The 115,343-nt window shown below is 70.8% G+C and carries 85 protein-coding genes, 2 tRNA genes and 2 pseudogenes (2 of these 89 cut by a window edge); 52 read left to right on the top strand and 37 right to left on the bottom strand.

Annotated elements, in window-relative coordinates; translation table 11 throughout:
* The 3 genes in view from O7623_RS28060 to O7623_RS28070 are tightly spaced (at most 51 nt apart) and all read right to left on the bottom strand, a layout consistent with a single transcriptional unit that may run on beyond the window.
* Positions 1-128: the 5' end (the start) of a hypothetical protein gene (locus O7623_RS28060; protein ID WP_282225940.1), read on the bottom strand. It extends 1,015 nt beyond the left edge of the window; 128 of the gene's 1,143 nt are visible here — the first part of the coding sequence; it begins with the start codon at positions 126-128; its stop codon lies off the left edge, out of view.
* 2 nt (positions 129-130) lie between these two features.
* Positions 131-841 (bottom strand): thioredoxin domain-containing protein, encoded by a 711-nt coding sequence (locus tag O7623_RS28065; protein WP_282225941.1) that lies wholly within the window; start codon positions 839-841, stop codon positions 131-133.
* A gap of 51 nt (positions 842-892) precedes the next feature.
* Positions 893-1,384, bottom strand: coding sequence for a MauE/DoxX family redox-associated membrane protein (locus tag O7623_RS28070; protein WP_282225942.1), 492 nt, complete (start codon positions 1,382-1,384; stop codon positions 893-895).
* A 172-nt stretch (positions 1,385-1,556) separates the two neighbouring features.
* On the opposite strand from O7623_RS28070, the gene O7623_RS28075 reads away from it, so the two are divergent.
* Positions 1,557-3,218, top strand: coding sequence for a copper resistance protein CopC (locus O7623_RS28075; RefSeq protein ID WP_282225943.1), 1,662 nt, complete (start codon positions 1,557-1,559; stop codon positions 3,216-3,218).
* Positions 3,219-3,231: 13 nt separating this feature from the next.
* The gene (locus O7623_RS28080) at positions 3,232-4,029 is read left to right on the top strand and encodes a YcnI family protein (protein WP_282225944.1); all 798 of its coding nucleotides are present in this window, start codon (positions 3,232-3,234) and stop codon (positions 4,027-4,029) included.
* Here the strand turns inward: O7623_RS28080 and O7623_RS28085 are convergent.
* The gene (locus O7623_RS28085) at positions 3,977-5,191 is read right to left on the bottom strand and encodes a glycosyltransferase 87 family protein (protein WP_282229619.1); all 1,215 of its coding nucleotides are present in this window, start codon (positions 5,189-5,191) and stop codon (positions 3,977-3,979) included. The two genes, O7623_RS28080 and O7623_RS28085, sit on opposite strands and share 53 nt — an antisense overlap.
* 204 nt (positions 5,192-5,395) lie before the next feature.
* On the opposite strand from O7623_RS28085, the gene orn reads away from it, so the two are divergent.
* Together orn and O7623_RS28095 are read left to right on the top strand one after the other, a co-directional pair.
* Positions 5,396-5,986 carry an oligoribonuclease gene (orn, locus tag O7623_RS28090; protein ID WP_282225945.1) on the top strand — a complete coding sequence of 197 codons (591 nt, stop codon included), beginning with the start codon at positions 5,396-5,398 and terminating at the stop codon, positions 5,984-5,986.
* A 126-nt stretch (positions 5,987-6,112) separates the two neighbouring features.
* Positions 6,113-6,188: transfer RNA gene (locus O7623_RS28095), tRNA-His, on the top strand.
* Positions 6,189-6,264: 76 nt separating this feature from the next.
* On the opposite strand, the gene O7623_RS28100 is transcribed toward O7623_RS28095, so the two are convergent.
* Positions 6,265-7,584, bottom strand: coding sequence for an Ig-like domain-containing protein (locus O7623_RS28100; RefSeq protein WP_282229620.1), 1,320 nt, complete (start codon positions 7,582-7,584; stop codon positions 6,265-6,267).
* A gap of 217 nt (positions 7,585-7,801) precedes the next feature.
* Positions 7,802-9,103, bottom strand: coding sequence for an Ig-like domain-containing protein (locus O7623_RS28105; protein WP_282225946.1), 1,302 nt, complete (start codon positions 9,101-9,103; stop codon positions 7,802-7,804).
* A 186-nt stretch (positions 9,104-9,289) separates the two neighbouring features.
* On the opposite strand from O7623_RS28105, the gene O7623_RS28110 reads away from it, so the two are divergent.
* The 3 genes from O7623_RS28110 to O7623_RS28120 all read left to right on the top strand — a co-directional run bounded on the left by O7623_RS28110 (position 9,290) and on the right by O7623_RS28120 (position 11,449).
* A tRNA-Lys gene (locus tag O7623_RS28110) sits at positions 9,290-9,365 on the top strand.
* Positions 9,366-9,803: 438 nt separating this feature from the next.
* Positions 9,804-10,904, top strand: coding sequence for an XRE family transcriptional regulator (locus O7623_RS28115; RefSeq protein WP_282225947.1), 1,101 nt, complete (start codon positions 9,804-9,806; stop codon positions 10,902-10,904).
* A complete protein-coding gene (locus tag O7623_RS28120; protein WP_282225948.1) occupies positions 10,901-11,449 on the top strand; it encodes a hypothetical protein in 549 nt (182 codons plus the stop codon). Before O7623_RS28115 ends, O7623_RS28120 begins: the two co-directional genes overlap by 4 nt.
* 150 nt (positions 11,450-11,599) lie before the next feature.
* Here the strand turns inward: O7623_RS28120 and O7623_RS28125 are convergent, their stop codons facing one another.
* The 4 genes from O7623_RS28125 to O7623_RS28140 form a co-directional block, all read right to left on the bottom strand.
* Entirely contained in the window at positions 11,600-12,715 is a 1,116-nt protein-coding gene (locus O7623_RS28125; protein WP_282225949.1) for a type I restriction endonuclease, read from the bottom strand.
* A gap of 382 nt (positions 12,716-13,097) precedes the next feature.
* The gene (gene valS / locus O7623_RS28130; protein ID WP_282225950.1) at positions 13,098-15,653 is read right to left on the bottom strand and encodes a valine--tRNA ligase; all 2,556 of its coding nucleotides are present in this window, start codon (positions 15,651-15,653) and stop codon (positions 13,098-13,100) included.
* Between the two features lie 203 nt (positions 15,654-15,856).
* Entirely contained in the window at positions 15,857-17,245 is a 1,389-nt protein-coding gene (locus O7623_RS28135; RefSeq protein ID WP_282225951.1) for an RICIN domain-containing protein, read from the bottom strand.
* Positions 17,246-17,286: 41 nt separating this feature from the next.
* Positions 17,287-20,853 carry a ThuA domain-containing protein gene (locus tag O7623_RS28140; protein ID WP_282225952.1) on the bottom strand — a complete coding sequence of 1,189 codons (3,567 nt, stop codon included), beginning with the start codon at positions 20,851-20,853 and terminating at the stop codon, positions 17,287-17,289.
* A 452-nt stretch (positions 20,854-21,305) separates the two neighbouring features.
* On the opposite strand from O7623_RS28140, the gene O7623_RS28145 reads away from it, so the two are divergent.
* Genes O7623_RS28145 through O7623_RS28165 form a run of 5 tightly spaced genes read left to right on the top strand, consistent with a single transcriptional unit; the run spans position 21,306 to position 26,895 of the window.
* A complete protein-coding gene (locus tag O7623_RS28145) occupies positions 21,306-22,853 on the top strand; it encodes a sugar ABC transporter ATP-binding protein (protein WP_282225953.1) in 1,548 nt (515 codons plus the stop codon).
* Positions 22,850-23,824, top strand: coding sequence for an ABC transporter permease (locus O7623_RS28150; RefSeq protein ID WP_282225954.1), 975 nt, complete (start codon positions 22,850-22,852; stop codon positions 23,822-23,824). The genes O7623_RS28145 and O7623_RS28150 overlap by 4 nt, the downstream gene beginning before the upstream one ends.
* A gap of 2 nt (positions 23,825-23,826) precedes the next feature.
* Entirely contained in the window at positions 23,827-24,804 is a 978-nt protein-coding gene (locus tag O7623_RS28155) for an ABC transporter permease (RefSeq protein ID WP_282225955.1), read from the top strand.
* Positions 24,805-24,814: 10 nt separating this feature from the next.
* Positions 24,815-25,999, top strand: a complete 1,185-nt coding sequence (locus tag O7623_RS28160; RefSeq protein WP_282225956.1) for a substrate-binding domain-containing protein — start codon at positions 24,815-24,817, stop codon at positions 25,997-25,999.
* 5 nt (positions 26,000-26,004) lie between these two features.
* A complete protein-coding gene (locus tag O7623_RS28165) occupies positions 26,005-26,895 on the top strand; it encodes a sugar phosphate isomerase/epimerase family protein (RefSeq protein ID WP_282225957.1) in 891 nt (296 codons plus the stop codon).
* A gap of 27 nt (positions 26,896-26,922) precedes the next feature.
* On the opposite strand, the gene O7623_RS28170 is transcribed toward O7623_RS28165, so the two are convergent.
* Positions 26,923-28,875: an ATP-binding cassette domain-containing protein gene (locus O7623_RS28170; protein ID WP_282229621.1), complete on the bottom strand. Its 1,953-nt coding sequence runs from the start codon at positions 28,873-28,875 to the stop codon at positions 26,923-26,925.
* Positions 28,876-29,172: 297 nt separating this feature from the next.
* Between O7623_RS28170 and O7623_RS28175 the strand changes: the two genes are divergently transcribed.
* Entirely contained in the window at positions 29,173-31,065 is a 1,893-nt protein-coding gene (locus O7623_RS28175; protein WP_282225958.1) for a BTAD domain-containing putative transcriptional regulator, read from the top strand.
* A gap of 22 nt (positions 31,066-31,087) precedes the next feature.
* Here the strand turns inward: O7623_RS28175 and O7623_RS28180 are convergent, their stop codons facing one another.
* Positions 31,088-31,972: a ricin-type beta-trefoil lectin domain protein gene (locus O7623_RS28180; RefSeq protein WP_282225959.1), complete on the bottom strand. Its 885-nt coding sequence runs from the start codon at positions 31,970-31,972 to the stop codon at positions 31,088-31,090.
* A 333-nt stretch (positions 31,973-32,305) separates the two neighbouring features.
* Here O7623_RS28180 and O7623_RS28185 point away from each other — a divergent pair, with 333 nt between their 5' ends.
* Genes O7623_RS28185 through O7623_RS28200 form a run of 4 tightly spaced genes read left to right on the top strand, consistent with a single transcriptional unit; the run spans position 32,306 to position 36,847 of the window.
* Positions 32,306-32,650, top strand: coding sequence for a WXG100 family type VII secretion target (locus tag O7623_RS28185; protein WP_282225960.1), 345 nt, complete (start codon positions 32,306-32,308; stop codon positions 32,648-32,650).
* Between the two features lie 20 nt (positions 32,651-32,670).
* The gene (locus O7623_RS28190) at positions 32,671-32,982 is read left to right on the top strand and encodes a hypothetical protein (protein WP_282225961.1); all 312 of its coding nucleotides are present in this window, start codon (positions 32,671-32,673) and stop codon (positions 32,980-32,982) included.
* A 9-nt stretch (positions 32,983-32,991) separates the two neighbouring features.
* A complete protein-coding gene (locus tag O7623_RS28195) occupies positions 32,992-34,392 on the top strand; it encodes an EsaB/YukD family protein (protein ID WP_282225962.1) in 1,401 nt (466 codons plus the stop codon).
* A 46-nt stretch (positions 34,393-34,438) separates the two neighbouring features.
* A complete protein-coding gene (locus O7623_RS28200) occupies positions 34,439-36,847 on the top strand; it encodes a right-handed parallel beta-helix repeat-containing protein (RefSeq protein ID WP_282225963.1) in 2,409 nt (802 codons plus the stop codon).
* A gap of 32 nt (positions 36,848-36,879) precedes the next feature.
* On the opposite strand, the gene O7623_RS28205 is transcribed toward O7623_RS28200, so the two are convergent.
* Positions 36,880-37,515, bottom strand: coding sequence for a hypothetical protein (locus O7623_RS28205; protein ID WP_282225964.1), 636 nt, complete (start codon positions 37,513-37,515; stop codon positions 36,880-36,882).
* Between the two features lie 62 nt (positions 37,516-37,577).
* On the opposite strand from O7623_RS28205, the gene O7623_RS28210 reads away from it, so the two are divergent.
* From O7623_RS28210 to O7623_RS28230, 5 genes are read left to right on the top strand one after another with little or no spacing between them, the layout of a single operon-like run.
* A complete protein-coding gene (locus O7623_RS28210; protein ID WP_282225965.1) occupies positions 37,578-37,880 on the top strand; it encodes a WXG100 family type VII secretion target in 303 nt (100 codons plus the stop codon).
* Entirely contained in the window at positions 37,870-38,325 is a 456-nt protein-coding gene (locus O7623_RS28215) for a WXG100 family type VII secretion target (protein WP_282225966.1), read from the top strand. Before O7623_RS28210 ends, O7623_RS28215 begins: the two co-directional genes overlap by 11 nt.
* A complete protein-coding gene (gene eccCa, locus O7623_RS28220; RefSeq protein ID WP_282225967.1) occupies positions 38,322-42,464 on the top strand; it encodes a type VII secretion protein EccCa in 4,143 nt (1,380 codons plus the stop codon). Before O7623_RS28215 ends, eccCa begins: the two co-directional genes overlap by 4 nt.
* Complete coding sequence (locus O7623_RS28225; protein ID WP_282225968.1) at positions 42,454-58,617, top strand: protein-glutamine glutaminase family protein; 16,164 nt, start codon at positions 42,454-42,456, stop codon at positions 58,615-58,617. Before eccCa ends, O7623_RS28225 begins: the two co-directional genes overlap by 11 nt.
* 31 nt (positions 58,618-58,648) lie before the next feature.
* Positions 58,649-59,698: a hypothetical protein gene (locus O7623_RS28230; RefSeq protein WP_282225969.1), complete on the top strand. Its 1,050-nt coding sequence runs from the start codon at positions 58,649-58,651 to the stop codon at positions 59,696-59,698.
* Positions 59,699-59,730: 32 nt separating this feature from the next.
* Here the strand turns inward: O7623_RS28230 and O7623_RS28235 are convergent, their stop codons facing one another.
* Positions 59,731-60,138 (bottom strand): VOC family protein, encoded by a 408-nt coding sequence (locus O7623_RS28235; protein WP_282225970.1) that lies wholly within the window; start codon positions 60,136-60,138, stop codon positions 59,731-59,733.
* A gap of 3 nt (positions 60,139-60,141) precedes the next feature.
* Positions 60,142-61,254 (bottom strand): LacI family DNA-binding transcriptional regulator, encoded by a 1,113-nt coding sequence (locus O7623_RS28240; RefSeq protein WP_282225971.1) that lies wholly within the window; start codon positions 61,252-61,254, stop codon positions 60,142-60,144.
* A 217-nt stretch (positions 61,255-61,471) separates the two neighbouring features.
* Between O7623_RS28240 and O7623_RS28245 the strand changes: the two genes are divergently transcribed.
* The 3 genes from O7623_RS28245 (at position 61,472) to O7623_RS28255 (ending at position 63,753) form a co-directional block, all read left to right on the top strand.
* Entirely contained in the window at positions 61,472-62,836 is a 1,365-nt protein-coding gene (locus tag O7623_RS28245; RefSeq protein ID WP_282225972.1) for a PHB depolymerase family esterase, read from the top strand.
* Between the two features lie 114 nt (positions 62,837-62,950).
* Entirely contained in the window at positions 62,951-63,373 is a 423-nt protein-coding gene (locus O7623_RS28250; protein ID WP_282225973.1) for a hypothetical protein, read from the top strand.
* On the top strand, positions 63,370-63,753 hold the full coding sequence (locus O7623_RS28255; RefSeq protein ID WP_282225974.1) for a DUF5615 family PIN-like protein: 384 nt from the start codon (positions 63,370-63,372) through the stop codon (positions 63,751-63,753). The genes O7623_RS28250 and O7623_RS28255 overlap by 4 nt, the downstream gene beginning before the upstream one ends.
* Before the next feature lie 8 nt (positions 63,754-63,761).
* On the opposite strand, the gene O7623_RS28260 is transcribed toward O7623_RS28255, so the two are convergent.
* Positions 63,762-65,942 carry a UvrD-helicase domain-containing protein gene (locus O7623_RS28260; RefSeq protein WP_282225975.1) on the bottom strand — a complete coding sequence of 727 codons (2,181 nt, stop codon included), beginning with the start codon at positions 65,940-65,942 and terminating at the stop codon, positions 63,762-63,764.
* A 105-nt stretch (positions 65,943-66,047) separates the two neighbouring features.
* Entirely contained in the window at positions 66,048-68,600 is a 2,553-nt protein-coding gene (locus O7623_RS28265) for a DUF262 domain-containing protein (RefSeq protein ID WP_282225976.1), read from the bottom strand.
* Between the two features lie 227 nt (positions 68,601-68,827).
* On the opposite strand from O7623_RS28265, the gene O7623_RS28270 reads away from it, so the two are divergent.
* Together O7623_RS28270 and O7623_RS28275 are read left to right on the top strand one after the other, a co-directional pair.
* Positions 68,828-70,039, top strand: coding sequence for an AAA family ATPase (locus O7623_RS28270; protein ID WP_282225977.1), 1,212 nt, complete (start codon positions 68,828-68,830; stop codon positions 70,037-70,039).
* Positions 70,040-70,074: 35 nt separating this feature from the next.
* Positions 70,075-70,686, top strand: coding sequence for a hypothetical protein (locus tag O7623_RS28275; RefSeq protein WP_282225978.1), 612 nt, complete (start codon positions 70,075-70,077; stop codon positions 70,684-70,686).
* Here O7623_RS28275 and O7623_RS28280 read toward each other — a convergent pair.
* Complete coding sequence (locus tag O7623_RS28280; protein ID WP_282225979.1) at positions 70,673-70,960, bottom strand: hypothetical protein; 288 nt, start codon at positions 70,958-70,960, stop codon at positions 70,673-70,675. The two genes, O7623_RS28275 and O7623_RS28280, sit on opposite strands and share 14 nt — an antisense overlap.
* A complete protein-coding gene (locus O7623_RS28285) occupies positions 70,957-71,799 on the bottom strand; it encodes a hypothetical protein (RefSeq protein WP_282225980.1) in 843 nt (280 codons plus the stop codon). The genes O7623_RS28280 and O7623_RS28285 overlap by 4 nt, the downstream gene beginning before the upstream one ends.
* A gap of 469 nt (positions 71,800-72,268) precedes the next feature.
* On the opposite strand from O7623_RS28285, the gene O7623_RS28290 reads away from it, so the two are divergent.
* The 8 genes and pseudogenes from O7623_RS28290 (at position 72,269) to O7623_RS28325 (ending at position 79,749) form a co-directional block, all read left to right on the top strand.
* Positions 72,269-72,874 (top strand): DUF4956 domain-containing protein, encoded by a 606-nt coding sequence (locus O7623_RS28290; RefSeq protein WP_282225981.1) that lies wholly within the window; start codon positions 72,269-72,271, stop codon positions 72,872-72,874.
* A complete protein-coding gene (locus tag O7623_RS28295; protein WP_282225982.1) occupies positions 72,871-73,719 on the top strand; it encodes a polyphosphate polymerase domain-containing protein in 849 nt (282 codons plus the stop codon). Before O7623_RS28290 ends, O7623_RS28295 begins: the two co-directional genes overlap by 4 nt.
* Before the next feature lie 263 nt (positions 73,720-73,982).
* A pseudogene (locus O7623_RS28300) lies at positions 73,983-74,177 on the top strand (chitobiase/beta-hexosaminidase C-terminal domain-containing protein); the annotation flags it as partial.
* Between the two features lie 117 nt (positions 74,178-74,294).
* A complete protein-coding gene (locus O7623_RS28305) occupies positions 74,295-75,887 on the top strand; it encodes a CotH kinase family protein (protein ID WP_282229622.1) in 1,593 nt (530 codons plus the stop codon).
* A gap of 114 nt (positions 75,888-76,001) precedes the next feature.
* Entirely contained in the window at positions 76,002-76,418 is a 417-nt protein-coding gene (locus O7623_RS28310; RefSeq protein WP_282225983.1) for a cold shock domain-containing protein, read from the top strand.
* A gap of 188 nt (positions 76,419-76,606) precedes the next feature.
* Positions 76,607-77,731 carry an endo-1,4-beta-xylanase gene (locus O7623_RS28315; protein ID WP_282225984.1) on the top strand — a complete coding sequence of 375 codons (1,125 nt, stop codon included), beginning with the start codon at positions 76,607-76,609 and terminating at the stop codon, positions 77,729-77,731.
* 259 nt (positions 77,732-77,990) lie between these two features.
* Complete coding sequence (locus tag O7623_RS28320) at positions 77,991-78,842, top strand: polysaccharide deacetylase family protein (protein ID WP_282225985.1); 852 nt, start codon at positions 77,991-77,993, stop codon at positions 78,840-78,842.
* Between the two features lie 13 nt (positions 78,843-78,855).
* Positions 78,856-79,749: a glycoside hydrolase family 16 protein gene (locus O7623_RS28325; RefSeq protein ID WP_282225986.1), complete on the top strand. Its 894-nt coding sequence runs from the start codon at positions 78,856-78,858 to the stop codon at positions 79,747-79,749.
* A gap of 6 nt (positions 79,750-79,755) precedes the next feature.
* Here the strand turns inward: O7623_RS28325 and O7623_RS28330 are convergent, their stop codons facing one another.
* The 5 genes from O7623_RS28330 to O7623_RS28350 are packed head-to-tail and all read right to left on the bottom strand — an operon-like array spanning position 79,756 to position 86,613.
* Complete coding sequence (locus tag O7623_RS28330; RefSeq protein ID WP_282225987.1) at positions 79,756-82,068, bottom strand: hypothetical protein; 2,313 nt, start codon at positions 82,066-82,068, stop codon at positions 79,756-79,758.
* The gene (locus tag O7623_RS28335; protein WP_282225988.1) at positions 82,065-83,450 is read right to left on the bottom strand and encodes a hypothetical protein; all 1,386 of its coding nucleotides are present in this window, start codon (positions 83,448-83,450) and stop codon (positions 82,065-82,067) included. Before O7623_RS28335 ends, O7623_RS28330 begins: the two co-directional genes overlap by 4 nt.
* Positions 83,447-84,745, bottom strand: coding sequence for a glycosyltransferase family 2 protein (locus O7623_RS28340; RefSeq protein WP_282225989.1), 1,299 nt, complete (start codon positions 84,743-84,745; stop codon positions 83,447-83,449). The genes O7623_RS28335 and O7623_RS28340 overlap by 4 nt, the downstream gene beginning before the upstream one ends.
* Entirely contained in the window at positions 84,742-85,767 is a 1,026-nt protein-coding gene (locus tag O7623_RS28345) for a glycosyltransferase family 2 protein (RefSeq protein WP_282225990.1), read from the bottom strand. The genes O7623_RS28340 and O7623_RS28345 overlap by 4 nt, the downstream gene beginning before the upstream one ends.
* 3 nt (positions 85,768-85,770) lie before the next feature.
* Positions 85,771-86,613: a glycosyltransferase family 2 protein gene (locus tag O7623_RS28350; RefSeq protein ID WP_282225991.1), complete on the bottom strand. Its 843-nt coding sequence runs from the start codon at positions 86,611-86,613 to the stop codon at positions 85,771-85,773.
* Between the two features lie 681 nt (positions 86,614-87,294).
* On the opposite strand from O7623_RS28350, the gene O7623_RS28355 reads away from it, so the two are divergent.
* Complete coding sequence (locus O7623_RS28355) at positions 87,295-89,145, top strand: glycoside hydrolase family 6 protein (protein ID WP_282225992.1); 1,851 nt, start codon at positions 87,295-87,297, stop codon at positions 89,143-89,145.
* A gap of 80 nt (positions 89,146-89,225) precedes the next feature.
* On the opposite strand, the gene O7623_RS28360 is transcribed toward O7623_RS28355, so the two are convergent.
* The 3 genes from O7623_RS28360 to O7623_RS28370 all read right to left on the bottom strand — a co-directional run bounded on the left by O7623_RS28360 (position 89,226) and on the right by O7623_RS28370 (position 90,910).
* A complete protein-coding gene (locus tag O7623_RS28360; RefSeq protein WP_282225993.1) occupies positions 89,226-89,537 on the bottom strand; it encodes a hypothetical protein in 312 nt (103 codons plus the stop codon).
* A gap of 108 nt (positions 89,538-89,645) precedes the next feature.
* The gene (locus O7623_RS28365; RefSeq protein WP_282225994.1) at positions 89,646-90,329 is read right to left on the bottom strand and encodes a hypothetical protein; all 684 of its coding nucleotides are present in this window, start codon (positions 90,327-90,329) and stop codon (positions 89,646-89,648) included.
* Positions 90,330-90,340: 11 nt separating this feature from the next.
* Complete coding sequence (locus O7623_RS28370; RefSeq protein WP_282225995.1) at positions 90,341-90,910, bottom strand: hypothetical protein; 570 nt, start codon at positions 90,908-90,910, stop codon at positions 90,341-90,343.
* Between the two features lie 323 nt (positions 90,911-91,233).
* Between O7623_RS28370 and O7623_RS28375 the strand changes: the two genes are divergently transcribed.
* The 4 genes from O7623_RS28375 to O7623_RS28390 are packed head-to-tail and all read left to right on the top strand — an operon-like array spanning position 91,234 to position 95,263.
* The gene (locus O7623_RS28375) at positions 91,234-93,882 is read left to right on the top strand and encodes a nitrate- and nitrite sensing domain-containing protein (RefSeq protein WP_282225996.1); all 2,649 of its coding nucleotides are present in this window, start codon (positions 91,234-91,236) and stop codon (positions 93,880-93,882) included.
* Between the two features lie 23 nt (positions 93,883-93,905).
* Positions 93,906-94,304: a roadblock/LC7 domain-containing protein gene (locus O7623_RS28380; protein WP_282229623.1), complete on the top strand. Its 399-nt coding sequence runs from the start codon at positions 93,906-93,908 to the stop codon at positions 94,302-94,304.
* A complete protein-coding gene (locus O7623_RS28385; RefSeq protein WP_282225997.1) occupies positions 94,294-94,680 on the top strand; it encodes a DUF742 domain-containing protein in 387 nt (128 codons plus the stop codon). Before O7623_RS28380 ends, O7623_RS28385 begins: the two co-directional genes overlap by 11 nt.
* Positions 94,661-95,263, top strand: coding sequence for an ATP/GTP-binding protein (locus O7623_RS28390; RefSeq protein ID WP_282225998.1), 603 nt, complete (start codon positions 94,661-94,663; stop codon positions 95,261-95,263). Before O7623_RS28385 ends, O7623_RS28390 begins: the two co-directional genes overlap by 20 nt.
* Before the next feature lie 42 nt (positions 95,264-95,305).
* Here O7623_RS28390 and O7623_RS28395 read toward each other — a convergent pair whose 3' ends face one another.
* From O7623_RS28395 to O7623_RS28410, 4 genes are read right to left on the bottom strand one after another with little or no spacing between them, the layout of a single operon-like run.
* Positions 95,306-95,977: an LUD domain-containing protein gene (locus O7623_RS28395; RefSeq protein ID WP_282225999.1), complete on the bottom strand. Its 672-nt coding sequence runs from the start codon at positions 95,975-95,977 to the stop codon at positions 95,306-95,308.
* Positions 95,974-97,431 carry a lactate utilization protein B gene (locus tag O7623_RS28400; RefSeq protein ID WP_282226000.1) on the bottom strand — a complete coding sequence of 486 codons (1,458 nt, stop codon included), beginning with the start codon at positions 97,429-97,431 and terminating at the stop codon, positions 95,974-95,976. The genes O7623_RS28395 and O7623_RS28400 overlap by 4 nt, the downstream gene beginning before the upstream one ends.
* Entirely contained in the window at positions 97,428-98,162 is a 735-nt protein-coding gene (locus O7623_RS28405; RefSeq protein ID WP_282226001.1) for a (Fe-S)-binding protein, read from the bottom strand. The genes O7623_RS28400 and O7623_RS28405 overlap by 4 nt, the downstream gene beginning before the upstream one ends.
* A gap of 3 nt (positions 98,163-98,165) precedes the next feature.
* Positions 98,166-98,837 (bottom strand): GntR family transcriptional regulator, encoded by a 672-nt coding sequence (locus O7623_RS28410; protein ID WP_282226002.1) that lies wholly within the window; start codon positions 98,835-98,837, stop codon positions 98,166-98,168.
* 119 nt (positions 98,838-98,956) lie between these two features.
* Between O7623_RS28410 and O7623_RS28415 the strand changes: the two genes are divergently transcribed.
* The 3 genes from O7623_RS28415 to O7623_RS28425 all read left to right on the top strand — a co-directional run bounded on the left by O7623_RS28415 (position 98,957) and on the right by O7623_RS28425 (position 103,706).
* On the top strand, positions 98,957-100,021 hold the full coding sequence (locus O7623_RS28415) for a lactonase family protein (protein WP_282226003.1): 1,065 nt from the start codon (positions 98,957-98,959) through the stop codon (positions 100,019-100,021).
* A 252-nt stretch (positions 100,022-100,273) separates the two neighbouring features.
* Positions 100,274-101,977, top strand: a complete 1,704-nt coding sequence (locus O7623_RS28420) for a VWA domain-containing protein (RefSeq protein ID WP_282226004.1) — start codon at positions 100,274-100,276, stop codon at positions 101,975-101,977.
* Positions 101,978-102,251: 274 nt separating this feature from the next.
* Complete coding sequence (locus tag O7623_RS28425; RefSeq protein WP_348775179.1) at positions 102,252-103,706, top strand: sugar transferase; 1,455 nt, start codon at positions 102,252-102,254, stop codon at positions 103,704-103,706.
* Positions 103,707-103,843: 137 nt separating this feature from the next.
* Here the strand turns inward: O7623_RS28425 and O7623_RS28430 are convergent, their stop codons facing one another.
* Entirely contained in the window at positions 103,844-105,064 is a 1,221-nt protein-coding gene (locus O7623_RS28430; RefSeq protein ID WP_282226005.1) for an ROK family protein, read from the bottom strand.
* A gap of 74 nt (positions 105,065-105,138) precedes the next feature.
* Here O7623_RS28430 and xylA point away from each other — a divergent pair, with 74 nt between their 5' ends.
* The 6 genes from xylA to O7623_RS28460 all read left to right on the top strand — a co-directional run bounded on the left by xylA (position 105,139) and on the right by O7623_RS28460 (position 110,429).
* Positions 105,139-106,329: a xylose isomerase gene (gene xylA, locus O7623_RS28435; RefSeq protein WP_282226006.1), complete on the top strand. Its 1,191-nt coding sequence runs from the start codon at positions 105,139-105,141 to the stop codon at positions 106,327-106,329.
* A gap of 49 nt (positions 106,330-106,378) precedes the next feature.
* Positions 106,379-107,797, top strand: a complete 1,419-nt coding sequence (gene xylB / locus O7623_RS28440) for a xylulokinase (RefSeq protein ID WP_282226007.1) — start codon at positions 106,379-106,381, stop codon at positions 107,795-107,797.
* A 208-nt stretch (positions 107,798-108,005) separates the two neighbouring features.
* Complete coding sequence (locus tag O7623_RS28445) at positions 108,006-108,848, top strand: hypothetical protein (RefSeq protein ID WP_282226008.1); 843 nt, start codon at positions 108,006-108,008, stop codon at positions 108,846-108,848.
* Positions 108,829-109,179 (top strand): hypothetical protein, encoded by a 351-nt coding sequence (locus O7623_RS28450; RefSeq protein ID WP_282226009.1) that lies wholly within the window; start codon positions 108,829-108,831, stop codon positions 109,177-109,179. The genes O7623_RS28445 and O7623_RS28450 overlap by 20 nt, the downstream gene beginning before the upstream one ends.
* A 148-nt stretch (positions 109,180-109,327) precedes the next feature.
* On the top strand, positions 109,328-109,597 hold the full coding sequence (locus tag O7623_RS28455) for a hypothetical protein (RefSeq protein WP_282226010.1): 270 nt from the start codon (positions 109,328-109,330) through the stop codon (positions 109,595-109,597).
* Positions 109,598-109,805: 208 nt separating this feature from the next.
* Positions 109,806-110,429, top strand: coding sequence for a hypothetical protein (locus O7623_RS28460; RefSeq protein ID WP_282226011.1), 624 nt, complete (start codon positions 109,806-109,808; stop codon positions 110,427-110,429).
* A gap of 319 nt (positions 110,430-110,748) precedes the next feature.
* Here the strand turns inward: O7623_RS28460 and O7623_RS28465 are convergent, their stop codons facing one another.
* Both O7623_RS28465 and O7623_RS28470 read right to left on the bottom strand, forming a co-directional pair.
* The gene (locus tag O7623_RS28465) at positions 110,749-111,006 is read right to left on the bottom strand and encodes a hypothetical protein (protein WP_282226012.1); all 258 of its coding nucleotides are present in this window, start codon (positions 111,004-111,006) and stop codon (positions 110,749-110,751) included.
* Entirely contained in the window at positions 110,999-111,517 is a 519-nt protein-coding gene (locus O7623_RS28470) for a hypothetical protein (RefSeq protein WP_282226013.1), read from the bottom strand. The genes O7623_RS28465 and O7623_RS28470 overlap by 8 nt, the downstream gene beginning before the upstream one ends.
* A 186-nt stretch (positions 111,518-111,703) precedes the next feature.
* Here O7623_RS28470 and O7623_RS28475 point away from each other — a divergent pair, with 186 nt between their 5' ends.
* Together O7623_RS28475 and O7623_RS28480 are read left to right on the top strand one after the other, a co-directional pair.
* A complete protein-coding gene (locus O7623_RS28475) occupies positions 111,704-112,489 on the top strand; it encodes a helix-turn-helix transcriptional regulator (RefSeq protein WP_282226014.1) in 786 nt (261 codons plus the stop codon).
* A complete protein-coding gene (locus O7623_RS28480) occupies positions 112,480-112,665 on the top strand; it encodes a DUF397 domain-containing protein (protein ID WP_282226015.1) in 186 nt (61 codons plus the stop codon). The genes O7623_RS28475 and O7623_RS28480 overlap by 10 nt, the downstream gene beginning before the upstream one ends.
* Before the next feature lie 141 nt (positions 112,666-112,806).
* Here the strand turns inward: O7623_RS28480 and O7623_RS28485 are convergent, their stop codons facing one another.
* Entirely contained in the window at positions 112,807-113,430 is a 624-nt protein-coding gene (locus O7623_RS28485; RefSeq protein WP_282226016.1) for a hypothetical protein, read from the bottom strand.
* A gap of 128 nt (positions 113,431-113,558) precedes the next feature.
* Complete coding sequence (locus O7623_RS28490; protein ID WP_282226017.1) at positions 113,559-114,152, bottom strand: TetR/AcrR family transcriptional regulator; 594 nt, start codon at positions 114,150-114,152, stop codon at positions 113,559-113,561.
* 80 nt (positions 114,153-114,232) lie between these two features.
* On the opposite strand from O7623_RS28490, the gene O7623_RS28495 reads away from it, so the two are divergent.
* On the top strand, positions 114,233-114,997 hold the full coding sequence (locus O7623_RS28495) for a DUF2306 domain-containing protein (protein WP_282226018.1): 765 nt from the start codon (positions 114,233-114,235) through the stop codon (positions 114,995-114,997).
* On the opposite strand, the pseudogene O7623_RS31430 reads toward O7623_RS28495, so the two are convergent.
* A pseudogene (locus tag O7623_RS31430) lies at positions 114,992-115,343 on the bottom strand (nucleotidyl transferase AbiEii/AbiGii toxin family protein); it runs 301 nt beyond the window's last position. The gene O7623_RS28495 and the pseudogene O7623_RS31430 overlap by 6 nt on opposite strands.

The following is a 115,343-nucleotide window of genomic DNA, read 5'->3' on the forward strand; positions in this document are numbered from 1 at the left end:
GCGGCGGGGGCGTCCGCGCCGTGCGCGGCGGCCGGTGCGCCGGTGGCGACGAGCACCGCCGCCGGTACGCCGACGAGCACCGCGCTCGCCACGGCGGCCAGTACGGCCAGTCGCCCGGGTGCCCGCACGGTCAGCCGGCCGCGTCCACGGCGGCGGTGATGGCGTCCGCGCTGGACCCGACGGTCTCGCCGTCGACCTGCACGGTCGGGGTGCCGCTGACGCCGGCCCGGCCGGCCTGCTCGGTGACGTGGGCGGGCCAGCCACGGTAGGTGTCGTCGCGGACGCACCGACCGAAGCTGCCGGTGTCCAGGCCGACGTCTCCGCCGATGGCGATCAGCTGTTCGGTGCTCAGGCCGGGGCCACCTTCGGCCGGCTGCTGCTCGTACAGCGCGGCGGCGTACTCGCTGAACTTGCCGCCGGCGGCCGCGCAGCCGGACGCGGCGGACGCCCGCGTCGAGTACGCGTCGTCGCTGAGCCGGTCGAGGATCGCGACAGGGTGGTACACGAGGGTGATCCTGCCATCCGCGACGAGTTGGTCCAGGGTCGGCCCGACCTGCTGTTCGAACTGCCGGCAGGCGGGGCAGAGAAAGTCGGCGTAGAGGTCGACGGTGACCGGGCCGTCGCCGATCGGGATGCCGGAGTCGTTGGCGACGGCGCCGGGTGGTGCGGTGTACTCGCCGCCGCGCTGGGTCTGGTAGACGGCCCAGCCGATCATCCCGGCGAGGACCACCGCCACGGCGGCCGCGACCGACGTCCACAGGGCGCGTTGGCGTCGTCGTTCCCGGGCGATCTGTTCGCGGACCACCCGGGCGGCCTTCTTCTGCTCCACTCGCCGGCTCATCGCCGTCACCCGCCGATCTGAGGATCACTGACAATCAAAGGTGTCTATCGCCTATTTATGCTCAAAGATGGCCATGTCGGCTGACCACATCGTCCGCGGGAACCAGATCAGGAACCCGGCCAGCGCGAGAAACGCCAGGTCACGCAGGATCTCCGGTCCGTAGCTGGGGTCCTGCCCGGCGGCCAGCTCACCGCCGACACCGAAGCATCCGCAGTCGATGCGCAGCCCTCGCGACCAGGCCGACGCGATACCGGCGACGAAGATCACCAGCAGTACGGCCGACAGCACCGCGCAGAGCCGGGTGGCCAGCCCGATCAGCAGCAGCACCCCGAGGGCCAGTTCGACAAGTGGCAGCGCCGCGCCGATCACCATCGCCAGGTCGTACGGGAAGATCTGGTACGCGTTGACCGACCGGCCGGAACCGGCCAGATCGGTGACCTTGGAGCCGCCGGCGTACAGCCAGACGGCGGCCAGCCCCAGGCGGGCGACCATGCCGAGCCAGGGCGCCACCGTCGGCCAGCGCCCGCCCGTACCAGCTGTCATGTCTATTGGTCGCTCCCCACCCGGCGCCGGGTTCCCGGCGGATGTGACAACAAACCGGGAACCCGGATGTCCTTCGTCACACCCGGGTCGGCGGGAACTTTTTCGCCCGTCGCACCGACCAACAACGAATGAGGCGGAGCCGGGTCGCGCGGACAGGGGTGGACCGGCGAGCATGTTCCCCATGACTGCCGCTTCCCACAGGTGGACCTCCCGGCTCGCCGCCATCGCCGCACTGGTGCTGGCGGCACTGCCGGTCGTCCTGCTGCCCGCCACCCCGGCCAGCGCACACGCCGTACTGGTCAGCACCAGCCCGGTGGTCGACGCGGTGCTGCCGAACGCCCCGGCCGAGGTGGTGCTCACCTTCTCCGAGTCGGTGCGGCAGGTGCCCGACCGGGTCCGGGTGATCGCCCCGGACGGGCAGCGGGTCGACCAGGGCGAGCCGGTGTTCAACGGGGCGGTGGTCAGCGTCGCGGTCGACCAGCAGACCTCCCGGGGCACGTATCTGGTCAGCTACCGGGTCATCTCCGCCGACGGCCACCCGGTCACCGGCGGCTTCACCTACTCGGTCGGCGCGCCGTCGGCGGTGCCGACCGACACCGGTGGTGCCGAGACCGATCCGCTGGTCAGCCGGCTGATCCAGGTCGCCAAGTTCGCCGGATACGTCGGCCTGCTGCTGATCGTCGGCCCGGTGCTGGTACTCACCATGCTCTGGCCACGGCGGTTGTCGCGGGCCGGCCCGGGGCGGCTGGTCTGGGCCGGACTCGGGCTCGTCGCGGCGGCCACCCTGGCGGCCATCTGGCTGCAGGCCCCGTACGTCACCGGCGGTGGGCTGGCGGACGCCGACGGCGCGGCCCTGCGCGACGTGCTGGGCAGCAGTCTCGGCGCGGCCATGCTGGTCCGCCTCGGTGTGCTGGCCGCCGCCGCTGTCCTGATCCGCCCCCTGCTGGCGGGTACGGACGGCAGCAGCGACCGGATCCTGCTCGGCGTGCTGGCGGTGATCGGCGCTTTCACCTGGCCGCTGGCCGGACACCCGGCGGCCTCCCCGGTGCCCGCCGTCTCGGTGGTCGTCGACGCCGTGCACCTGGCCGGGATGGCCGTCTGGCTCGGCGGGCTGCTGATGCTCGCGGTGTTCCTGCTGCGTCAGGCCGACGAGCGGGAGCTCGGCGCGATCCTGCCGATCTGGTCGCGGTGGGCCGCGTTGGCCGTGTGCGGCCTGCTGCTGGCCGGCACCGTCCAGGCGTTGATCGAGGTCGGGACCTTCGGCGCGCTGGTCGGCACCACGTACGGTCGACTGCTGCTGGCCAAGATCGGGCTGTTCGTCGTCGTGCTGGCGGTGGCGGCGTACTCGCGGCAGCTGGTGCGCAACCGGACCGCCGCCGGTCAGCCCGGTCGGATGCGCCGGGCGATCGTCGCCGAGTTGGCGGTGACCGCAGTGGTGCTGGCGGTGACCGCGGTGCTGGTGCAGACCACCCCGGCGCGGACTGCCGTCGCCGACGACCTGCGGGCCACCAGCACCTACTTCTCCACCACCTTGACCAGCGACATCTACTCGCTGCAGGTCGAGGTGGATCCGGCCCGACGCGGCAACAACTCGGTCCACCTGTACGCCTACACCCCGGACAACCGCCCACAGCCGGTCGTCGAGTGGCAGGCGACGGCGGCGTTGCCGGCCAGTGGGGTGGAGCCGATCGAGATTCCGCTGCTGCCGTTGACCGACAACCACGCCACCGGCGAGATCAGTCTGCCGACCACGGGAGACTGGGAGCTGCGGATCACCGTTCGGATCTCCGACATCGACCAGGCCACCGTGTCCACCACGGTGGAGATCAGTTAGAAAGGGTTCCTTCATGCTCCGTCACCGACGCACGCTGGCCCGCGCCGTGGCGCTCACCGGCGCGACCGTCGTCGCCGGCGTCATCGGACTGGCCGCCCCCGCCGCCGCGCACATCACCGTCAACCCGTCCGAGGCGGTCGTCGGCGACTACGCCCGGCTGGCGTTCCGGGTGCCGAACGAGAGCGACGAGCACAGCACCACGCAGGTGGAGGTGGTGATGCCGGAGGAGACGCCGATCGCGTCGGCCACCCTGGCCCGGGTGCCCGGCTGGACGGCCCAGGTGCAGACCCAGCCGGTCGACCCGCCGCTGGAGGTGCACGGCGCCCAGGTCACCGAGGCGGTGGCCCGGATCGTCTGGACCGCCGACGACCCGCAGGCCGGGGTCCAACCGGGCGAGTTCCTGGAGTTCCCGGTCTCCCTCGGACCGCTGCCGGACGCCGAGCAGTTGGTGTTCAAGTCGCTGCAGACCTACTCCGACGGCACCGTGGTGCGGTGGATCGAGGTGCCGGTTCCCGGCCAGGACGAACCGGCCACCCCGGCGAGCGTGCTGACCCTGGTGCCGGAAGGCGCGCAGGCCCCGGCGGCCGGTGGCGGTGAGGAGACCGTCGACGAGGCGCCGGCCGCCGACGCGCAGCCCGGCACCGACACCGGTGGCTCCGGAGTGGCGCTCGGGCTCGGCGTCGCCGGACTGCTCGCCGGCCTCGGCGGTCTGGCGCTCGGTGGCCTGGCGTTCGCCCGGACCCGGCGACCCGCGCCCGCTACGGCGTCGGACTCGGCCCCGGCATCCAGTGGTGGCGGATCGGCAGACTGACCAGCAGCAGCGCGGCGGTCAGCACGTACAGGTTGCGCAGCAGGAACGTCGCAGGGTCGTCGGTCGGCACCTTCTCGTTGCCCCAGTCGATCAGCGACACCACCCCGAAGACCAGCACCGCGAACGTGACCGCCGCCAGCAGCGCCGCGCCGGCGGCCCGGACCCCGCTCCGGACCGCCGGCGCGGCAGGCTGTCGCGTTGCGTCGAGTCGGTACGGCTGCCGGACCGCCGCGTCGACCAGCAGGATCAGCGCCGGGACGAACCAGTAGACGTGATGTGGCCAGGTGATCGGTGCGATCAGCGCGGCGACCAGCCCGGTCAGGGTCAGCCCGGCCAGTTCGTCGCCGGCCCGTACCGCCCGGGCGGCACGCCACAGCCCGTATCCGGCGACCACCGCGACCAGCGCCAGCCAGACCAGCCGGCTCGGCTCGTCCGGGGCGACCAGCCGGCCCAGCAGCCCTTGCAGCGACTGGTTGCCGGTGTAGTCGCTGCGGCCGACCCGGTCGGTGCTCCACAACTCCTGCGTCCAGAACCGCCACGACTCGGCCGGCAGGACCGCCGCCGAGAGCAGCGTCGCGCCGGCCGCAGCGACACACGACACCAGCGCCGCCCGCCACCGCCGGGTGATCAGCAGGTAGACGATGAAGATCCCCGGGAACAGCTTGATCGCGGTCGCCAGGCCGATGCCGACGCCGGCCCAGCGGGACCGCTGCGGTACGGCGAACAGCAGGTCGGCCAGGATCAGCACCACCAGCAGCATGTTGATCTGACCGAGGAAGATCGTCTCCCGGGTCGGCTCGATCAGAACCACCAGCGGCACCGCCAGACCGGCCAGCCACCAGCGCGGCAGACCCCGGCGGTGGGCGATCGGGGTGACCAGCCAGACCGTGGTGACCACCACCGCCAGCAGGGTGCCGACGGTGAAGACGGTGGCGGCGACCCCTGGGCCCACCGCCGCGAACGGGCGCAGCAGCAGCGCGGTGAACGGCGGGTAGGTGAAGTAGAGCTCACCCTGCACGACGTCGGGTTGGACGTAGTCGTACAGCGGGTTGCCCTCGGCCCACCAGCGCATCGCGCTGAGGTAGATCTTCAGGTCGTAGAAGTCGTGCCGGTTGCCGTACCAGAGCAGGGCCGTGACCACGGCGGCGGCCAGGCCGACGATGACGCCGATCCGACGGGCGGCGTGCGGTCGGCTGCCGGCCGGGTGGGGGGCCGGGCGGTCCGGGACGGTGTCGGCGGGCACGCCCGCGAGCCTAGCGGTCGCGCCGGTCCGGCGACGGGTGCCCGGTCGTGGGCCGGTCGTGGGCCGGTCGCGGGCTGGTCGTGGGCTGGGCACCGGCTGGACGTCGGCGCGTAGGCTGTCGGCGTGGCGGATCTTCTTGTCTGGATCGACTGTGAGATGACCGGGCTGGACCTCGGCAAGGACGCGTTGATCGAGGTGGCCGCGCTGGTCACCGATTCGGACCTCAACGTGCTCGGCGACGGTGTCGATCTGGTCATCCACGCCGATGAGGAGGCGCTCGCCGGGATGCCGGACGTGGTGCGCGAGATGCACGCCAGGTCCGGGCTGACCGAGGAGGTACGCCGTTCGGCGATCACCCTGGCCGAGGCCGAGGACCGGATCCTGGAGTACGTCACCAGCTTCGTCCGGGAGCCGAAGACCGCCCCGCTGTGCGGCAACTCGATCGCCACCGACCGGGGCTTCCTGGCCCGGGACATGCCGCGACTCGACGCCCACCTGCACTACCGCATGATCGACGTGTCGTCGATCAAGGAGCTGTGTCGCCGTTGGTACCCCCGGGTCTACTTCGGCCAGCCGGCCAAGGGACTGTCGCACCGGGCGCTGGCCGACATCCAGGAGAGCATCCGGGAGCTGGAGTACTACCGGCGGGCGATCTTCGTACCGCTGCCCGGCCCGGACGTCGACGCGGCCAAGGCGATCGCCGCCGGTCTGTGATCCACTGCAGGTGCCCGGGTCCGACCCGCCGCTGACCCGCCGGGCGAACCCGCTCGACGGGAGCCGTCCGGGTGGGGCTATCATTGGTCGGCACCGCACGCGGCAGTCTGTCGGGTGAGGTTCATGGTGGCTGTAGCTCAGCAGGTAGAGCACCGGGTTGTGGTCCCGGGTGTCGAGGGTTCAAGTCCCTTCAGTCACCCCACGGAAAAGGGCCGGTCAGGATCATCCTGACCGGCCCTTTCGCTGTCCGTCACCTGTTCACGGGCGTTGCCGGCCCGTCACTGCCCGTCTCCGGCCGCGCTGCCGCCGTCGGTGTCGGTGTCGGTGTCGGTGTCGGTCGAGGGTGAGTCGGCCGTCGGCGGCTCGTACGGCAGGGCACTGCCGGCGATCAGCTCGTCCCAGCTGAGGTTCCAGATGGTCCAGCCGTTGCCGTTGACGAGCTGGACCTCGGTGCCCTTGACGGTCACCGGATCACCCACCTTGGTCTGGTTGAACAGCCATTCGGCGTTGGCCACCGACATGTTGATGCAACCGTGCGACACGTTGCGCACCCCCTGGTCGGCCACGGACCACGGCGCGGCGTGGATGAACTCGCCACCCCAGGTGAGCCGCTGGGCGTACTCGATGTCGGTCCGGTAGCCCTCCTCCGGGCCCAGCTCCTCGTACGTGTCGAAGACGGTCTCCTTGAGCTTCTCCATCACGATCATGGTGCCGCTCGACGATGGGGTCTTCGGCTTACCGAGGCTGACCGGGATCTCCTTGATCGTCTGCCCGTCCTTGGTGACCGTCATCTTCTTGGTCGCGTTGTCCACGGTCATGATCAGCGCGGAGCCGACCTCGGCGTCGATCGTCAGATCGTTGCGGCCGTACCAGCCGTCGCCCATCGGCAGCCCGCCGGTCTGCGCCTTGTAGAACAGCTTCGTGCCGGCCTGCCAGTACTCCTTGGGTCGGAACTGGACCTCGGTGGGGCTGACCCAGTACCAGACGCCCTCCTGGGCGGGCTCGGTCCGTACGCTCAGCCGCCGCTGCACGTCGTCGCGCTGGTCCTGCGGGATGTCCCGACTGAACCGCAGGATGAGCGGCATCGCGACCCCGACGACGTTGCCGTCGCCGAGGAAACTGGAGACCCTGACCTGGTTCGCCGGCTCGGCCATCGTGCGGAAGCTGTGGCTGACGGTGGTGGTCTTGTCGTCGTCGCCGGTCACCGTCACCGTCGCGGTGTACGCGGTGTCCCAGGCCAGTTGACTGGCCGGCAGGAACTGGCTGCCGTCTGCGGTGACCTCGCCCTCCACTGCGTTGCCGGCGGCGTCGGTCAACTCGACCGTCGTCTCGACCGCCCCGGTCGCGGTGAACACGACCCCGGTCGAGGCCGGCACGTCGGTGGCGTCCGCGGCCGGCTCGGTGATCGTCGCCTGCGCTTTCGGGCTGGGCTCGGCCTCGGCGCCGCTGCCATCCTGCCAGGTGGGCGCGTCACCGCCGCCGGTGCAGGCGCCGGTCAGCGCGAGCGCGGCGGTCGCCACGAGGGCCACCAGCGCCCGCGGTACGGGTGGACGCGTCCGTCCGGCGCGCGACGGTGCCTTGTTGCGGCTGACTCGCACTCGCATGATCTCCTCACGGAAAGTTCGGTCCCCGGGTCCCATCGTCCATCAATGACGCGGCAGGGCAACTCCCGGGTTCGTGCCTGAACGGAGGTAACGCCGACGCGACCGACCGATATTCCCGATTCTCCGGGCGTTTTCGATCGGTCGCGTCGGATTAGTCCGTTGTCGGCCTTTGTTCAGATGTCATGCCTCACTGCGGTGACTCGCCCTGATGTCATCCGGACGTCACCGAGGGTGCCGGGGTCGGGGTGCCCCCACCGGACTGGGCCGGTGCCGGCGACCCGGACCGCTGCTTCGGCGCGAGATCGGCCGGCACCGGCAGCGCGCTGCCCTTGACGAACTCGTCCCAGGTCAGGTTCCACGCCGTCCACCCGTTACCGTCGGCCAGCTTGCGCTCGGTCCCCTTGACCGTGATCGGATCACCGACCTTGGTCTGACTGAACAGCCACTCCGCGTTCGCCATCGACAGGTTGACGCAGCCGTGCGACACGTTGCGTACCCCCTGGTCACCGACCGACCACGGCGCCGCGTGAATGAACTCACCGCCCCAGGTGATCCGCTGAGCGAACGAGATGTCCGTCCGGTAACCCTCCTCCGGGCCAAGCTCGGCGAACGTGTCGAAGACCGTCTGCGCCTGCTTGTCCATCACCACCATCGTGCCACTCGACGACGGCGTACTCGGCTTGCCGAGACTCACCGGCATCTGCTTGACCAGCTTGTCGTCCTTGAACATCGACAACTGCTTGGTGGCGTTGTCCACCTCCATCGTCACCTTGCCGCCGATCGTGGCGGTGGCCCCGCGGTCCTGGTCGCCGTACCGGCCGTCACCCGTCGGATGCCCACCGAGCGCGATCCGCGCGGTCAGCTTGGTGCCGGGCTGCCAGTAGTCCGGCGCCCGGTAGAACGCCTGACTGCCGTTCGCCACCCAGTACCAGGTGCCCGGCTGCGGCGGGTCGGTCGAGACGAACATCCGCTTCTGCACGTTGGCCCGCTCCTTCTCCGGAACGCCCGGGAAGAACTCCACCACCACCGGCATCGCCACCCCGTACGTACGCCCGTCGAACAGGTAGAGCCCCGTGCCGGTCTGCGACCCGGACTTGCCCATCGTGCTGAACGTGGTGGTCTTCGTCTCCTCGTCCCCGGAGGCGCTCGTCGCGACCACCGTCGCCGTGTACTTCTTGTTGTTCTTCAACGGCTTGTCCGGCACCCAGGAGGTACCGTCGTCGCGCATGCTGCCGCTGACCTCGCCGCCGCCGTCCTCGACGAGCGTCACCGAGGTCACCTCCCCACCGCTGACCGAGGTGCCGATCTCCGTGCTGATCGGCAGATCCTTCGCGTCAGCCTCCGGCGAGATGGCGAACTCGAACGGTTCCGGCGGCGGAGTCGGACTCGCCGACGCCACCTGACCGCTGACGAACCGTGGTGCCTCCTTGTCCGCTCCGCACCCTGCCAGTGCGGCCGGTGCGATGACTGCCAGTGTCATCGCGACCGACCAACCCCTCCTGACCCTGTCCATCCCAGTCCCCGTTCCTTGTTGCGTCCCTGCCGACATCGTGCATCACCCGCTACGCCCTTCGTGCCTGATCCGGAAGGGTGCCAGATCCGTGCACGTGGGCAGGTCGGCCGGACAGTCGGCTCGTACCCGGCAACCGGTTGGAAGACGGGCGGGCCGCCGTGCTACGGTTGCCGACGTTGTCAGCGAGCGCCGCTAGCTCAACTGGCAGAGCAGCGGACTCTTAATCCGCGGGTTGTAGGTTCAAGTCCTACGCGGCGTACCAGACAACAAGGCCCCGACCAGGCGGTTTCCGCCCGGTCGGGGCCTTTTGCCGTACGCCGCACCGCCGGCCGGGTGTTCGCCGGGCGCTCCACGGACCGGCGAAGTCGGGGAGCACCAGTCCGGTCCACGTCCTGTGGGGTTGGCCGAGGCGCGCGGGGCGGAGTCTCTCCGGTACCCGGCGTTCTGCAGCCGGCCTGGTGGGCGTTCGAATGCCAGGTGGCGTAGGTGTCCGGATGACCAGGTGCTCAAGGCTGACTCTCGACGGCAGCCCGGCGAGCCAGCCGACCCCGGTGCTGCACCTCGGTGGCGTGCCTGACACGCAGGCCTGGCGGTACGGGCCCGGTGCCGCGCGGACGACGCCGGGAGGACCTAGGGCCATGGTCGGCGTTCGGAACCCTGTGTCGACCCACTGAGACCCGAGATGTGCGATTATCGCACCATGGCTGGGGAACAGCAGGACTGGCACCGCATCGGGGAGCAGGTGCGGCAGGCGCGTCTGTCAGTAGGCATGTCGCAGCAGGACCTTGCCGATCGCGTGGGGCTGGATCGAACCATGCTGGCGAAGGTTGAGGCTGGTAGCAGGCGCCTCGACGCGGTCGAGCTGTCGCGACTGTCCCGTGCGCTCGAGGTATCGATGGAGTATCTGATCGAGCCGCGGCCAGCGGTGCTGTCCCGGCGGTCTGCGGTACTGACGGAAGAGACAGACACCGAGGCGGCGCGGTCTTCTGAGCGCTTGGAGATCGCTTTGGTCGGCTGGCTGCGTGATGTGCAGCAACTGGTAGACATCGGCTCTCTGCAGACGGTTCCGCTACTTCGTTACCCGGGTACGGTGACATCTGAGACTGATGCGAGGCAAGCGGCGCACTGGTTGCGGCAGCAACTTCATCTTGGCGATGAACCGATTGGTAGCATCACGGAGATTTGTGAGCGTGCAGGGCAGTGGGTCCTTGTAGCTGATCTGCCAGGCGATGGTGCGTCCCTTATCCAGGGGGAGGTGGCTGTTGCGGTGGTGAGCGCACAAGGCGATCCTGGCCGTCGACGAGCTACCGCCGCACATGAGCTTGGACATTTGGTTATTGGAGACGAATACTCCAGTGACCTGGGAGTCAGCACGTCTCGCGCGGAGCGCGAAGGGGTGATCGACGCATTCGCTGCTGAGTTGCTGTTACCGCTCAACGCCATGACCGGCTCCCCGAATGATGGGCGCGTGAGCCGGGATCTGCTGATTGCCTACGCCGCTCGATACCGTACCTCCTGGTTGTTGGCATTACGTCAGGCTGAGCAGGCCGGGGTAATTGATGCTGCGACACGTCGGGCCTGGAGCTTTCCGCGGCCCACTCGGGCAGAGTTCATGGAGGCTCTAGGCTGGGTGCCTCAGCCCGATCTTGCCTCGGTGCGTGTGCCACCGGGCTATGCGCATGCGGTGATCGAGGCGTGGCGGGCCAGTCGAATCACTCGATCTAGGGCGGTCGAGTTGATGTACGGCCAGATCGCCGATGCGGACCTGCCTGATGAGGATGACCTGGAGACCGCTCCGTGAGTCTGCCGATGCCGCCGGGTTCGGTCCTTGTGCTCGATACGATGCTCTTGTATCACTTTGCCCTTGCTGACCGGCTGGACGTCCTGCGCGATCTGCTTATGGATGCTGACTGCTGGACAACGCGGGTGGTCATGGAGGAGTTGCGGTCGGGAGCTGTGAACCGACCAGAGCTGATGGCTGCCTGTGAGGTGGACTGGCTGAAGCGAGCTCAGCTGGACACTCTTGATGAGATTCGATGCTTCACCGTGTGGGTCAGAAGACTTGGTGCTGAGGAGCGCCATCTCGGTGAGGCATCCGTCCTCGCTGCTGCTGAGCTGCGGAGAGGTATCGCAATCACGGATGATCGGCAGGCCACCAAGGTCGCCCGTGCCTACCGGGCGGAAGTGCATGGCACGATCTGGCTTCTCGCTGCAGCTTGTCGGACCGGCAAACAGACTGAGGTGGGTGCGGGCAACCTCATCGACGCATTGAGAGCGACGAGTGCTCGTCTACCCTGCTCGGGTGCAGACTTCTCGGCCTACGCCCGTAGGCATCACCTGCTATAAGACGTCTACACGAGACCGGAGTCGGAGTGTTACCGGCACCTGCCGGGGAGAGCGCAGGTGTCGCTCTCGCCCGGCAGATGCCGTGAGAAGGGCGCGGGTGCCTCGCGTCTGATCCTGCCTCGAACCAGGCTGTCGGGTTCGCGTCGAGTCTCAGCGGTTCTTGTCGCCGCCGTCGCCCATGAATGCTCTAACTGCAATCCGTATCGCTTCCGCATGCAGATAAATGTCGTCAAGCGAGCTGATCAGATGGCGAGTCTCGGTCTTGTCGGCATCGAAGGTCCCGATGTATTTTCGGGATTTTCCATTGAAGTGCAGCCGCGCTATGGGCTTGCGGTTGTTGTCGTCGAGAATGATCGCGAAGTATGACTTCGCATCGCGGCCCACGACGCGTTGGGGCTTCACGTCGCTACACGCGATCGCCTTGACGATCTGATACCCGGTCAATTCCTCGAGTGTGGTGTCGACCTCTGTGTCGCGTGCGACGTCGCCGAGTGCAACCACCTCGCTTTCAATCGCCTCGGGATTCGCTTCAACGGTCTGCCCGGGAAGGTTCGCGTGGAGTGCGCCCTTCAGTCGTTCGTTCACCTTGTCCCTGATGAACTGGGAGGCGGCCTTGGCGACAATCGGCCGGAACTGCTCCCGCCTCTTCTGGGTCAGTGAGCCATCATACACTTTGCTGGCGAAGAATCGGATCCATTCGTCCTCGGGATCCTCGAACTGCTTCGCCATCGAACGCTTGATCTGTCCGAGGTACTTCAGTTCTTCGGCAGCGCTGATGATGGAATCGAGATCGAAAACTTCCTTTGTGAGCTTTCGCAACTCCGGCAGGAGGGTGTCGTCGATATCATCCAGGTCGAGTATGAGGAAGGGCTTGGTGTCCATCTTGTTAGGTGCGTCGAGGTCGGTGTAGAAGTGGTAGACCTGACCGTTGGTGAGGATGGCGATGCGGGCATTCGTAACTGAGAAGTACCGATAGAGTTGAGACGCGTGTTCGATCCTCAGTGGGTCGCGTGGCTGCTTGCATTCGATGAGAATTTGCACCTCACCGGCGTGCATGATCGCGTAGTCGACCTTCTCGCCTTTTTTGGTCCCGACGTCAGCGGTGAACTCCGGTATGACCTCCAGTGGGTCGAATACGTCGTAGCCGAGAATCATCGAGATGAACGGCATGACGAAAGCGTTCTTGGCGGCTTCTTCCGTCTGAATCGCGTCCCGCTGATTTTTGACCTTTGTGGCGAGGGCGGCGACCCGTTCATCGAATTCCATGGAGCAGACTCCTTGTCGTCGGGCGGGTGGAAGGGGCGCCATGAATTTCCGGTAGTTCTATGATTGGAACTGGGCATCCCCGGCGTCGACCGGATTTTACTGGCCGGTTGCGGGGTGTGATGCCCCGAAAAGAGACCGAGCGATCCCACTTTCCGTCAGTTCTGCGCGTCGGAAAGGGCAGGTTTGCAAGGCTCCTGGTTATGACTAGGATGCGCTACCGGTATGCGCCCTTCACGGGTAGCCACAGGCCAAGACCTCAATCCGCAGGGCATAGGTTCACGTCCTTCGCGGGAGTACCAGACGACAAGGCCCCGACCAGGCTCTTCGGCCCGGCCGGGGCATGAGTCGTCGCCGTACTACCGGCGTGCTCGACTGTTCGCTGCTACACCGTCACCAGGGTGCTCAGGCCCGGCTCGTCGGCTTCCTCGGTGCCGAGCTGGTCGACCCGACCGGCGGCCCGCAGATCGTCGGCGACGCCGCCGAGTGCGACCAGCATCGCCGGCTCGGCGCGGACCAGGACCTTCGAGACGTCCGCCCGCATGGACAGCTTCGCTTCCGACTTGGCTTTGCGGATCGCGGCGATCACCTGGCTGGCGACGGTCAACGCGGTGGCGTCGGCGCCATCGACCGCCGTACGCAGCTCGTCACCCGTCGGCCAGGCGGCCCGGTGCACCGTGCCGGTGCGCCACCAGGACCACACTTCCTCGGCGACGAAGGGCAGGAACGGCGCGAACAGCCGCAGCAGCGTGGCCAGGGCGGTGGTCAGCGCCGCGCGGGCGGACTCGGCCGGGGCGGAGCCGCGTTCGCCGTACCCCCGGCTCTTGGCCAGCTCCAGGTAGTCGTCGCAGAACCGCCAGAAGAACTGCTCGATGCGCTCCAGGGCGCGGGCGTAGTCGTAGCCGTCCAGCGCGGTCGTGGCGTCGTCGACCACGCTGGCCAGCTCCGCCAGCATCGCCCGGTCCAGCGCTTCGGTCACGGTGGCCGATTCGGCGGGAGCACCCAGGCCGAGCACGAACCGGCTGGCGTTGAGGATCTTCATCGCGAGCCGGCGACCGACCTTCATCTGCCCGGTGTCGAACGCGGTGTCGGTGCCGGGCCGGCCGTTGACCGCCCAGTAGCGGGCCGCGTCGGATCCGTACTCCTCCAGCAGCGCCAGCGGAGTGACGACGTTGCCCTTGGATTTCGACATCTTCTTGCGGTCCGGATCCAGGACCCAGCCGGAGATCGCGGCGTGCGACCAGGGCAGGCTGTCATGCTCCAGATGCGACCGTACGACGCTGGAGAACAGCCAGGTCCGGATGATCTCGTGCGCCTGGGGGCGCAGGTCCATCGGGAACACCCGCTGGAACAGGTCGTCGTCGGTGCCCCACTTGCCGGCGATCTGTGGGGTCAGCGAGGACGTCGCCCAGGTGTCCATGACGTCCGGGTCGCCGACGAAGCCACCGGGGGTTCCCCGCTGCCCGGCCTGGTAGCCCGGCGGGGTGTCCACGCTGGGGTCCACCGGCAGCATCGCCTCGTCAGGCAGGATCGGCTGGTCGAGGACCGGCTCGCCGTGCTCGTCGAGGGGATACCAGACCGGGATCGGCACGCCGAAGAACCGCTGCCGGCTGACCAACCAGTCCCCGGTCAGGCCGCCGACCCAGCTTTCGTAGCGGGCCCGCATGTACTCCGGCTGCCAGGCCAGCTCCCGGCCCCGGCTCAACAGAACCTCCCGCAGCTCGGGTTCCCGACCCCCGTTGCGCAGGTACCACTGCCGGGTCGTGACGATCTCCAGCGGCTTGTCGCCGCGCTCGTAGAACTTCACCGGATGCGTGATCTTCTCCGGCTCGCCGACCAGGTCGCCGCAGGCGCGCAACAGCTCCACCACCCGTTCCCGGGCGGTGTGCATGGTGGCCCCGACCAGCTGGGCGTAGACCGTGCGTCCCTGCGGGTCGTCCAGGCCGGGCGGCGGGTCGGCCAGCACGCGGCCGTCCCGGCCGACGATCGGCCGGGTGGCCAGCCGCAGCTCGCGCCACCACAGCACGTCGGTCAGGTCGCCGAAGGTGCAGATCATGGCGATGCCGGTGCCCTTGTCGGGGGCCGCGAGCCGGTGCGCGGTGACCGGGACCTCGACCCCGAACAGCGGGGAACGGACGGTGGTGCCGACCAGGTCGCGGTACCGCTCGTCGTCCGGGTGCGCCACCAGCGCCACGCACGCCGGCAGCAGCTCCGGTCGGGTCGTCATGATGTGCACCGGGGTGCCGTCCGGCCGGTGGAACGCCACCCGATGGTGCGCCCCGGGCCGCTCCCGGTCCTCCAGCTCCGCCTGGGCGACGGCGGTCCGGTAGGTGACGTCCCAGAGCGTCGGCGCCTCCGACAGGTACGCCTCACCGCGCGTGACGTTGCGCAGAAACGCCCGCTGCGACACCCGCCGTGAGTCGGCGTCGATGGTCTGATAGGTCAGCTGCCAGTCGACCGACAGCCCCAGCCGCCGCCACAGCTGCTCGAACACCTGCTCGTCGGCGACCGTCAGCCGCTCGCACAACTCGATGAAGTTGCGCCGGGACACGCCGAGCTCCGACGTGCCGGGCCGCTCCGGTGGAGTGAAGTCCGGGTCGTACGGCAGGGACGGGTCGCAGCGCACCCCGAAGAAGTTCTGCACCCGACGCTCGGTGGGTAGGCCGTTGTCGTCCCAGCCCATCGGATAGAACACCGCCTTGCCCCGCATCCGCTGATAGCGGGCGATGACGTCGGTGTGGGTGTACGAGAACACGTGACCGACGTGCAGCGACCCGCTCACCGTGGGCGGCGGCGTGTCGATGGCGTACACCCCGGCCCGGTCGGCGGACCGGTCGAACCGGTATACGCCCTGCTCCTCCCAGCGACGCGCCCACTTGTCTTCCAGCCCGTTCAACGACGGTGCCGACGGCACGGCGAAGCCCGCAGAGGTGTCAGTCATAGCTGCTCATGCTACGGGTGGCCGCCGGACGCCCGACAAAGAATTTCAGTGCGCCTGCCGGGTCCGGGAGCGTCCAGCGGACCGCGCGGCGACAGCCGCCACTTCCAGGTGCGGAAGTGGCGGCTGCCACCCGCCGCCGGCGGGTGCCCGCGCCGGGGCGAGCTCAGGAGACCGCGGGCGAGCTCAGGAGATCGCGGGCGAGCTCAGGAGAACTGTGCGAAGAAGCGCCAGATCTCGCCCTTGGTCCAGGTCGTCACGCCGCTCTCGCCGTACGTTCCGTCCACCGGGCCCGGCATGTGCCCGTTGTCGAACGCTGCCCACTGCACTGGATAGCCGGCCCGGCATCCGGAGTAGGCGGTGGTGATGTGCGTGCGGCTGCCTGCTCCCGGCTCGGGCGGGTTCTGGAAGGTGCACCCGTTGTTGCGGACGAAGGTGTCCCGCAGTGAACGTCCCTGGCCGATGCTGAGGACGTTGTCGGAGATGCCGTGCAGCCCGAAGTACGCGATGGGCTGGCTACCGCCGCTGCACCCGCTGATCTGCGCACCGGAGATCACCGCGACGGCCCGGAAGACATCGGCCCGTGCGCACGCCAGGGCGTAACTCATTCCTCCACCCCAGCTGAAACCGAGGGCGAAACGTTGCCGCGGGTTGACGCAGAGCCCGCTTTCGATGCGCCTGATCATGTCGTCGACGAACGTGACGTCCTCACCTCCGTTGTTCGCCCAGCCGTTGCCGAACCCCTGCGGGGCGACCAGGATCGCGCTGTTGTTCGACTGTTCCTGCTGGCCGTAGTAGGACCAGGCGGCCCCGCTGGTGCCGCCGGAGGAGATCTCCTGCATGGTGCCGCCGCGCCAGTGGAAGGCAAAGATCAGGCGGTACGGGTTGTTGCTGTTGTAGTTGGCCGGTACCCGCAGGATGAACTGCCGGTTCTGGCCGTTGCTCTGGATCGTGTGGGTGCCGCTGGACAGCGTCGGGGCCCGTCCGCACCCGCTGTCGCCCGGTGGTGGCGGGTTGCCGCCACCGTCGACGCGGACGAGTTGCCACTGCTGGTTGGTGCCGTTCCAGTCGGCGTACTGCACGATGTTGGCGCCGTCGGTGGTGGCGGCACCCTGCACCTCGACGGCCTTGCCGCTGTGCCGGCTGATCAACCGGACGTGACCGCCGTCGGAGTCGGCCAGCCGGAACTGCTGGTTGGTGCCGTTGGTGTCGGCCCACTGCACGATCGCGCCGCCGTCGGCGGTCGACCAGTTGTACACGTCGAGCACCTTGCCCGAGTGCCGGGACTTCAGCCGGTAGTAGCCGCCGCCGGAATCCACGAACTGCCACTGCTGGTTGGCGCCGTCGTTGCGGGTCCACTGGCTGATCCGCGCGCCGTCGTTGGTGGCCAACCCGTAGAGGTCGAGCGCCTTGCCGCTGTTCCGGTTGACCAGGACGTACCAGGCGCTGGTGTCCACGGTCGCCGCGGCTGCCGGCGTCGCGTGTCCGGCGATCAGCGCGCCGGCGGCCAGGACGGTGGCGGTCGCCGCAGCCAGCACTGACCGCCAGCGGAGTCCGGGTGGCGCGACGGGTCGCGCCGCGCTGCTGAGCTTCATGGTCTGCTCCAATCGTTGGTTGCCTCGGCGGTCGCGGTGCGTCAGGCCTGGCTGAACCGCCACTGCTGGTTGAGGCCGGCGTGGCAGTTCCATTGGATGAGGCGAGCGCCGTCGCTGGTGGCGGCGCCGTTGACGTCCAGGCACAACCCGCTCGGTACGCTGCGTACCGTGTAGACCCCACTGGTGCCGGTCGGGGTGACGGTGAACCGCTGCTGGTTGCTGTTGTTGCAGGTGGCCTGCTGAAGGAAGGCGCCGGCGCTGGTGGAGCCGCCGATGACCTCCGCACACTTGCCACTGTGGACAGCGCGGAGGTAGACCGCGCCGCCACCGGCGTCCACGGCTGCCCACTTCTGGTTGTTTCCGCCGGTCGCCGCCCATTGGTGGATCTGGGCCCCATCGGCGGTGGAGACACCGTTGACGTCCATCAGCTTGCCGCTGTGCTGCGCGGCCAGCGTCCACGTCCTGCCGGCCACCCCGTCGCCCGGAGGATCGCCGGGGTCGACCGGCTGGCCCACTCCGGCACCGCCGAAGGTGAACGAGTCCAGGTCGAACCAGTTGTTCGCGCTGCCCTTGAACACCATGTACAGGGTGTGGCTGCCCGCCAGGGCGGTGACGTTCACTGGGGACGTGGACTGGTAGTTGTCCCAGCCGCCGGTGCTCGGCACCGGTGTGGTGGCCAGCAGTGTACCGGTCGGTGAGCCGGCGCGTAGTTCGATCGTGCCGCCGCCGGACGGCGACGACAGCCGGTAGCTGACAGTGGTGATGCCGGACAGGCTCATCGGGGTGAACGCCACCCAGTCGTTGTTGGAGATGTCCCCGATGCGTTTGCCGCTCTCCGCGCCGGCCTGGTCGATGATCCGGGTGCCGGACTGGCTGCTGTGGTACTCGGCCTGCTTGTGTTTCGGCTGGAGGATCACCTTCGCGTAACCGGTCAGGGGTGCGGCACCACCGTTGCCGCCGTCGTCGGTGTAGCGGGCGTTGAGCGCGTAGAACAGATTGGCCCCGTCCGGGTGCCCGCCGAGCAGTTCGGTACGGATCGTTCCCGAGCAGCCCGGGTAGTCGGTGGTCTCGTGCTCGTGGTCGTCGTGACCGAGTGCCGGGTTGACGAACACCTTGGCGCAGTCGACCGGGGCACCGCCCGGGTCGGAGACGGTGACCGTGTACGACACCTGGTCGCCGAAGGTGAGCATGCCGCCATTGGCCGGTGCGGTGATGGTGACCACCGGCGCGGTGTTGCCGACGGTGATGTTGACGTTGGCGAAGGCCGTCCGGCCGGTGTTGTCCGTGACCGTCAGCTGCGCGGTGTAGTTGCCGTTGGTGGTGTAGACGTGTGACGGGTTGGCCGCGGTCGAGGTGCCGCCGTCGCCGAAGGTCCACTGGTAGCTGAGTGTGTCGCCGGGGTCGGGGTCGGCCGATCCGGCGCTACTGAACTGGACCGTCAGTGGCGCGTACCCGTTGGTCGGCGTACCGGTCGCCTTGGCGATCGGTGACCGCCCGCCCTGGACGTAGTCGATCCGGTAGAGACCGGAGTCGTTGTTGCCGCCGCCGAAGTTGGTGCCCCACTCCAGCAGGTACAGCGAGCCGTCTGGACCGAACTGCATGTCCATCGGCTTTTTGAACTCCGCGCCGGGCAGGAACGGGTTGGTGCGGGTCACCGCGGTCGCGGAGTCGAAGTGCACCTCCTTGACGTAGCTGCGTGACCACTCGTAGAAGAAGTGCACCCCGTCGTAGTAGGGCGGGAACTTCGTGTCGGACGGGTTCGTCGGGTCGTACCGGTAGACCGGCCCGCCCATCGGCCCGGAGCCGCCGGCGCCGAGCTCCGGGAAGGTCGGCGAGGTGCCGTTGCCGTACCACATGTTGGGCGCGACGACCGGACGGAGGTTGGTCAGGCCGGTGTTGTTGGGCGAGTTGTTGACCGGGGCGGTGCAGTTGAACTTCGCGCCGACGGCACCGGTGTCCGGGTTGTACGGCGCGTAGGGCTGGTTGTCGCCGTGGCAGAACGGCCAGCCGTAGTTGCCGGGCGACTTGATCACATTGAGTTCGACCAGGCCCTCGGGACCACGGTTGGTGGTGGGTGGGTTGCGGTCGGGTCCGTAGTCGGCCAGGTACACCCAGCCGGTGGCCGGGTCGATAGAGAAGCGGAACGGGTTGCGGAAGCCCATCGCGTAGATTTCCGGTCGGGTGGATGCCGTTCCCTGGGGGTAGAGGTTCCCGGCCGGAACGGTGTAGCCGCCGCCCGCCGACGGCCGGATCCGCAGCAGCTTCCCGCGCAGGTCGTTGGTGTTGCCGGCGGTCCGGGCCGCGTCGAGCATGTGCTTGCCCGGCCGCCAGTCCAGCGGGGCGTAGCCCTGCCAGGCCGGATCGAGGTTCGGCGCGACGTCGTCGCCGGTGCCGATGTACAGGTTGCCGTCCGGGCCGAACCGCAGGTAGCCGCCGGTGTGGCCGGGTTCGGGGAAGGTCCGGTCGCGGTACGCCGGGATGTCGATGATGGTGACCTGGCTGGCCATGTTCAACGTGTCACCGGTCAGGGTGAACCGGGAGACCCGGTTGATGTCCGTGGAGCTGTTCGCCGGCGAGTGGTACAGGTAGACGTACCCGTTGCTGGCGAAGTCCGGGTCCAGCGCGAGCCCCGTCAGGCCGTCCTCGCCGCCGGTGTAGACACTCAGGGTGCCGGCGGTGACCGTGCTGTTCGTGCTCGGCTTGAAGATCTTCACCTGGCCGCCGCGTTGGACGTAGAGCACCCGGCCGTCCGGTGCCACCGCCAGCGCCATCGGGTCGACGGTGTTGCTGTCCAGGGTGCGCTTGTCGAAGTTGTTCCACACGGTGCCGCCGCAGTCGCCGGGTTCGTTGCCGGCGGCCCACTTGACGCCACCGAGCACGTGGTCGCGGAAGAGGGGCTCGCTGTACGACTCGATGGCGTGTCCCATGGCGGTGGCCCAGACCCGGCCGCCTCCGGCGTTGCGGCACCAGGAGATCGGGTGGTCCGGGCCCATCGCCTGGGAACCGGGGTTGTAGGTCCGCTCGTCGGCGGTCACCAGCACGTGCACCGCGCCGCGTGGGTTGGCGTTGAAGTTGTACCACTCCTCGCTGCGGTTCCAGCGGTCCGGCAGGCTGGCCGTCGACGGGTGCTTCTTGTCGGCGACGATGGCGGTGCCCGGCAGGACCCCGGGGGAGTGCTCGGTCATGTGCACGCCACCGTTGATGGTCTGGTCCCACCACGGGTACTCGCCCTCGATGTTCATGTCGGTGGCGTTGTGGACAGCGGCGATGCCCTTTCCGCTGGCGAGGTACCCCTCCACCGCCTGGCGCTGCGCCGGCGAGGTCCAGATCATGCCGGAGGTCTGGAACATGATGAGGACGTCGAAGGTGGCCAGGTTGGCCGCGGTGAAGACGTTCGAGTCCTCGCTGTGCACCAGTTCGAAGTTGTTGGCTGCCGCCTGCTGCTGGAACATGGCGATGCCGGCGGGGATCGAGTCGTGTCGGTATCCGACGGTCTTGGTGAACAGCAGGGCGCGGAAGGCCGGGGCGGCCGCCGCCGCCGGATTGACCAGCGCGAGCGCCATGACCAGGCCCGCGATCACGCCGATGATGGTGGTGCTGCGACGCATGCCGTCTCCTCGTTGGGGGCGGGGCAACAGGGGTGCGACCACGGCCGGCCACCCTCTCACCATCTATCCGTAGCTACGGAAAGTGACGATGGGCTGAGTTGGCCTGATGGTCCGCCAGCGATTGGCTGGCCCAGTTAGATGGTCGATCGTCGATGTTAGCGACAACACGCGCTGATGCCCTTCAGCGCCCTGGCGGCCCGGCAGCCAGCTTGAGGCAGCGTCGCTACGGCCGGCGGTCGGTCGAAAGTAGCTGCGAGTCCGGGGATTGCTAACTCATACCCAAGCACCTATCTTCATACGTGTGATGTTTCGGCTGTGTCAAGGAAAAGTTGCGCACGACAACATTTGCCGCCATGTCGCATGACACATGAAGTGCAGGCTATCGACTGCTGGCGATCGGTAGTCGATGGGCCGGGAGGGGGAGGCGCTACTTTGAGTGAGGATCGCTGGCGATGATGGATCGACGTCCGGCCTCGTTGTTGGCCCTGCGGGGCATCGGCAAGTCCTTCCTCGGCACGCGGGTCCTCGACGGTGTCGACCTCGACGTCGCGCCGGGCGAGGTCCACGCTGTCGTCGGCGAGAACGGTGCCGGAAAGTCCACCCTCATGAAGATCGTCTCCGGTGGGTACGCCCCCGACGAGGGCACCATCGAATTCGCCGGCCGACGACGCGTGTTCGCCGGCCCACGGCACGCCCAGCAGGCCGGGATCGGCATCATCCACCAGGAGTTCAACCTGCTGCCGGAGCGCACCGTCGCCGAGAACGTGTTCCTGGGCCACGAGCCGCTGCGGCGCGGCCTGGTCGACCGTCGACAGACCCGCGACCGCACCAGGCAACTGCTGGACGCCGTCGGCGAGGGAACACTGCCGGTCGACACCCCGGTGGGGCACCTCGGCGTGGCGCAGCAGCAGGTCGTCGAGATCGTCAAGGCGCTGGCCCTCGACGCCCGGCTGCTCATCATGGACGAGCCCACCGCAGCCCTGGCCGACCACGAGGTGGAGCTGCTCTACCGACTGGTGCGCCGGCTGCAGGACCAGGGCATCGGTCTGCTCTACGTCTCGCACCGGCTCACCGAGGTCTTCGACCTGTCCAGCCGGATCACCGTCCTCAAGGACGGCCGCCGGGTGGAGACGCTGCGCACCGCCGAGACCACGGCCGAGGAGCTGGTGCGGCTCATGGTCGGTCGGGAGATGTCCAGTCTCTACCCCGACCGGGCCGGCACCGTCGGCGGTCCCGTACGACTCGCTGTCCGGGGAGGGGGAAACCGGACGTTGCGCGACGTCGACCTGGACCTGCGCGCCGGGGAGGTGCTCGGCGTCGGGGGTCTGCAGGGCTCGGGACGATCGGCACTGGCCCGGGCGCTGTTCGGGGCGGTTCCGTTCACCACCGGAGAGGTCACGCTCGACGGCGTACCGGTGCGGATCCGCTCCCCACGGGCGGCGATGCGGGCCGGAATCGCCTACGTCACCGAGGACCGCAAGGGCGAGGGCATCGTCGCCCGACAGTCGGTGCTCGACAACGCATTGCTCGCGGTGCGGGCGGTCGTCACCAGCCGGTCGCACCGCGCTGCCGGCCGGTCGCGCCGCGCCACCGGCGCCGCGCGTACTCATCGGGTCGGCCGGATCCGGCAGCTGCTCGCCGCCGTCGACCTGCGGGCCGCCGCCGAGGATCAGGAGATCCGCTTCCTGTCCGGCGGCAACCAGCAGAAGGTCGTGTTGGCGCGATGGCTCGCTACGGACCCGCTGGTCCTGCTCTTCGACGAACCGACCCGTGGCATCGACGTCGGCGCCAGATCGGCGATCCACCATCTCGTCCGCGGACTCGCCCGTGACGGGGCCGCAGTGCTGATGATCTCCTCCGATCTGCCCGAGCTGATCGGCATGAGCGACCGGATCCTCGTCATGCGCGACGGGCGGGTCGCCGGTGAGCTGCCCGCCGGCGCGACCGAGCCCGACGTCGCGTCCCTCGCGGTCGGGACCGGACGGGAGACGGCGGCGTGACCGCCCTGTCGTTGCGGTCCGCGCGGCGGTCCGTCCCCGGCGTGTACGTGGCGCTGGCCCTCACCCTGATCACCGGCTCGCTGATCGTCACGATCGACGGTGGTCAGCTGTTCAACCAGTCGACGACGGTGAGCCTGCTGCACGTCGCCGCCGGGCTGGGGCTGGTCGCGGTCGGCCAGACCCTGGTCGTCCTCGGCGGCTCGCTCGACCTGTCCGTGGCGTACGTGGTGAGCCTGACCACCCTGGTCGCCGCGGAGACGATGAACGGTCGCGACAGCGGGCTGCTGCCCGGCGTCGGCCTGGCGCTCACCGTCAGCGCCGCCGTCGGACTGGCCAACGGACTGCTCGTCACCCGGCTGCGGATCAACTCGTTCATCGCGACCCTGGGCGTCGGGCTGCTACTCAAGGGCTACCTCGACAACGGCTACGACGGCCCGGCCGGCAGCACCGCACCGACGCTCGTGCAGACCCTCGGCTACCAGCGCGTCGGTCCCGTACCGCTGTCCTTCCTGCTGCTGATCGCCGTCACCGGGGCGTGCTGGTTCGTCCTTTCCCGGACCCGGTTCGGTCACCACCTGATCGCGGTCGGCGGCGACCCCCAGGTCGCCAGACTCTCCGGCGTGCGCACCGACCGGGTCCTGGTCACCGCCCATGTGCTCTGTTCACTGTGCGCCGGGCTCGCCGGGATCTACCTGGCCAGCCGGCTGGGCTCGGGCGCGCCCCGGGTAGGCACCGAAGGCCTCTACGACCTGGAGTCGATCGCGGCGGTGGTCATCGGCGGCACCGCCCTCGCCGGCGGACGCGGTGGTGTCGTCGGCACCGTCGGTGGCGTACTGCTGCTCGCCAGCATCGACGCCATCTTCAACCAGCTCGAGGTCGACGCCTTCTTCAAGCAGGTGATCCGGGGTGCCGTCATCATCGCCGCCGTCGCCATCTACGCCCACCGGGCGATGCGAAAGGCGGCCCGCTGACCATGCAGACCGTCCCGCGCCGCCTGGCGCCGCCGCGATGGATGCCTACCGGTGGCGTCCTGCCGATCCTCGCGATTCTCGCGGTACTCCTGGTCCTCGTCGCCATCCGCCAGCCGGGCTTTCTGGCCCCGGCGTCGCTGATGTCGTTCCTCGGCCGCTCGGCGCCGATCATCCTGCTCGCCGCCGGACAGTACTTCGTGATCGTCTCCGGCGAGTTCGACCTGTCCGTCGGTGCCCTGGTCACCGCGCAGGTCGTGGTCGCCGCCCGGATCATCGACAGCGACCCGGCACGGACCTGGCCGGCGGTGCTGGTGCTGCTCGGCGGCGGCGCGCTCGTCGGGTTGGTCAACGGTCTGATCGTGACGCGCCTGCGGGTGCCCTCGTTCATCACCACGCTCGGCATGTTCCTGATCCTGGTGGGTGCGGTCTACCTGTGGTCCAACGGTGCCCCCAAGGGCGGGTTCTCCGAGGAGTTCCGGCAGTTCGGCCGACGTGCGGTCGAGGACGTACCGGTACTGGGCAGGGTCCCGTACGCGTTGCTGATCCTGTTGGTCCTCGCGGCGACGGCCGTGCTGCTGACGCGGTCCGACTTCGGCCGGATCCTGATCGCCGTCGGGGACAACCCGCGCACCGCGCACCTCAGCGGCGTGCGGGTCCCGCGGGTGCGCACCATCGCCTTCGTCCTCAGCGGCCTCGCCGCCGCTGTCGCCGCCATTCTGATCGGCGGGTACAGCGGCGTCTCCTTCCAGGCCGGGGCCGGCCTGGAGTTCGGTGCCATCACCGCGGTCGTCCTCGGCGGGGTCGCCCTGGGCGGCGGCCGCGGGTCGGTCGTCGGCGCGATGCTCGGCGCGGTGACCCTCGAACTGCTCTTCGCCCTCATGAACTTCTACGGCGTCTCCGGCGCACTGCGACCGACCGTCCAGGGCGCCATCATCCTGTTCGCCGTGGCGGTCGCCACCCGGCGTTCCTCATCAAGATAAGGGGATTCTGGTGAAACATCGCATGACCGTGCTGGCCACGGTGACGCTGCTCGCCGTCGCCGGCTGCGCCACGGACCAACCGCCCGCAGCCAGCTCGGGCGCGTCGTCGGCACCGGCGGGAACGGGCACCGGCGACCAGTCGAAGTTCTTCGTGCAGGCCGACTACGACAACGAACTCGCGCTGCTCGACGCCACCCCGACCGGACCGGCGGACAAGCCATGGGAGCAGGTGCTCAACCCGACGATGGTGGACACGGCGACGTTCGCGAAGCCCGGCCCGTACCGAATCTGCTTCTCCAACGCCGCGCTGAACAACCCGTGGCGTCAGGTCGGGTTCAAGACCATGCAGGCCGAGGTGGAGGCACAGGCGGACCTGATCGAGGAGTTCGTCCACATCGATGCGGAAGGCAAGGACCAGAAGCAGATCGCCGACATCAACGATCTGCTCGGCAAGGACTGTGACGCGCTCATCGTCTCGCCGAACACCACCGCCACCCTCACCCCGGCGGTCGAGGCGGCCTGCCGTACCGGTCTGCCGGTCATCGTCTTCGACCGGGGCGTGGACACCGACTGCCCGGTCACCTTCATCAATCCCATCGGCGGGTACGGGTTCGGCCACGTCGGTGCCGAGTTCGTCAGCCAGCGGATGGCGCCTGGCGGCAAGCTGCTCGCGCTGCGGATCCTGCCCGGCGTCGACGTGCTGGAGACCCGCTGGTCCGCCGCGAAGGTCGTCTTCGACCGGGCACAGATCGACGTCGTAGGGGTCGAGTTCACCGACGGCGACCCGGCAAAGACCAAGAAGATCGTCGACGACTACATCCAGCGGTACGGCACGATCGACGGTGTGTGGATGGACGCCGGCGCGGTCGCGGTCGCCGCGGTCGAAGCGTTCCAGGACGCCGGCAAGCCGGTGCCACCCATCAACGGTGAGGACCAGCTCGACTTCCTGAGGATCTGGAAGGACGACGGACTCACCGCGATCGCGCCGACCTATCCGACCTACCAGTGGCGTACCCCGGTCATCGCCGCCCTGCGGGTCCTCGCCGGCCAGCAGGTGTCCGACCCGTGGAAGCTGCCGCAACCGACGATCACCCAGGAGAACCTGGACAGCTACCTCGACCCGGACATGCCGCCGCTGCACTACGCGATGTGCGGCTGCACCGGGCTGCCGGGATACCCGCAGCGGTGGAAGTAGGTCCGGTGTACCAGATCGGGGTGAACCCCTGGGTGTGGGCCTCGCCGGTGGACGACGCGGCCCTGGCCGAGCTGCTGCCCCGGATCGCCGGGTTCGGCTTCGACGCCGTCGAGCTGCCGATCGAGCAACCCGGCGACTGGGACCCGCACCGTACCCGGGACCTGCTCGCGGAGCTCGGGCTGACCGCGGCGGGCGTCTGCGCGGTCACCCCACCCGGCAGGGAACTGGTCGACGCCCCGCCGGCGGTGGTCGAGGCGACAGTGGCCTACCTGAAGGGCTGCGTCGACAGCGCGGTGGCCGTCGGCGCGCCGAGCGTCGGCGGGCCGGTCTACGCCTCGGTAGGTCGGACCTGGCGGATGAACTCGGCCGCCCGCGCCGCCTGCTACGCGGGATTCCGTCGGGCGCTGGCGCCGGTCGCGGACCACGCCGGCGCCCACGGCGTGTCGATCGGCGTCGAGGCGCTCAACCGGTACGAGACGAGTGTGGTCAACACGATCGGTCAGGCGGTGGAGCTGATCGACGGTCTGCCAGCCAACGTCGGGCTCATGATCGACACCTACCACATGAACATCGAGGAGGCCAACCCGTACGCCGCCGTCGCCGTCGCCGGCCCGTACATCAAACACGTCCAGGTCAGCGGCACCGACCGGGGCGCACCCGGCGCGGACCACCTGGACTGGCCCCGCTTCCTCGCCGCCCTGACCGCGACCGGGTACCGGGGCGCGATCTGCATCGAGTCGTTCACCCCGGAGAACGCCACGATCGCGACCGCCGCCTCGATCTGGCGCCCCCTCGCCCCGTCACCCGACCGGCTCGCCTGCGACGGCCTGGCGTACCTGCGGGAAGCCCTTCGGTCCGTGCCAGATCGGCCGACGCCGGATGGCGGTGCCCGCTGACGACGACCGCCTGCGGGGACACCGTGGTCAGGTCGTCGCGGACCTGGGTTGATGGGGGATCGCCGCCCCGGTGGCGGGACCGCCCTGGTAGCCGGCGGCCTGCAGGGTGAACAGTTCGGCGTACCGGCCACCGGCGGCGAGTAGTTCGTCGTGGCTGCCGGACTCCACCAGGGCTCCGGCGTGCAGGACGAAGATCCGGTCGGCGTGCCGGACGTTGGCGAGCCGGTGGGTGATCAGGATCGTCGTGGCAGTGCCCTGCCGGTCCCGGATCGCCTGGAACAGCGCGTCCTCGGCGCGGGGATCCAGGGCCGAGGAGGGCTCGTCCATGATCAGCAGTTCGGCGTCGCGCAGGAAGCCACGGGCGGCCGTGATGCGTTGCCACTGCCCGCCGGAGAGATCCTGGCCCTTGGCGAAGGTCCGGTCGAGCAGCGTCTCGTACCCGTACGGCAGGTCGCGGATCATGTCGTGGGCGACCGCGCGGGCTGCCGCGGCCTCGATCCGACGCTGGTCGGGCTCGGCGTCGGCGTCGCCGAGGGCGATGTTGGTCGCCGCGGTGAACGGCCACTTGTGGTACTCCTGGGTGACCACGGCGATCCGGCGGCGCAGCTGGTCGAGGTCCCAGTGCTGCAGTGGTCGGCCGTTCCATTCGATGGTGCCGCCGCCGGGTGTCCGCATCGTCGCGATCATCGCGGCCAGGGTCGACTTGCCGGATCCGTTCTCGCCGACGAAGGCCACGGTCTGTCCCGCCCGGATGGTCAGCGAGACATCGTCGACGGCGGGGGCGTCCCGGTCCGGGTAGCGCAGGCTGACGCCGCGTACGGTCAGGTCCCGTAGCGGCTCGGGGGTGGCGCCGGGCGGCCGGGCACCGGCCCCGCCGGCCCCGTCAGGTCCGCCGGCCCCGTCGGCTCCGTCAGGCAGGTACGCGGCGGCGCGGGCCATGAATCCGGTGTAGTCGTTGAAGTGCTGGCCGTCGGTGTAGACCCGGTCGACGTGCAGGGTGACCGTGGTCAGCGCCCGCTGGGCGGCCTGTACGGCGATCACGCAGGTGGCCGCTGCCGCCAACGGGATCTGCCCGCCGACGAGCAGCAGCCCGAGCAGCACGTACACCACGCCGGTGGCCAACCCGCTGGCCAGCGACCCCACACTGGTCGTGGTGGTGACCCGCCGGGCCAGGGCGAGCTGGATGTCGGTCTCCACGCCCATCACCCGGTCGTACTGGTCCAGCAGGAACCGGCGCAGGCCGTACGAGCGCAGCTCCGGGGCGGAGACGCGCTCGGCCATCAGCCGGTGCAGGATCCACAGCCGGCGTCGACGTACCGAGCCGGCGGTGAAGGTGCGGTAGCGCAGGTGTCCGGCCCGCAGCGAGGCCCAGGCGTTGGGCACCGTCGCGACGAGCAGGGCGACCAGCAGCAGCGGGTGGATCACGATGACGGCGACCGCCACCGCGAGCAGGCTGACCAGCCCGGCGAAGAGGTTCATCGACGACTGCACCAGTGAGGTCGTCGCGTCGGTGCCCCGGGTGGCGCGTTCCATGTCGTCGGCGAACGCGTCGGCGTCGAACGCGTCGAGCCGTACCGCCGTGGTGACCTCGAACAGGCCGCGCTCGACCTCGCGGTCCACCCGGGGGGTGAGGCCGTTCTGGGCGTACCCGGTCGCGATGCCCAGCCCGGCCCGGATCGCGGTGACCGCGGCCAGCGCCGTCAACGCCGGCAGAGCGGCGACCACCTTGTCGGCGGTCGGGCCGCCGGCGAACAGTTCGACGAGCACCCGCTGCGTGGCGAGCAGCCCGAACGAGGCCATCGTGCCGGCACCGATCGTGGCGACCGCCACCACGGAGGTCCGCAGGCGGTCGGCCCGCCAACTGATCCGCACGGCCTCGGCGACCAGCCGGGGCAGTTCGGCGAAGACCACCATCAGGCCCGCCTCGGCCCGGGCCCGGACGCCGGTCTCCCACCACATCGCCCGCAGCTCCGGCAGCACCGACTCTGCCCGCGGTGGGCCGGACCGGCTCGTCGCGGACGGGTTCGCTGCGGACGGGTTCGCTGCGGACGGGTTCGCCGGCTGGCCCGCCCCGGTCGGCTCGGGCGTCGTGGTCGGTGACGTCAAGGCGCTCCCTCGATCGAAGCGACAAATACCCTCGGTGTCGACAATGTTACGGAAAGCTAGAAGTGTGTGGGTGCAGGGTAGCTGGGGTACTCCCCAGTGCCCTGGTCGGTTAACGGCGTGTCTACGTCCTGTTGATCCGATGTCGACACGACGGGTCTTCACTCTGCAGACGTGTCCGCGACAGCAGGCAGCCTGATCTTCGACGTGTTGGGGCCGCTGGAGGTACGGCGGTTCGGCCAGTCGGTACCGCTGGGTCCACCGCAGCGCCGTCGGCTGTTGCTGCGGCTGTTGGTTGCCGGCCCGGCGCCGGTCCAGCGAAGTCAGTTGATCGAGGACATCTGGGGTGACCGGCCGACCCCGGGAAACCTGTCGTCGTTGCACGCCCATGTCAGTCGACTGCGCTCGGCGCTGGAGCCGGGGGTACGGCGGCCAGCGGTGCTGGTCCGCGAGGGCTCCGGGTACCTGCTGCACGTCGACCCGTCCATGTTGTCGTCGGTCCGGTTCGAGGAGTCGATCCGGCGTACCCGACGGCTGCTGGCCATCGGCCGATCGGAGGCGGCCAGGGCGGAGGTCGAGGCGGCGATGAGCTGGTGGCGGGGGGCAGCCCTGGCCGACGTGGCGGACGCGCCGTTCGCCCGGGGCCTGGCCGGGCGGCTCGAGGAGGCCCGGCTGTCCGCCGAGGAGATGCGGATCGCGACGCTGCTGGCCGTCGGCGACTGTGCGACGGCGACCGCGTCGGCCCGTGCCCTGGTCGACGGTCATCCGCTGCGGGAATCGGCCTGGGAGTTGTTGATCAAGTCGCTCTACCGCAGCGGCCGGGCCGCCGAGGCGTTGCAGCAGTACGACCGGATCCGCGCCGCACTCGTCGACGAACTCGGCACCGAGCCGGGCCCGGCGTTGCGCAAGCTGCATCTGGCGGTGTTGCGGCAGGACATCCAGCTCGACTCCGGTGCGGCCGCCGCCGTACCTTCCGGCGACGGCGCGGGATCAGCTGGGGCTGCCGTACCGATCGGCGCGACGCCGCTGGTCGGCCGGGAATGGGCACGTAGCGTCCTTGCGCGGATGCTCGTGCGGACCGGCACCGGCCGTACGACGTGGGCCGTGGTCTCGGGCGCGTTCGGACTCGGCAAGTCGGCGTTGATGGAGCAGGTCGCCGTCGACGCCACCGCAGGCGGTTGGGACGTCGTGGTCAGCCGCCCGGTCGCGCTGCCCGGCGCGGGCCCGGAACTCACCGTCGACCGGCTGGCCAGCGAACTGGCCGGCCCGGCACCGACCGCTGCCCTGGAGGCACCGACGGGCCACCCCGGTCCACCGGTCGGCGTCGCCGACCAGCCGGCCGACTCGCATGGGCGGTCGAGCGATCCGCGCGACATCGACGCACTCGTTGCGCGGGTCGCGCAGCGGTGCGCCCGGCGGCACACTGTCTGGATCGTCGAGGACATCGACCTGCTCGACTCGGCGGCGCGAGCCTTCCTCGGGCGGCTCGCGGTCGGGCTGCGGAGCGTCCCGCTGACGGTGATCTGCACCGTACGCAACCCGGACGGCCCCCCCGTCGGCGAGCTGACGCTGCTGCTGACCAGGTCCGGCGCGGAGCGCATCGCGCTGGAGCCGCTCACCGTGCGCGATGTGGCGCGGTTGGCCGGGGTGGCCGACGGTACGGCGTTGGCGCGCCGTACCGGTGGGAACCCGTTCCTGGTACGCGCGGTGCTGTCGCTGCCGGCGGACGCCCGACTGGGTCGGGTGCCGCCGGCAGCGCTCAGCGCCTTCCGGGCGGTCCTACGGGATCTGCCGGCCCGCACCCGGCTGCTGCTGCGCTCCCTTGCCGATCTGCGGTACCTGGGCCAGGGCGACGGGGACCTGCGCCTCGGCCGGGGTCCGCAGGTCGACGCGGCGATGGAGGTCGGTCTGATCGCCAGGACGGCGGGAGTATCGACGGACCTCGTCGACGATCTCCTGATGCCGGCCGTGGAGGCCGGCGTGATGTCCCGCGTCGACGGCTGGCCGGTCGGCTACGCGTTCGCCTCCACCCTGCTGAGCGACGCGCTGGCCGACCGGCTCGTGTGACCCGGCCGGGGTGCCCCGGCGGCTATCGCAGGCGCCACTTCTGGTTCCCGGTGCCGGCGCAGGACCACAACTGCAGGCGGGTGCCGTTGCCGGTGCCGTTGTCCCGTACGTCGACGCACCGGCCGGTGACCGTGTTCACCAGGTCGTGTGCCGCGTTCACCGTCCAGCGCTGGGCCTGGCCGCCGTTGCACCGGGCCAGTTGCAGCGGCGTCCCGTCGGCCATGCTGCCACCGGCCGCGTCCATGCACAGCCCCATCGCGCGGATCGTTCCGTCCTGCAGCGTCCACCGCTGTCCGGCGGACCCGGTGCAGTCCCAGATCTGCAGCGGCGAACCGTCGCGGCCCTGCCCACCGACCACGTCGATACATTTGTCCGCGGAGAAGCTGACGATGGCCCGGCCCTGGTTCGCCGGTGGCGCCGTGGTCCGGGGCGCCGGCGAACCGGTCGTGGTCGTGCCGCCGGCACCGTTCGCCGATGCGGTACCGCTGCCGCCGGCCGGGGTGGGCGCGGCCGCGGGCGCGTCGGTCGGGGCGTTCGCCACCGGATCGACCTGGGCCTGCCCGGAGCCGCCGGGTGCCGATTCGCCGATCGCCGGCCCGTCCGGTGCGTCGTCGGCTGCGGCGCTGGTCGACGGGTCCACGGTGGCGCCGGGTGCCGCCGTCGCGGTGCCGGTGGTCGGTCGGGCGAACGCGGTCCGGTCGACGTCCCCGGCCATCCGGTTGGCCATGAATCCGACGCCGACGACGGCGAGCGCGACCACGGCGGTGACCGCCGCGAGGATCACCACGCGGCGCAGCAGCGGTGAGCGGTGGTCGCCGCCGTCCTCGTCGTCGCTGCGCCGGGCTGACGCGGCGAAGCTGGCGGCGAACCCGCGCAGCCGGGATGTGGGTGGGATCTGCTCGCTCACTGGTCTGCTCTCCAACGGAGGTGGTCGAGCCGGGGCGCGGCCGAGTGGTCGTCGGAGCGCTGGCCCGCCGATCGGGGACATCGTCCGAGGCCCGAGGAATTTATAGCACCCGCGCCACGCTCGTGCGGTAGCCGTCGGCCGGTGCGGATCACCGGCCGACTGCTACCGCGGAATCCGGTCGAAGATCTGCCGGAGTATCCGTCGGTGGCAGGTGATCGACAAGACATTCGACCGCTCGGCGGGCGGGCGACAAGAAATCGACAAGAAGCGTCCGGCAGGATCGCCCGGAGTGCCCGGCGTGCCCTCGCGTGGGCTGCTGTTGTGAGGAGCGCAATGACGGAGACCAGCATGGGTGGGGTGACGTACCAGGTCACGCCCGAGTACCTGGCGACGGCCGCGACCAACGCCGAGACCACCGCGTCGGAACTTGCCGACCTGCTGGCCGGCATTCGCAGCTACGTGGTCAGTTTGGAGGCATCCTGGCAAGGTGTCGCCGCCAGTGCCTTCCAACAGTTGATGCAGAATTACGACGTGTACGCGAAGATGCTCAACGATTCGCTCAACGGCATCGGTAGCGGCCTGCGGGGGACCTATGTCAATTACACCGACGCGGAGGAGCGGGTCCATCACAACATCGTCGACGTCGATCTGAACCTGCCGCCGGCCAACTTTTCCTAGTGATGTCGAGGGTGTGAAGAATGAGTATCGACGATCAGCCGATCTATGTCGGCGAGGGTCTCGAGGCCGCAGGCGCGTGGCTCAACGGGCAGGCCGCCATCGCCGGCGGGGACCTGGACAACTTGCGGGCCCTGCTGGCCCCGTTGCAGGAGACCTGGCTGAACAGCACCGCCGCCACCTATTTCACCGACATGCAGATGCAGTGGGACCTGGCGGCCGTCGGCCTGTTCGGTCCCGAAGGTGTCCTCGGTCAGATCGCCGAGGTGATGGACGTCAACTGGATCAACTACGTGGAGGCGGAGACCGCCAACATCGAGACCTGGCGGTCCTGAGTGGCGCCGGTGACCAGTGAGGACCGCTGCCGGGTCACCGTGGTCGGCGCGCACCGCCGCGCCGACCTGATGCTGCCGTCCCGGGCAGCGATCGCCGAGTACGTACCGGGTCTGCTCGACCTTTGCGGTGTCGACCCGGCCGACGACACGTTCCCACCGGCCTGGTCGCTGGCCACCGGGACCGCCCGGGCGTTTCCACCGTCCATGTCGCTGGTCGAAGCCGGCGTGACCGACGGTACGACGCTCTACCTGCGCGACGCGGCCGCTGGCGAACTCGACGACCCGGTGGTCACCGACATCGAGGAGCTGGTGGCCGCAGCCAACCAGCGTGGCCTGCGCTGGGACGCCCGGGTCCGGGCGGTCGTGGCGTTGCTCGTCGGACTGGCCCTGGTGGTCGGTGGCCTGGCCGCCCTGGCCGCCCGGCCGGACCCGCCGCCAGTGGCCGGCGTCGTCGCACTCGGCATCGGGATCGGCTGTGCGCTGCTCGGCCGCCATGCGCTGCGTCGACGCTGGCCGCTGCCGGGACCGCTGATCGTCACACTGGGGCTGTCCGTAGGACCGTTCGTGGTGTTGGCGGTGGCGCTGCTGCCGCCGGCGCGTACCACCGTCGCCTCGCTGGTGGTCGGAGTCGCCATCGCTGCGGTGATCGGCGCGGTGGCCGCGCGGCTCGCCGTACCCGGGTTGGCGGCGACATTCGCCATGGCGACCTCCCTGTTGAGCCTGCCGGTAGCGGTCGGCCTGGCGTTGTCGGGGCTGGACGCGGCGCGCTCGGCGACCGTGGTGGCGTTGCTGGGGCTGATCGTGGTGTTCAGCGGGCCGCAGATCGCCGGGCACTTCGTGACGGCTGCCGCCCCGTCGTCGTCGGTCGATGCCGTCGCCGACGCCGAGAGCGTCACCGCTCTGGTCGACCAGGGACGGTGGCTGCTCACCGGCATCGTGGCCTTCGGCGGCCTGGCCGTGCTGGCCAGCGCGTACGTCTCGGCGTCGACGGACGATCCGTACGCGATCGCTCTCGCCGCCGCGACCGGCGGCATCCTGGCACTACGCGCCGGGCAGTTCGCGGTCGTCGCCGTCGCCGCGACGGCCCTGACCGCCGCAGTGGCGACGCTGGTGTGCGTGGTGCTGCTCGCCGGCGGTCAGGTCGTCAGCTGGCTGGGCGGGCCCGGCCCGGTCCAACGCTGGGCCGGACCGCTGCTGCTCGTGCTGGTCGGCCTGGTGGCGGCGGCGACCGGGCTGGTCCGGTCGTTCCGGGCAGCCGAGGCGGTGGCCGACGACGCGGCGGGACTGCCCCGGCGGCGCTCCGGCGGCGTCGAGTTCGTCACGACGCTGCTGGTGCTCTGCTGCCCGCTGCTGGCCCTGGGCGTGTTCGGCGTCTTCGGCTTCCTGCTCGACCTCGGCAGCCGGCTGTGACCAGGGTCGGGATGCCGAGCCGGACCCGGACCGGGGCGGGTGTCCGATGGTGACGACGGCACGGGAGGTTCTACGGGTCGCGGCCAAGGGCTGGGGAGCACACCGCACCATCACGGCGGCGCTGCGCGCGGCGCCGCCGGGAGCGGTCGTGTCGGTGCGACCCGGCGACTACCCGGAGACGCTGGTGTTCGACCGGCCGGTGACCGTCGTCGCGGAGAAGGGCCGCGACACCGTGTTCGTGCGGCCGGCGACCGGCCCGGCGCTGCGGTGCACCACGGGCACGGCGACCGTACGGGAGGTGAACCTGGTCGGTGCCGCTCGCGACGACACCGTGGTGGCCGTCGGTGGTGGTGCCGCCCTGCTGGAGAGCTGCCACCTCACCGGTGGCGGTGTCCACGTCGCCGGGGACGCCCGGCTGCACCTGCTGCGGTGCACGCTGCAGACGGCGCGTCGGGCCGCGCTGCAGGTCGGCGGCACCGCCGTGGCGACCGTGGAGGACTGCGTGGTCGAACGCTGCGCCGGACACGGCCTGGTCTTCACCGACCAGGCGCGGGCCACCGTGACCGGGACCCGGATCACCAAGGTACGCGGCGCTGGCATCACCGTGCGGGATGCCGCGTGCGGCACGGTCACCGGTGGCGACGTCAGCGGCTGCGCCGCCGGCGCGGTCGTCTGTGACGGCACCGGCGACGTACGGCTGGCGGACTGCCACGTGCACGACGTCGCGGCGACCGGGGTGCTGGCCGGCGGGGCGGTGCGGCTGGTGCTCGACGGCTGCCGGCTGGTCGACATCGGCGGCACCGCGCTCGCCCTGCACACGACCGCGAGCGCCGAAATGACCGGCACGACGGTGACCCGTACGGCGGCCAACGGAATGCACGTGGTCGGCACGGCGTCGTTGACGGCCCGGGACTGCACCGTCAGCGCACCCCGCTACGCCGGCGTCTACCTGGGGGAGCAGGCGCAGGCCGAGTTGCACGACACCGAGGTGCGCGACGGCCACGAGCAGGGCGTCACGGTCGCCGGGGGCGCCTACCTGCGGGCCTGGCGGGTCCGGGTGCAGGGCACGCGGTTGGCCGGGATCGACGTCGACGGCGGCGACGCCGAACTGCGCGACTGTACGGTGACCGCCGCCCACATCGGCCTCCGGTTGGCCACCCGGCACCGGCCGCTGGTGGAGGACTGCGCGGTGGTCGACGCGTCGACCACCGGCATCGAGGTCGGCGCGGACAGCGGGGCGCTGTTGCACCGGGTCAGTGTGACCGGTTCCCGGGGCAGCGGGATGACCGTCGGGCCCACCGCCCGACCCACGGTGCGCGCGCTGACCGTCGACCGGGCCGGGTACCACGCGCTGGACCTGCAGGAGGCGGCCGGCGGCCGGTTCGAGGAGTGCCGGTTCGGGCGGTCGGCGTACCCGGCGGTGCACTGCGGGCCCCGGACGGCACCCGAGTTGCTGCGGTGCCTGGTGCACGACGTGGCCGAGGGCCTGTCGCTGGCGCAGGACGCGACGCCGGTCTTCGACGACTGCCGTACGGAGAACGTGGCGACCGGTCCGCTGCCGGCCCCGGCCGACGCGGCACCGGCGGTCGACGGCACGGCGGACGGCGACGGCGACGGCGACGGTGGACAGTCCGGGGCGGACCTGTTGCCGGCGCTGCTGGCCGAGTTGGCCGAGCTGGTCGGCCTGGACCGGGTCAAGCGTGACGTCGGTTCCCTGGTGGACGTGTCGCGGATGGTGCAGCGGCGGCTCGCCGCCGGGCTGGCCGCGCCGCCGCTGAGCCGGCACCTGGTGTTCGCCGGCAACCCGGGCACCGGAAAGACGACGGTGGCCCGGCTGTACGGGCGGATCCTGCACGCCCTGGGCCTGCTGTCACGGGGGCACCTGGTGGAGGCGGACCGGGCCGCGCTGGTCGGCGAGTACGTCGGGCACACCGGTCCGCGTACCCGGGCGATCTTCCAGCAGGCGCTCGGTGGGGTGCTCTTCATCGACGAGGCCTACTCGCTGGTGCCCGTCGGCCAACCGAGTGACTTCGGCCAGGAGGCGATCGCCACCCTGGTCAAGCTGATGGAGGAGCACCGCGACGAGGTCGTGGTGATCGCGGCGGGCTACCCGTCGGACATGGGCCGGTTCATCGCCTCCAACCCCGGGCTGGCGTCGCGGTTCACCCGGGTGATCACCTTCGACGACTTCGACGCCGACGAACTGGTCCGCATCGTCGAGCAGCAGGCGACCCGGCATCAGTACCGGCTCGACGACGCGGCCCGGGCCGCCCTGCTGGAGCACTTCGCCACGGTGGAACGGTCGGTGCACTTCGGCAACGGTCGGGACGCCCGGCAGCTGTTCCAACGGATGACCGAGCTGCACGCGACCCGCATCGCGCGGGTCGGGCAGCCGACCACCGACGAGTTGACCGGTATCCGGGTCGACGACCTGCCCTGGCTGGCGCCGTCATGAGCCGGGCCGCCGCGGTCGTGGCCCGACCTCGGTCAGCTGCCGCCGCCCGCCGGTGGGGCGGGGAACTCGCTGACCCGGTCCAGTTGGGCGTAGGTGCGTCCGGCGACGTTGACGGTGCCGATGTACTGGCCGATCAGCGCGACGGCGTTGGACAGCGACAGCAGCGCCCGCTGCTGGATGGGGTTCATCGTGTCTGCGAACTGTCGGGCGACGTCCTGGATCGGGGAGTCCTGCTCCTGCTCGACGATCCGGCCGCCGTTGCCGCCGATGACCGCCTGCGACTCGTAGGTCAGCACGGTGTCGACGTCCTGCTGGCCGTAGATCACCCCGCCGCTGATCGCGGCCCGGACCTGGGTGGCGAGCAGTTCGTACTGGATGACCATGGTGGACGTGCGGGCCAGCATCGACTCCAGCGAGTCCCGCATCTGGCCGAGCTGGACCCGGATCGCGTAGTCGCCGACCGGTTCCTCGGTGCCGTCGGTGGCGGTGTCGCCGGTGGCCGCCTCCGGTGCCGTGTTGAACGACGGCATGGACGCCGCGTCCCAGCGCATCGACAGGCTGGGGACGAGATGGCTCAGGTCGGCACCGGCGTCGGGATTGGCACCGCCGTCGCCGCCGCCGTCGTGCGAGGGACGCGGATGAAACGGCGTGGAGATCTCGCCTGGCATACGGCGAAGCATCACATAGGCGGATGTATCAGGTCAATAGCGCTTTCGTGGAGGTGTGTCGGATGCCAGAGATGACGTTCGCGGAGTTCCGGGTCGCCCTCGGCGAGCTCCAGGCGGCGATCGGCACCGTCGCGGCGGAGAAGACCCGGATCGACACCGCGCTGGCGGCGATCGGTGCCCAGTTCGCCGTGATCGATGCCGCCTGGGACGGGCCGGCCAGCGACTCGTTCATGGAGCTCAAGACCTGGTACGACGGGGTTTCCACCGAACTGTCCAGTGTGCTTGGCGACATGATCGACCGGATGCGCACCGCCGAGAGCAACTACCGGGCCGCCGAGACGGAGAACCAGAACAATGCCTCCTGAGATCGACTACGACGAACTGCAGGGCACGATCGCCATCGACCTGGGTGCGGTCCAGGCGGCGGCGACCACCCTGCAGAACGAGAGCAACACCATCGCCACCGGCCTACGCAACATCAGCAGCACCATCAGCGGACTGCGCCTCGGCTGGGCCGGATCCACCGCCGAACAGGTCGAGGCGTTCAGCAACCGGTGGCTCGCGGTCGCCACCGCGCTGTTCGGCACCGAGTCCGCGCACGGCGACGACGACCTCGACGCCAACGACGGCGTCCTCAACGTCATGGTCTCCGGTCTACGGGCGATCACCAGCGGCTGGAGCGGCACCGAGGAGGAGATCAAGAAGATCTTCGACGACGCCCGGGCCGGGCTCAGTGCCAGCGGCGAGGGCGCACCGACCAGCACTGCGGCCGACGCCGTCACCGCCGTCAACCAGGTCTTCCCCGGATGACCGCGGTCTCGTTCCACCGGCCGGCCCGCGCCTGGCCACCGGAGGTGGCCGTCGAGAAGGTGCAGATCCCCGCCCCGCCCCAGCAGGCGCAGGACTCCTCCGCCCAGGCCTGGCTCTACCTGCTCCTGCCGCTGCTCAGCAGCGTCTCGATGGGCGCCTACCTGGTCACCTTCGGCCGGATGTGGATGATCCTGCTGGGCGTCGGGTTCATCGTCGTCTCGGTCGGGGTCACCCTGCTCGTGCGCGGCCAGACCCAACGGCACGCCCGCCGGCAACGTGCCCGCCAACGCGCCCGCTATCAGCGGCACCTCACCGAGCTGCGGGCCCGTTCCCGCGAATCCGCTGTGGCTCAACGTGCCGCAGTCGCCTTCGCGCACCCGTCGCCGTACCGGCTCTGGTCCATCGCGGTCGGCCGCCGCCGGGTCTGGGAACGGCGGCCGACCGACCCCGACTTCCTGCACCTGCGCATCGGCACCGGCCGGGGCGACGCGGCACTGCGGTTGCAGCTCGCCGAGGCCAAGGATCCGACCGTCGACTACGACCGCTGGTCGCAGCGGGCCGCCCGACGCCTGGCGGCCGAAGCCGCCACCGTGCCCGGCCAACCCGCCTGGGTCGACCTGGCCCGGGTCGGCGTCCTCAGCGTCCTCGGCCCGACCGACCGCACCCGGGCCGCCGTGCGCGGCCTACTCACCCAGCTCGTCGTACTGCACGGCCCCGAAGAAGTACGCCTCGCGGTGCTCGCTGGCGACGAAGCCGCGTGGGGGTGGACCAAGTGGTTGCCGCACTGCCGCGACGGGGCCGCCGTGCTCGTCTCGCTGCACCTCGACGGCCTCTCCGACCTGCTCGAAGCCCGCCTGGAGACGATCCGCGCCGACCGGGCCGAACGCGCCGGTGCGCTCGCCCTGCGCCGTGGCCAACCCGCCGAGCGGCACCTGGTGGTGGTGCTGGACGGCTACGGACCACAGGCCGCCTTCGGTCGGCACCCGCTGGTCGAGACGATGCTCGCCGAATCCGGCCCCGAATCCGGCCTGCACGTGGTCTGCCTGGTCGCCCGGGAAGCCGACGAACCGGGCCGGGTCGACGCCCGGGCCCAACTGTCGACCGGCGGCGGCCTGACCCTGAGCAGCCGGACCGCCAACCTGGTCAGCGCCGTCAGCGACGCGGTGCCCGACGCCCCGGACGTCGCGCTCTGCGAGCAGACCGCCCGGGCGCTGACCCCGCTACGGGTCTTCGGCGACCGCGAACAGCTGCTGGCCCGCAGCGTCTCGCTGCCCGAGATGCTCGGCTGCCCGGAACTGAGCACCGTGGACCCGCCGGCGATGTGGCGGGCCGCCGACGACCCGGCCCTGCTGCGGGTGCCGATCGGCGTCACCGCCGACGGCGCCGACCTGGTGCTCGACCTGAAGGAGTCCGCCCAGGGCGGCGTCGGCCCGCACGGCCTGCTCGTCGGCGCCACCGGCTCCGGCAAGAGCGAACTGCTGCGTACGCTGGTTACCGGCCTGGCGCTGACCCACTCGCCGGAACACCTCGGCATGGTGCTGGTCGACTTCAAGGGCGGCGCGACCTTCGCCGGCGTCACCGGGCTGCCGCACGTCGCCGGCCTGATCACCAACCTCGCCGACGACACGGCCATGGTGGAACGCACCCGGCTGGCACTCATCGGCGAGCAGCAGCGCCGCCAGCAACTGCTGCGCGACGCCGGCAACGTCGACAACGTCCGCGAGTACCAGCTGCGCCGGGCGGCCGGCGGCACCGACCCGGCCGGGCGGCCCCTGGACCCGCTGCCGTACCTGATGATCGTCGTCGACGAGTTCGGCGAGCTGCTCACCCACCGCCCCGACTTCATCGCCCTGTTCGTGCAGATCGGCCGGCTCGGCCGCAGCCTCGGCATGCACCTGCTGCTGGCCAGCCAACGACTCGACGAAGGCAAACTGCGCGGGCTCGAATCCCACCTGTCGTACCGCATCGCGCTGCGGACCTTCAGCGCCACCGAGAGCCGGGCAGTGATCGGCACCCCCGACGCGTACCGGCTGCCGCCGATCCCCGGCTCGGCGTACTTCAAGGTCGGCGAGGCGGTCTACGAGCGCTTCCGGGTCGCCCACGTCTCCGCCCCATACCTGGCCGACGATCCGGACGCACCGGCGCCACGGGTCGTCGCGGTCGAACCGGTGCCGTTCGGGCTGCGTACCCCGGAGGACGCCAAACGGGCCGTCGCCGAAGCCGAGGCCGCCCAGCGCGACCCGGAGCCGGAGCCCACACCGGTGGCCGCGCCCGGTGCCGTCACCGAACTGCAGGTCATCGTCGAGCGGATCGTGCCGTACGGGCCGGCGGTGCACCAGGTGTGGCTGCCGCCGCTGCCGCCGGTCGTCGAACTCGACGCGCTCTTCGGCGAGCTCGTCCACGACCCGGTACGCGGCTACCACGCGCCCGGCTGGCCGCAGGGCCAGCTGCGGTTCCCGATCGGCGTGGTCGACCTGCCCGACCGGCAGGAACAACGGGTGATGGCGATGCGCATCGACGACGCCGGCGGGCACATCGCCGTCGTCGGCGCACCGCAGACCGGCAAGAGCACCCTGCTGCGCACCGCGATCCTCGCCGCGATGCTCTCGCACACCCCGGCCGAACTGCAGTTCACCGCGATCGACTTCGGCGGCGGCACCCTCGGGCCGCTGGCCGGCGCGCCGCACGTCACCGGCGTCGCGGTGCGCACCGACCCGGAGCGGGTCCGCCGCGCCCTCGCCGTCGCCCACCAGCTGCTCGTCGCCCGGGAACGACTCTTCGCCGACCTCGGCATCGACAGCGTCGCCGAGTTCCGCCGCCGCCGCGACGCCGGCGAACTGCCGCCGGGCACCGACGCCGCCGACCACGTCCTCGTCATCGACAACTGGGCGGCGCTGCGCGGCGCGGTCGACACCGCCGACGCCACCATCCTGGACATCTCCGCCCGTGGCCTTGGCGTCGGTGTGCACCTGCTGCTGACCGCCAACCGGTGGGCGGAGCTCCGAATCAATCTGCGGGACAACATCGGCGGCCGGCTGGAGCTGCGGCTCAACGAGCCGGGCGAGTCGGAGATCTCCCGGGCCGCCGCCCGTGGTCTGGTCAGCCGGGTCGCCGGTCGCGGCATCAGCCCACCGGGCAACCTGTTCCAGACCGCCGTACCCCGCTTGGACGGTGTCACCGCCGTCGAGGGTCTCGCCGCCGCGCAGCAGTCAGCCGTCGCCGAGCTCGCCGCCGGCTGGACCGGCCCGGCCGCCAGCGAGCTGCGGGCGTTGCCGCAGTCGGTCACGGTCGCCGACCTCGACGCCGCGCTCGCCCGGCTGCCCCGACCACCCGCCGGCATCCCGATCGGGCTGCGCGAGCACGATCTGGGTCCGGCGACCGTACGTCTTGCACCGGCCGAGCCGTACTTTCTGGTGCTCGGTGATTCCGGAGCAGGCAAGACGTCGTTCCTGCGGGCCTGGCTGCGGCAGGTCGCCGCGCACCGGACCCCGGAACAGGTCCGCTTCCTGCTGCTGGACTACCGGGGCGGGCTGACCGACGCGGTGCCCGAGCCGTACATCGGCGCCCGGGCCGGAAACTCCGACCACGCCGCCGCCTACCTGGGACAACTGGCCGCGACGTTGGCGCAGCGGCGACCACCGGCGGACCTGACCACCGCGCAACGGCGGGCCCGCACCTGGTGGACCGGACCGGAGCTGTGCGTCGTCGCCGACGACTACGACCTGGTCGCCGGCGCGAACGGCCGGGGCCCGCTGACCGCGCTGACCGACCTGCTCGGCCAGGCCAGCGATCTCGGGCTGCGGATCGTTCTGGCCCGACGGGTCGCCGGGGTCTCCCGGGCGTTGATGACCGACCCGATCCTGTCGCGGCTGCGTGAGTACGGCGCCGGTGGGCTGATCCTCTCCGGCGACCCCCGCGAAGGCGCGCTGCTCGGCGACCAGCGGGCAGCCCGGCGCGACCCCGGTCGGGGCACGCTGATCGTGCGCGGCCAGCCGCCCCAGGTCATTCAGGCCGTCCACGACCCGTCCGAGGACGACCCGTCCCACGACGACCTGCCCGACGATCATCCGCCCGGCGACGATCAGGCTGGTGTCGTCGTCGCCGACGAGTCCGGCAACGGAGGCACCGGTGGCCATTGAGTTCGACACCGAGCCGATCCGGGCGCTCGCCCGGGAATGGATGAACACCGGCGACACGCTGTACCGCGAGACGTTCGCCATGGCCTACACCGTCATCGGCATGACGTCCAGCTGGCAGGGGCCGGCGTCGGCGTCGGCCCGGCAGTTGTTCTTCGACTCCGGTGGTGGCCCGTCGGTCTGGCAGACCATGCACCAGGCGTGTATCTCGGCCTGGGAGATCGGTTACGCGTTGGCTGACTACGCCGACGAGATCGACCGGGCGTTGGCCGAGGCCCGCCGGGCCCAGGTGGTGATGGCGCTCATCGCGGTCTTCTCGGTGATCATCGAGGCGGCGCTGTTCGGAGCCGGTGCCCTGCTGAGCCGGCTGCTCGCCTTCGCCGCCCGGATCCTGGCCCGGGTCGAGGACCTGGTCAGCCAGATCCGTTTCATGCCGACGATCGTCAACTTCACCCGGGCCGGCACGATCGGCGCCACCACCTCGGTCGCCTCCGAGCTGACCGCTCAGGTGATCGCCACCCGGATCATGGACGTCCCGTTGGTGATCGACGGTCGCGACGTCGGACTTACCGCCGGGCTCGGCTTCTGGATGGGCGGCGCCTTCGCCCTGCCCGACCCGCCGTCGACCTTCAGACCGAGAGCCGCGCCGACCCCCGCACCGGGCCCCACGCCCACGCCGCTACCCGGCCCGGTGCCGACCCCGATGCCGAGTCCGTCGCTGCTGACCAGCAACGCGGTCACCGACTCACCGACGACCCTCAATCCGATCAGGACTCCGGTCGGCGAGATCGTCACCCCGCCCGCCACCGGCCGTACCGTCGGTGGCGGGTCGACGATCCCGACAGCGGTGGGCCGGCCCGAGGTGCACCGGCCGACCAACACGCCGCAGTTCGATCCGGGCGAAGCGGCGACCGGGCCGCGTCCTGAAAGCCCGACCCCACAGACCGCCGCCACCCGTGACGCCTCGGCCAGCGATGAGCTGATCCCGCCGGTGAGCCGGGCCGCTTCGCCGGACCTGCCACAGCCCGCGAGTCGGACCCTGCCGCTGGACTCGCCGACGCCCCGACCGGTTGTCGAGACTCCGTCGTCGGCTGCATCCCGACCGAGCTCGGACGGATCCTCGCCGGGGTCCTCGGCCCGGCCGCTGCTCGACACTCCGTCGTCGACAGCCTCTCAGCAGGCCGGCACCCCGTCGTTCGACCCGCACCGCACGTGGAAGCCGCCGGTTTTGGAGAGGCCGGCACCGCTGGTGCACATGGAAATTCCATCCTCGACCGGGCCGGTGGTTGAAACTGCGTCGCCGGCTGGGTCCCGGCCGATTCTGGACGGGTCTTCCACTGGTTCGGCCCAGCCGTTGCCCAATAGTCCGGCATCGCGGACGAACATCGAACTTTCGTCGTGGCCCCGACCCTCGCTGGAGTTGCCGTCGACCGTCCCGGTGCGTGCGTCGCTCGAGCCATTGGGGCCGGCCAACCTGACGTCCTCGCCGTCCGGCCTTGCGGCATCGCCGTCTGCTCTTGCGTCCTCGTCGTCCGGCCTTGCGCCGACCCCGGCCCGGTTCGGCGCGGAGCCAGCGTCAAGCCCGGCGGGCGTCCGTACACCCGAGCCATCATTCATCCGTACGGATACCAACCGCACGGCGACGGACCGCACGGCGACGGACCGCACGGCCGTCGACCGCACGGCGACGGACCGGTCTGACACCGACCACACGGCGGCCGAGGGCGCGGACTCCCTCGTCCGGGATCCGTACCAGCTGCTCGAACAGTTGTCGGCGCCGACCGCTACGTCCCGTACCACCACCGGCGGTGAATTGCCGGAAATGCCGGCCGCGCCAACCCGGATTCCGGTCAAGGTGGACGCGGATGCCTGGTGGGACGGGAGAATGGCCGACCTGTTGGAGGCGGTGCCGCCCACGGACCGACCTGACTGGATCCGGCGGCTGAACCACGACGACCCCGAGGTGTCCGGTGCGGCCCTCGATCACCTCAGGATGCTCGAGCAGCGGCGGGTTGTCGCTGTCGAAGCCGCCCAGGAAGCGGCGCTCCGCAACCGGCTGGCCGAGCTCGCCGGATCCAAGCCGCCGCCGATGCCGGAGCCCCGGTTCGGCTACCAGCCGACCCGCGCAGACGCGGTGAACATCACCGAGGCCCAGGCCAGCAGCTGGGACCAGGCGTGGAACTCGGCTGAACGCAGCGGCGACCTCCTGCGGATCAGACAGGTCGAGCAGAACATCCGGGATCAGGGCTGGGAACGGGAGCCCGTCGATGGCGACCCGGAGGCGACCCGACAGCAACTCGACCGCATATCGCCGACGCCGCAGTTCAGGTTCGACGACGCCTGGGGTGAGGCTGCGGCCAGGGAGGCCCGCGCCGTCGGGATGCCCGACGCCGACATCACCACCTACCTGGACCGGATCCGTCAGGCCAGGGTCGGCGAGCGGGCGAACCTGGTGACTGCGGTCGCCGACTTCGAAGCGGCGGTGGGCCGGCACGCCGGGATGCCGGAGCCGGACATCACCGCGCACCGTGCCCGGATCGACGAACTCGTCGGCGGCCGGCGGTTCGACGACGCTTTCGACCAGGTCCAGACCTTCCATGAGGCCGTGGGCGGCCACCGCGAGACGCGGGTCCTGGAGATCCATGTCGAACAGTCGCGCCGCGACCGCGCGTTGGAAGCCGGGATGTCCGAGACCCGGTACCGGCAGCTGCGTGACGACATCGACCAGGCTGTTGCCGACGGCGACCAGCAACGGGGCACCCAGGCCCTGGATCGGATGACTGCCGAGATCAACGCGCTGAGTGATCGCCGCGCCCAACGGGACTTGGAGGTTCGTCTCGAGCAGTGGCGTCATGACCGCGCGTTGGAAGCTGGAATGTCTGAGACCCGGTACCGGCAGCTGCGTGACGACATCGACCAGGCTGATGCCGTCGGCGACCAGCAGCGGGCCGACCAGGCCCTGGAGCGGATGCAAGCCGAGATCGGCGCGCTTGACAAGCGCCGCCACGAACTGGCCGCTGCCCGGGCCGACGAGGAGTTCAGCCAACTCGAACAGCGCCTGGAGAGGCTGAGGGAACCCACCGACGAGCAACCGGCGGCCTCCGCCCGCAACGAGCGCGCCAACGAGAGCCCCGACGAGGGCGAACCGGTCGACCCGGCGCTACAGCAGCAGCTCGAAGCGATGAGGGTGCCCGTCCACCTTGCGCCCGAGGCGCCCGCGCGCTACCTGCCGTCGGTGCCGCGGGACGACAGCGGTGGAGCCGGGGGGTCCGCCCCGGTCGATCGAACGCTCGCCGAACGGCTGCAGGCGCTGCGTACCAGCTCGCCTGATCCGTCGTCGACCGCCGGTCGGACCGACGGAGCGCAACCGGCGGAATCCGCGCCACCGGGCGGTGGCACGCAACGCGACCCGGCCGGATCGGCGTCGAGCGACCAGCTGGATCTGTCGAGTACCCCCAACGCCGCATCGCTGCGCCCCGACCGGCCGGAATCGGCCGTCGCCAGCGAGAACCCCCGCCGGGTGACCCCAGGCTCAGAGACCATGGTGGCCATCCGTTCGCGAGATGAACCGCTCGCCGTGAACACACCGGAACAGCACACGCGGCCGATCCGCGATGCTGACTGGCGTCCAGCCTCCGACCGTTACATCGAGATAGTTCGTGCAGCCGAGCGGTCCCACGCCGCTGGGTTGAGCACCGGCGCAAGACCCGCCGAGGCGGTACTTGACCGGGCGCCGGTCGACAACCGCCTGGCCGGGGCCCCTGCCGTCGACGGTGACCTGCTGGATCTGCTCAAGCCGGTGGCCCGAGAGCAGGTGTCGGCTCCGAATCCGCAGGCCCTGTACGACCGGTTCTTCGATGATGTGCTGGAGGCGGTGCCGCCAGCGGATCGTCCTGGCTGGATCGAGCGGTTGCGCAGCGGCGACCGGGAGGTCGTCGACCAGGCTCTACTGGACCTGGAGGCGCTGACCGTCGAGCGGGGGTCGGTGGTCGAGCCGGCCGAGGTCGTGCCGAATCCGCCGACCCGGACCGCCTCCCTGGACCTGCCGCAGCCCACCGGACCGATGCCCGAGCTGGTCAGGCAGGCGCTGGCTCCGGAGCTGGACCGGCGGCTCGAGGTGGCGGTGCTGCGGACCGAGTACGACCTGGGGGTCAGCCTGAACCCGGTGACGGTTGCCACCGTCACCTCATGGGCGTACAGCGCCGGTCTGCTCGCCACCCAGCAGGTGTGGCAGGGACACCAGCCACAGCCCGAGGACGCCCGCTGGGCCCGGTGGCAGGCCGAGCTGGATCAGATCGGTGAGCAGCTGGACGGGCGGCTGGTTGCCGATTGGCGGCGGCAGCAGCAGGAGATCTGGGCGGCGGAGTCGTTCCACCGGGTGCTGAGGGCCGTCGCCGGCGACGCGGACATCGCGTCGGTCATCAGCGCGGTGGACGTGCAGCAGATCGGGCTGCGTTTCCGCGCCGACCACCTCGCCGAGTACGGCGGGGATCCGACGACGCCGCCGGACGTCTTCACCGAAACCCTGCGTGACCTGCTGGAGCCGCCGCACACGCGGTTGTCCGACGAGGAGCGGGACGCCGCCTGGGAGCGGACCACCAGTGAGTTGCGAGATCAGTTCGTCCGGCGGGTACGGGCCGCCGAGACGGTCGAGCAGCAGCGTCCCGACCTCAGCGAGGCCATTGCCGCCGAGCTCGACCGCGCGGCCCGGGACGCCGCGACCCGCCACGCCCTGGGTGACCCCGACGAGACACCGGCGGTCACGACTGGTCGGACGGTGCTGGACGAGTACCTGGCGCAGGCGAACCAGGCGTACGACCAGGTGTGGGCACCGGTGGTGGCAGCCGGTGCGCGCAACTTCGACGACAGCTACCTGCAGGCCGACCGGCACTGGTCGGCCACTCGGACCGCTCTGTTGCGCGAGGTCTACGAACAGGAACTGATCCGGGCGGAGTTCGCGCGGTACGAGGCGGCGCTGCGCGCTGCGGTGAATACGGCGACCACCCGAGGGCTGGGTGCCGCTGAGATCGAGGCCGGCATCGTCGCGTTCCCCGCCGACGTCGCGGCGATGGTACGGACCCAGCTCGCCGCGCCACAGCCGTTCCTGCCGATGCGTGCCGACCGGTGGCGCGACGGTGAGCAGCAGCTACGGGCGCACCTGGACGATCATTTCGCGGCATCGGGCAGCCTCGGATCCGACCGCCGCCGCACGGACACCACCAGCGCGACCGCCACCGCCACCGACGACGGTATGTCCATAGCGGACACGACCGGGCCGGCGTCGGAGGCGTTCGCGCGTGGCGCGCAGGCCCGGGTGACCGCGACGGTCGCCGCCGTCGACGCTGAGGTCAAACGGATAGCTGCCGACGTCACCGCAGATCCAACGGTACGCACGGCGGCAGCGACAGCGGAGACGTTCGGACCCGTACTGATGGAGTTGCTGCGCGGCGAGGTGACGGTCGCCCGGTCCCGCGCCGAACGCGGTGCCTTCACCGACGCCGCAGTCCGGGCCGCGATGGCCGATCTCGACGCGGCGCTCGACGCCGTCACCGGTGACCTGCCCCGGCTGCTGCGCCATGCCGACGCGCTGCGCGCCGAGTTGCAGGCCGCCCGCGACGACTTCGCCGCGCTGGCCGCCGGTCGCTCCCTGCCCCCAGCGGTGGCCCGCACCCTGCGGGCCGAGTACGGCCAGGCCCGACTGACCGGCTACGAACGGTTGTACGGCGGCCGCCAGGTCGGGCTGCTCCGGCCGCTGAGCGCCACGGCGCTCGACCAACTGGCCCGCCGGGCCGACGGGACCGTCGCGCCGGTGCTGCTGCGGGCGTTGGGTCAGCTGACGCCGTGGGCGCACGGGCTCGCCGAGTGCGGGCCTCGGGTCCTCGAGGTGGTGCACCGGTTGTCGGTACGGCCGGGGACCGGTCCGGCGCGGGCGGTCGACGACGGTGCCGGCGAGCGCACCGTCGACCGGCTCGGGCAGCTGCTGGGCGGCCGGTTCCGGGACTCGTGGGCGGGCACCCTCGCCGAGCTGCGGCCCGGCGCGGTCACGGTCGTCTGGCTCGACCCGGCCAACGACCACGCTCACCTCGTGCTGGTCCAGCGGCTACCGGACGGGCAGCTGGTGGCGGCCGAGACCCTGATCGACGGCGTACCGGCGTACCAGTTGGCGCCGCTGGCCGATCCGGAAGTGCTGGGTCGGGTCCGGCTGCCGCTCGACGCGGCCGGCGGGCTGGCGCAACTCACGCTCGACGCTTCGGCCCTGCCCCTCGGCGGTGTTTCGACCGCGCCCGGTGGATCCCGGTCGGCGGTGGCCGCGACTACGGGCGCGGACCGTAACGTGCGGGTCGACGCGTTGCTCGACCCCGGCGGCGTCACTCCGGGGATGCTCTTTGAGAAATGGAAACGATTCCTCGGCGGGCACACGGCCCAGCAACCTCCGATCGACCTGCCTCCGACCGTGGCGCGTTGGCAGGACCTGACCGTGCTCGACGCGATCCACCGGGCGATGAACGGCGACGGCGTGCAGGTCGCTGCCCGACGCCGTACCGAACTGTTCGCCGCCGTCGCTGACGGGCGGGCCAGCCGGGACGAGTACGTCGAGGCCGCCGGGGAGATCGCCCGGTACGCGGCGATCGTCGCGTTGCGGGAGGCGCAGCTGCGGGAACCGATGCTCAGGATGGCCGGCTGGGTCACCGGCCGGCCGGGTCTGACCGGGGCGCGGCAGCGTGCGCTGCGGCTGGCCGCCGAGGCCGCCGTGACCGTCGAGCGGCTACCGGCCTGGCAACAGGCGATCGACCAGGCGGTGCGCCAGGCCCGCGACGAGGCGGCGGCCGAGGCGTCCGACGGTGTTCCCGCAACGCTGCCGGCCCGGATCGCTGCCGCGACAGCCGACCGCGAGGTGATCGCCCACGACCTGGCGGTGGTCTGGGACCGGCGGGCCGAGCTGCACGAGCGGATCACCGTCGTGCGCGGGCAACCACAGCGGGTCGGCGACTGGTTGGTGCTGCGGCCGTCCACCGACGACGTCACCGGGTCGCCGGCCCAGTTCGCGCAGGCCGTCCTGCGTGCGGCCGACTACCAGGGCGTGCTGGTCGACGAGGCCGCGGTGGCGGCCGTACGGGAGGTGGCCGCGCGGCCACCGGAGCCCGTCGGTGACCTGCCGGTGCCCACGGTGGAGGAGCTGATCGCAGCCGCTGCCGGGGTCCGACTCCAGGTGCACGAGCTCGCCGGTCACGGCGGTGTCGCCGGGCAGGCGTCGTCGACATGGTACGGGCCGGCCGCCGGCACGCCACTGGTGATCGCCCGCCAGGCCGGAAACTGGCGGGCGGTGGTGCGCGACGTCGCCCCCACGCTGGCGGCGGAGAACGTGCCGTGGCATGTCGAGCGCGGTGCGCTCGGCCAGTCCGCGGTGATCGCCGCGGACTGGCCCGACCCGGCCGGTACGGCGAGGCTGATGGTCGCCCAGCGGCTCAACGGCGACGCGTTCCCTGCGCACCTGCAGCCGGTGACGCGTCAGGCGGACTTCCTTGCCGGGCTCGAGGAGCAGCTCAGGGTGATCCTCTCCGGCGGCCAGGTACGGTCGACCGCCACGACCGCCACGACCGCCACGACCGCCACGACCGCCAACGCCGGGAGCGCCACCGCCGACGCCGGCAGCGCCACCGCGGGTGCCGAGGTGGACCAACGCGTCCTCGACGAACAGCAGCGGGCCCGCCTGCAGTACTGGGACGACCTGCTGCAGACCGGGGTCACCGTGGAGATCGCCGACACGCTGGTCTGGCTCCGGCTGCGCCCGCGTGAACTGGTCACGCGGGTCGCCGCCGGGCAGTCCGGGGCGAAGCGGTTCGCCGTGTCGTTCGCGAGCTCGTCGGTCAGCGACTCGACCGACCAGGGCGCGGACCGGTCGCTGGCCGACACGGGCGTCGAGATGCTGGCCGGGCTGGCCGCGACCAGCATCTCCCGGCTGTTCGGGTCGCTGCCCCAGCTGACCTATCGCACCAGCCATAAGTGGAGCGAATCGACCAGCAGCAAGTTGATCTCGGGCCGGAAACTGTTCGGCGGTGACCTCACGGAGTTCGACGGCACCGTCGAGGTGGAAGTGTCGGTCGACGGGTATCTCGCCGGCAGCCTGCTGGTGCCGCCGGGCGACGGCGAGTTCGCCATCGCGTTTCCCCGCGCGTACGTGGCGGCCCCACGTCGACCGACGGACCTGGGTGCGGCCCAGACCAACAGCCAGGGCGGGCAGCCCGACCTGTCACGTGCGGCGCGTCAGGTCGTCAACGCCATCGACGTGTCGGCGGCGGTGCGGGCCCTGCACCGGACTCTGCGCGCGGTCGCGTCGCTGCCGGTCGCCGACGCGGTGGCGATCGCTACCCTGATCACCAGGGATCCGCTCAACGAACGGGCGGTTCGCAACCGGAGCATCAACCTGATCGGCAACGGGATCACCATGGACGTCATCCACCGCCGTACCGGGCTGCTCTCCTCGGTCACGATGATCCCCCGGGTACGCCTGGTGCCGCAGCGGCTGCAGCACCTTTCGGACCCGGCCGGGTCGTTGCCGACGGTGGCCGGCCGGGAGGACCGTGGGGTGATCGGTGGTGCCACGCAGTCGCGTAGCGAGTCGACGACCCACGGGGTCGGTTTCGGGGTCGCCGGCCGAGGTGTCAAGCTGACCAAGGTCCCGGTGGCCGGGAACATCTCCGGGGGTGGCAAGCTGGAGTACGAGCGGGGGACGAGCAGCTCGCTCGACCTGACCGCCGGCAACCACACGGTGATCAACACGAAGGGTCCGCAGGAGCGGTACGCCGTACAGTTCCGGGTCGAGATCGACTTCCTGGGTACGTCGACCCGGATCGGCCCGGTCGTCGTCGGTGACCTGCCCGCCGAGCTGGGTGTGCCGGTGCACGACGACGAAGCCTTCCAGCGGCGGCTGCTCGGTCGCAGCCTGGCCGGCGAAGAACCACAGTGGATCGACCTGCGCCCGGATCCGGATCCGCAGCTGTCCGGCAACCTGACCGCGACCGAACTGGACGATCTGGTGGGGCCGCCACTGCCGCACGCCAGGCACCTTCGCGGACCGGCGGCGCCCACCGCCGTCGCGGGCGTACCGCTGTTGCTCGCCACCGGCCGTGGACACGGCGACACGATGCTGGTCACCTGGGCCGGCATCGAACGGGTCCGGCCGGCGGTGGCGCACCTGCTCGCCGAGGCGGAGCGGTCCCGTTTCCGGCCGGAGCGGGCGGCCAGGCTCGTCGACGACTGGGCGCGGGCGCATCAGTTGATGGACGCCGCCTTCAGCCAGGGCGCGTTGGAGGGCGACCCGGACCGGGTCTGGGCGGGCGCCCACCAGGCGTTCGAGATCTCCGGCGCGGTCTTCGACGTCGTCGTGACCGCCTATCCACGCCAGATCGACGACGCGACCGGGGCCGTGGACGAGATGAAGGTGAACACCAGGGCGCTGCGCGGACGTACGGTCGAAGGCGGCAGCTCGAGCGGTGTGACCGTGTCCGGGTCGATCGGTGGTCAGTTGATCATCGGCTCGGGGGAGGTCCGCGCCGTGGTCGGTCCGGAGATCTCCGCCAGCTACAGCCGGGCGACCGACCAGTCGCAGACCAGTTCCATGTCGGAGTACATCCGATCGGAATTCACCACCCACCGTACCGTCGAGGTCGAAACGGTCGTCACGATCGCGGTCACGGAGCGCGGCACGGAGCCGGGCCGCTTCACCACCGTCCGACGACTCACCGGTGACCGGATCGTCGAGACGGTGGCGATTCCGCCCTACTACGCCCAGGACGAGCTCACCGTCGCGCCGTCGCTGCCGCGTTCCCCGGTGTCGGTCCTGGACCAGCGCGGGTTCGACGCGCTGGGCGCCGCGGCCACCCCGCTGGCCATGCACGGAACGGCCGGCGTCCGGGCGTTCTTCGGCAACGTCCCGGAGCTGACCGCCGTCGCCGCACGGCTGTGGGCCAGGGCGCACCATGTCAGGTCGGACCCGATGACCTGGTCGGCACCGCTGCGCCGGGTGGGCGACGGCGGGGAGCTGTCCGGTGCGCTGAGCGACCTGGTCAGCGGCCGGGGCTGGGTGGTGCCCCTCGGGCGCAGCGGCGACTCCGAATCGGTCGCGGTGGTCCGGATGGTGGTCCACCAGGTCCAGCGGACGTCCATGACGCTGGACGGCGAGATCGAGAAGTACTCGCAGACGGTGGTGCAGCTGGGCACCGGCCGCGACACGACAGTGAGCGGTGGGTTGTCCGGCGGCGGCGGCCTGCAGATCGACCTGCTGGGGGTCAGCAACAGCGACGACGGAGCGAGCGCCCGGCTGCTGGGCACCGGCGCGGGCGACGTGAAACTCTCCGGCGGTACGGCCACCAGCGAGCAGCGGGGCTGGACCAACATCACCCGGGAAACCGTCCGGGGTCCGCACTTCACCATCTCGGTCGCCTTCCAGATCGAGGTGCACCGGTGGAGCGTCAGCGCGCCGCAGTTGCCGCCGCACGTCGAAGGTCCGGCCTTCCTGTCGGTACGGGACGCGGCGGCGGTGCTGGTCGACAACCGGCTCGCCACGCTGCTGCGGCTGCCCGGCATGCCACCGGTGCCACCCGCGCAACTCACCCGGACCGTCGCGGACGTCGACGCGACGCGGGCATTCAGCCACGTCGAGCACATCCGCGCTCCGGGCGTGCTGACCGCGATCGAACAGCGGATGCGGCAGCTGCGACTCACCCTGGACCGTAACCCCCGGGAGGACCTGCTGCACCGGCAGGTGGCCGAGACCTTCGCCGAGGACCGGCTGGCGCTGCACCAGTTCGAGCTGTTCGGCACCGGTATGGTGCGCGGGTTCGCGGTGGTCGACGGCAGCCGGACCGGACTGTTGATCGTCACCGTCCGGGGTCGGGAGACCGGGACTGTCGCCAACCAGCCCAGATCAGACACCGACGGCACGTTCCGGGCCGAAGGGTTGCGGGGGACGACGACGGAATCCACCCGGGGGGTGACCACGGGACGCGGCTGGTCGTTCCGGGCGGCCGGCTCGGACGTCGACGGTGACGCCGGCGCGGTCACCGTGACCCGGCACACCGACCACGAGTCGACCGCCACCCAGGGCGAGACCACCTCCGGGAAGAGCATCGCCCGCCTGGACACCAAGTCCGGCGAGATGACGGAGTTCACGGCCAGGGCGGTGTTCGACGTCCACGCGGAGTTCTTCGACGTGTCGCGGAACCTGCTCAGCTACGCGGTCCGGCACGCCTTCGTACCACTGTGGAATCTCCTGGCGGAGCTGGGCCGGCAACTGGCGATCGGCGAAGCCACCCGGGCGGCCGGCCCACCGGCGTACGGCACGCTGCGCAGAATCACACCGACGGCGCTGACCCAGCCGATCACCGCCGCCGGTCGACCATCGGCGGCATGGTGGCGGCAGGTGACCGCTCCAGCGCCGACGGCGTCGATCCAGCCGCGGTGGTTGGCCCGCGATCAGGCCGCCGCGTCAGCGCCGGGCGCACACAACGCGGAGCTGCTGGCCGACGAGTCCGCCCAGCTGATGACCCTGCCAGCTGCGGCGACGATCACCGCCCTGGCGGGTACGGCCCTCGCGGCGGGCCAGGCTGGGCCGGCGGCTGGGGTGGTCGTCGCCGCTGAGCAGGTGCCGATGCTGACCCGGCTGGTGGCGAGCGAGTCCAGTCTGCGGCCACACCTGCGGGAGATGCTCGGACCGGACGGATTCGTGCTCCACGACGATCCGCGCCTGGCCGTACGGATCCAGGTGACCGCCGCGCACCAGCTCGTCGACCCGGACGGTAACCCGGTCGAGTTCCGGTCCAAGGCCCGGGTGTACACCCAGTCGACGACCGCGCCGAACGTCTCGCTCGCCACCGCCGACAACTCGAAGGCCTCCGCCACGATCGACGGGGGTGGCGGATATCCCAAGCCCAAACAGCTGCCGAGCGTCTGGCTGAGCCGCGTCGGCGGGTCGGGTACCCCTGGCGTCGGCCAGCAACGGTCCACCGAGCGCGGCAGCGCTCTGGACATGACCGACGAGCGCAACGCCGAACAGACCGCCACCTTCCGGCTGTACCGGCTCGACGCGACGGTGATCGTCACCCGGGCCGACGGCACCGCCCTCGTGCAGCACGTTCCCGCCGCCGCCACGATCGCCAGCACCCGGTCGGAGCCGATGCCGACGACGAGCACCCGCTTGATCGAGGTGGTCCCGACGCCGAAGACGCCGGCCGAGGCAGTGCTGGAATCCGTGCCGGAATCCGTGCCGGAATCGGAGTCTGCGCCGACGGCAATGGTCGGCGCCGCGACGCCTTCCGCCGCCCCGGCTCGGACCGTGCCGGACGACGACATGGTCGCCAGCGCGTCACCACGTGACGGGATGGCGGCCGCGACAGCGTCGGGTGAGGCGACGATAGCTAGTCCGAGCCGGGTCAGTGCTGCGGTGTCCGGTGAGCGTCCGGTCACCAGGACTGCCGCGCCGGTGGCGCGGTCAGACAGGTCCGTTCGACCTGTGCCGGCCCACACGGTCGGGCTGCAACACCAGGTCGACGCCGGCACCGGCCCGCTGCTCCAATGCCTGATCCGCGCCGCGATCGCCGCCGCGCCGTCGGTGGTGGCCGAGGTGGTGCCGAACGAACGCAGGGCCGATCTTGAGGCCATCGAACGAGACATGGCGCAACTGCGCGATCTCAAGATTGCTGACCAGCGGCTACGGATGAGCCCGCTGCGTCTGCCCGAGCACCGTACCCCGCAGCTGGAGCAGGTGACCAGGTCGCTGCAGCAGGCCATCGTCGCCCGGATCGAACGCAACGACGCCAGCGACGACGACTTCTTCGCCACCATCGGCCAACGCGGCCGGGGCGAATACGAGGAGCCGGTCCCCGCGGTCCGGGCGCGGTTGGCGAACGCGGTGCGAAGATGGGAACTGCAGGCCGAGGAGGGCGAGGAGTTCGTCCAACTGCTCGGTCTGGTGCTCGACCGGCGGGTTCTCGTCGCACAGGCAGGCGTCGGGAACCCGGCCACCGTCACCGTCGCCGCCGACCCGGTGAACTTCGGCTCGGTCACCGCCGCGACGCAGCCACCGGTGCTGCTGTTCTTCCAGCCACCGCTCGGCCCGTCCGCCGATGACCGGATCGGCCATTACCGGGCGTGGCTACCGCCAGCGGACGCGGGCCTCGCCGAGGCCATGCTGCCGCCGCCGGCTGCCGTCCTTGCCTCGGTCCCGGTCGGTTCCCGTGCCGATGCTGACCTGGCCGACATCGTCACCCACCTCGACCTGCCGGCCGGGATGCTCGGCGCGGTCACCCACGGGGTGGCCGGCCGACCGGCAATGGCGGGGCAGGCCGTCGACGATGTGGACGGATGGGTCGAGCAGACCATCGGGCAGCTGGAACGCCACGCCGGCGCGGCCGGTGTCGACGGGGTGGTGCTCGTCGGATGTGAACTCGGCGCCCCGCTCACACCGCCGGCGGTCGCGCCGAATTCCGCCGTACCGCCGGTCGTTGAGCAGCCGGTGACCGTACCACCTGTTGGTGAGCAGCCGTCGGTCGCACAGCGGCTGGCGGACCGGCTCGGTGCCCGCGACGGTGTCATCCGGCCGATGGTGCTGGCGTCGGCGGCACCGGTCTGGGTCTCCAGCGCCAGCGGCCGGCTGTTCAGCGGCGAAATGGTCGCCGGCGCCGACGGGACGCTGCGGCCCGGCAAACCCGAACCGCTGCTGGTGTTCCGGCCGAACAGCGAACCGGAACCGTACCAGAGCACCGAACCCGGCTGGCTGACCGATGTGGGCCCTGCCGATAGCGACGCCTGGATCCGGCTCATGCTCCGGACAGCGCCGAGGCCGCTGCCGGCGATACCCTCGCCGCCGACCGCACCGGTGACCGGGACCGCGCCGGGTCCGTCGCTACCCGACATTCTGGACCCGGTGCTCTACCAGACAGCCAGCGCGCCGGTCCCACAGTGGGCACGCGACACCCCGCAGACCCCACTTGACCCAGGTGCGGTGCTGCGCCGGCTGAACAGGGCCGTCGACGACCTGTTGACCAACCGACCGGGCGCTGCCGACCGGTTGCTTGGCGAGTTGTCCCGAATAACCGCCGATGCGGATCTGCTGCGGCGGGTCGACCACGACACCGGCGGACTGGCATACCTCGAGCACCGGCTGCCGACGAACGCCGAACTGAGGGCGCTGGTACGGGTCGTCACCGGACCGACGCCGCCCCTCGGACCACTGCACGGCGGGCATCTCGCCACCGTCCTCGATCAGGTCAACGGGCTTCTGGGGCAGTCGGACGTCACCGCGGCCGCCGAGCTGATCCAGATCCTCACCGTGTTGCGCCGGGAGCCGCTCGACATGGCCAGGGTCGCCGCCGCGTACCGCGAGCGGTACGGCGTGTGGGCCTTCGGCGAGCAGCTGTCTGCGCTGGCGGCGCAGCTACCCGAACCGTGGGGCGGTTATCTTCGGCACCTGTCCGACGACGGCAACCTCGATCTGCCGACCATCAGCCCGGCGGAGGCGGTCCGCGCGTACGCGATGCTGGTCGACGACGTCCGTGGCGTCACCGACGGCAGCGGAGTCTCGCCGGCTGGTGCCACCGCGCCGGAGGACGGCTGCGTGGCGGTGGCGCTGCGGGCCGGCACCCGGCTGGCCCGGTGGGGGATCAGCTCCCGGCAGGTCTTCCTGCACGGCGACGACCTGAGGATCACGTCCGTGGCGGCGGCCGGAGCCACCTGGCGGTCGCCGGCCGAGGTGCGGTGGCGGATGCACGTGGCACCGATGATCACAGTGGAACACCTGGGCCGACGATACGATGTGGTGCTCGACCTCGCGCTCGGCCCGCTCGGGATGAACGACTGGGCGAGCCGGATCGCCGCGTCGCCGCAACGGCCGACTCTGCTGACCGAGGCACAGGCGGCGGAGTTCACCAGAGCGTACGACGAATCCGGCGACGCCGCGCAGATCGTGCTCGCCGGGCCGTCGGCGCGATCGACGCGCAACGTGCTCTACACGATGCCCAGGGGCTTCGTCCTGACGATGAACCAGTCGCTGCCGGCTGTCGAGGTGCTCGGGTTCCTCGACGAGAGCACACCCGCTCCGCTCGGTGCCGGATACCGCGACGAGGAGCTCGGGCGGCTGCTGTTCCGGGACATCGACGCCGCGCTGCGGCTCAACGGGGCGACCGCGTTGTCCGATCCGGCGCTCGTCGAGTTGATCGACCGGCACCCTGGGCGGGCCATCGTTCTGGGTCCGCAGCCCGAGGCCGCGGTGGCCCAGCGGGACCGGCAGAGCGGTGACGTCCGCAGCCATCTGACCGCACTGTTCCCTCGCCTCGGCCCGGCCGGCCTGGCGCGCCTCGCGACGATCCTGCAGACCGCCATCGACCGTGCGCAGCCCGCCGGACCGCTGCTGACCGCAGGCGAGGCGAGTTCGGCGGCGGTGCTGGTCCGCCCTGCCGGGCCACCGCCGGTGACCACGACTGCGGTCACCGCCGTCGAGCTGTCCGGCTGGCTGTTGTGGCCGGCGAACCGGCCGGATCTGCTGGTGATCGCCCGGCCGGGTGATGCGGACCCGCAACTCAGTGGGGTCCTGCCGCAGCTGCGGTTGCCAGCGGGCGCGAGCGCTGTCGTGGTCCCGGCCCGCGACGGCGTGCCGGTGGTGTCCGGCCGCCCGGTCCCGGCGCGGGTCTTCGCCGACGCGGTCGGCGCGGCGCTGCGCAACCGGTACCCGACCGGCAACCGCGACGTCTATCTGGTCGCCAGCGGTCTGGCGGCACCGCCTGGCTCGCCTGCGGGGCCGCAGCCTGGTTCGCCCGAACCGGCGACGTCCGCCGCGCAGGCGCTCGCCGTCGCGGTCGGGCCGCGTCTGCGGATCTGGGCCGTACGCGGAGATCTCGCCATCAGCCAGTCGGGTGCGATGTGGACGGGCGTCCTTGGACCGGACTCGTTCGGGTTTCTGCGACCGCGCGCGACGGGCCGGTTCCAGCACGTGCCACCACCACGATCCGCCCCGGTGGCTCCGCGCGCGCTCGTCCCGCCGGCGGTGTCACCGACGGACGCCGGTCCGTGGACAGTGGCCGAGCCCGGACAGCATGCCAGGAGACCCTGGCAGGGGATGCCCGCCTGGACTCCCGGGCACGGCGACACCGACCGGCGATAGTCGACCAACCAACGTACGAGAAGGGACCCACGTGACCGGGCACTGGCACCGTCTGCTGCTGGCGTTTGCGGGGACAACCGACGATGCCGCCCTGGCGGCCGCGCGCACCGCACTGGCCGCCGCATCGGAGCTGGCGGCAAGCGATGATTCGGTGACCGCTGCCGCTGTGCCGGTGGAGATCGAGCGTGCGGTCACCACCGGCGCCGACGGCACCAGTCTTACCGGTGACGAACTGGCCGCCGTCGCGTTCCTCGCCCGCGACGTGGGCGCGGCGGCCGCTGCCGACGCGCTGGCGCACTACGGCCTGCGGGCACCGGCGTACGAGTGGGCGCCGCTGCCGGGTGGATCTACGCTGGCCGGTAGCGATCCGGCCGGTGGGTCCGATCGGGCGGCGTCCGATCCGGCGGTGGTGGTTGCCGGGACCGAGGCGATCGTCACGGCGCTGCGCGACGAACCGGGCGTACGCGGGATCTGGGGTGTGCTGCGAACCGGCGTCGATACCGGCGACGTCCGGGTCTTCCTGGTCGAGGTGGCCGACCCTGCCGACCTGGCGTCGGTTACCGCGACGGCCCAGGCCCGGCTCGTCGAGGTGGGGGAGGACCCGCCTCGGGTGGAGGTGTTCGGCGCGGACACGGCGCTGCCGGCCTACCATCGGGCAGCGCTGGCCGGCGCGACCCTGCTGTGGGCGGCGTCCGCGGCGGATCCGGAACTGGTCCCGGTCTTCGACGGCGTCGACGACGCCGGTCGGCCGATCTTCGCTGACGACCGGCCGTCGTTGGACGCGGCCGAGCGCGAGTCGGTGGCCGGCTACCTGTACGGGGCCGACGCGGTGCTGCTGACCACGGCGACGATGGCCGACGTGGTCGACCCGGAGTTGGGCGAGGTGGTGCCGCTGACCTACCGCACCGACGGGCGGTTCGTCTGGCCCGACGCGAGCGCCTACTACGCCCAGCGGCACGGGATCGCACCGTACCCGCCGTTGCTGGCGGCGATCCGGGCCGCCGACTACCGTCCGCCCCGGACGGACCTGGCGTCGCGGATGCGGGCCGAGCAGGCGCTGTTCGCCGAGGCCCCGGCCTGATCGGACACCGGCGGGGCCTGCGTGGGCGGAGCTCAGGCCCGGCTGGAGATCTGCTGCACCGCCCAGCCGTTGCCGTCCGGGTCGGTGAAGAAGAAGAAACCGACGTTGTCCAGCGGGTCGGGCACCGGTCGCGGGTTTTCGCCGAGGACCTGGATGTCACTGACCGCGACGCCGCGTCCGCTGAGCTCGGCGTGCGCGGCCTTGATGTCGGCGACGACGAGCTGCAGCCCACGCAGTGAACCGGGCGGCATCTCCGGAACGGCGCCTTTGCCGATCACCACGGAGCAGCCCGACCCGGGCGGGGTCAGCTGGATGATCCGTACCTCGTCGTTGATCTTCGTGTCGTGGTCGACGACGAAGCCGAGCTGCCCGGCGTAGAAGTCCTTGGCCCGGTCCAGATCCGAAACCGGGACCACGACCACTTCCAGTGTCCAGTTCATACGTCACCTTACGATCGCTGGCGCGGCCGTGCTGCCCCGGACGACCAGGGTGGTGCCGATCTCCACCCGGCGCTGCGGCGGCGACCCGCCGGCTGCCATGGTGAGCACCATGCCGGTCGCGGTCGAGGCCATCTCGGCCAGCGGCTGCCGTACGGTGGTCAGCGGCGGGCAGCACCAACGCGCGTTGTCGATGTCGTCGAACCCAACGACGCTCAGATCGTCCGGGATGCGCAGGCCGAGCTGCCAGGCGGCGGTGTAGACGCCGAGGGCCTGCAGGTCGTTGCCGCAGATCACCGCCGTCGGACGGTCGGGTCGGTCGAGCAGGTCACGGCCGAGCGCCGCGCCGTCCTCGTAGTAGAACCGGCCGCCGCGGACCAGGTCGTCGTCGAGCCGTACGCCGACGGCGTCCATCGCCGCCCGGCAGCCCTCCAGCCGGGCGCGGGCCCCCAGCATCTCGATCGGCCCGCTGATCACGGCGATCCGGCGGTGTCCGAGGTCGAGCAGGTGGCGGGTCGCGGTGATACCGCCGTTCCAGTTGGTGGCCCCGACCGACGGGGTGGCGTGTACGGGCTCACCGACCGGATCGAGGGCCACCAGCGGGATGGCGCTGGCGGCGAGCTGGGCGTGCTGCTCGGGGGTGAACGCGGAGTAGACGGCGATCACCCCGACCGGCCGGCGGGCGAGCAACTGCTCGGCCCAGGAGCGTCCCGGGTCGGTGCGGCCCTGCACCTCGGTGAAGCCGACGGAGAGTTCGTGGGTCCGGGCGACCTGCTCGACCCCGCGCAGGATCTCGATCGCCAGGTGGCTTTCCAGCTGGTAGAACACCACTTCGACGCCGGCGGTCGGGGTGACCGATCCGGGTCGCTGGTAGCCGTGCTCGCGGACCAGTGCCTCGATCCGGCGGCGGGTCTCCAGCGCCACCCCGGTGCGTCCGTTGAGGACCTTCGAAACTGTGGGTTTGGAGACCCCGGCGAGCTCGGCGATCGTCGCGACGGACAGTTCGCCGCGGCGGCGACCCCGGCGCTGGCTCCCCGACGGTTGACCTACCGACGGTTGGCCTGCCGACGGTGTGCCGACCGTCGGCGGGTGTTCCGGGTGTGTCGGGGCGTGGTCCACGACGTTCGCCAACCTTCCGCTTGATCTGGGGCTTCGCCCGGCTCATGCTACGAGGTGTCGAAGCGCTTCCATAGGGATGCCTCGATGTCGATCTGAGGTTCGACCTTGTGCCTCGAACTGTTTCTATCGATACTAGTAACTGTTTCGAGCCGGAGTAAAGCGGGAGCCTGGGCAGCCCCGTACCGGATTCCCCCTGCGTGCGTTCCGGAGGAAGCACATGAGACTCATGGCCAAGATGCTGGCCGTCACCGCCGCCGCCGTGACGGCCGCGGCGGCCGCCCTGACCTTCGCGGCACCCGCCTCGGCGGCCACCCTCACCGAAGTCACCAACTTCGGCACCAACCCCAGCAACCTGCGCATGTACCTGTACGTGCCGGACCGGGTCGCGACCCGCCCGGCGATCCTCGTCGCCATGCACTACTGCACCGGCACCGGGCCCGCCTACTACTCCGGCACCCAGTACGCCTCGCTGGCCGACCGGTACGGCTACATCGTCATCTACCCGTCGGTGACCCGCAGCAGCCAGTGCTTCGATGTCTACTCCCAGCAGGCACTGACCCGGGGCGGCGGCAGCGACCCGGTCGGCATCCGCTCGATGATCAGCTACGTGCAGCAGCGCTACAACGCCGATCCCGGCCGGATCTTCGCCACCGGGACGTCGTCCGGCGCGATGATGACCAACGTCATGCTCGGCGTCTACCCGGACGTCTTCGCCGCCGGCGCGTCCTTCGCCGGCGTACCGTTCACCTGCTTCGCCACCACCGGCGGCTCCGAGTGGAACAGCCAGTGCGCCAACGGGCAGATCGTCCGTACCGCCCAACAGTGGGGTGACGCCGTCCGTAACACCAACCCCAGCTACCGCGGCCCCTGGCCCCGGATGCAGATCTGGCACGGCACCAACGACGACACGCTGCGCTACCCGAACTTCGCCGAGCAGGTGAAGCAGTGGACCAACGTGCACGGGCTCAGCCAGACGCCGACCTACACCGACAGCCCGCAGAGCAACTACACCCGCACCCGCTACGGCGGCTCCGGTGGGATGGCCCCGGTCGAGGCGATCAGCATGCAGGGTGTCGGGCACAACCTGCCGGTCGACGCCGCCCAGGTGATCCGCTTCTTCGGGCTCGACGGCACCACGCCGACGACCGCGCCCCCGACGACGGCGCCCCCGACCACCGCACCCCCGACCACCGCGCCCCCGACGACGGCGCCACCGACCACCGCGCCGCCCACGACGGCCCCGCCGACCACGCCGCCGCCGTCCGGGGCGTGCCGGGTCACCTACGGAGTGAACGCGTGGAACAACGGGCTCGTCGCCTCGGTGACCATCGCCAACACCGGCAGCAGCGCGATCAACGGCTGGTCCCTGGCGTTCACCCTGCCGTCCGGGCAGACCATCACCTCGGGCTGGAACGCCACGTACTCGCCGACCAGCGGCGCGGTGACCGCCCGCAACGTCTCCTACAACGCCACGATCCCGCCGAACGGTTCGCAGAGCATCGGCTTCCAGGCCACCCACACCGGCAACAGTGGTAGGCCGACGTCGTTCACCCTGAACGGCACCCCCTGCGCCGTCGCCTGACGTGCGCCACGGTGGTGGGGCGTCCGACCGGGTGGACGCCCCACCACCGGCACGGCCGTAGCCGTAGTGCCCAGACGTCCTGCTCCTTGCGCTACAACTGCAACGATGTAGCACATGGCGAAGCCGACGTCCATCCGGTTCGACGAGGTCCTGCTCGCCCGCCTCCGCCGCAGAGCGCAGGCCGCGACCGCAGGAAACGCGTCGGCGTTGGCGCAACGCCTCGTCGATGAAGGGCTGAGGATGGCGGACCATCCCGGCATCCTGTTCAAGGACGGGCCGACCGGTCGTCGCGCGGCCCTCGCATACGGGCCGGACATCTGGGAGATCGTCAAGTTTCTCCGCGAGATCGACGAACGTGGCCCGTCGGCGCTGAGCGCGGCTGCCGAGGTCTTCGCTCTGGACGTCAACCGGATCGCGGCGGCGGTGAACTACTACGGCGACTACCGGGCGGAGATCGACGCCGAGATCGACGCCGCCGAAGAAGCCTCCGAGCGCGCCGAGCACGCGTGGCGGGTCCAGCAGCGGCTCATCGCGTGAAAACGACCGTACTGGTGCTGGATGAGATGTTTCCGCCGGCCATCGCGGCAGCGCTCACGGACCTCGGGCACCCGGACATCCACTCGGTCGCGCAGCGGGTGGACCTGCGCGCAATGACCGATCCTGAGGTGTTCGCCGGGGCGGCGGCACAGCGGGCATGGCTGCTGACCGAGAACGTCAAGGACTTTCGGCCGATCCTGCTGCAGGCGATGCAGGTCGGCGCCGCGATGCCGGGGCTGCTGTTCACCAGCAGCCGGACCTTCCCCCGGTCGCGGAAGAATCCCCGACCGTTGATCGACGCACTGCATGCCTGGCTGCGGGCCGGACCACCAGCTCCGCCTGTGGTCGAGGACTGGCTGGTGCATACCGAGCAGAGCTGACGGCGCGCTCAACGCTGCGGCGTCGGCACCGGCAGGAACGGGCTGGGCTGGTCGGTCCAGGACACGTGCAGGGCCTCGCGGGCACGGGTGCAGGCGACGAACAGTACGCAGCGCTCCCGCAGCAGATCACTGTCGTGCTGAATGTGGTCCACCTCCGCCGGGGTCACGTTGCGGGCGTACGGCACCGCCGACGCGCCCACCCCGAGGACCGCGACGCAGCGGAACTCCAGCCCCTTCATCGCGTGCATGGTGGCCAGCCGGACACCATCGACGTCCGCCGACGGCTGGTCCTTGACCAGCACCGTCGGGACACCGACCTCGGCCAACGCTGCCTGCACCGGGTCCAGCCTGGCCTTGAAGCGGGCACAGACGGCGATCTCCGCTGGCCGTATGCCTCGGTCCAGCCACTCGCGGACCCGCCGCACCAGCGCCGCCACCTCGGCCGACTCGTCCAGATACCCAGTCACAGTCGGCTGCCGGCCCCGCAGCAGCGACCGGTAGCCGGTCAGGTTGTCCCGGCCGTCCCCGTCGAGACCTTCGACGCCGGTGCCATCAAGAAGCCCAGTCGACCAGGCGAGGATCTCCGCCGTACTGCGGTAGTTGATCCGCAACCGGAAACTGCGCCCGGCGGTACGGATCCCGAGCGCGGCCAGCGACACCTTCGCGTCGTAGATCCGTTGATGCGGATCCCCGGTGAGGAAGATGTCGTCCGGACCGGGTGGCACCGCCGCCCGCAGCAGCCGCCACTGCGCCGGGTGCAGATCCTGCGCCTCGTCGACCACCACATGGTCGAACCGGAGAGACGCGTCGTCGGCGGTGCCGGCCCCGGCGCCGGTGTCGCCATCGGCGAGCAGCCGCGCCGCGTCGGCGCACAACTGCAGATGGGTGGTGGCACCAGCTTCGGTCAACTCGGCGCGCAGCGCCTCCACTGCCTGCCAGACCTGCTCCCGCTGGCGTGGGCCGAGCATCGAACCACGCCCTCGCCGGGTCACCCGCAGGTAGCCGGCCAGGTCGTCGACCTGCTGACCGAGGATCACGTGCCGCAACTCCTGGGCCAGGAACTGCTCGGTCCAGGGCAATGCGAGCCGGTCGACGACCCGCCGCCAGATCTGCCGCTCCGGGACGTCGCCGATCAGCGACGGCACCCGGCCGGTCCGCTCCCGCACCACCCGGACCGCGTACGCGTTGACCGTGGTGACCTCTACCCGGGACAGTGCCGCCTCGTCGTCGCCGATCAACTGCGCCAACTGCTCCCGCAGCGCCGCCGCCAACGCCGTCGTGTACGTGGTGAGCAGCACCCGGCGGCCGGGGGAGCGGGCCAGCAGATGCTTCACCCGGTGCAGCGCCACCACCGTCTTGCCGGTGCCGGGTCCGCCGGTCACCTGCACCGGGCCGCCGTACGCCGGGCGGTAGGCGACCCGACGCTGCGACGGGTGCAGGAAGATCCGCCAGGCGGCGAACGGTTTCTCCAGAATCTCGGCGAGCTCCGCCGGCCCGCTGACCAGAGTGATCCGGCTTCGGGTGTTGGCGATCGCCAGCTCCAGGCTGTCGGTCGGCCGGCTGTCGGCGTCAGCCGGGCGGCGCTCGGCGACGACGTCGCGGTACACGTCGTCCGGGGTGAAACCTTCAGCGAGGTACTGCAACACCTCGAACTGGTCCTCCGGCAGCAGCGTGCCGAACGCCTCCAACTGTGCCTTGTCGACGATCGTACGAGCCGCCCGCAGCACCTGGTCGTCGATGCCGAGCTGCCGCAGCGTCTTGTCGGAGTGGGCCGCGAACAGCAGCGTCGGCGCGCCCGCTGCTGCCTGTTCCAGCGCCGGAGTCAGCTGCTCGATCGCGACGACGTTGCGGACCTCCAACCCACGGGTCACCGTGTTGACCGTGTAGAGCCGCTTCGCCGCCCAGTCGTACGCGTCATCGTGCGGCACCACGTTGGTCAGCAGGAACGTGTCGCTGCCGTCGTCCGGCGCCAGGACCACCCCGCGCCAGAAATCGGTGATCCGGATGGTCCGCATCCGGGCGTCCCGCGAGTTGTGCACCGACTCCAGGTGCAGGCCCTTGTCGGCGTGCAGCTCGGCGATGCTGAGCTGCTGAAACTTCGCCATCGCCTTGCGTACCCCGGCTTTGATCGGCTTTTCCAGCACGTCGTAGCTATCCCAGAAGCTGGCGGCGAGGGCGAGTTGCGGCACGGGCAACCTCTCAACAGCAGCGGGTACGGTCGGTGACGGCGGGTGGGACAGTACCGTCGATCCACTCGACGGCACTGCCCACCAGTTGGCGGTCCGGCCAACTGATCACCCTTCGTCCGCGTCGTCCTCGGTCGGCGGTTGTGCCTGCTGGTAGAACCAGTCGAGCTGTTCGATCAGCAGCTCACGGGCCGCCGGGTCGGCGAGCACCGACAGCCGCAAGCCGGGCCGCAGCCCGATCCGGGCCGCCGCGATGTTCACCCCGGGAATCTTGTTGAGCCGTTGCCGGAACTCCTCACGCAGCGCCACGTCGTCGAACGGCACCCGGTTCTTGAAATGCTGGAAGACGATCTCGAACTTGCCACTCGGGTAAATCGTGGCCGGCCAGATGTTGCCGAGCCGGTGATCCTTGCCGCGGGCGATGAGGAAGCACGACGTCTCGTCGCCGGTGCCGTAGAGCAGGTTGCCGCCGAGCGTGGTCCAGCTGTCGAGGACGGCCTGCACGGCGGCTGCCACTGGCGGGTCCTGCAGCTGGGCCAGCTGTGTGCTGAAGCGTTCGGCGTGCGCCGCGCTGGATCGCGGTGACCGGGGGCGCGGCAGATCATCGGTGCTGAGCCCGGCGAGCTGGGCGAGCTCGTCCAGCGGGATCCGCTGCTCCGGGACGGCCCGCCCGCTGCCGTCGAACTCGACCCCTTCGGCCCGCAACAGGTCGAGCGGGTCGTCGGTACGGGCCGGATCGGGCCAACGGAAGCCCGGCGAGACAGTGCCGCCGGTCTGCAGCACCCGGTGTGCGTTCGGCACCGGATGGTTCGCCAGCCGTGCCCCGACCGGCACCGGGTGGCTGCCGATCAGCGCGGCCACGTCGCCGTACGTGGTCCACGAGCCGGCAGGCAGCTCGGCCAGCGCCCGGTTCATCACGTCCCACGGCACGTCGGAGTCGTTGTCGCGGGAGGCCTCGACCGGGCCCGGCCAGAGCGAGATGATCTGCTCGGCGAGCGCCTCGCTGCGGGCCTGGATCTCCGGCCGCCCCCACCGCTCCTGCTGGGCGATGTCCCGGTTGAGCACGATCGGGCTCTTCGCCAACGCGGCCTTCTTGGCGTCGAACGGTTTGTTGCCCAGCTCGGAGTTGTATCCGGTGAGGGTCAGGTTGCCGATCGTGTGCACCAGTGACTCGTGCACGTCGGTGAAGTTCTCGTCGGGCCCGAGGTCGTCGTTGAGCATCTGCCGCCACTGCGCGGTCGGCGTCTGCGGCAGCACATGCTCGATGGTGAGCGAGTCGGCGGCCACCGGCTCCTTGCTGCGGTGCGCCTCCTCCAACCACTGGAGTACGAGGTTGCGCTGATGCGCGCGTCCGTTGAGATAGAAGGGGATGGTCCTGGTCAACGAGCGGATCTGCGCGTCGGTCGCGTAGTGCTTACGGCCAGTCGACAGGTACGCCCGGACCGCTTCGTCGACCGGGAGTTTTGGGTCCATCTCGGTGACGATCGACATCAGGATCCGGTTGATGTTGGCGGTGGCCCGGCCGATTACCAGGCGGCGGACGAAGAAGCTCTCCACGTACCGCATGGCGGCGATGACCTGCCCGACGGTGGCAGTGCCCTGCGCGCGGCGGTCCAGCAGGTGCAGCAGCAGCGGGTAGACAGTGGTCGCGCCCCAGGCGTGCAGCCGGGTCAGCCGCCGCCGGACCTCGGGGTCGGGCTCGCTCTCCGGATGCAGGATGATCTTCAGCAGCGCGCCGAGGTGGCTGAACCGGCGTACCTCCGCTTCGATCTCCGCTTCGCCGCGCATCGCGTTGAGCCGCTTCTGGTGCGCGGCATAGATGTCGGTCTGCTTGGCGCGGCCGTCGCGCTGCACCAGATCGAGCCAGAAGAGCAGCTCGAGGTTTCTTCGGTCCTGGTCGTCGCTGGTGAGGCTCTCCTGCAGCGGGAACCACAGCGACTTGTACACGGTTTCGCCCCGGGTGGGCAGCCGCATGAACAGGTAGTTGCGCAGCAGGTCGGCCTGGGTCAACTGCAGGCCGGTGTTGTTCAGCGACTCGAAGATCCGATAGACGTTGTCGCCGGCCTGCGCGATAACCGCTACCAGCGCCAACCCGGTGATGACGGCATTCTCGATCCGCGCGATGTCGAACGGGTCCTCGGGGTCGTCGTACTCCCTCAGCCGGCTGGCAAAGAACCGGTACGCTGAGCCGACGTGGTCGCTGCCGCCGACCTGCGGGGTCGACTCCACACAGGCCAGGTACGCGTCCCGGTCGGCCTGGGTGGGTAGGAGTTTGAGCCGGTGCGGATCGGACTCGAACTGGTTGATCAGGTACAGCTGCTCGATGCGTCCCCGGTGCTTGGAATCCTCGGTCGTTGCCCGGTGGTCGCGGATCGCGCAGAGCAGGATCGACAGCGTGGTGAGGCGTTGCTGCCCGTCGACGACCAGGAACTCCTGCACCCCGACCGGGCCGAGCCCGGGGCTCGGTGCCAGCACCACCGAGCCGATGAAGTGGGTGGCGGCGGGGTCGGTGCGGCGGTCGTCGGCGAGCTTCTTGATGTCCTCCCAGAGCCGCTTGCACTGATGCTCGGACCACGAGTACGTCCGCTGGTACAACGGCACCTGGTACTGCTTGGTGCCTTCGAGCAACTTCTGCAGCGTCGTCTCCTGCGCCGCGACCATCGGCGACTCCTGTCTGGTGTGCACACTCCTCGAACCCGGGCAATGCAACCAGAGTGCGCGTCAATGGACAACGGCCAGCCGGACGAGTTGTCTGGTGTTCGTTCGGCCCGCCGGAGACGGTCATCGGACACCTCGGAAGGGGGACTGGCTGTGTCCTTGGTAATTCGAAGCGGGGCAACTTGCTGCGCCTGGCTGGCGGCGCTGCGCCGAGCGGGTAGCCTGCTGCCGTGGCCGTCCGACATCCCCCGTACCTGCTCAGGCTCAAGGTGAGCAACTTTCGCAGCCTCCGGGCAGTGGAGGTGCGGCTCGCCGCACTCAACGTACTCGTCGGACCCAACGGCGCCGGTAAGTCCAACCTCCTCGACGTGATCGCCTTCCTCGGCGACGCCACCCGGGAGGACCTCGGGCCCGCGCTGGAGCGACGCGGTGGTTTCGACCGGGTGCTGTTCCGGGGCGGTGGCGACCAGCGGCCCAGCATCACCATCGAGGTGGAGGCCGCTGTCACCAAGAACAGCAATTTGCGGGCCACCGACAACTACCAGCTCGGTGTGTCCCGGGGGAAGCTACGCGGCCAGACCGACCGCTACTACCTGCGGCGGTCCGAGACATTCGCGTTCAAGCGGACCGCCGGACCGGGCCGGCGTATCGCGGTCTCCGGCAACCAGGTCACCTTCCATGGCCCCGAGGGTGGGGAGCGGAAAGCCAGTCTGCGCGAGGGTTCGCTGGGTTTGTCGACGTTGCCCAAACTCAGTGCCGAGGAGGGCGGCGAGCAGGTCGAAGCGCTCGCCGACATGTTCGCCAGTTTCCGGGTGTTCGACATCGACGTGGCTGCGGCCCGCCTGCCGTCAACGGAGCAGCGCAGCCGGCAACTGGCCAACGACGCCAGCAACCTGGCGTCGTTCCTCGCCTACCTGGCCGATGAGCACAGCGACCAGTTCGCCGCGCTGCAGCGCGACGCGCGAGCCTTCATCCCGGGCCTGGAGGCACTGCAGTTCCGGCCGATCGGTGGTGCCGGTGAGGGGACCGTACTCACCCTCGTGGAGCGTGGGCTGCCGGGTGCGACGACCTTGCAGGAGGCGTCGTACGGCTCGATCCGGGCTCTTGCGCTGCTCGCTCTGCTTTACGACCCGGCGCCGCCGCGTCTTACCTGCATCGAGGAGATCGACCACGGCCTGCATCCACACATCCTCGACCGGTTGGTCGAGTTGTTGCGAGAGGCGTCCGAGCGCACCCAGTTCCTAATTGCGACACACTCGCCGCCGCTGGTCAACCGGCTGACCCCGGACGAGCTGATCGTCTGTGAACGTGGCGAGGACGCCGCGTCACGGATCCCGGCGATCGATCCGGACACGGTGCGGGCCATGGAACGGGAACTGCATGGCGAGATCGGGCTCGGCGAGCTGTGGTTCACCGGCGCGTTGGGCGGTTGCCCGGAGTGAGTAGAGTACACGGCCGACAGCAGCCGATCGTCGTCGTGCTGGGCGAGGACGACAACGATCGTCAGGTGGTCTGCATCCTTGTCTCGGCCCTACGTCCTGATCTTCCGAAAGGGAGCCTGAAGCCGCTCCGCAAGCCGATGGCGTTGGTGCGCAAGGTTCCGCTGGACCGGATCCCGAGCCAGACGACCCGCGTCAGCGCGGTGCTGCGGGCGCAGGCCGTACGGTCTCCGATCCGTGCGGTGCTGATGCATGAGGACGCCGATGATGTGGAGCCGGCGCACCAGGCTTTGATCAAGAAGGTTGAGGATGCGTTTCGCTCGTTGCCCTGGCCGGTCCTTGCCGTGGTGCCGGCCTGGGAGACCGAGGCGTGGTGGTTTCTCTTCCCGACGGCGGTGCGGGCGGTTCACCGGTCCTGGCGGCTGCCCGACCAGTACACGGGCAAGGACGTCGGCAAGATCCGGAACGCGAAGGAACAACTGAGGAAAGCGGTCCGGCCTGCGGGAGTCAGGGTCAACTTCCGGTCGTACGAGGTCTCCGACAGCCCAAGGGTCGCGGAGGAGATCGTTGTCCAACGGCTGCTGTTCCAGCCACCGGCCGCCCGCAGCGCGAGTTGGCAGGTCTTTCTCGACAAGGTCAAGATGATTTGAGGCCAGCTCCCGGTGGCTCGACCGTCCCGAAGTCGCCCTCCGGCTCCCTGCTGATGATCTCCAGCAGTGCCGGGTCGCGGGATATCTCCGCCGTATGCCGCCACTGCGTGAGCAGAGTGTCCGTTGAGTCGAGCGCCGCCAGCGTTCTTCCCTTCCGAGCCAAGGCGCCCAACTCCGCGATCAGCTGATCGACCTCGGAGTCCGGGAGAGATTTCGCCCAGGGCAGCATTTCCGCGAGATCCCGCCGAGCGTCGCCAAGGGGGGTCGGTGTCACCTGCTCGCTCCTTTCCGTGAACGCACCGCGAGCGTGCCGAGCGTCAGCACCACGGTCGCTGCTACGGCGGCCAGCACCAACGCCATGGCCGGCTGGCTGCGCAGGACCGGATAGTCGAGCATCGACATGAACGCCTCGTCATAGCCGAGGTGTGTCGTCGCCAGCAACGCCACCAGGGTCGCGAGCAGCACCACCGCCCGGAGGCGTACGGCAACCGGGAACGCCGACACCGCGACGAGGCTGAGCAGAGCCACGAGCGCCAGGGTGCCGAGCCCGATGCCGGCTACCGCTCGGCTGGCCACCGCCACGGTGTCGCCGTACCGTTGCGCCGCCAGCGGCACCCCGGCGGCGGCGAGTGCCGTACCCGACCCCAGTACGGCCGCAGCGGCCCAGAAGCGACCCGGGACCGGCCGTTGCTCGCGGCCGCCACCGTCGGCAAGCCGCGAGCAGCACAGCGGTACGGCGACGATCACGGCGAGCACGAGGTGCCAACCTGGCGCGGCGTGGTCGCGTACGTCGGTCATCAGCACTGCCAGCTCGGCTACCACGGCGGCGCACGCACCGAGCGCGGCGGCCGTACGCCAGCCAGCGACGAGGGTTGCGACCAGCAGCGCCCAGCCGGCCAGCCGGGCGGTGCCGACCGGGCCGACGATGGTGGTCGGGGCCTGCTCGGCGAAGCGCCACGACCAGGCGGTGGCTTCAACGACGGGACGGGCCTGGCGCGCCAGCACCAGCACTGCGACCAGGGTGCCGACAGCGGCTGCTGCCGCCGGCCATGCTCCAGCGACGGTCGCGGCGCACCCGGCGGCCACCCGTCGCGCGATCGCAGCCTGAACCACGTAGGCCACCTTCTTTCCCTGGTGTACCGCCGGGGCGGCGCACCCGGCGGCTGTACTCCGGATGAGACGGTAGCGGGGCGGGGGCGGATCCTGCGGTGTGATCCGTCGTCGTAGTACATCGGCTCGTCGCTGGGGCGCGAGGTAGACCGACAGCGATACGCGGGCGTCGGCGTACTCGGTCTTGAGCTGTTGGCGGCTGTCTGGGCCCGGCCAGGCATGGCCGCCGCCGCAGCTGGAGCAGGTGTCGGTGGGATCGCGCTGGCACGACCACCGGACCGAACCGGCGCGGATCGGGTCACACCTGGCCTAAGGCATTGACGTAAATCAATGCGATGGCTACCGTTTCGGAAGAGTTCCCGAAAGTTTACCGGAAGTTCCGAGGGTGTTCGGTTGCCGTACGCGCAATGCGCTGACGCATGCGCCGATCCGCCGCCGCCCCCTCGACGGCGACCCAGGAGGAACGAACGAGATGACGCAGCTCGTCCTGTTCGCGATCGACATCGGCGCGGTGGCGCTGCTCGTCTTCGGGCTGTACTTTCCGCGCCACCGTCGACGGGACCTCGTCGTGGCCTACCTCGGCGTCAACGTCGGCGTGCTCGCCGTCGCCAGCGCCCTGAGCGCCAGTAACGTCGGTGCCGGACTCGGCCTCGGGCTGGCGCTGTTCGGCGTACTGTCGATCATCCGGCTGCGTTCGACGGAGCTGGACCAGCACGAGGTGGCCTACTACTTCTCCGCTCTCGCCCTGGGCATCCTCGGCGCGCTGAGCACCACCTCGATCTGGCTCAGCGCCGGCCTGATGGCGCTCATCGTCACCGTCATGTTCCTCGGCGACCATCCCCGGCTGCTCAAGCACTACCGGCACCAGATCATGGTGCTCGACTCGGCCGTCACCGATCAGGTGGCCCTCGTCGCCCATCTGGAGCAGCTGCTCGGTGCCCGGGTGCACGCCGCCACGATCCAGCGGCTCGACCTGGTGAACGAAACGACGATCGTGGACGTGCGGTACTCGCTGGCCGGCCGGCGGAGCGCACCGACCGCGACCGGCACCCCAGCGTCGGCGGGAGCGGGCCGATGACCAACCTGGCGATCGCCGCCGTACTCGGCGAGCTGACACCGATCGACCTGCCTGAGCTCGTCGAGTGTGCCGCGTTGCAGACCAGAGTGGACCGCAAGTACGTCGTCCCGCTGGCCACACTGCCGGCGCTGCTGAGCCAGTTGGACGCCGACACCAGGGTGCTGGACATCGACGGTGACCGGTCGTTCCGCTACGAGTCGGTCTACTTCGACACCCCGAGGCTGGCCAGCTACCACTGTGCCGCGTACCGGCGTCGGCGGCGGTTCAAGGTGCGCACCCGGACCTACCTGGACTCCGACGACTGCTGGCTGGAAGTCAAGATCAACGGTGCCCGGGACAGCATCACCAAGCACCGGCTGCCGTACCGGTCGTCGGACCGGGGCGAGGTCCAACCCGGTCGCGCCTTCGTCGACGAGGTGCTCACCCGCGAGATGATCACAGCCGAGGGCGACTTCGCGCCGACCCTGGTCACCACCTACCGGCGCAGCACGCTGCTGCTGCCGGCCACCGTCAGCCGGGTCACCATAGACACCGAGCTGCGCTGGCAGTGCGGGCGGACCAGTCTGGCGCTGCCCGAGGTCGCCGTGGTGGAGACCAAGTCGAGCGCGGCGGCCGCCGCCGTGGACCGGCTGCTGTGGCACCGGGGCATCCGCCCGATCCGCATCTCCAAGTACGCCACCGGCCTCGCCGCCCTGCGGCCGGACCTGCCGGACGGCCCGTGGCGGCGCACCCTGCGCCGGCACTTCTGCGGTACCGCTGCGGCGTCCGACCGGCCGTCGGGTCCGTCGCCGCGCCCGGTGCCGACCCTGGTACGTCGAATCGAACAGGAGGCATCGTGCGTCTGACCGCCCGTAGCACCGGGACCGCGACGGCGGCCGTCCGTGCGGTGGGAGCCGCCGCTGCGGCCACCCTCGTCGCCGGGCTGCTCGTCTCCCATTCACCGCCGGCCGGCGCGGAACCGGTCGCCGGCTCCGAGCGCTCCGCCGCTGAACTCGCCGCAGACGACCGGCGTGCCGGCGGCGGCCAGCCCACCACCGCGCTCACCGCGGCCGACGAACTGGCCGCCGCCGAGGCCGCCGACGAACTGGTCGGCGACATCGTCTTCTCGGTGCCCAGCGGCACCTTCCAGAACGAGATCTCCGTCGGCCTGAGTACCACGGTCGCCGGTGCGCAGATCCGCTACACCACCAACGGTCAGCTGCCGACCGCCCAGTCCACCCTGTACTCCGGTACGCCGTTGCGGTTCACCCGTACCACCCAGCTGCGCGCCCAGGCGTTCGTCGGCGGCGCCGCCTCCGGAGCGCCGGGCACCGCCATGTACGTCGCCCGGACCGTCACCACCAGCCACGACCTGCCGGTCGTCGTGATCGACTCGTACGGTGCCGGCCGGCCCGACCGGGAGTACTTCGACTCCGCTCTGATGATCTTCGACCCGGCAGGTGGAACCACGTCGTTGACCGGCACCCCGGCGGTCGCCACCCGGGCCGGGTTCCGGCTGCGCGGGCAGTCGTCCTCGACGTTCGACAAGACCCCGTACCGGGTCGAGTTCTGGGACAACGACGACGACGATGCCGACTACCCGGTGCTCGGCATGCCCGCCCAGTCGGACTGGGTGCTGCGCGGACCGTTCCCCGACAAGTCGCTGATCCGCGAGGCGCTCGTCTACGACCTCGGACGGGAGATGGGGATCCACGCCCAGCGCTACCGGTTCGTCGAGTTCTATCGCAACACCGACGCCACCCCGGTCGGCAACGACGACTACATGGGCGTCTACATGCTCGTCGAGACGATCAAGAACGCGAAGGAGCGGCTCGATCTGAAGCAGTTGGACGAGGACGACCGGACACTGCCACGGATCACCGGCGGCTACATCTGGAAGTTCGAGTGGATGGCCGCCGAGGAACCGATCCTGCCCTGCACCGGGCCGGCCGCCACCTGCTGGAACTATCTTGAGGTCGCCGACCCGGATCCGCTGCAGCCGGAACAGCGCGACTGGCTACGCGGTCATATCCAGGAGTTCCACAACGTGCTGCGCGCGCCGAACTTCGCCGATCCGCAGACCGGCTACCGGGCGTACATCGATGTCGCCTCGTTCGTGGACCAGATGATCCTCAACGAGCTGAGCCGCGAGATGGACGCCTACATCCGCAGCGCCTACTTCTACAAGGACCGGGACGCCAAGATCAAAGCCGGGCCGCTGTGGGACTACGACCTGACCTTCGGGGTGGGCGGCTTCTTCCAGAACGACCAGATCGCCGGCTGGCAGTACCAGCAGACCCGTCAGCCGGTGGCGAACGACTGGTTCAACCAGCTGATGCGCGACCCCGCCTTCGTCGACGACGTCCGACTGCGTTGGCAGTCACTGCGTCGGGGATTGCTGTCGGACGCGTCGCTGCAGGCCCGGATCACCGCGTTGGCCACGCCACTGACCAACGCGGCACAGCGCAACTTCCAGCGCTGGCCGAACCTGACCAGCCCGATGATCGGCTTCTTCTACACCCCGACCGCACCGACCTGGCAGGGCCAGGTCCAGTTCATGCAGGACTGGATGCTGCGCCGCGCCGCCTGGCTGGACACCACCTCCGGCTGGGGCGGCCCGACCACCACGCCACCGCCGACCACGCCACCCCCGACGACTGCGCCCCCGACCACGCCACCCCCGACCACTGCGCCCCCGACGACACCTGCGCCGACCACACCACCGCCGGGCAATACCGGCTGTACGGCGACGTACGCGGTGACCAGCCAGTGGCCGGGCGGCTTCCAGGGTGAGGTACGGGTCACCGCCGGCGCGGCGGCGATCAGTGGCTGGACGGTGACCTGGACGTTCGCCAACGGGCAGACGGTCAGCCAGGCATGGAACGCGACGGTCACCACTCAGGGATCGTCGGTGACCGCCCGCAACGTGTCCTACAACGGCGCTCTCGCCGCCGGTGCGAGCACCAGCTTCGGCTTCCTGGCCTCGTTCACCGGCACGAACAGCTTGCCCACCCCGCGGTGCACACCGACCTGACCGGGCATCCGTCGATGTGACCGCATGTGCCTGGCACCGTACCCCTCGCTGGTATGGTGCCAGGTGCGTGTGGTAGCGGTGGTGGTGCGGATGGGTCGGTAGGAGGGGTTCCTCATGGGTGTCGGCAGGGTGGTGCGGTTCGACGAAGGCCGGGGCTACGGTTTCATCGCTCCGGACGACGGCGGCGACGACGTCTTCGTGCACGCTGGTGAGTTGACCCAGCGGGGCATCCGGGTCGCGACCGGCACCCGGGTGTCGTTCAAGGTCATCGACGGTGGTCGGGGTCCGAAGGCGTACGACGTGGAGATCGTCGAGGACGCCGGGTCGGCGACGCCGGCCGTGGCCCGGGCGTCGGCGTCGTCCGCCGAGGGCGGCGACGACGAGTTGTGTGAGATCTTCTCGGAGCCGGAGTACCTGCAGCGGATCACCGAGCTGCTGCTGTCGGAGGCTCCGTACCTGACCGGCGGGCAGATCATCGAGCTGCGGGGGCACCTGCTGCGGTTCTCCCGTAAGTGCGGCTGGGTCGACTGACGCCGGGTCACCTGGACCCCTCGGTATCGAGGGTTGACTATGGCATCGCCTGGCCATAGGTTTCCATCAACTTACGGAAGTGTTCCGGAAATACCCGTGATACTTACGGGAGTATTTCGGTCGCTCGTCCCGGGTTGATGCTCCCGTGCCCCCGGCGCTTCCGCCGTGCAGTTCATCGGAAGGATGCCATGAAGGCGACCCGTGTACTCGCCGCCGGCGCACTCTCCGTGGCGATGATGGCCACGATCGGTGCTGGTGCCGCTGCCCTCGCCCACCCCGGTCGGCCCGGCGCCGGCCCGCCGACCGGCGGTCCGCCCGTCGGCGAGCAGACCCTGCGTGACCTGGCGAAATGGAACAAGCTGCAGGTCGGCGCGGCGGTCGACATGACCGCGCTCGCCGAGGACGACACCTACCGCGACACGATCGCCGCCCAGTTTTCCAGCGTCACGGCCGAGAACGTCATGAAATGGGAGACCCTGGAGCCGGTCCGTGGCGAGCGCGACTACGGACCCGCCGACGACCTGGTCGACTTCGCCCGCCGCAACAAGCAGGTGGTCCGCGGACACGTCCTGGTCTGGCACAACCAGAACCCGGCCTGGCTCACCGAGGGCGTCGAGTCGGGTGAGATCGGCCCGACCGAGCTGCGGCAGATCCTGCGCGACCACATCACCGACACCGTCCGTCACTTCAAGGGTCGTATCCACCAGTGGGACGTGGCCAACGAGATCTTCGACGACAACGCCGAACTGCGCGACACCATCTGGCTGCGCGAGCTGGGCCCGTCGTACATCGCCGACGCGTTCCGCTGGGCGCACCGGGCCGACCCGAGCGCCAAGCTGTTCCTCAACGACTACAACGTGGAGGGGATCAGCGCCAAGAGCACCGCCTACTACGACCTGGTCCGGGAGCTGCGCCGGCAGAAGGTTCCGGTGCACGGCATGGGGATCCAGGGCCACCTCGGCGCCCAGTACGGCTTCTGGTCGGCGACCGCCGTGGCCGAGAACCTGCGCCGATTCGAGGCGCTCGGGTTGGAGACCGCCGTCACCGAGGCCGACGTGCGGATGCCGATGCCGACCGACGTGTTCAAGTTGCAGGCCCAGGCGCAGGGCTTCAACACCCTGCTGCAGGGCTGCCTGCTGGCCACCCGGTGCCACTCGTTCACCTTCTGGGGCGTCACCGACAAGTACTCCTGGGTGCCCGACTGGTTCGAAGGCGAAGGCGCGGCCAACATCTACGACGAGCAGTACCAGCCGAAGCCGGCGTACGACGCGGTGCGCGCGACGTTGGCGATGGCGGCCCCGCCCGGCCGGTGACGACGGCACAGCCGTACTGGTTGACCGCTCCATCCTGGAGCCGTAATCTTTGCGACAAGTAGCCGAAAATACCGGCTCAGATCCCGGAATTTTCGGTGGCTACCACCGGCTGCGGGTGCCCTGGCGAACTCCGACCCCCGTCAGGGCCCCGCAGCCGGCGCTCTCCTCAGCCGGTCCAACCCCCTGTCACCCGGTCAACCGGCCGCGCGATCGGGCCGATCGCCGGGTTTGCCACCCACGCAACGGGTAGTCCCCTGGGATGACGGCCTCCGGCGCGCCGGCGGGCACCGCCCTGCCGGTGCTGATGTACCACTCGGTCTCGGTGATCGACTCCGGCCCGCTGCGGTCGCTCGCCGTCGGCCCGACCCGGTTCGCCGAACAGCTCGCCGCGCTCGCCGACGCCGGATACCGGATGGTCGGTCTCAGCGCCGCGCTCGACCAGCTCGACGCCGACGCCGCTGCGGACCGCGACCGGGACCGCGACCCGCCGGGTCCGCCGCTGGTCGCCCTCACCTTCGACGACGGGTACGCCGATTTTCTCACCCGTGCGCTGCCGCTGCTCGACGCCGCCGGCGCCAGCGCCACCCTGTACCCGTCGGTGGGGCACCTGGGGGAGTCCGCCGACTGGCTGGGGCAGTGGGCCGCCGACTTCGGGCCGCTGCTGGACTGGGCGCAACTGACCGAGGTGGCCGACTCCGGGCGCGTCGAGGTCGGCTCGCACGGGTGGTGGCACCATCCGCTCGACGTACTGCCCCCGCATCGGGCCACCGCCGAGATCACCGCGGCCCGGGACCGGCTCGAACAACACATCGGCCGCCCCGTCCGGTCGTTCTGCTACCCGCACGGCTACCACGACTGGCGGGTCCGGGCGGCGGTCCGACGTGCCGGGCACGACAACGCCTGCGAGGTCGGCCGACGCCGCTACCGGCGAGGCGACCGGCGGCTCGCCGTACCCCGGTTGCTGCCCACCGACGACCATGACGCCGACGCGCTGCTCGACCTGGTCCGCACCGGCGGTCCCCGGATGATGCCGCAGGCCAAGCGGCTGGCGCAGCCGGCGTGGCGGTTCACCCGCCGGGTCGCCCGCCGGGCCGGCCGGCAGTTGAAATGAGCGGCGACCGACCATGAGCGGCGACCGACCGTGGTGGCGGCGCGGCGCCCCGCTGGCCGTCGCCGCCCTGCTCGCCGCCGTGGTGCTGACTCTCGGCGTCGCGGTGCCGCTGCTGCGGCACGGCACCGGACCCGCCGACGACCCCCGGACCGACGGTACGGGCGTGCCGCCGGCCGGCCCGCCACCCACCTCGTCGCAAGGAGCCGGCACGATGAACCCGTCCGGAGTGGCCCTGCCCCGTGGTGACCTGCCCGGCTGGCGGCAGATCTTCGTCGACGACTTCACCGGCAGCGCGTTGAGCGACGACTGGTTCGCCTACTCCGGTCAGCCCGACGGTGACCCGGGCGGCTGGTTCGACCCCGGGCACGTCTCGGTCGGCGGCGGGATGCTGACCATCGGCGGCTGGCGGGAGGCCGACCGGGACAACCTCTACGTCACCGGCGGCATCTCCAACCGGTGGGCGCTGACCCGCACCTACGGCCGCTACGACATCCGGTTCCGGATGGACCAGGGCACCGGGATCGCGTACGCCCTGCTGCTCTGGCCGGGCGACAACGTCTACCCGCCGGAGATCGACATCGCCGAGGACAACGGCAAGGGCCGGGACCGGATGTACGGCGTCCTGCACCCGGTCACCGGTGTCCCGGTCGAACGCAGCGTGCCCGGGGACTTCACCCGCTGGCACACCGTCGGGCTGGAGTGGACCCCGGGAAAGCTGGTCTACACGCTCGACGGTGCGCCGTGGGCGACGCTCACCGGCGACCAGGTGCCGGACGAGCCGATGGCGCTCGCCCTGCAGTCCCAGGCCTGGTACTGCGGCCACACCTGGGAGGCGTGCCCGGACGAGACCACCCCGGACGTGGTGAACCTCCAGGTCGACTGGGTCGCCATCTACGCCCCGGACTGATCCCCGTCAGCCGGTGTAGCGGTAGACGGTGACGTCGTCGCTGCGCTGGAACACCGACCAGCCGTCCCTGCCGTCGAGCAGCTGCTCGAGGCGGTCCAGCGAGCCGGGCGGGAAGTAGCCGAAGTAGTCCGACTGCCGCCGCATCCCGTCGCTGACCACCAGGTACGCAGGCTCACCGTCGAACGACCGCAGAAACTCCTCGATCGTCGGCAGGTGCTCGCCGTCGAGCGCCGCGCCGCGCAGCTGCGCGCCGACGACCAGATCCGGTTCCCCGGCCGGCACGTCGGTGTTGAATTCGGGGTACGCCCCCGTCAGCCGGCTCGGGAAGTTCGACGTCGCGACAGCGATCGTGGCACCCGGCTCGGCGGTGGCGTACAGCTGGCGGGCGGCGGCGACCTCGTCGCTGCTCTGCCGGTCCACGCTCAGCTGACCGTGCCGGCCCTGCACGGTGCCGAGCGCGAAGCCGCCGAGCGCCACCGCCACCGCGACGGCCGCGACCGGACCCAGCCACCTTCGGCCCGGTGCTGCCCCGGCGCGACCAGCCAGTCGGTGGGCGCGCTGGTCGGCCCGGTCGACCAGCGCCGCGGCGATGAGGTAGGCACACCACGGCGCGGAGAACAGGAACACCCGGTAGATCGCCTCGCCGCCGTAGCTCTGCCCGGCGAGCAGCAGGAACGGCGTCGCCGCCAGCAGCGCCGGCACCAGCACGGTACGCAGTCGCCGCCGGTACGACAGCACCGCCAGCACGGTCAGTGCCCAGACGGTCAGCGCCAGGGTCCGCACCACGACCGCCGAGAACGCCTGACCGGTGGAGCCCCAACCATCGGCGTTACCGGCCGCGTTGGCGAAGATGTCGAAGCCGTCGAAGACCCCGAACGCCTCGGCCACGAACCCGAACCGGGGCAGCAGGTAGCCCAGCACGATCCCGCCCATCGCCAGCGGCAGCCACCGGGGCCGGACCGCCCCGACCACGGTGAGCACCGCTACCTGCGCCACCACCAGGTACGGCGACAGCTGGTGGGCGGCGGTCAGTACGGCGAGCAGCCCCAGCGCGGCCAGCACCGCCCCGACGGTCCGGCGTCGCCGCGTCGGCGAGCCGGCGAGCCGCCCGGCGACGTCCGGCGCCGACGCGGCGACGGCCGACCCGGGGCGCAGCCAGGTCAGCACCACCAGCAGGACGCCGAGGCTGAGCAGGAATCCGAGGGCCTGCGGGGAGAGGTAGTCCTCCTCGACCCAGTTGACGGCGACGAACCCGAAGACGGTCAGGTACGCCACCCGCCGGTCGCCGGAGAGGGTCCGGGCGATCGCGTACAGCACCGGGGCGACGGCCAGGTTGAAGAAGACCGGCGACCAGTCGGCCAGGGTCGCCGGGGCGATCCCGCCGACCGCGCCGAGCTGGGCGGCACCGGCGAACAGGGCCGGCCACTGCTGGTAGATGTCCTGGGCGGCGCCGACCGGGTTACCGGCCCCGATGTACTCGATCACCCCGAGGTGCTTGTACGTCCAGGCGTACTGCGGCTCGTCGAGCAGCAGCGGGGTCGTGCCGTGCAGCAGCGCGACCAGCGCCACCAGGTAGCCGGCCGCCGCCACGCCCCGCCCGGTGTCGCGGCGCAGGCCGGCGAGCGCGGTGACGAAGCCGCCGACGGTCACCGCCAGCGCGGCGACGTACACCGGACTGATGGTGCCGAGCAGTCCGAAACCGCCCACCTCGGTCAGATCGGTACGGACGAGAGCGATCACCCACAGGGTGACGGCGACGCCGAGCACCGCCGCGTGCGCCAGGATCGGCCGTACGGCCGCTGCCGCCCGCCGCACGGGGCCGCCCGCCGCCGATCGCCCCACGCGCCCGGCCACGCGGGCGGCCGCCCGCTGCCGGCGGGTCCGGACCAGCGCCGTCGCGCAGGCGACCGCGACCGCCGTGGCCAGCGCCGCGACCGTCGCCTGCGGCTGCCACCAGCCGGCCCAGACCGACCCGGTGGCCACGGCGGCGTACCCGGCGAGGCTGGCCAGCACGGTCAGCGCCCAGCGGGTCGCCGCCGGCCGTACGGTGACGTGGCTGAGCAGGGCGGCACCCGGGCCGAGGACGGCGAACGCGACGGCCGCCGGGGCCTGCACCGGCCCGCCGACCGCCAGCCCGAGCAGCGCCAGCGCCGCGACCGCCAGACCGGTGTACGCCTGACCGGCCATCGCGGCGGTAGGGGCGGCGGCATCGGCGGCACGCGGGCCGAGGGCGCCGGCCGCAGCGGCGCCGGCCGCAGCGGGGTCGGCCGCAGCGGGGTCGGTCAGCGGGCGGACAGGACGCAGGGCGAGATCGGTCATCCGGCACCTCCGGTGACGGTGGTAGCGGTCTCGGTGCGGGCGGGACGTGCCGCCCAGGTCGGCGTGGCGGTGCCGTCGTCGGCAGCGTCAGTGGTCGCCCGGTAGCGGCGGACCAGGCCGGGGAGCAGCACGGCAGCTACTGCGGCCTGCGCCAAACACAGCGCCCCGGCCGGCGCGATGATTCCGACCGTGGGCAGCCCGAACCAGGTCAGCAGCAGGAACGCGGCGATACCGGCGGACTGCACGCCGACCACCGGCCACATCCGTTTCTCCATCATCGCGAACGCGCAGGCCAGCAGGATGACCCCGGTGAACGGCAGCGACAGCCCGACCAGGCGCAGCGTGGCGGCGCCCTCGGCGGCGTACTCGCCACCGAGCAGCCCCAGCAGCGGGCCGGCGGCCCCGCTCAGTACCGCCGCGCCGGGCACCACCACCACGGCGACCAGCAGGAACGCCCGGTTGACGTGGGCGCGGGCAGCGGAGGCGTCACTGGACGCGGTCACCACGAACGAGGTGACGACGTTCCACAGCAGGGTGCTGCCGGCCACCCCGATCGTCCAGGGGATGTAGAAGTAGGCGCTCGCGGTCGCCCCCAGCACGCCGGCCACCATCACCGGCGGCAGGAAGGCGACGGCGTTGGTGAGCAGCCCGTTGACGTACTCGGCCGAGGCGAAGCCGAGCAGCTCCCGGCGGTCCGGGGCGGGGGCCGCCGGCGCGGTGCGGGCGTGCGCCGGGGCCAGCCGGCGCAGCACCCACCAGTTGACCCCGAGCATCGTGACCAGCATCGGCGCCGTCCAGGCCAGCAGCATGCCGTCGCCGGCGGCGGTGCCGGCGAGCAGCGGCAGCAGCGCCAGTTTGGCGCTGGAGGCGATCACGTTCTTGACCGGTACGCTGCCGGCCCGGCGCAGCGCGGTGAGCACCCCGTCGGAGATGAAGAAGATCGCCGAGGCGAGGACGGCGACGACGAACACCAGTCGCTGCACCGGTGCCGGTCCGATGATGCCGCTGCCCAGCCCGAGCGCGAGGAAGCCGGTGCCGAGCAGCACCGCCATCGCCGCCGACGCGGCGTACCCGCCGAGGACGAGTCGCCGGGTGTGCCGGCCGGCACCGGGTAGGAACCGCGCGTACAGGTTGATCAGGTTGAGTTGGGCGAGCCCGGCCAGCAGGGTCATCGCCGACACCGCCGCGGACGCCCGGCCGACCGCTTCCGGCGCGAACCAGCGGGCGGCGACCACCCAGAACACGAAGCCGAGGCCGGCGCTGGCGACCGTGGAGGTCATCAGCGCTGCGGCGCTGCGGATCAGCGCCGGCCGCCGGACCGCCGTCGCGGCGGTGCCGGCCGCCGGGCCGCCGCCGGTGGTGGTCGCGACGGCGGCGGTCACGGCGTTCCCCGGTGGCGGCGGCGCAGCCGCCGGTCGGCCAGCCGGCTGCGCAGGTACGCGAACGGGCCGCGCGCCAGCCCGCGCCGGTTGGCACCGATGAGTTCCCGGGGGAAGTCGGCCTGCAGCCCGGCCAGCCGGTCGCCGCCGCCGAAGGTGTCCCGCAGCGCGGTCGGGGCCAGCCGCAGCAGCGGCCGGATCAGCCCCGGTTCACGCAGCAGCAGGCTGGTGTAGGCGGCGGTCAGGCCGGTGCCGTAGCCGACCAGCTGGTTGCGCAGGCTGGCCAGGTCGGGCCGGTGGTGGTGCCAGACCAGGGCGCTCGGCTGGTAGGCGACGGTGCCGCCGGCGAGCAGCACCTGCATCAGCGCCAGGGTGTCCTCCGAACCCATCGCCGGGGTGCCGGCACCGAGTGCGGTGTCGAAGCCACCGATGTGTTCCAGCACGCCGGGGCGGAAGACCATGTTGCCGCCGGCGCCGAACGGGGGCAGCGGGTAGAGCGGGCTCTGCCGGTGCGCGGTGGCCGGGGAGAAGACGTCAGGTGTGAAGCCGCGGCCCTTGCTGTGGCCGCCGTACTGCTCGAACCACAGTTGGGCGTCGGTGGCCAGCTGGGCCGGCACGATGGCGCCGGTGACGACGTCGGCCTGCGGGTGGTCGGCGAAGGCGCGGGCGACCTCGGCGAGCCAGTGCGGGTCGGCGATCTCGTCGTCGTCGATCCAGGCGAGGATCTCGCCGGGGGCGGCGCGCAGCGCCCGGTTGCGGGCGTGCGACAACCCGGGCCGGGGTTCCCGTACGTAGTCGACCTCGGCGCGGCCGTCGACGGCGGCCCGGTCGGCGGCCTCGGCGGCGACCCGGGCGGTGTCGTCGCTGACCGGGGCGTTGTCCACGACCAGCACCCGGAACCGGGGATACTGCTGGTCGAGGACGCTGTCCAGGGTGCGGGTCAGGCCGTCGGGGCGTTCCCGGGTGCAGACGACGACGGTGATCGGCGGCGCGTCGGCGAGGACCTCGGCGCGCCGGGCCAGGTAGCCGGGTTCGGGTCGGGCCGCCGGCGGGATCTCGCGGTCGATGGCGGCGGCGAGGTCCGTCCCGGTCAACCCCTGCGGCGGTACGTCGAGCAGCAGTGCGCCGATCGGTTGGGTGAACTGGCGGACGAGCAGCCAGGCACGTTCCACCCGGCGGCCGTGTTCGTCGACGCCGAGGACGTCCGGTAGCCGGCTGGCGAGGTCCAGGTCGACGACGGTGGCCGGGACACGCCCGGGGGTGGTGACCGGGGTCGGCGGCAGGATGCGTGGGTTCATCGCTGTGCTCCGATCGTGGGTCGGGTGGTCGCGGCGGTCCCGGCCGGTGTCGTCCCGGTCGGCGGGGTGGTCCGGGTCGAGGGCCGGGCCGACACGGCGGTCTCGGTCAGTGCGCCGGCTGCGGCGGCGGCCGTACCGGCCAGGATCGCGCCGACCCGGGCGGCGTGCCGGCGGGCGGCACCGCGCCCGCGACCGGCGCCACGCACCGCCGCGCCGGCCTCGCGGCGCAGCGCCCGGGGCAGGGTGCGCCGCAGGTAGTCCTGTTCGGCACCGAGGCTCGGCGCGCCGTCGAGCAGCGCGGCCATCGCGATCTTGCCGCGCCCTTCGGCGAAGCACCGCCGCAGGAAGTACCGGAAGGTGCTGTGGCTGGCGGGCACGCCGTGCGAGATCATCGCCTGCGGTACGTACCACCACCGGCCACCGGTGACCGCGCTCATCCGTAGGCAGAGCTCGGTGTCCTCGGGGCGGGCCCGGTCGCCGACCTTGCCGAATCCGGTGCGGAAGCCGCCGGCCTGGCGAAACGCGGTCCTGCGTACGGCCATGCTGGCGGACCAGACGTTGCGCACCGGGCCGGGGCGGTCGGGCTGGCCGGCGTACGAGCCGCCGACGGCCCAGCGGAACTCGTCGGGGAACCACTCGGGTTGCCGCTGCTGCCAGGCGGGTGCGATGCCCCCGCCGGCGCCGATCACCGACGGGTCGTCGAAGGCGGCGACCAGCCCGGCGAGCCAGCCGGGGTGGGCCACGACGTCGTCGTCGCAGAAGACGACCAGGTCGCCGTGGGCGTGCTCGGCACCGGTGTTGCGGTTGCCGGAGACGCCGCGCTGGTAGGCGTTGGCGAGCACGGTGACGTCGGGCAGTTCCCGGGTGATCCGGTCGGCGAGCGCCGGGTGGTGGTCGACCACGACGATGATCTCGTCCGGGGCCGGGTCCTGCCGGCGGACCGAGTCGACGGCGGCGTGCAGGCCGGCGAGCCGGTCGGGGTGGTGGGTGGGTACGACGACACTGACGGTCGGTGTCGGCATGGCTCAGCCCTCCTGTGCCATCGAGGCGACGGCCGGGGCGGGTGCGGTACGGCGCCGCCGACGCCGACGTTCGCGCCGGAACTCGCTGAGGATGGTGCGCAGCACCCGGGTGCCGTCGCGGACCGTGTTGAGGTTGCTCTCGCCGTGGATGCGCAGGTACTCGACGCTGGGCACTTCGGCGATCCGCAGGCCGTGCGCGGCGACCCGTACGTTGATCAGGGTCTCGATTTCGAACCCGTCGCCCCACAGCTTGACCCCGTCGCCCGGGGCCGGGGTGTCCGGGTCGGGCAGCTCCAGGGCCGGCAGCACCCGCCGCCAGAAGGCGTTGTAGCCGTAGCACAGGTCGGTGAAGCGGGTGCCGAACAGCAGGTTGACGATGCCGTTGAGGCCCTCGTTGCCGAGCCGGCGCAGCGGGGTGATGTCGTGGCTGCCGCCGCCGGAGCGGAACCGGGATCCCTTGGCGAAGTCCGCGCCGGCGAGCAGCGCGTCGACGAAGGCGGGGATCTCGGCGGGGTCGGTCGACCCGTCGGCGTCGATCATCACCACGATGTCGGTGGTCGCGGCCGCGAAGCCGCAGGCCAGCGCGTTGCCCTTGCCGGTACGGGTCTGCTGGACGACGCGTACGGACGGCCGGAGTCGCCGGGCCACCTCGACGGTACGGTCCACCGAGCCGCCGTCGACGACGATGACCTCGGCCAGGTCGCGGGGCAGCCGGGCGAAGACGTGCGGCAGGTTCCGTTCCTCGTTGAGCGTGGGGATGACCACGCCGACCGTCGGGGGGCGCCCGGTGTCGCCGCTGGCGGCGACGTCGGGTGGCGACTGGCGGGTGTGGGTGAAGACGGACATGCTGGTGTCCTCCGGGGGGTGGGGAGGGTGTGCGGGACACCAGGCGACGCGGGGCCGTTCGCGAGCCGCCCGGACTGACTAGCGGTCCATCACCGGGGGTCAACAACCTGATATGGCGGATATTTCGGTCACGAGGCGGGGCGGTGACCCGGGTCACGCCACCGCCGGGTGGCCGAGACGGGTGGGACGGAGGCGCGATGGTGGGAACTGGCGAGTGTCGGTGTGGTCATCCGCGGGCCGCCCACGAGCACTACCGGCGAGGGACCGACTGTGTGCGGTGCCCGGCGGGTCGGTGCGCGCGGTTCCGTCGCCGTCGTTGGACCGACCGCTGGCTGCGCTGGTGGCCGCCGCGTAGGGGCGACGCCCCGCGTCGGGACAGCTGACCCTTCGATCAGTTCCAGGGCGTTCGCCGGACGGCGTCGGAAACGGTGCCGGATGGCGGGATCGTCACCATCGGGTTTCCGGATGGTTGCGGTGGGAGCGTTCCCATGACATGATGATGATCGATTGGCGCAGCGGAGCCAGCCAAGCACAGTGGGTCGCCGAGGGCAACCGGGATTTCCGGTCGGCGATCGCGCCCGCCGAGTCGTCCGGGTGACGACAGGTGGTGCACCCCCGACCTCACCACGGTCCCGACCAGCAGTGTCGGCGACCAGTTATGTCGCGAGGAGACAACTCCGCATGAACCTCAACCCACTACGCGGCGCTGCGCGCTCGCGGCTGCGTCGCGGGCTGTCCGCTGCGGCCGCGGTCGTACTCGGCTCCGGTGTGCTCGTCGTCGCGGCCACTCAGGCCAGCGCCGCCGCCGGGTGCCGTGTCACCTACACGGTCAACCAGTGGAGCACCGGATTCACCGCCAACCTGACCGTCACCAACCTCGGTGACCCGCTCAGCAACTGGAACCTGGAGTTCGACTACTCGGGCAACCAGCGGGTCACCCAGGCCTGGAACAGCGAGTTCACCCAGAGCGGGACCCGGGTCACCCTGCGCAACGCGCCGTGGAACGGCTCGCTCGGTACCAACGCCACGGTGAATCCCGGCTTCAACGCGAGCTACTCGGGCACCAACACCGCGCCGACCGTGTTCCGGCTCAACGGCGTCGCCTGCACCGGTTCCACCACTCCGACCACGGGTGCGCCGACCACCGCGCCGCCCACGACGGCCCCGCCGACCACCGCGCCGCCGACCACCGCGCCGCCCACGACGGCCCCGCCGACGACCAGGCCGCCGACCACCGCCCCGCCCACCTCGCCGCCGCCGGACCCCGGCGGGCCGCGGGTGGACAACCCGTACGTCGGCGCCGACGGGTACGTGAACCCGATCTGGAGCGCGAACGTCGCGGCGGAGCCGGGCGGCAGCCGGATCTCGGACATTTCGACCGCCGTGTGGCTGGACCGCACCAGCGCGATCTACGGCAACAACAGCCCGACCACCGGTGACATGGGCCTGGCCGACCACCTCGACGAGGCGGTCCAGCAGGACGCCGCCAACGGCAGCCGGCCCCTGGTGATCCAGGTCGTCATCTACAACCTGCCCGGTCGTGACTGCTCCGCCCTTGCCTCCAACGGCGAACTCCCGCCCGACGCGATCGACCGCTACCGCACCGAGTACATCGACGTGATCCGCTCGATCATGTCCCGCGCGGAGTACCGGAACCTGCGGATCGTCACGGTGATCGAGGTCGACTCGCTGCCGAACCTGGTCACCAACGTCAGCGGCCGGGACACCGCCGTCGCCGCGTGTGACGTCATGAAGGCCAACGGCAACTACGTCAACGGCGTCGGCTACGCGCTGGCGCAGCTCGGCGCGGTGCCCAACGTCTACAACTACGTGGACGCGGGCCACCACGGCTGGCTGGGCTGGGACAGCAACTTCGGACCGAGCGCGCAGATCATGGCGCAGGCCGCGCAGGCCTCGGGCGCGTCGTTCTCGAACGTCCACGGCTTCATCACCAACACCGCCAACTTCTCGGCGCTGCGGGAGCCATACATCACGGTGGACGGCACCACCCGCCAGTCCTCCTGGATCGACTGGAACTACTACAACGACGAACTGTCGTTCGCGCAGGCGTTCCGGCAGCGGCTGGTGCAGGAGGGCTTCTCCTCGAACATCGGCATGCTGATCGACACCTCCCGCAACGGGTGGGGCGGTGCGGCCCGGCCGACCGGCCCGAGCAGCGCCACCGACCTGAACACCCGGATCAACGAGTCGCGCATCGACCGGCGGATCCACAAGGGCAACTGGTGCAACCAGTCCGGTGCCGGCCTCGGCGAGCGGCCCACCGCCGCGCCCGCCAGCGGCATCGACGCCTACGTGTGGGTCAAGCCGCCGGGCGAGTCGGACGGCTCCAGCACCCTGATCCCGAACGACGAGGGCAAGGGATTCGACCGGATGTGCGACCCGACGTACACCGGCAACATCCGTAACGGCAACAACATGAGCGGCGCACTGCCCAACGCGCCGGTCTCCGGACACTGGTTCTCGGCCCAGGTCCGCGAGCTGATGGCGAACGCGTACCCGCCGCTGTCGTAAGGCTGGTCACGCCCGCTGAGCGGGGCCCGGTGCCGATCGTGGGCACCGGGCCCCGCCCCGTGCTGCCCGGCCGAGAGCACTCACGGAACGGTGCGTTCGATCGCCGCCGCGCCGTCGCGCTCGAGTTCCTGCCGGGCCAGGTCCACCTGTTCGGGGGTGCCGTCACCGCCCTTGGCCACCGCGAGATCCTCCGGATCCCACGGCTGGTCCGCACCGGTACGCAGCCGTGGCGGCCCGCCCGGCCCGTCCGGCGACCGGAAGTCCGGGCCGGACTGGTCGTCGTCGGGTGCGGTGACCAACGACGGCACGGTCGTGTCGTCCTCGATCGCGGCGGCCACCTCTGGCTGCTCCTCCAGCGGCGCCCGGCCGAGTGCGTCGTCGCGGTCCGTCATGGCCCACCTCCCGTCGGTACCGTCACCACCGGCAGTACCCGGGGGCGTGGCGGATATGCGCCGGCCCGGCGACACCGGGCAGGTGTCGCCGGGCCGGGTCCAGCTCGGTCAGATCGCCAACAGGCGGTCCAGCAGGTCGCGGTAGCGGCGTACCGTCATCCGCAGCTGTTCGGTGTCGTCCGCGCCGGCGCCGTCGGTGTCGCCGCCGAGGCCGTCGCGCTGCGCGGTGAGCGCGGCGGTGAGTGCCTCCACCGCCTCGGTGACCAGGTCGCGTGCCTGCCCGGCGGCACCCTGCGGGTCGTCGACGAACCGCAGCTGCACGTCCCGCCACCGGTCCCGGAACGCCTCTGCCTGCTCGGCACCGAAGAAGCCGGTCGCCGCCGTCGGGCCGGTGCCGGTGGTGCGGGTGGTGCCGGCCGGTTCGGTGGCCTCGGTGGTGTCGGTGGGCTCCGTGCCGTCTTCCGGATCGGTCCGGCCGATCGCGGTCTCGTCCGGGACCGGCCCGTCGCCCATCCGTACGGTGTCGTCGGCGCGCGGATCGCGCGGCTCGTGCAGCCGCTCCGGCCCGGCCATCGCCGACGCCGCGACCGCGCCGCCGACGGTGGCCGCCCCGAACGCGGTCGGCTGCTCCACCGGCTCGTGGTGGGCCGGTGCGTCCCGGTCCGGGGCGTCGATCCCGGACATCACCTGGGTACGGTCCGGGTCGACGTAGCCGTCGGACGCCTGGTCCGGGCCGCTCGGCGCGGTGATGACCTCGGTACGCTCGTCGTGCCACTGGTCGGTGCGGGCCATGCTGGTTCTCCTCAGTGAGTCGCTGCCTCGGTGGGGGACAGGGTACGAACAGGGTGCTCGCCGAGCAGTTCAGCGAAGAGTGCCCGGTAGTGCACGACGGCCTGGCGCAGCTGCTCGGTGCTCGCCTCGCCGCGCTCGTTGGCCAGGTGGATCTCGTGGGCCTCGCGGTACCGGCCGAGGGTGCGGGCGTGCTCGACGGAGAGGTGGGCCACCTGCTCGGTGTAGTCGCCGGTGGGGTAGCCGACTTCGGCGATCAGCCGGGTGAGCAGTTCGTCGGCGTTGCCGACGGCCGCGCCAGGGGCATCGACGAACTGCGCCTGGACCTCTTCCCATGCGGCCGCGTACCGGTCCCGGGAAGCCGGGTCCAGCGGCGTCAGGGCCAGCTCGGCATGCCGGCGTTCGCGCTCCCGCAGCTCCCGTTCCGCCGCGCTGCGGCTGTCCTGCTCCGCGACCGCCCGGTCGTACTCCGGGCCGAAGGTGCTGCGCAGATTGCGCCGGCGCAGGAGGGCCCAGACCGCGACAGCCGCGGCGATCACCGCGAGGACGACGACAATGGTGATGATGATCTCGATGGGCGACATGGCGTTCCTCCTTCTCGCCCTGGTATTCCCGCCCGACCCCGATCCTCAATCCAGGTTCGTCACACTTTTGTCCGGCACCCGCGTACCGATGTCGCCCGGGGTACGGCGTGCCGGCTGGCCCCGCGACGGTGCCACCGCTCGGACCTGACCGCTTTCGACACGCTCCGTGCCCACAATCGACCTCACGGTGCCTCTGGTAGTGCCTGAGCCGTTAATTACGTATCCTTCCGGAGGCACGGACGTCCACTGATCGCCGACTCACCGGTAACGATCGGCGGGCAGCCGCCCGCCAGCTCTGCCACACACCGCGTCGGCGAGGTCTGATGAATACCCGCAACTGGTCGATCCGCTCCAAGATCGTTGCGCTGGTCGCTGTCCCGATCTCGGCGCTGCTCGTCCTCTGGATCTTCGCGACCTCGCTGACCGTCGGCCCGGCACTGAGCCTGCTCGGCGCCCAGGCGCTCCTCGACGACGTGGGAGTGCCCGGGGAGACCCTGGTGGCCGAGTTGCAGCGGGAGCGGCGACTATCCGTGGTGTATCTGTCCCGTACCGAGGAGCAGACCGCTCGCCGCGCCAGCGACCTCGAACAGCTGCGGTCCCAGTGGCAGGCCACCGATGCGGCGGTCGCCGACTTCCGGCGACGGGCCACCGAGGGCGGACCCTCCGACGACCGGTCCGTCCTGCGGGTACGGATCGAGCAGACGCTCGCTGAACTGGAGATCCTGGCAACCGGTCGAGGTTTCGTGCAGCGCCGGGAAATGGACGCGGCCGGTGCCCTCGGCCTCTACAACGGCGTCGTGGACACCGCGTTCCAGATGTTCGGCGCGCTGGCCTCCCTGCCGGACAACGAAATCAACCGACAGGCCCGGGCATTGACCGACATCGGCCAGGCCCGGGAGATTCTCGGCCGGGCGGACGCGGTTCTCGCCGGTGCCTTCGCGGCCGGGCGGCTCAGCGACGACGACCACCGTCGACTGGTGCAGATCATCGCCACCCATCGCTTCCTGCTCGATCGCGCGGTCGCCGAACTACCCGAACCGGACAGTGCCACCTACCATCGGATGGCTGCCGGCGAAGACTTCACCGCGCTGCGTCAGCTGCAGGACGTACTGATCAACGACCGCCCCGGGCCGGACGGTGACGACCCCGACGCCGCCCCGGACGGTGCAGCCCCGGACGGTGACGGCGCCGCCCCGGACGGCGGTGCCACGCCGACCGCCACGGTGGTCGACGAGGCCCGCTGGAGCGACAGTTACGAATCCGTCCAGCAGCAGCTGCGCGAGTTCGAACTGCTGGCCGCCGACGCGCTCGCCGAACGGAGCATGCCCACCGCCATCGGCATCCTGGCCCGGCTTGCCGCCGCCGGCCTGGTCGGCCTCGCCGCAGTGATCGCGGCGGTGGTCATCTCGCTGCGGGTCGGCCGCTCACTGATCCACCGGCTCACCGGGTTGCGGGCGACCGCGCTGGAACTGGCCGGCGACCGGCTGCCCGCGGTGGTGGCCCGGCTGCGTCGCGGTGAGGACGTCGACGTGGCCGCCGAGGCACCACCGTTGGAGTACGGCACCGACGAGATCGGCCAGGTCGGTCACGCCTTCAGCGAGGTGCAGCGGACCGCCGTACGGTCCGCCGTGGAGGAGGCGGCGCTGCGCCGGGGCCTCAACGAGACGTTCCTCAACATCGCCCGCCGCAGCCAGACGCTGTTGCACCGGCAGTTGGCCCTGCTGGACCGGATGGAGCGGCGCAGCACCGACCCGGAGGAGCTCGAGGACCTGTTCCGGGTCGACCACATGGCCACCCGGATGCGCCGGCACGCGGAGGATCTGGTGATCCTCGCCGGTGCCACGCCCGGCCGGGGCTGGCGCAATCCGGTTCCGATGATCGACGTGATCCGTGGTGCCGTCTCCGAGGTCGAGGAGTACGCCCGGGTGCACGTCACCACCGTCGAGCCGGCCGCGGTGGTCGGTCGGGCCGTCGGTGACGTCATCCACCTGCTGGCCGAGCTGATCGAGAACGCAACCTCCTTCTCGCCGCCGCAGACCCTGGTGACGGTGGTCGGGCAGAACCTGCCCAACGGCTACGCCGTCGAGGTCGAGGACCGTGGGCTGGGCATGACACCAGACGCCGTCACCGAGGCGAACCAGCGGCTGGCGCAACCGCCGGACTTCGACCCGCACAACAGCGCCCGGCTCGGCCTGTTCGTCGTGGCGCAGCTCGCCGCCAAGCACGGCGTCGGGGTGCGGCTGCGGCCGTCGCCGTTCGGCGGGATCACCGCCGTGGCACTGATCCCGGCCGAGCTGGTGGTGCCGGAGTCGGAGGTCCTGGCGTTGCCGTCGGGCCGGCCACCGACCGCGCTGACCACCGTCCGGCCCGGCCCGGACGGGGCGGACCAGCCCGCGTCGACGGCGACCCTCGGCGCGCTGCTGTCGGCGCTGCCCGACTCCCCGACCAGGTCCGACCTTCCGGCCATGCCGGATTCCCCGGCGGTGTCGGACCCGTCGACCAGCTCGGGCTCCCCGGCCGCGCCGGCACCGTCACCGACGGTCCCGGCGGTGCCCGGGGTGCCGACGGTGCAACCCGACCTGCCGCCCCGGCGGCGGCCCGTCAGCCTGCCGACCCGTCGGAGCGAGGGGGCACAGTCGACCACCGAGGACGGGCTGCCCCGTCGGGTCCGCCAGTCCAGCCTCGCACCCCAGCTCCGTCAGGCGCCCGACGCCGACGGCCAGCCGCAGCGGGAGGCCCCGCAACGGTCGCCGGGCGAGGTCCGGGCGCTGATGTCGGCGCTGCAGGCCGGAACCGCCCGGGGGCGCCGGGCCGCCGGGCTGGTGGCCGACACCGACGTGACCGGCAGCGTGGCCGGTGATCCGTCCCCGACCGTGACAGCCGGCCCGGCGCGGGGCACCGCGACGCCACCCCCCGGAGCGGTGCTGCAACCGCCATCGGCCGTGGCGGACACGTCCGAGAGGGAGCTGTAGGAGTGCACACCACGCGGCATGCGATGAACCTCGACTGGTTGCTCGACGATCTCGTGGCGCGGGTACCCAGCGCCCAGCAGGCGGTGGTGCTGTCCGCCGACGGCCTGCTGATGGGCGCGTCGCGTGGGCTCACCCGCGAGGACGCCGAGCACATGGCCGCGATGGCCGCCGGTTTCCAGAGTCTCGCCAAGGGCGCCAGCCGGCACTTCGCCGCCGGCGCGGTCCGCCAGACGGTGATCGAGATGGAGTCGGCGTACCTGTTCGTCACGGCCGCCGGGCACGGTGCCTGCCTGGCGGTGCTCTGCGCCTCCGACGCGGACATCGGCCTCATCGCGTACGAGATGGCGATGCTCGTCGCCCGGGTCGGGCAGAACCTCAGCGCCTCGGCGCGTCCCCCTGCGGCGCAATCCGATGCGGGGTGAGGCGACCGGACCGCACGACTGGCTGGACGCCGACGCCGGCCCGGTGGTCCGCCCGTACACGGTGACCGGCGGCCGGGTGCGGCCCATCGGCCCGGCCTTCGACCTGCTGGCCTTCGTCGTAGCGGCGGCACCCGAGAGCACCGAGGGATTCGGTGTACTGCAGCCGGAGCACCGGCGCATCCTCGGGCTCGCCCAGCAGCCGGTGTCCGTGGCAGACCTGGCCGCCGACCTCGACCTCGCGCTCGGGGTGGTCCGCATCCTCCTCGACGACCTGCACTCCGCCCGACTGATCGCGCTCTACGAACCCCCGGCTTCGGCCACTCACCCCCACGACGACATCCTCAAGGCGGTGGTCAATGGACTCCGTGCGCTCTGACCGGAAACAGCCCGCTCGGCGCATCCCGCTCGCGCTGAAGATCCTCATCGCGGGGGGCTTCGGCGTCGGCAAGACGACCCTGGTCGGCGCGGTCAGCGAGATCCGGCCGTTGCAGACCGAGGAGGTGCTGACCAGCGCCAGCGTGGGCACCGACGACACCTCCGGGGTGGAGGCCAAACGCACCACCACCGTCGCGATGGACTTCGGCCGGATCACCATCAACGACGACCTGCAGGTCTACCTGTTCGGTACGCCCGGCCAGGACCGTTTCTGGTTCCTCTGGGACGAGTTGGCGTTCGGCGCGCTCGGTGCCGTGGTGCTGGCCGACACCCGCCGGTTGGCCGACTGCTTTCCGTCGGTCGACTACTTCGAGCAGCGGGGCACACCGTTCGTCGTCGGGGTCAACTGTTTCGAAGGCGCTCAGCAGTTCAGCCCGGACTCGGTGCGCCGCGCCCTGGACCTCGACCCGGACGTGCCGATCGTGCTCTGCGACGCGCGCAACCGCAGTTCCGGCAAGACGGTGCTGATCGCGCTGGTCGAACACGTGGCGTACCGGCGCGGCCAGCCGGTCCCCACCGGCTGAGTCCCCACCGGCTGAGTCCCCACCGGCTGAGTCTCCCGGCGGTCACCCCACGGGCCGGACCAGCAGGACGTCGAGTCGGCGCGGGCCGTGCACCCCTTCGACCCGGTTCAGTTCGATGTCGCTGGTCGCGGAGGGCCCGGAGATCATCGTGACGGGTCGGGTCGGGTCGGCCAGCCGGGCGAGGGCCTGCGGCACGTCGGGTGCCACCTGCTCGGCGCGGACCACGCAGACGTGGTGGTCGGGCACGAGGGTGAGCCGGCGTGGGCCCTGCGCCGGACCGGTGTCCAGGACAACGGTGCCGGTCTCGGCGATCGCCACCGCGCAGCCGGTGACCGCGGCGAGGCCGGGGGCGTCCAGGTCGGTCACGGACAGCGGTGCCGGCGTGCCGTCGCGCAGCACCGTCGCGCGGCAGCCGGCCAACCAGGCCGCCGGCAGGTCGGCCGGGACCACGATCAGCGGTACGCCGTCGAGAACGTCGCCGAGCCGGTCGGCCAGGTCGGCGTCCGTGCAGTGGTGCACCGTGGCCCGGTAGTCGCGTACCCGTTCGCTGAACAGCGTCACCGGGTCGACAGCGGGGGTGTCGCGCGGTGGTCGCGGCACCGCGGCGGCCGGCGGCACCGGCGGCACCGGCGGTACGGCGGTCGGCGCGGCCCGGTGCTCCCGGGCGGCCCGCAGCCGGGCCAGGATCACGCCCCGGGGGTCGTCGCCGCTCACCGGTCCGGCTCCGTGGCACGGGCCAGCCACCAGTCCCGGAAGCTGTGCGGTGCGGGCAGTGGGGCGTCCCGGCTGGCCGTCCAGCCGGCCAGCGGCCACGGTAGCCGCCGGACGGTGCCGCGCCGGCCGGTGGCCCAGCGCAGTGGCGCGGCACCCCGGCGGGCGGTACGCAGGGCGGCGGCGTACCGCCGTCGGTCCCGCATCACCCAGGACATCGCGCCCATCGCGGCGCGCTGCGCCGACGGCCGCTGACGGGCCTCGTCGACCCCACGCTGGCGCAGGTGCACCAGCACCTGGGGGATGTCGATGCGCACCGGGCAGGCGTCGAAGCAGGCGCCGCAGAGTGTCGAGGCGTACGGCAGGGTGCGGTTCGCCCCGGCCCGCTGCCCGGTCAGCTGCGGGGAGAGGATCGCGCCGATCGGTCCGGGATAGACCGAGCCGTAGGCGTGCCCGCCGACCCTTTCGTACACCGGGCAGACGTTGAGGCAGGCGGAGCAGCGGATGCAGCGCAGCGCCTGCCGGCCGACCGGGTCGGCGAGGGTGTCGGACCGGCCGTTGTCGAGCAGCACGATGTGCAGCTCGCGGGGGCCGTCTCCGGGGGTGACGCCGGTCCACATCGAGGTGTACGGGTTCATCCGTTCACCGGTCGAGGAGCGGGGCAGCAGTTGCAGGAAGACCGACAGGTCGGCGACGTCGGGGACGAGTTTCTCCACGCCGACGACGGAGATCATGGTCTGCGGCAGGGTCAGGCACATCCGGCCGTTGCCCTCGGACTCGACCACGACCAGGGTGCCGGTACGGGCGACCGCGAAGTTCGCCCCGGAGATCGCCACCCGGGCGGTGAGGAAGCGTTCCCGCAGGTAGCGGCGGGCGGCCTCGGCCAGAGCCGGCGGGTCGTCGGTCAGCGTGGCCAGGTCGACCCCGGGCATCCGGCGGGCGAAGATCTCCCGGATCTGGGACCGGTTGTAGTGGATCGCCGGGACGAGGATGTGCGACGGGGTGTCGTCGGCCAGTTGGACGATGAGTTCGGCGAGGTCGGTCTCCATGGCCTCGATGCCGGCGGCGGCGAGGGTCTCGTTGAGCCCGATCTCCTGGGTGGCCATCGACTTGATCTTCACGACCTGGTCGGCGCCGGTCCGTCGGACCAGGTCGGTGACGATCCGGCCGGCCTCGTCGGCGTCGCGGGCCCAGTGCACCTGGGCGCCGGCGGCGGTGGCGGCCGCCTCGAACTGTTCGAGCAGTTCGGGCAGTCGGGCCAGGACGTCGTCCTTGATCGCCGCCCCGGCGGCGCGCAGCGCCTCCCACTGGTCGACCTCGGCCACCACGCGTTCGCGTTTGTCGCGGATCGTCCGGGTGGCCCGGTGCAGGTTGGCCCGGAGCTGGTCGTCGCGCAGGTGCCGGGCCGCCGCCGTGGGGAACGGCAGCCGCGCGGTCACGTTTCCGGTCGCGCTCATGTGGCTCCTTCCACGGTGCCGGCCAGGATCTGCGCGTAGTGCACGGCCCGTACCGGGGTGCGGTGGCGGCCGAGTCCACCGCCGATGTGGGCCAGGCAGGAGTTGTCGGCGGCGGCCAGGTAGCGGGCACCGGTGTCGCGTACGGCCCGGCACTTGTCGGCGAGCATCGCCGCGGACACGGCGGCGTTGGTGAGCGCGAAGGTGCCACCGAAGCCGCAGCATTCGCGGGCGTCCGGCAGGTCGATCAGCTCGATGTCGCGCACCGCGCGCAGCAGCCGCAGCGGCCGGTCGGCCAGCCGCAGCGTCCGCAGGCCGTGGCAGGTCGGGTGGTACGTCACCGGGTGCGGGAAGCGGGCGCCGACGTCGGTGACCCCGAGGACGTCGACCAGCAGCTCGGACAGCTCGTACACCCGGGGGCGCAGCGTGGCCACGGCGGCGGCGAGCTGGTCGTCGTCGGCGGCCAGCCGGGGGTAGGCGTCGCGGACCATCGCCACGCACGACCCGGACGGGGCGACGATCACCTGCTGGTCGGCGAAGGCGTCGACGAAGCGGCGGACCAGCGGCAGGGCCTCTGCCCGGTATCCGCTGTTGGCGTGCAGCTGCCCGCAGCAGGTCTGGTCGAGCGGGAAGTCGACGGTGTGTCCGAGCCGCTCCAGCAGGTGGACCACGGCCCGGCCGGTGCCGGGGTAGAGCGCGTCGTTGAGGCAGGTGACGAAGAGGGCGATCCGCACCGGTCAGCCCTGCCCGAAGTAGGGCAGGTGGCGTTCGCGGGCGGCCAGCAGGTGGTCGCGGACGGCGGCCTCGGCCCGGTCGGGGTCGCCGGCGTCGACGGCGTCGACGATGCGGTGGTGCTCGGCGCCGCTGGTGCGGTAGTGCGTCGGCGGGAAGTGCAGGCGGAACAGGTGCAGGTGGGGGCGCAGGCGCACGATCGCGTCGTGCAGCATCCGGTTGCCGGAGCGCTCGGCGAGCAACTGGTGGAAGCGGGCGTCGGCGGCGGTGAAGGCGGCGATGCTGGCGTACCCCTGGGTGTCGGGCACCGGGCCGGGCAGGGTCGCGGCCGCGCGGAGCCGGTCGGTCGCGGCGGGGTCGTCGGCGGGTACGGCGCGGGTGGCGGCCCGCCGGGCGGCGGCGGTTTCCAGGATCAGCCGCATGTCGACGAGTTCGTCGAACTCGTCGCGGGTAAGCAGAGGAGCGGCGGTGTAACCGACCAGGGGTCGCTTGCGCACCAGCCCGTCGGCTTCGAGTCGGGCCAGTGCCTCGCGGACCGGAGTGGGGGAGACCTGCAGTTCGCGGGCGAGGGCGTCGATGTTGATCCGGGCGCCCGGTGCGACGACGTGGTCCATCACCTGGGCCCGGATCGTGCCGTACACGTCGTCGGTGAGGGTGAGACGGCGGGCAGGCCGCACGGGGCACTCCCTTGTCGGTCTTGTCGGTGGGACCGCTGGACAGCGAGGTCGAGACAGCGAGGTTGATCGAAGATCCTATAGGATCTTCGGGACGTTGGACAGATCGGAGAGGGTGCCCGGTGAGCGCAGCGCAGTCGAATCCGGCGGCGGACAAGATCTATCTCGGCTGTTACACGGCCGACGGCGGCGGCAACGGGGCCGGGGTGATGCTGGCCCGCCGCGACCCGGCCTCCGGCCGGCTCGACGAACCGGTGCTGGTCGCCGAGTGTCCGTCGCCGTCGTTCCTGGCCCGGCACCCGCAGTTGCCGGCCCTCTACGCGGTCAGCGAGGTCGACGACGGCGTGGTGGTGGCCTGGGCGGCCGATGACGACGGCGGGCTGCGGGCGCTGGGCAGCGAGTCCACCGGCGGGGCGAGCCCGTGCCACCTGGCGTTCGCCGCCACCGGGACACACCTGGTCAGCGTCAACTACGTCAGCGGCAGTGTCGCGGTGCACCCGGTGAGCGACAAGGGCGAGCTGCGGCCCCGTACCGATCTGCAGACCCACGTCGGGGCCGGTCCGCGCACCGACCGCCAGGACGGCCCGCACGCGCACATGGTCTGTCCGGACCTGGCCGGCAGCGGAATGTACGTCGTCGACCTGGGCACCGACGCGGTGCACCGCTACCTGCTCGACCCGCAGACCGGCCGGCTCGACGAACCGGACCCGGCGCTGGCGGCGACGCCGGGCAGCGGCCCCCGTCATCTCGCCCGGCACCCCGGCACCGGCCACCTCTACCTGGTCGGCGAGCTGGACGCGTCGGTCACCGCGTACCAGGTCGACGACACCGGGCGGCTCGCGGAGTGCAGCCGGGTCGCGGCGAGTGCGGCGGACGGGCCGGTCCAGCCGTCCGAGATCGCCGTCGACGCCGCCGGCCGTCACCTGTACGTCGCCAACCGGGGTCCGGACACCGTCGCCGTCTTCTCGCTGGCCACGCCGGACCAGCCGCGCTACGTCACCGAGGTGACGACGGGCGGCCGGTGGCCCCGGCACTTCGCTCTCGTCGGCCCGCACCTGTACGTCGCGAACGAACGTTCTGATTCGATTGGCGTCTATGTCATCGATCCGGAGACGGGGGTGCCGCAGGTCTCCGGCGCGCCGATGCCGGCGCCTACCCCTACCTGTCTGCTGCCCGTTTCCTGGTAGTCCTCGCCGGCTCGTCCCACCCCCGCCTCGATCGGGTGTTTGGCGAGGTAGGGGCGGGTCGAACAGTTCCTTGAAACGTACGGAAACGGTCCGACTACGCGAAGTCACGAAATCCCGCGCAAGTGTTTCTCCTCCGTAACTATCGTCCGAACGTACCTACCAGATCCGCCCATGCATCCGGAGTATGGGACCGTGCCAGGCCGTCACCGGATGCGAAGTCGTGTCAGCGCAACGGGCGCCGTCGCAGCCGCGATGGCGCTCGTCGTCGTTGTCGCCGGGGTCTGGTTCGGCTACCAACGGCTGTCGGCACCCTCGTGCTCCGGGGAACTGCCGCTGGTGGTCTCGGCCGCGCCGGAGATCGCCCCGGCCCTGCAGGCCGCCGCCGACCAGTGGCGCAGCGACGCTGGCGCGGTCGGCGACACCTGCGTCGCGGTCCAGGTCGCCGCCGCCGACCCGGTCGACGTGGCCGCCGTCGTCGCCGGGCAGCACGGGGTCGCCCTGGCGGGTGTGGGCCAGGCCAGCGGTACGGCGGTCGCCCCGCACGTCTGGGTGCCGGACTCGTCGACCTGGTTGGCCCGGCTGAGCTCGCTGGCGCCCGGATTCGCCCCCGACAACAACGCCTCGGTCGCCCGCAGCCCGGTCGTGGTCGCCATGCCCGAACCGGTCGCGGCCAACCTCGGCTGGCCCGAGCAGCAGCTGACCTGGACCGACCTGCTGCAACAGATCACCACCGGCACCGACCTGCGGACCGGCATCGTGGAACCGACCCGGGACGCGGCCGGGTTGTCCGGCCTGCTCGCCCTCGGCGCGGCCGCCAGCGAGGCGGGCGAGAACGCCCAACAGGCGACGACCGCCGCGCTGCGGGCCCTGGCGACCGGGCGGTCCGCGCTGCGTGAGGACCTGCTGGCCCGGTTCCCACGCTCGGCGGATCCGGCGTCGGTCGCCTCCTCGCTGAGCGCCGCCGCGTTGAGTGAAGAGGACGTGATCGAGTACAACGCGACCCAGCCGCCGATCCCGCTGGCCGCGCTGTACCTGGAACCCGCACCGATGTCGCTGGACTACCCGTACGCCGTGCTGCCCGGCGCGGACCCGGCCACGTCCGCTGCCGCCGCCGGCTTCTTCGCCCGGCTCGGCCAGGCCGGTTTCCGTGACCGTCTTGGCGACCAGGGGCTGCGTAGTGCCGACGGCACCTGGGGGGCCGGGTTCAGCGCCCCGCAGGGAGCGCCGAGTCCGGCCGGCACCGCCCCGGTCACGGCCGCCCCGCAGACCGGCGGTACGGCGGCCGGCGGGCTCGACCCGGTCGTCATCGACCGGGTGCTGGCCAGTTGGACCTCGGTCACCCTGCCGGCCCGGATGCTGGCGGTGATCGACGTCTCCGGGTCGATGCTGGACCCGGTGCCGACCGCCGGCGGAGCCACCCGGGCCGACGTCACCCGGGAAGCGGCCCGGCGCGGACTCGGGCTGTTCGATGATTCCTGGGCACTCGGTCTATGGATCTTCTCCACTGAGCTGGAGGGGGCGCAGGACTGGCGCGAACTGGTGCCGATCAGCCCGCTGAGTAGCCAGCGGTCCACGCTTGAAGCGTCGCTTGATCAGGTGGTGCCGAAACGAAATGGCAACACCGGTTTGTACGACACGACACTGGCCGCCTATCTGGCGGTGCAGGACGAGTGGGCGGCTGGGCGTGTCAACTCGGTGGTCATGTTCACAGATGGTAGGAACGAGGACGACGAAGGGATGACCCAGGAGCAGCTGCTTGCCGAGTTGGCCGAGGTGGCGGACCCGCAGCGGCCGATCCAGGTGATCTATGTCGGCATCGGCGACGGGGTGAGTCAGGAGGAGTTGGAGTCGATCACCGAGGTGACAGGTGGCGGCGTGTTCGTGACCGAGGACCCGGCGAACATCGGCGACATCCTGCTGAAGGCGATCGCACTGCGGCCCACAACCGTCCGCTGAGTTGGTGAATTTGGGGGTTTCGGATGATCCGCCGACTCGCCCGGGTGTCCTACCGTTCAACAGCGGCTCCATATTGTACTTCTCGCCGTGAATTGATCGCGACAAGTGACGTTAATCTGTCGCAAGCTTCGGCCCCACCTCCGGGTGGGCCAAGATATCGGGGTGCCCTGGCACCGCCGGTACCAACGAAGGGCCAGTACGGTGCCCGGGGGATGCGTCGACTCGAGCGAGCTGGGGAGGGCTAGTGACGTCGGCGACACTGGTCAACGCTGCGGTGGTGCAACCGGACTCCGTTCCGGAAGCGCCGACCGCGGTTCTGCACGCACGACAGCGTGCCTACGTCCGGGCGATAGCCGCCCTGGACATGAGCATCCTCTGCACAGCCGTGCTGGCCGGCTACCTGGTCCGGTTCGGTGCCGAGGAGGCCACTGGGGCGGACCTGCCCTACGTACTGGTCACACCCTTGCTACTGATCGCGTGGCTGGCCTCGCTGAAGCTGCTGCGCTGCTACGACGACCGGGTGCTCGGCTACGGCGCCGACGAGTACCGCCGGGTCATCACCGCCAGCCTGCGGCTCGCCGGCACGGTGGCGATCATCGGGTACGTCGCCAACGTCGGCATCAGCCGCGGCTTCCTGGCGGTGGCCTTCTCGGTGGGCACCGTCGGCCTGGTGGCCGGGCGGTTCGGTGCCCGCAAGTACCTGCACCGACGGCGGGCCGTCGGGGCCGGCTGGTTCCGCAAGGTGCTGGTGGTGGGGGACACCCCGCACGTGCTGGAGCTGGTGCACACCCTGCGCCGCGAGCCGTACGCCGGTTACCGGGTGGTCGGCGCGTGCATCCCGGACGCGTTGCTGGCACCGGTGCCGCAGCGGCTCGGTGACGTACCGGTCGCCGGATCGTTCCGCAACATCCCGGACGCCGCCGCCGCGACCGGCGCCGACACCGTCGCGGTCACCGCCTCCGGTGAGCTGACCGCGACCCGGCTGCGTCGGCTGGGCTGGCAACTGGAGGGCACCGGCATCGACCTGGTGCTGGCTCCGGCGCTGACCGACGTCGCCGGCCCTCGGATCCACACCCGGCCGGTCGCCGGGCTGCCGCTGATCCACGTCGAGGCACCGGAGTTCCGGGGGACCCGCAAGCTGGTCAAGGGCTTCGTCGACCGGTCGGTCTCGCTGCTGGCGTTGACCCTGCTGCTGCCGGTGCTGACGCTGATCGCCCTGGCGATCAAGCTCGACAACCGGGGTCCAGTGATCTTCAAGCAGGTACGGGTCGGCCAGGGCGGTCGGGAGTTCCACGTCTACAAGTTCCGAACCATGGTCGTCAACGCCGACGCCCTGCTCGCCGAGCTCGTCGCCAAGAACGAGACCGACGGGCTGATGTTCAAGATGCGCGACGACCCGCGGATCACCCGGGTGGGCCGGTTCCTGCGCAAGTTCTCCCTTGACGAGCTGCCGCAGCTGGCCAACGTGCTGTTCGGCCACATGAGCCTGGTGGGCCCCCGGCCGCCGCTGCCGTCGGAGGTCGCCCGTTACGACGGCGACGTCGCCCGGCGGTTGCTCGTGAAGCCCGGGATGACCGGGCTGTGGCAGGTCAGCGGGCGCTCCGACCTGTCGTGGGAGGACGGCATCCGCCTCGACCTCTACTACGTGGAGAACTGGTCGCTCGCCAGCGACCTGACCATCCTGTGGAAGACCTTCGGGGCCGTCGTCAACGGCCGTGGCGCCTACTGACCCCGTCTCCATGATCGCGACGATCTTGCAGTTATCGAGAGCTTTTGTCCAGATTGCTCCTTGATAATCGCAAGATCGTCGCGATCATGGGGTGGGCGGCGGCGGTGAGCTGAGTCAGGGGAGGCCGAGCCACGGTGTCAGCGTGCGCCGAGGCTGAGCCAGGGGGCCGGGTGGTCACGGACCGCCCGTACCACCGCTCCGGCCGCGCCGGTCGCGGCGGCCTCAGGGCCGAGAACCGACGGCTGTACGGTGACCGGAGACCAGCCGGCGGTCAGCACCCGTCGACCGATCTCCGCCTCGACCACCGGCGACAGCCACGGAGCCAGCGGCGCGTAGATCCCGCCGAGCAGCACCGTCTGCACGTCCAGCAGGTTGACCACACCGGCGAGGACCACCCCGAGGGCCCCGGCGGCGGCGGCCAGCGCGCGGCGTACCTGCGGTTGGCCGTCGTAAGCGCGACCGGCCAGTTGCCGTAGCGCCTCGGCGGCGGTCAGCCCCTGGTCGGCGAGCCCGGCGGACCGCAGGATCGCCTCCTGGCCGGCGTACTGCTCCAGGCAGCCGCGCGCACCACAGCGGCAGGTCGGGCCGTCCGGGCGGACCGCGAGGTGGCCGAGCTCGCCGCTCCAACCTCGGGCTCCCCGGAACAGTTGCCCGTCGACGACGATGCCGGCGCCGATGCCGATCTCGCCGGAGACGTAGACGAACGTGGTCAGCTCGCCGTTGCGGGCGTGCAGTTCACCGAGGGCCGCGAGGTTGGCTTCGTTGTCGACGGTCAACGGCAGGTCGGCCAGCGGGGTGCCGGCGGCGGCCAGGGCGGCCGGCACCGCGACGTCCTGCCAGCCGAGGTTGGGGGCCAGTCGGACGACGCCCTCGCTGGTCACCAGCCCCGGCACCGCGAGCGCCGCGCCGGCGATCGGCAGCTCGGCGACCTCCGGGGCGGTCAGGACGGTGCCGGCCAGCTCCGCCAGCCGGGTCAGCACCGTCTCGGGGGTTTCCGGCCGCTGGTCGGCGCGGTGTACGGCGCGGTGGCGGACCGCCCCGGTCAGGTCGACCACGCAGGCGGCCAGGTAGTCGACGTTGATCTCCAGGCCGAGGCCGGCGGGGCCGTGTGCGGCGAGGGCCAGCCCGGTGGCCGGCCGGCCGGCGCCGACGCGGGGCACCGGGTCGACCTCGGTCAGCAGCCGGCCGCCGATCAGTTCGTCGACGAGTGCGGAGACGGTGGCCCGGGTGAGCCCGGTGGTGGCGGCGATCTCGGCCCGCGACGGCGGTCGTCCGGCGGCGGCGACCTGGCGGACCACCAGGCCGAGATGGTGCTCGCGCAGACCAGCCTGGCGTAGCGGAGATTCTGGCGTGCGCATGGCCTTGACAATGCCACACCACAGGAAAATAATTCAATCACTAAACAAATCTGTCGTGTTACGCGGAGGTCACCATGACAGTCCAGCCCACACCGGCCGACAAATTCTCCTTCGGGCTCTGGACCGTCGGATGGCAGGCCCGTGACCAGTTCGGCGACGCCAGCCGTGGCCCGCTCGACGCCGTCGAGGCGGTGCACCAGCTCGCCAACCTCGGCGCGTACGGGATCACCTTCCACGACGACGACCTGATCCCGTTCGGCTCCGACGCGGCCAGCCGCGACCAGCACATCGCCCGGTTCCGCAAGGCCCTGGAGGAGACCGGCCTGGTGGTGCCGATGGTCACCACCAACCTCTTCGGCCACCCGATCTTCAAGGACGGCGGCTTCACCAGCAACGACCGCTCCATCCGGCGGTTCGCGCTGCGCAAGGTGCTGCGCAACATCGACCTCGCCGCCGAGCTGGGCGCGAAGACCTTCGTCATGTGGGGCGGCCGGGAAGGCTCCGAGTACGACCACGCCAAGGACATCCGCGCCGCGCTCGACCGCTACCGGGAGGCCGTCGACCTGCTCGGCCAGTACGTCCTCGACCGCGGCTACGACCTGCGGTTCGCCATCGAGCCCAAGCCGAACGAGCCGCGCGGCGACATCCTGCTGCCCACCGTCGGGCACGCCCTCGCCTTCATCAACAGCCTGGCTCACCCGGAGCTGGTCGGCCTCAACCCCGAGGTCGGCCACGAGCAGATGGCCGGGCTCAACTTCACCCACGGCATCGCCCAGGCCCTGTGGCACGGCAAGCTGTTCCACATCGACCTCAACGGCCAGCGCGGCGTCAAGTTCGACCAGGACCTGGTCTTCGGCCACGGCGACCTGCTCAACGCGTTCTCCCTGGTCGACCTGCTGGAAAACGGCGGCCCCGACGGCACCCCGGCCTACGACGGCCCCCGGCACTTCGACTACAAGCCCTCGCGCACCGAGGACTACACCGGCGTGTGGGCGTCGGCCGCCGCCAACATGCGTACGTACCTGCTGCTCAAGGAGCGGGCGGCGGCGTTCCGGGCCGACCCCGAGGTGCAGGAGGCCCTCGCGGCCAGCAAGGTCCCGGACCTGGCGGTGCCCACCCTCAACCCGGGGGAGACCTACACCGACCTGCTCGCCGACCGGTCCAGCTTCGAGGACTTCGACCCGGAGGCCGTCGCCGAGCAGGGCTTCCACTTCGTACGCCTCAACCAGCTCGCGGTCGAGCACCTGCTCGGCGCCCGTTCCTGACCACCCGCTGACCCTGACACCCGCCCGACCCCCTCATGGAGGACCAGCCGTGACCCTCGTCGCCGGCGTCGACTCGTCGACCCAGTCGTGCAAGGTGGTGATCCGCGACGCGGACACCGGCAAACTGGTCCGTGAGGGCCGGGCGGCACATCCGGACGGCACCGAGGTGCACCCGGACGCCTGGTGGGCGGCGCTGCAACAGGCCGTCGACGCCGCCGGCGGGCTGGACGACGTCTCCGCCGCCGCCGTCGCCGGCCAACAGCACGGCATGGTCTGCCTCGACGAGGGCGGCGACGTGGTCCGCCCCGCCCTGCTGTGGAACGACACCCGCTCGGCCGGTGCCGCCGCCGAACTGATCGACGAGTTCGGCGGCGGCACCGCCGGCCGGCAGGCCTGGGCCGACGCCGTCGGCCTGGTGCCGGTGGCCAGCTTCACCATCACCAAACTGCGCTGGCTGGCCCGCACCGAGCCGGCGTCGGCCGACCGTACGGCCGCGGTCTGCCTGCCACACGACTGGCTGACCTGGCGGCTGGCCGGCACCGGCGACCTCGCCGCGCTGCGGACCGACCGCAGCGACGCCAGTGGCACCGGCTACTGGTCGGCCGCGACCGGCCAGTACCGCCCCGACCTGCTCGAACACGCCTTCGGCCGGACGCCGCTGGTGCCGACGGTGCTCGGCCCCACCGACCCGGCCGGCGCGCTGCGCTCCGGCGCACCGCTCGGCCCCGGTGCCGGTGACAACGCCGCCGCCGCCCTCGGCGTCGGCGCCCGCCCCGGCGACGTGATCGTCTCGATCGGCACCTCCGGCACCGTGTTCAGCGTCGCCGACACCCCGGCCGCCGACCCCAGCGGCACCGTTGCCGGCTTCGCCGACACCACCGGCCGGTTCCTGCCACTGGTCGCCACCCTCAACGCCGCCCGGGTGCTCGACGCCGCCGCGAAGCTGCTCGGCGTCGACCACGACCGGCTCGCCGAGCTGGCGCTCAGCGCGCCGGCCGGCGCCGACGGGCTGGTGCTGGTGCCGTACCTCGAAGGGGAACGCACCCCCGACCGGCCGACGGCCAGCGGCTCGCTGCACGGGCTCACCCTGGCCAGCAGCACCCCCGCGCACCTGGCGCGGGCCGCCGTCGAGGGCATGCTCTGCGCGCTCGCCGACGGCCTGGACGCCCTGGTCGCCCAGGGCGCGGCCGTCAACCGGGTCATCCTGGTCGGCGGCGGGGCGCGCTCTGCGGCGGTACGCCGGATCGCGCCCGAGGTGTTCGGCTGCCCGGTGCTGGTGCCGCCACCGGGGGAGTACGTCGCCGACGGTGCCGCCCGGCAGGCCGCCTGGCTGGCGCTGGGCACCCCCGACGCGCCCGACTGGACCCCGGCCGACACCGAGGAGTACGCAGCCGACCCGGTGCCCGCCATCCGGGACAGGTACGCCGACGCCCGCGACCACGTCCTGAACCGGGTCACCGCCAGCTGACACTGCTGGCCGTACTCGCTGTCTACGGTCTTGTTGTCTGGACGGCGTCGTCGTCGATCCAGGACTGTCACTGCGTGTGGTCCGCTGTCTGTTGTGGGCGATATGTGGTGGCAGATCGTGATGGACTCTTTACAGGTATGGAGGTGGCTCTCTAGGGTCGGACGGACATGCCCAATAGCCACGGGGGTCCCTAGTGGATGCTGTCCATGTGCCGCCGTCCCGTCCGAGCCGTCCCCGACAATATTGGCTGGCGTTCCCGACCGCCGTAGTGCTGGGACTTGTCAGTGCGGCGCTGCCGCCGTCCCCGGTAGAGGCTCAGGCCCAACAGCCGCAGTGTGTGGGTGAGGCGGCGACATCCGCTGCGGCCGAGCGGATCGCCGAGGCCTGCGCGGTCCGGGTCGAGGCCCTCGACCTGCGGGACGAGTACTCACAGGTCTATGTGGAACCCGATGGTTCACGCACCTTGGAATCGGCGGTCGTGCCGCAGCGGGTTCGTACCGGGGCCGACTCGTGGACGCCCGTCTCGACCGAGCTGACGGAGCGACCGGACGGCCGGCTCGCTCCGGCGGCCACCACGGCCGATGTCTCGTTCAGCGGTGACGGTACGGGTCCGTTGGTGGCCGTCCGAATGGGCGAGCATGAGTTCACCCTGTCGTGGCCGGAGCCGCTCTCCGCGCCGACAGTGCAGGGCGACACCGCCGTCTACGGATCGGTGTTCCCCGACACGGATCTGCACGTCATCGCCACCCCGACCGGCTACCGGCATGTGTTGGAGGTCAAGACCGCTCAGGCTGCGTCGCATCCGGACCTTGGGCGGATCCGGTACGTGCTCGGTGGGGACATCACCCCGCAGTCACTGACCGAGGGCGGGTTGCGGCTTGTTGACCCGGATGGGCGGACCGTCGGGGTCACACCGACCGCGTCGATGTGGGACTCGTCGGTCGATCCGTCCGTGGGCGGTGAGGTGACGGCCGGCCGTGACGCGGCCGGATCGGCGGTGACGCCGGATCCATCGACCGCCGCTGGGCCGGGTGATGAGTTCCTCGGATGATCCTGCTTGGCGTGTGCGCGGAGCTTGGGCCTACTGGCGTGCGTTGATCATCATGCGTTTTTTTCTTCTTGCATTCTTGGTCATCTTTGCCGTGATTCTGGCGATGTTACTGGGGGGGCCGGTAGAGGTGCTGATGTCAGTTTTCTTCGTACTGATCTTGACGGTCGGTCTCGGAATTTTCCTGGGGATGTTTTCTATCCGTCCGGTGTACCGTCGCATTGAAGAGACATCATATTTTGCGGACATGGATATATTCGAACGTGGGCCAAAACTGTTCGGCATGGTCGTGCGTGACCTCTTTGCCCTTAACAAGTGGCGGCCCAGGCCTTGAGTGAGTGTTTGCGATAGGTGTCGGACGGCGTGTCCTTCGGTGAGGTGGTGGCTTCGAACCTGGATTGTTAAGCGCTGGAAGTTGTGGTGACAACTCGATGATAGATGTCCATGATGACGACTATCGTAGTACGACTACGTATAGGGTGATGATCTGGTCGATCAGGGCATTTTTGATGTGCTTCCTGACCGGCCTGTTCCTGATTTTGGTATTGGAGCTGGTTGTCGCATCTGAGGTTATTGGCATCTTGGTGGCGGGTTGTGTCTTTGGGTGTGCGATTTCGTTCGCAACGGCGTTTGTTCCTCTGGCAAGGTTCTCTGCGCTGATACAGGAAAATTCTGGAATGCAGATTGATGGGCAGCTGCCATTTTTGCGCCATCTGGTATCCGACCTGTGGCGGATGGGGTGGCGCCGCTGAGCGCAACGGGGTTAGGTCAATGTGGGCTCCGTGCACTTGGAGTCGGGCCGGCTTGGCCTCGGGCCCGGCTGTCCTGGCTGGCATGGAGACCGTCTACTCTGGGCAGGGAGGTGATTTGAAGGGTGGAGTCGTCCGGGCTGGAAATGCGGATTTCGGATTCGACGCAGTAACGATGGAACTTACTGTAAGTAATGTTCGAGTTCGGTAGGTGGAAGTGATGGAATTTGGGTTTCGAGAATTTCAGCTGCATATCATTGCTACTATGCCGGAATCCCCGAATCGGTCGACGGCTCTGGAGCTTTTGGATGCTGGGGAGCGTGATGTCGAGGATGCCCTCTCGGTCGCTCGCGCCATAGGACTCTTTCGGCTGGGTCATCAAGTTGATTTGGAGCGATCAATTCTGGGCGAGGAGATTTATAAAGTGCCTCTTTCTGAATCGGGGGACGAAGCCTCGGGTGCCTATGGTGACTCCGATGTCCTGGCCTTCCGCCTGCCGGCATTTCCGGGGTTCGACTACGCGATCAATGTTGCAAGTTCGGGAGTGGTTTGGGGTCAGCGATTTGTTCGCGAGCAAGGATCTCCGGTGCCAGAAGTTTCGGGGATTCATGATCTTGAGCCTTGGGGTTTTGTTAAGGCGGAGTTGGAGCCGCTGCTGCGCAATAAAGTCGTGGATGACAAATTCTCTTTTAGTGAGACAATCACTGGAAGTCTGGTACTTGATAATTCTCGGGACGTGGGTCGGTCCGTCGCTTTGCGGTTCGACTTCGAGCTGCTTCAGACTGTAAGTATCGACAGTCGCCTTTCTGGTGTCGCGAATCATCTGGCCATTTAGGTTAATTGGCTATGTCTGGTAGAGAATGGTTAATCGTATGCGGCTTTGACCTGAACGGTGACCCGCAATAGTAGAGGACTGCCGACGTCGGTTTCGCTGTGCGGAGGCTACGTCGGGAGTGTTGACCCCCGGGGCGCAGCTTCCCGGATCTCCCGTCCAGTGTCCCCGGGCAGGGGTTGCCGGACCCCTGGGTCCGGATGCCGGCCTCAGGTTCGGACCTCGGATCACGGGGATGGGATCCGGGTGTCCGTCCTGGTCCGGCTAGCGGGGAGCGATGGGGAACGCTGCGCCCCGGGGGCGCCTATCGGGGATTGGCTGGCTACCCCCGGTCTACCGTGGTGACCGTGCCGGGCCGGCGCAGCGCGTCCTTGTACGCGCGGACGCTGACCGCCTTGCCGTCGCGGTCAGTGTCGTCAGGGTCGATTTCCCAGCCGTCTATCCGCACCCACGAGTGTTCCTCCGGCGACGGCCAGATCTCGGTCACGCGGAGCCGGACAGGCCGGTCGGCGTCCACGTGGTCACATTGCCGCAGCGCCACCAGATCACCGGGGCACGCCAGCGGGGTCGGCTCAGGCATCGTCGAGGGCTCCGTACGACTCGGCGGTTTCGTCCTTGTCGTCGTGCGGGTAGCCGGCCGGCATCAGTCCGGACAGGTGCAGGACGGCGCGGATTCGTCGGGCGTTCGCCGGCTCCCACCGGTCCAGGATCGCGATCGCCCATAGGAACGGCCGGCACGGCCCGGGGACGCCGCCGCACCGGTGGCATTCGCCGGTGGTCCGGTTCGGCAGGTGGGTGCGGGCGGTCGAGTTCGCGTCGTGGATCGCCCGGGACAGCGCGGGGGAGCGGGCCGCCCGGCCGGTGCGGTCCGCGCTCCGGGCGTCGTCGACCGCACCGTACGGGGCGGAAGGCACGCCGCGCGCACCGGTGAGCTGGAAGCGCCCGTCCTGATCGGGGTCGGTCTCCCCGGGGGTCCGCTTCGGCAGCGGCGGCCGGCCCGGTGTGGGTGCCACCGCATCGTCCGCCGCCGTGAACGTGATGTACCGGGCGAGGCGGGGAGTCCCGCCAATGCCGTCATTCCTGATCGACATTTTTCCCTCCGAGTGGAGTCGACTGTGGTGTTCGACAACTTCCACCCTGGACTATCAGCCCCCCACCGCAGAAGATTGGAGAAGCCCGGGAGCGACCAGATGGCAATTGATCAACGCGGGTGACTCCAGGGAATGTCCGGCACCTGTCAGTGGTGCGCCGTGATGAATTGGGGGACGTGAAAGGCTATGTCTGCGAGCGAGTATCTGGTAGAGGACCTTCGTCGTGTCCGAGAGATGCTGGGGCTCACCCAGGAGTCCTGGGGTGAGCGCCTGCACTTCTCGGCGTCGCACGTCGGCGCGGTCGAGCGCGGCGAGCGGCCGGCGCTGCCGGACTACCTCGGCGCGGTGGACCGGGTGTACGGCACCGCGTTCATGAAGTTCTATCGGGAGTTCATCCGTGGCGAGTGGACCCCGGTGTGGTATCGCCCGTTCGTCGAGTACGAGGGGCGCGCGAAACTGCTGCGGATCTTCCAACCGATGGTGATGCCCGGCCTGCTGCAGACCGAGGCGTACGCGCGTGCCCTGTTGCAGGCGCTCAACACCAAGCCGGAGGAGCTCGAGCCGACCCTGGCCGCCCGACTGGACCGGCAGGAAATCGTCACCCGGGCCACCAACGCCTGCCGACTGGTGGTGGTGCTCGACGAGATCGTGTTACGCCGTTCGGTGGGTGGGCCGGAGGTGATGCGCGACCAGTTGAAGGCGATCGCCGACGCCAACCAGCGGCAGAACGTGCAGGTGCACATCGTGCCGTTCACCACCGGAGGCTATCCCGGGGTGCTCGGGCCGATGGTGCTCGCGACCGTGGACGGCCGGACGGTCGGCTTCCTCGAAGGCCACCTGGAAGGGCGGCTGATCGAGGCCACGGATGCCACCGAGGCGCTGGAGGAGGACTGGGAGACGATCCGGGGGTACGCTCTGCCCGGCCAGCAGTCCCACGAGATGATCCTGGAGGCGATCGAGACATGGAGCTGACCGAGGCGCGTTGGCGCAAGAGCACCAGGTCCGACTCGGCGAACTGTGTCGAGGTGGCCGACAACCTGCCGGGCCGCGTCTACGTCCGGGACACCAAGGACCGCGACGGCGGTACGTTGGCCTTCGCCCCGTCGTCGTGGTCGAGCTTCGTCGAGCTGGCCAAGACGTACGCCTGAGCCCGAGCCGGAACCCCGAGTCGATCCCGGACGGACGGAACACGCCGTCACGTGCGACGGCAGCTCAGCCAGATCCGTCGTTCGGTCGGCGGCGGGTGCGATGGCCCCCGGCCGGGGGCCACCGCACCCGCCGCACCTGGGTCATCCGGCGAACAGCACGCCAAGTTCCTTGTACGCCTGGTCGAAGCGGGCCATCGCCGCCTCGATGTTGGGCTGCGGAGTCGGGTCGCCCAGCGCCTTCTCCATCAGGGTGAGTCCGGCCGCCAGGTGTTCGCCGCTCGCCACCAGCATCGGCTGCGGGTCCGGTTCGACGATGAACTTCCCGTTCTTCAGATCTGCCCAACCGACCTGGTCGAGCTTCACCTCCGAACCGTCCAGGAAGGTCGCCGACGCCCAGAAGCTCTCGGTCGCCAGTTCACGCAACTGCTTCGCCTTCACCGGGTCCGTGGCCTGGGCCGACTCGCTCAGCAGCGTCAGTCCTCGGCCCAGCCGGTCGAGGTACTCGAACCGCTTCTGCGGATCGACCCGGTCCCAGATATCGAACACCGGCGGGCAGCTCAGGCAGTCGATCGGCCCGATCGGCACCGGCTTGAACTCCGGCAGGATGATGGTGTGGCAGTCGAAGATCGGTCGGCCGCCAACGGTGCCGACCTGGAAGCAGATCGTCACCGGCTGTCCGCCGGCGCTTGCCGGAGCGGGGGGCGCCAACAGCGTTGCGCTGACGACCAGCGCCACCGCTAGCAGTATTCGCCGGAATCTTCCCATCTGATACCTCCTGTGACAGTGGACAGTGCGCTCCTATCCTTACTCACCAACGCAACGCGGCACAGAGTCACTGGCTGCCATTCTCGACGGTCCGGATGGACCGCTGTGTCCGGAACCGACAGCAGGTCTCAGCTGTCCGGGTGGCGAAGGATCGCCGCGAACGTGTCGCGGATCAGCTGGTCCGTCGGGGCGTCCAGGCCGAGTTTCGTCAGGCCACCGGTGAGACGCAAGGTCGTCAGGCCATGAACGGTGCACCAGATGGTGCGGGCCAGCGCGGCGGTGGACTGACCGGCGGGCAGGAAACCCGCCTTCTGCGCCTCGGTCACCGCGTCGACCAGGGGTGCGAAGGTGTCGGGTCGTACCTCGGCCCACGACCAGTACCGGAACATCATGCCGAAGATCGCGTTGTTCTCCTCGGCGAAGCGCAGGTACGCCGCTACCAGGCGGATGATGCGGTCGGCGGGGTCGCTGGCCTGCGTGGCGGCAGCACGCTGGGCGGCACCGAAGGCGTCGTACCCCTCGTCGCGCAGCGCGGACAGCAGCGCCTCGCGGTCGGTGAAGTGCCGGTACGGCGCTGCGGAGCTGACGCCGACCCGCCGGGCCAGCTCGTTGAGGCTGAAGCCCTCCGCGCCGCGTTCGGCCAGCAGCTCCCGCGCGCCATCCAGCAGCGCCTCGCGTAGCGCTCCATGGTGGTACGTCCGGCGAGTGGCCCCAGCTGCCATGTTGACGACATTAACATCAGGCCGTATGTTGACGTCACTTACATTGTAAATGGCACTTACATACTCGCCAGGGGGCGGTCATGAGCGATACGGCAGTGGTGGCGTCACCACCGGTGCGGACAACCAGCGGCAGACCGGCGCGGCGGTCCCGTACCGGCTGGACGGCGGTGCTGCTCACCTCGCTCGCGATCGCGGGATTCTCGTTGTACACCTACGCCAGCGCCGACCTGCGCGCCCTCGCCGACGACGGTGCCGGGCTGGCCGGCACCTACGTGGACACGCCACTGCCGGTCCGGTGGGCGTTCTACGTCCACGTCGCCCTCGGGTCGCTCGCGCTGCTGCTCGGGCCGTGGCAGTTCTCCCGGCGACTGCGCCGCCGCTGGCCCGTGGCCCACCGCTCGGTCGGCGTGGCGTACCTGCTCACCGTCGGCGTCGCGGCGGTGTGCGCGCTGGTGATGCTGCCGTTCAACCAGGCCCGGATGGTCGGCTTCTTCGGGTTCGGAGCACTGGCGCTGCTCTGGGCGTTCACGGCGTGGCGCGGGTTCGACGCCGCGCGGCGGCGGGACCTGCGCCAGCACCAAGCTTGGATGATCCGCAACTACGCGTTGACGTTCGCCGCTGTCACGCTGCGCTCGTGGGTCGGCGTCCTCATCGTCGTACAGTTGCCGTTCGCCGGGTCGGACGCGGATCCGGATCTGCTGTTCGAGACCGCCTACGCCGCCGTGCCGTTCCTGTGCTGGTTGCCCAACGTGATCGTCGCCGAGTGGCTGATCCGCCGACGCGGGCTGCCCTCATTCCGCCTCGTCGACCGAGCCCCGGACCAGGGCGTGTCCCGCGCATCATGACGTGCGGTGTTGCCCGTCGAGTAGCTTGCGGCGCCAGGCGGCGAACTGGTTGCGGAGGTCGTCCAGCGCCTGGCCGGTGACGCCGTACGGAGCGAACTCGTCGGGATCGAGCAGACTTGCCTGCCCAAGAGCGTCGGCGAAGATGCGTCGGTCGAAGCCGCGGTCGGCGTGCTGTGCGAGATCGAGGAGGGCTTCCTGGGTGTAGCGGCCGGATCGGAGCGTGGCGTCGATGTCGATGAAGTCGCGGGCGAATGCTCGCCCGTAGAGCGCGCTCATCTTGTTCGCGACCGCGTCGTCAGGGTGGAGCACCGGTCCAATCGCCATGAGGATGGGTTCGTTGGCGCGC

The organism is Solwaraspora sp. WMMD791, from assembly GCF_029581195.1.
GTDB lineage: Bacteria > Actinomycetota > Actinomycetes > Mycobacteriales > Micromonosporaceae > Micromonospora_E.

Bases quoted from the DNA above. Each gene is read 5' to 3' on its own strand.
- O7623_RS28065 (WP_282225941.1), bottom strand. From the start codon at position 841: ATGAGCCGGCGAGTGGAGCAGAAGAAGGCCGCCCGGGTGGTCCGCGAA.
- O7623_RS28070 (WP_282225942.1), bottom strand. From the start codon at position 1,384: ATGACAGCTGGTACGGGCGGGCGCTGGCCGACGGTGGCGCCCTGGCTC.
- O7623_RS28075 (WP_282225943.1), top strand. From the start codon at position 1,557: ATGTTCCCCATGACTGCCGCTTCCCACAGGTGGACCTCCCGGCTCGCC.
- O7623_RS28080 (WP_282225944.1), top strand. From the start codon at position 3,232: ATGCTCCGTCACCGACGCACGCTGGCCCGCGCCGTGGCGCTCACCGGC.
- O7623_RS28105 (WP_282225946.1), bottom strand. From the start codon at position 9,103: ATGGACAGGGTCAGGAGGGGTTGGTCGGTCGCGATGACACTGGCAGTC.
- O7623_RS28115 (WP_282225947.1), top strand. From the start codon at position 9,804: ATGGCTGGGGAACAGCAGGACTGGCACCGCATCGGGGAGCAGGTGCGG.
- O7623_RS28125 (WP_282225949.1), bottom strand. From the start codon at position 12,715: ATGGAATTCGATGAACGGGTCGCCGCCCTCGCCACAAAGGTCAAAAAT.
- valS (WP_282225950.1), bottom strand. From the start codon at position 15,653: ATGACTGACACCTCTGCGGGCTTCGCCGTGCCGTCGGCACCGTCGTTG.
- O7623_RS28135 (WP_282225951.1), bottom strand. From the start codon at position 17,245: ATGAAGCTCAGCAGCGCGGCGCGACCCGTCGCGCCACCCGGACTCCGC.
- O7623_RS28140 (WP_282225952.1), bottom strand. From the start codon at position 20,853: ATGCGTCGCAGCACCACCATCATCGGCGTGATCGCGGGCCTGGTCATG.
- O7623_RS28145 (WP_282225953.1), top strand. From the start codon at position 21,306: ATGATGGATCGACGTCCGGCCTCGTTGTTGGCCCTGCGGGGCATCGGC.
- O7623_RS28155 (WP_282225955.1), top strand. From the start codon at position 23,827: ATGCAGACCGTCCCGCGCCGCCTGGCGCCGCCGCGATGGATGCCTACC.
- O7623_RS28185 (WP_282225960.1), top strand. From the start codon at position 32,306: ATGACGGAGACCAGCATGGGTGGGGTGACGTACCAGGTCACGCCCGAG.
- O7623_RS28190 (WP_282225961.1), top strand. From the start codon at position 32,671: ATGAGTATCGACGATCAGCCGATCTATGTCGGCGAGGGTCTCGAGGCC.
- O7623_RS28200 (WP_282225963.1), top strand. From the start codon at position 34,439: ATGGTGACGACGGCACGGGAGGTTCTACGGGTCGCGGCCAAGGGCTGG.
- O7623_RS28205 (WP_282225964.1), bottom strand. From the start codon at position 37,515: ATGCCAGGCGAGATCTCCACGCCGTTTCATCCGCGTCCCTCGCACGAC.
- O7623_RS28210 (WP_282225965.1), top strand. From the start codon at position 37,578: ATGCCAGAGATGACGTTCGCGGAGTTCCGGGTCGCCCTCGGCGAGCTC.
- O7623_RS28215 (WP_282225966.1), top strand. From the start codon at position 37,870: ATGCCTCCTGAGATCGACTACGACGAACTGCAGGGCACGATCGCCATC.
- eccCa (WP_282225967.1), top strand. From the start codon at position 38,322: ATGACCGCGGTCTCGTTCCACCGGCCGGCCCGCGCCTGGCCACCGGAG.
- O7623_RS28235 (WP_282225970.1), bottom strand. From the start codon at position 60,138: ATGAACTGGACACTGGAAGTGGTCGTGGTCCCGGTTTCGGATCTGGAC.
- O7623_RS28245 (WP_282225972.1), top strand. From the start codon at position 61,472: ATGAGACTCATGGCCAAGATGCTGGCCGTCACCGCCGCCGCCGTGACG.
- O7623_RS28250 (WP_282225973.1), top strand. From the start codon at position 62,951: ATGGCGAAGCCGACGTCCATCCGGTTCGACGAGGTCCTGCTCGCCCGC.
- O7623_RS28265 (WP_282225976.1), bottom strand. From the start codon at position 68,600: ATGGTCGCGGCGCAGGAGACGACGCTGCAGAAGTTGCTCGAAGGCACC.
- O7623_RS28290 (WP_282225981.1), top strand. From the start codon at position 72,269: ATGACGCAGCTCGTCCTGTTCGCGATCGACATCGGCGCGGTGGCGCTG.
- O7623_RS28295 (WP_282225982.1), top strand. From the start codon at position 72,871: ATGACCAACCTGGCGATCGCCGCCGTACTCGGCGAGCTGACACCGATC.
- O7623_RS28305 (WP_282229622.1), top strand. From the start codon at position 74,295: ATGATCTTCGACCCGGCAGGTGGAACCACGTCGTTGACCGGCACCCCG.
- O7623_RS28310 (WP_282225983.1), top strand. From the start codon at position 76,002: ATGGGTGTCGGCAGGGTGGTGCGGTTCGACGAAGGCCGGGGCTACGGT.
- O7623_RS28315 (WP_282225984.1), top strand. From the start codon at position 76,607: ATGAAGGCGACCCGTGTACTCGCCGCCGGCGCACTCTCCGTGGCGATG.
- O7623_RS28320 (WP_282225985.1), top strand. From the start codon at position 77,991: ATGACGGCCTCCGGCGCGCCGGCGGGCACCGCCCTGCCGGTGCTGATG.
- O7623_RS28325 (WP_282225986.1), top strand. From the start codon at position 78,856: ATGAGCGGCGACCGACCGTGGTGGCGGCGCGGCGCCCCGCTGGCCGTC.
- O7623_RS28330 (WP_282225987.1), bottom strand. From the start codon at position 82,068: ATGACCGATCTCGCCCTGCGTCCTGTCCGCCCGCTGACCGACCCCGCT.
- O7623_RS28340 (WP_282225989.1), bottom strand. From the start codon at position 84,745: ATGAACCCACGCATCCTGCCGCCGACCCCGGTCACCACCCCCGGGCGT.
- O7623_RS28345 (WP_282225990.1), bottom strand. From the start codon at position 85,767: ATGCCGACACCGACCGTCAGTGTCGTCGTACCCACCCACCACCCCGAC.
- O7623_RS28350 (WP_282225991.1), bottom strand. From the start codon at position 86,613: ATGTCCGTCTTCACCCACACCCGCCAGTCGCCACCCGACGTCGCCGCC.
- O7623_RS28355 (WP_282225992.1), top strand. From the start codon at position 87,295: ATGAACCTCAACCCACTACGCGGCGCTGCGCGCTCGCGGCTGCGTCGC.
- O7623_RS28360 (WP_282225993.1), bottom strand. From the start codon at position 89,537: ATGACGGACCGCGACGACGCACTCGGCCGGGCGCCGCTGGAGGAGCAG.
- O7623_RS28365 (WP_282225994.1), bottom strand. From the start codon at position 90,329: ATGGCCCGCACCGACCAGTGGCACGACGAGCGTACCGAGGTCATCACC.
- O7623_RS28370 (WP_282225995.1), bottom strand. From the start codon at position 90,910: ATGTCGCCCATCGAGATCATCATCACCATTGTCGTCGTCCTCGCGGTG.
- O7623_RS28375 (WP_282225996.1), top strand. From the start codon at position 91,234: ATGAATACCCGCAACTGGTCGATCCGCTCCAAGATCGTTGCGCTGGTC.
- O7623_RS28380 (WP_282229623.1), top strand. From the start codon at position 93,906: ATGAACCTCGACTGGTTGCTCGACGATCTCGTGGCGCGGGTACCCAGC.
- O7623_RS28385 (WP_282225997.1), top strand. From the start codon at position 94,294: ATGCGGGGTGAGGCGACCGGACCGCACGACTGGCTGGACGCCGACGCC.
- O7623_RS28390 (WP_282225998.1), top strand. From the start codon at position 94,661: ATGGACTCCGTGCGCTCTGACCGGAAACAGCCCGCTCGGCGCATCCCG.
- O7623_RS28400 (WP_282226000.1), bottom strand. From the start codon at position 97,431: ATGAGCGCGACCGGAAACGTGACCGCGCGGCTGCCGTTCCCCACGGCG.
- O7623_RS28420 (WP_282226004.1), top strand. From the start codon at position 100,274: ATGGCGCTCGTCGTCGTTGTCGCCGGGGTCTGGTTCGGCTACCAACGG.
- O7623_RS28430 (WP_282226005.1), bottom strand. From the start codon at position 105,064: ATGCGCACGCCAGAATCTCCGCTACGCCAGGCTGGTCTGCGCGAGCAC.
- xylA (WP_282226006.1), top strand. From the start codon at position 105,139: ATGACAGTCCAGCCCACACCGGCCGACAAATTCTCCTTCGGGCTCTGG.
- O7623_RS28455 (WP_282226010.1), top strand. From the start codon at position 109,328: ATGATCTGGTCGATCAGGGCATTTTTGATGTGCTTCCTGACCGGCCTG.
- O7623_RS28465 (WP_282226012.1), bottom strand. From the start codon at position 111,006: ATGCCTGAGCCGACCCCGCTGGCGTGCCCCGGTGATCTGGTGGCGCTG.
- O7623_RS28470 (WP_282226013.1), bottom strand. From the start codon at position 111,517: ATGTCGATCAGGAATGACGGCATTGGCGGGACTCCCCGCCTCGCCCGG.
- O7623_RS28475 (WP_282226014.1), top strand. From the start codon at position 111,704: ATGTCTGCGAGCGAGTATCTGGTAGAGGACCTTCGTCGTGTCCGAGAG.
- O7623_RS28480 (WP_282226015.1), top strand. From the start codon at position 112,480: ATGGAGCTGACCGAGGCGCGTTGGCGCAAGAGCACCAGGTCCGACTCG.
- O7623_RS28485 (WP_282226016.1), bottom strand. From the start codon at position 113,430: ATGGGAAGATTCCGGCGAATACTGCTAGCGGTGGCGCTGGTCGTCAGC.
- O7623_RS28490 (WP_282226017.1), bottom strand. From the start codon at position 114,152: ATGGCAGCTGGGGCCACTCGCCGGACGTACCACCATGGAGCGCTACGC.
- O7623_RS28495 (WP_282226018.1), top strand. From the start codon at position 114,233: ATGAGCGATACGGCAGTGGTGGCGTCACCACCGGTGCGGACAACCAGC.